General features: G+C 45.6%; 77 protein-coding genes. 45 read left to right on the top strand and 32 right to left on the bottom strand.

Going from position 1 to position 83547, the window contains the following annotated elements; translation table 11 throughout:
- The coding region (gene cysS, locus IQ263_RS06550) for a cysteine--tRNA ligase (protein ID WP_194066708.1) at positions 1–878 on the bottom strand (878 nt) is incomplete at its 3' end.
- A gap of 427 nt (positions 879–1305) precedes the next feature.
- Between cysS and IQ263_RS06545 the strand changes: the two genes are divergently transcribed.
- The 14 genes from IQ263_RS06545 to IQ263_RS06480 all read left to right on the top strand — a co-directional run bounded on the left by IQ263_RS06545 (position 1306) and on the right by IQ263_RS06480 (position 21109).
- On the top strand, positions 1306–1524 hold the full coding sequence (locus tag IQ263_RS06545) for a hypothetical protein (RefSeq protein WP_194066707.1): 219 nt from the start codon (positions 1306–1308) through the stop codon (positions 1522–1524).
- Between the two features lie 150 nt (positions 1525–1674).
- Positions 1675–3072 carry a DUF4912 domain-containing protein gene (locus IQ263_RS06540; protein ID WP_194066706.1) on the top strand — a complete coding sequence of 466 codons (1398 nt, stop codon included), beginning with the start codon at positions 1675–1677 and terminating at the stop codon, positions 3070–3072.
- The gene (locus IQ263_RS06535; protein WP_194066705.1) at positions 3047–3193 is read left to right on the top strand and encodes a hypothetical protein; all 147 of its coding nucleotides are present in this window, start codon (positions 3047–3049) and stop codon (positions 3191–3193) included. Before IQ263_RS06540 ends, IQ263_RS06535 begins: the two co-directional genes overlap by 26 nt.
- A 659-nt stretch (positions 3194–3852) precedes the next feature.
- Complete coding sequence (locus IQ263_RS06530; protein WP_194066704.1) at positions 3853–5169, top strand: ABC transporter substrate-binding protein; 1317 nt, start codon at positions 3853–3855, stop codon at positions 5167–5169.
- Positions 5170–5459: 290 nt separating this feature from the next.
- Positions 5460–6368: a carbohydrate ABC transporter permease gene (locus IQ263_RS06525; protein WP_194066703.1), complete on the top strand. Its 909-nt coding sequence runs from the start codon at positions 5460–5462 to the stop codon at positions 6366–6368.
- Positions 6369–6441: 73 nt separating this feature from the next.
- Positions 6442–7305: a carbohydrate ABC transporter permease gene (locus IQ263_RS06520; protein ID WP_194066715.1), complete on the top strand. Its 864-nt coding sequence runs from the start codon at positions 6442–6444 to the stop codon at positions 7303–7305.
- A gap of 269 nt (positions 7306–7574) precedes the next feature.
- A complete protein-coding gene (locus IQ263_RS06515; RefSeq protein WP_194066702.1) occupies positions 7575–8657 on the top strand; it encodes an ABC transporter ATP-binding protein in 1083 nt (360 codons plus the stop codon).
- Positions 8658–9036: 379 nt separating this feature from the next.
- Positions 9037–9384 (top strand): hypothetical protein, encoded by a 348-nt coding sequence (locus tag IQ263_RS06510; protein ID WP_194066701.1) that lies wholly within the window; start codon positions 9037–9039, stop codon positions 9382–9384.
- A gap of 419 nt (positions 9385–9803) precedes the next feature.
- Positions 9804–10028, top strand: coding sequence for a DUF3574 domain-containing protein (locus IQ263_RS28255; RefSeq protein ID WP_333193796.1), 225 nt, complete (start codon positions 9804–9806; stop codon positions 10026–10028).
- 163 nt (positions 10029–10191) lie between these two features.
- Positions 10192–10407: a hypothetical protein gene (locus IQ263_RS06500; protein WP_194066700.1), complete on the top strand. Its 216-nt coding sequence runs from the start codon at positions 10192–10194 to the stop codon at positions 10405–10407.
- 436 nt (positions 10408–10843) lie between these two features.
- Complete coding sequence (locus IQ263_RS06495) at positions 10844–11353, top strand: hypothetical protein (RefSeq protein WP_194066699.1); 510 nt, start codon at positions 10844–10846, stop codon at positions 11351–11353.
- A 266-nt stretch (positions 11354–11619) separates the two neighbouring features.
- Positions 11620–13599 carry an ABC transporter ATP-binding protein gene (locus tag IQ263_RS06490; RefSeq protein ID WP_194066698.1) on the top strand — a complete coding sequence of 660 codons (1980 nt, stop codon included), beginning with the start codon at positions 11620–11622 and terminating at the stop codon, positions 13597–13599.
- 558 nt (positions 13600–14157) lie between these two features.
- A complete protein-coding gene (locus IQ263_RS06485; protein ID WP_194066697.1) occupies positions 14158–19476 on the top strand; it encodes a PAS domain S-box protein in 5319 nt (1772 codons plus the stop codon).
- A 316-nt stretch (positions 19477–19792) separates the two neighbouring features.
- Complete coding sequence (locus tag IQ263_RS06480) at positions 19793–21109, top strand: cytochrome P450 (protein WP_194066696.1); 1317 nt, start codon at positions 19793–19795, stop codon at positions 21107–21109.
- A 94-nt stretch (positions 21110–21203) separates the two neighbouring features.
- On the opposite strand, the gene IQ263_RS06475 is transcribed toward IQ263_RS06480, so the two are convergent.
- Complete coding sequence (locus IQ263_RS06475; protein ID WP_194066695.1) at positions 21204–21812, bottom strand: chorismate lyase; 609 nt, start codon at positions 21810–21812, stop codon at positions 21204–21206.
- Between the two features lie 371 nt (positions 21813–22183).
- Here IQ263_RS06475 and IQ263_RS06470 point away from each other — a divergent pair, with 371 nt between their 5' ends.
- A complete protein-coding gene (locus IQ263_RS06470; protein WP_194066694.1) occupies positions 22184–23806 on the top strand; it encodes an NAD(P)/FAD-dependent oxidoreductase in 1623 nt (540 codons plus the stop codon).
- Between the two features lie 71 nt (positions 23807–23877).
- Here IQ263_RS06470 and IQ263_RS06465 read toward each other — a convergent pair whose 3' ends face one another.
- A complete protein-coding gene (locus tag IQ263_RS06465) occupies positions 23878–24429 on the bottom strand; it encodes a 1,2-dihydroxy-3-keto-5-methylthiopentene dioxygenase (protein WP_194066693.1) in 552 nt (183 codons plus the stop codon).
- Between the two features lie 412 nt (positions 24430–24841).
- On the opposite strand from IQ263_RS06465, the gene IQ263_RS06460 reads away from it, so the two are divergent.
- The 4 genes from IQ263_RS06460 to IQ263_RS06445 all read left to right on the top strand — a co-directional run bounded on the left by IQ263_RS06460 (position 24842) and on the right by IQ263_RS06445 (position 29722).
- The gene (locus tag IQ263_RS06460) at positions 24842–25807 is read left to right on the top strand and encodes a M48 family metallopeptidase (protein ID WP_194066714.1); all 966 of its coding nucleotides are present in this window, start codon (positions 24842–24844) and stop codon (positions 25805–25807) included.
- Between the two features lie 399 nt (positions 25808–26206).
- Positions 26207–26632: a DUF4359 domain-containing protein gene (locus tag IQ263_RS06455; protein WP_194066692.1), complete on the top strand. Its 426-nt coding sequence runs from the start codon at positions 26207–26209 to the stop codon at positions 26630–26632.
- 327 nt (positions 26633–26959) lie between these two features.
- The gene (locus IQ263_RS06450; RefSeq protein WP_228049839.1) at positions 26960–27517 is read left to right on the top strand and encodes a TerD family protein; all 558 of its coding nucleotides are present in this window, start codon (positions 26960–26962) and stop codon (positions 27515–27517) included.
- Between the two features lie 240 nt (positions 27518–27757).
- Positions 27758–29722 carry a TerD family protein gene (locus IQ263_RS06445; protein ID WP_228049838.1) on the top strand — a complete coding sequence of 655 codons (1965 nt, stop codon included), beginning with the start codon at positions 27758–27760 and terminating at the stop codon, positions 29720–29722.
- Positions 29723–29995: 273 nt separating this feature from the next.
- On the opposite strand, the gene hpsP is transcribed toward IQ263_RS06445, so the two are convergent.
- The 7 genes from hpsP to rsmD form a co-directional block, all read right to left on the bottom strand.
- The gene (hpsP, locus tag IQ263_RS06440; RefSeq protein ID WP_194066690.1) at positions 29996–31231 is read right to left on the bottom strand and encodes a hormogonium polysaccharide biosynthesis glycosyltransferase HpsP; all 1236 of its coding nucleotides are present in this window, start codon (positions 31229–31231) and stop codon (positions 29996–29998) included.
- Between the two features lie 47 nt (positions 31232–31278).
- The gene (locus tag IQ263_RS06435; RefSeq protein ID WP_194066689.1) at positions 31279–31458 is read right to left on the bottom strand and encodes a hypothetical protein; all 180 of its coding nucleotides are present in this window, start codon (positions 31456–31458) and stop codon (positions 31279–31281) included.
- Positions 31455–31802 carry a hypothetical protein gene (locus IQ263_RS06430; protein ID WP_194066688.1) on the bottom strand — a complete coding sequence of 116 codons (348 nt, stop codon included), beginning with the start codon at positions 31800–31802 and terminating at the stop codon, positions 31455–31457. The genes IQ263_RS06435 and IQ263_RS06430 overlap by 4 nt, the downstream gene beginning before the upstream one ends.
- A 357-nt stretch (positions 31803–32159) precedes the next feature.
- The gene (gene hpsO / locus IQ263_RS06425; protein WP_194066687.1) at positions 32160–33329 is read right to left on the bottom strand and encodes a hormogonium polysaccharide biosynthesis glycosyltransferase HpsO; all 1170 of its coding nucleotides are present in this window, start codon (positions 33327–33329) and stop codon (positions 32160–32162) included.
- A gap of 157 nt (positions 33330–33486) precedes the next feature.
- Positions 33487–34461 (bottom strand): hormogonium polysaccharide biosynthesis glycosyltransferase HpsN, encoded by a 975-nt coding sequence (gene hpsN, locus IQ263_RS06420; RefSeq protein WP_194066686.1) that lies wholly within the window; start codon positions 34459–34461, stop codon positions 33487–33489.
- A gap of 410 nt (positions 34462–34871) precedes the next feature.
- Positions 34872–36332, bottom strand: a complete 1461-nt coding sequence (glmM, locus tag IQ263_RS06415; protein WP_194066685.1) for a phosphoglucosamine mutase — start codon at positions 36330–36332, stop codon at positions 34872–34874.
- A gap of 295 nt (positions 36333–36627) precedes the next feature.
- On the bottom strand, positions 36628–37170 hold the full coding sequence (rsmD, locus tag IQ263_RS06410; RefSeq protein ID WP_194066684.1) for a 16S rRNA (guanine(966)-N(2))-methyltransferase RsmD: 543 nt from the start codon (positions 37168–37170) through the stop codon (positions 36628–36630).
- Between the two features lie 838 nt (positions 37171–38008).
- Here rsmD and treZ point away from each other — a divergent pair.
- A complete protein-coding gene (gene treZ, locus IQ263_RS06405; protein WP_194066683.1) occupies positions 38009–39832 on the top strand; it encodes a malto-oligosyltrehalose trehalohydrolase in 1824 nt (607 codons plus the stop codon).
- A gap of 214 nt (positions 39833–40046) precedes the next feature.
- Positions 40047–42245 carry a glycogen debranching protein GlgX gene (gene glgX, locus IQ263_RS06400; RefSeq protein WP_194066682.1) on the top strand — a complete coding sequence of 733 codons (2199 nt, stop codon included), beginning with the start codon at positions 40047–40049 and terminating at the stop codon, positions 42243–42245.
- 81 nt (positions 42246–42326) lie between these two features.
- Here glgX and hisH read toward each other — a convergent pair whose 3' ends face one another.
- Entirely contained in the window at positions 42327–42962 is a 636-nt protein-coding gene (gene hisH / locus IQ263_RS06395) for an imidazole glycerol phosphate synthase subunit HisH (protein WP_194066681.1), read from the bottom strand.
- 461 nt (positions 42963–43423) lie between these two features.
- Between hisH and IQ263_RS06390 the strand changes: the two genes are divergently transcribed.
- A complete protein-coding gene (locus IQ263_RS06390; protein WP_194066680.1) occupies positions 43424–43987 on the top strand; it encodes a pyroglutamyl-peptidase I family protein in 564 nt (187 codons plus the stop codon).
- Positions 43988–44143: 156 nt separating this feature from the next.
- On the opposite strand, the gene IQ263_RS06385 is transcribed toward IQ263_RS06390, so the two are convergent.
- From IQ263_RS06385 to IQ263_RS06375, 3 genes are all read right to left on the bottom strand, one after another.
- Positions 44144–44626 (bottom strand): flavin reductase family protein, encoded by a 483-nt coding sequence (locus IQ263_RS06385; protein WP_194066679.1) that lies wholly within the window; start codon positions 44624–44626, stop codon positions 44144–44146.
- Positions 44627–44630: 4 nt separating this feature from the next.
- On the bottom strand, positions 44631–44777 hold the full coding sequence (locus tag IQ263_RS06380; protein ID WP_194066678.1) for a hypothetical protein: 147 nt from the start codon (positions 44775–44777) through the stop codon (positions 44631–44633).
- A 245-nt stretch (positions 44778–45022) separates the two neighbouring features.
- The gene (locus IQ263_RS06375; RefSeq protein WP_194066677.1) at positions 45023–45859 is read right to left on the bottom strand and encodes a dienelactone hydrolase family protein; all 837 of its coding nucleotides are present in this window, start codon (positions 45857–45859) and stop codon (positions 45023–45025) included.
- On the opposite strand from IQ263_RS06375, the gene IQ263_RS06370 reads away from it, so the two are divergent.
- Complete coding sequence (locus IQ263_RS06370; RefSeq protein ID WP_194066676.1) at positions 45858–46019, top strand: hypothetical protein; 162 nt, start codon at positions 45858–45860, stop codon at positions 46017–46019. The genes IQ263_RS06375 and IQ263_RS06370 overlap by 2 nt on opposite strands.
- A gap of 171 nt (positions 46020–46190) precedes the next feature.
- Here the strand turns inward: IQ263_RS06370 and cobM are convergent, their stop codons facing one another.
- The gene (cobM, locus tag IQ263_RS06365) at positions 46191–46970 is read right to left on the bottom strand and encodes a precorrin-4 C(11)-methyltransferase (RefSeq protein ID WP_194066675.1); all 780 of its coding nucleotides are present in this window, start codon (positions 46968–46970) and stop codon (positions 46191–46193) included.
- Between the two features lie 120 nt (positions 46971–47090).
- Positions 47091–47984, bottom strand: a complete 894-nt coding sequence (lgt, locus tag IQ263_RS06360; RefSeq protein WP_194066674.1) for a prolipoprotein diacylglyceryl transferase — start codon at positions 47982–47984, stop codon at positions 47091–47093.
- Positions 47985–48327: 343 nt separating this feature from the next.
- On the opposite strand from lgt, the gene rlmN reads away from it, so the two are divergent.
- Entirely contained in the window at positions 48328–49437 is a 1110-nt protein-coding gene (gene rlmN / locus IQ263_RS06355) for a dual-specificity RNA methyltransferase RlmN (RefSeq protein WP_228049837.1), read from the top strand.
- A gap of 306 nt (positions 49438–49743) precedes the next feature.
- Complete coding sequence (locus tag IQ263_RS06350; RefSeq protein WP_194066673.1) at positions 49744–50442, top strand: HAD family hydrolase; 699 nt, start codon at positions 49744–49746, stop codon at positions 50440–50442.
- A 191-nt stretch (positions 50443–50633) separates the two neighbouring features.
- On the opposite strand, the gene IQ263_RS06345 is transcribed toward IQ263_RS06350, so the two are convergent.
- The 4 genes from IQ263_RS06345 to IQ263_RS06330 are packed head-to-tail and all read right to left on the bottom strand — an operon-like array spanning position 50634 to position 53972.
- A complete protein-coding gene (locus tag IQ263_RS06345) occupies positions 50634–51743 on the bottom strand; it encodes a class I SAM-dependent methyltransferase (protein WP_339384779.1) in 1110 nt (369 codons plus the stop codon).
- Complete coding sequence (gene purN / locus IQ263_RS06340) at positions 51736–52410, bottom strand: phosphoribosylglycinamide formyltransferase (RefSeq protein WP_194066672.1); 675 nt, start codon at positions 52408–52410, stop codon at positions 51736–51738. Before purN ends, IQ263_RS06345 begins: the two co-directional genes overlap by 8 nt.
- Before the next feature lie 13 nt (positions 52411–52423).
- Complete coding sequence (locus IQ263_RS06335) at positions 52424–53416, bottom strand: type IV pilin-like G/H family protein (RefSeq protein ID WP_194066671.1); 993 nt, start codon at positions 53414–53416, stop codon at positions 52424–52426.
- Positions 53397–53972, bottom strand: coding sequence for a GNAT family N-acetyltransferase (locus IQ263_RS06330; RefSeq protein WP_194066670.1), 576 nt, complete (start codon positions 53970–53972; stop codon positions 53397–53399). The genes IQ263_RS06335 and IQ263_RS06330 overlap by 20 nt, the downstream gene beginning before the upstream one ends.
- Before the next feature lie 59 nt (positions 53973–54031).
- On the opposite strand from IQ263_RS06330, the gene IQ263_RS06325 reads away from it, so the two are divergent.
- Complete coding sequence (locus IQ263_RS06325) at positions 54032–54922, top strand: carbohydrate ABC transporter permease (protein WP_194066669.1); 891 nt, start codon at positions 54032–54034, stop codon at positions 54920–54922.
- 250 nt (positions 54923–55172) lie between these two features.
- Here the strand turns inward: IQ263_RS06325 and IQ263_RS06320 are convergent, their stop codons facing one another.
- Positions 55173–55778 carry a DJ-1/PfpI family protein gene (locus IQ263_RS06320; RefSeq protein ID WP_194066668.1) on the bottom strand — a complete coding sequence of 202 codons (606 nt, stop codon included), beginning with the start codon at positions 55776–55778 and terminating at the stop codon, positions 55173–55175.
- 184 nt (positions 55779–55962) lie between these two features.
- Here IQ263_RS06320 and IQ263_RS06315 point away from each other — a divergent pair, with 184 nt between their 5' ends.
- Entirely contained in the window at positions 55963–56328 is a 366-nt protein-coding gene (locus tag IQ263_RS06315) for a hypothetical protein (protein ID WP_194066667.1), read from the top strand.
- Between the two features lie 283 nt (positions 56329–56611).
- Here the strand turns inward: IQ263_RS06315 and psaX are convergent, their stop codons facing one another.
- Both psaX and lipA read right to left on the bottom strand, forming a co-directional pair.
- Positions 56612–56758, bottom strand: a complete 147-nt coding sequence (gene psaX, locus IQ263_RS06310; protein ID WP_194012677.1) for a photosystem I protein PsaX — start codon at positions 56756–56758, stop codon at positions 56612–56614.
- A gap of 125 nt (positions 56759–56883) precedes the next feature.
- Positions 56884–57846, bottom strand: coding sequence for a lipoyl synthase (gene lipA, locus IQ263_RS06305; protein WP_194066666.1), 963 nt, complete (start codon positions 57844–57846; stop codon positions 56884–56886).
- A 197-nt stretch (positions 57847–58043) separates the two neighbouring features.
- Between lipA and IQ263_RS06300 the strand changes: the two genes are divergently transcribed.
- Together IQ263_RS06300 and IQ263_RS06295 are read left to right on the top strand one after the other, a co-directional pair.
- Positions 58044–58586 carry a response regulator gene (locus IQ263_RS06300; RefSeq protein ID WP_194066665.1) on the top strand — a complete coding sequence of 181 codons (543 nt, stop codon included), beginning with the start codon at positions 58044–58046 and terminating at the stop codon, positions 58584–58586.
- A gap of 269 nt (positions 58587–58855) precedes the next feature.
- A complete protein-coding gene (locus IQ263_RS06295; RefSeq protein WP_194066664.1) occupies positions 58856–59947 on the top strand; it encodes a bifunctional heptose 7-phosphate kinase/heptose 1-phosphate adenyltransferase in 1092 nt (363 codons plus the stop codon).
- A 187-nt stretch (positions 59948–60134) separates the two neighbouring features.
- On the opposite strand, the gene IQ263_RS06290 is transcribed toward IQ263_RS06295, so the two are convergent.
- Positions 60135–61913, bottom strand: a complete 1779-nt coding sequence (locus tag IQ263_RS06290) for a CapA family protein (protein ID WP_194066663.1) — start codon at positions 61911–61913, stop codon at positions 60135–60137.
- A 120-nt stretch (positions 61914–62033) separates the two neighbouring features.
- Between IQ263_RS06290 and IQ263_RS06285 the strand changes: the two genes are divergently transcribed.
- Positions 62034–62183 carry a hypothetical protein gene (locus tag IQ263_RS06285; protein ID WP_194066662.1) on the top strand — a complete coding sequence of 50 codons (150 nt, stop codon included), beginning with the start codon at positions 62034–62036 and terminating at the stop codon, positions 62181–62183.
- Positions 62184–62251: 68 nt separating this feature from the next.
- The gene (locus IQ263_RS06280) at positions 62252–62398 is read left to right on the top strand and encodes a hypothetical protein (RefSeq protein ID WP_194066661.1); all 147 of its coding nucleotides are present in this window, start codon (positions 62252–62254) and stop codon (positions 62396–62398) included.
- A gap of 226 nt (positions 62399–62624) precedes the next feature.
- Here IQ263_RS06280 and IQ263_RS28250 read toward each other — a convergent pair whose 3' ends face one another.
- On the bottom strand, positions 62625–62831 hold the full coding sequence (locus IQ263_RS28250) for a hypothetical protein (protein WP_228042530.1): 207 nt from the start codon (positions 62829–62831) through the stop codon (positions 62625–62627).
- Here IQ263_RS28250 and IQ263_RS06275 point away from each other — a divergent pair.
- The 5 genes from IQ263_RS06275 to IQ263_RS06255 all read left to right on the top strand — a co-directional run bounded on the left by IQ263_RS06275 (position 62830) and on the right by IQ263_RS06255 (position 68351).
- Complete coding sequence (locus IQ263_RS06275) at positions 62830–63633, top strand: HEAT repeat domain-containing protein (protein WP_228049836.1); 804 nt, start codon at positions 62830–62832, stop codon at positions 63631–63633. The two genes, IQ263_RS28250 and IQ263_RS06275, sit on opposite strands and share 2 nt — an antisense overlap.
- Positions 63634–63986: 353 nt before the next feature.
- On the top strand, positions 63987–65075 hold the full coding sequence (locus IQ263_RS06270) for a glycosyltransferase family 4 protein (RefSeq protein ID WP_194066659.1): 1089 nt from the start codon (positions 63987–63989) through the stop codon (positions 65073–65075).
- A 131-nt stretch (positions 65076–65206) separates the two neighbouring features.
- Positions 65207–65968, top strand: coding sequence for a type I methionyl aminopeptidase (gene map, locus IQ263_RS06265; protein ID WP_194066658.1), 762 nt, complete (start codon positions 65207–65209; stop codon positions 65966–65968).
- A 447-nt stretch (positions 65969–66415) separates the two neighbouring features.
- On the top strand, positions 66416–67345 hold the full coding sequence (locus IQ263_RS06260; protein ID WP_194066657.1) for a S66 peptidase family protein: 930 nt from the start codon (positions 66416–66418) through the stop codon (positions 67343–67345).
- A 211-nt stretch (positions 67346–67556) separates the two neighbouring features.
- The gene (locus IQ263_RS06255) at positions 67557–68351 is read left to right on the top strand and encodes a hypothetical protein (protein ID WP_194066656.1); all 795 of its coding nucleotides are present in this window, start codon (positions 67557–67559) and stop codon (positions 68349–68351) included.
- On the opposite strand, the gene IQ263_RS06250 is transcribed toward IQ263_RS06255, so the two are convergent.
- Positions 68344–68607 carry a hypothetical protein gene (locus tag IQ263_RS06250; protein ID WP_194066655.1) on the bottom strand — a complete coding sequence of 88 codons (264 nt, stop codon included), beginning with the start codon at positions 68605–68607 and terminating at the stop codon, positions 68344–68346. The genes IQ263_RS06255 and IQ263_RS06250 overlap by 8 nt on opposite strands.
- Positions 68608–68636: 29 nt before the next feature.
- Between IQ263_RS06250 and hemE the strand changes: the two genes are divergently transcribed.
- Positions 68637–69701, top strand: coding sequence for a uroporphyrinogen decarboxylase (gene hemE, locus IQ263_RS06245; protein ID WP_194066654.1), 1065 nt, complete (start codon positions 68637–68639; stop codon positions 69699–69701).
- Here hemE and IQ263_RS06240 read toward each other — a convergent pair.
- Positions 69698–69937, bottom strand: a complete 240-nt coding sequence (locus IQ263_RS06240; protein WP_194066653.1) for a hypothetical protein — start codon at positions 69935–69937, stop codon at positions 69698–69700. The genes hemE and IQ263_RS06240 overlap by 4 nt on opposite strands.
- Before the next feature lie 170 nt (positions 69938–70107).
- On the opposite strand from IQ263_RS06240, the gene IQ263_RS06235 reads away from it, so the two are divergent.
- From IQ263_RS06235 to IQ263_RS28240, 5 genes are all read left to right on the top strand, one after another.
- The gene (locus IQ263_RS06235; protein ID WP_194066710.1) at positions 70108–71073 is read left to right on the top strand and encodes an NAD-dependent epimerase/dehydratase family protein; all 966 of its coding nucleotides are present in this window, start codon (positions 70108–70110) and stop codon (positions 71071–71073) included.
- Between the two features lie 538 nt (positions 71074–71611).
- Positions 71612–73210: a B12-binding domain-containing radical SAM protein gene (locus IQ263_RS06230; RefSeq protein WP_194066652.1), complete on the top strand. Its 1599-nt coding sequence runs from the start codon at positions 71612–71614 to the stop codon at positions 73208–73210.
- A gap of 98 nt (positions 73211–73308) precedes the next feature.
- Positions 73309–73494 carry a hypothetical protein gene (locus IQ263_RS28245; protein ID WP_228049835.1) on the top strand — a complete coding sequence of 62 codons (186 nt, stop codon included), beginning with the start codon at positions 73309–73311 and terminating at the stop codon, positions 73492–73494.
- Between the two features lie 215 nt (positions 73495–73709).
- Positions 73710–73955, top strand: coding sequence for a type II toxin-antitoxin system Phd/YefM family antitoxin (locus IQ263_RS06220; RefSeq protein ID WP_333193773.1), 246 nt, complete (start codon positions 73710–73712; stop codon positions 73953–73955).
- Positions 73952–74170, top strand: a complete 219-nt coding sequence (locus IQ263_RS28240) for a type II toxin-antitoxin system VapC family toxin (protein ID WP_228049834.1) — start codon at positions 73952–73954, stop codon at positions 74168–74170. Before IQ263_RS06220 ends, IQ263_RS28240 begins: the two co-directional genes overlap by 4 nt.
- Before the next feature lie 223 nt (positions 74171–74393).
- Here IQ263_RS28240 and IQ263_RS06210 read toward each other — a convergent pair whose 3' ends face one another.
- On the bottom strand, positions 74394–74873 hold the full coding sequence (locus tag IQ263_RS06210; protein WP_194066651.1) for a hypothetical protein: 480 nt from the start codon (positions 74871–74873) through the stop codon (positions 74394–74396).
- A gap of 154 nt (positions 74874–75027) precedes the next feature.
- Here IQ263_RS06210 and IQ263_RS06205 point away from each other — a divergent pair, with 154 nt between their 5' ends.
- Positions 75028–75339, top strand: coding sequence for a hypothetical protein (locus IQ263_RS06205; RefSeq protein WP_486579287.1), 312 nt, complete (start codon positions 75028–75030; stop codon positions 75337–75339).
- Between the two features lie 315 nt (positions 75340–75654).
- On the opposite strand, the gene ftsH4 is transcribed toward IQ263_RS06205, so the two are convergent.
- A complete protein-coding gene (gene ftsH4, locus IQ263_RS06200; protein ID WP_194066650.1) occupies positions 75655–77529 on the bottom strand; it encodes an ATP-dependent zinc metalloprotease FtsH4 in 1875 nt (624 codons plus the stop codon).
- 486 nt (positions 77530–78015) lie between these two features.
- Positions 78016–78861, bottom strand: coding sequence for a M48 family metalloprotease (locus IQ263_RS06195; RefSeq protein WP_194066649.1), 846 nt, complete (start codon positions 78859–78861; stop codon positions 78016–78018).
- Positions 78862–79411: 550 nt separating this feature from the next.
- On the opposite strand from IQ263_RS06195, the gene IQ263_RS06190 reads away from it, so the two are divergent.
- Together IQ263_RS06190 and IQ263_RS06185 are read left to right on the top strand one after the other, a co-directional pair.
- The gene (locus IQ263_RS06190; protein ID WP_194066648.1) at positions 79412–80770 is read left to right on the top strand and encodes a sensor histidine kinase; all 1359 of its coding nucleotides are present in this window, start codon (positions 79412–79414) and stop codon (positions 80768–80770) included.
- Positions 80771–80962: 192 nt separating this feature from the next.
- Positions 80963–81520: a hypothetical protein gene (locus IQ263_RS06185; RefSeq protein WP_194066647.1), complete on the top strand. Its 558-nt coding sequence runs from the start codon at positions 80963–80965 to the stop codon at positions 81518–81520.
- A 261-nt stretch (positions 81521–81781) separates the two neighbouring features.
- On the opposite strand, the gene IQ263_RS06180 is transcribed toward IQ263_RS06185, so the two are convergent.
- Positions 81782–82954 (bottom strand): GNAT family N-acetyltransferase, encoded by a 1173-nt coding sequence (locus tag IQ263_RS06180; protein WP_194011491.1) that lies wholly within the window; start codon positions 82952–82954, stop codon positions 81782–81784.
- Between the two features lie 155 nt (positions 82955–83109).
- The coding region (locus IQ263_RS28235) for a dihydrofolate reductase family protein (RefSeq protein ID WP_228049833.1) at positions 83110–83547 on the bottom strand (438 nt) is incomplete at its 5' end.

Genomic DNA, 83547 nt, shown 5'->3' with positions numbered 1-83547 from the left:
CCCGACCAGTTCCCCTCCAACAAATCGCGAATTGTAATAAAATTGTGCAAAGATTTCGACATCTTTTTGCCATTGACAGTCACAAAAGCATTGTGCATCCAATAATTAGCCAGAGACTTACCAGTCGCAGCTTCAGATTGAGCAATTTCGTTTTCGTGGTGCGGAAAAATTAAATCGGAACCGCCGCAGTGAATATCAATAGTTTCGCCAAAACAATCGCGCACCATCGCCGAACATTCGATGTGCCATCCGGGGCGACCTTTTCCCCAAGATGACTCCCAAAAAGGTTCTCCCGGTTTGGCGCTTTTCCACAGGGCAAAATCTGATGAATCTTGCTTTTTTTGACCTTCTATTTCTGCGGTTTCCAATCTACCGCTAGCCCCGGCTTCCATTTCTTCCAACTTGCGACCGGAAAGCTTTCCGTAATCGGAAAACTTTTTAACGCTGTAATAAACATCGCCGCTGGAAGCATAGGCAAAGCCTTTGTTTTCTAACTCGTGAATCAGCCGTTTTATGCCGTCCATTGAGTGTGTGGCGCGGGGATATTCATCAGCCCTGAGAATATTTAGCTTGTCCATGTCGGCAAAATATTCGTCGATGAAGCGTTCGGCTACGGCTTCCATTGTGGAATTTGTTTCTCGCGCACGGTTGAGAATTTTGTCATCAATATCGGTAAAATTCTGAACGTAGCGCACCGAGTATCCGCGCCACATCAGATATCGGCGCACCATATCCCAAACAATGTAGGCGCGGGCGTGACCGACGTGGCAGTAATCGTATACCGTAACGCCACAACAGTACATCCGCACCTTTGAGGGTTCGAGGGGATCGAAAGGTGATTCGCGGCGGGTCAAGCTGTTGTAAAGCGTTAGGGGCATGGGATTTGAGATTTGGGATTTGAGATTTGAGATTTTACAAGATTTACGCAGAACTTCTATTTGTACGGCGCGATGCGCGCACCTTATCTGTATGGGTAGCGCGTCAAACGATTTTTGCGTCCAAAACTGTTGGTTTGTAATTGCGATCGCCCGCAAGCGAAACTTGCAGCACGGTAAGCCCAACAGCTTACCCAGGAAATTTTGTATTCAATCTGCTTTATCCATAGTACCGCCCCTGCAGACTCAATCTCACATCGAATTTATGTCAGGGAATTCTGACAATTCAAGGACAAAGATCCCTGTCAGGCTGTAAATGTCAAGATTTCCTGACATATTGATCCCCGAAATCACGAAAATGCGTATAAGTACCCATGATTGAGGCAAAAGACCCCTTGACCCGATCGCGAATTGTCTGCAACATTGAGTCATGACAAAGCGATCCCAAAGAAATGCTTCAATTAAGCAGCTATGGGAGTCAAATAGCGCGTGTGCTGGCAGCACAGCGTTGCTAGCAGCACCGATCGCCCTCGCAAAATCGATCTTGTCAATCAAGAATCGACAGATAAAGCTTTATTTAGACCGGACGGTGCGCGCGGAAGCCAAAAAGTCACAAATCCCGATCGCAATTTGGGACAAGACAAGCTAAACACAAGCAAGGCTTCAAAGGTTGGAGAGATTAGGAAGCTCGATAAAATTTGTACTTATAAAGAGTTTCTAACTCAAAAAATCAACACATTATTCAAGTGTTGAAACAAAAAATCTAACCCGCAATCGCAAATTAGAGGAGAAAAAACTCATGGCAAAAGAACGCCCACCATTAGAAGAGATGACTTTGCGACAACTCCGCAGAGTCGCTAGCGAATGTGGAGTGTCTCGCTACAGCCGGATGCGGAAATCGCAACTCCTGGCATCAATTCAAGAAATTCAGCGCAACAAATTTTCATACAGTCCATCTCGCAAACTAGAGGCACAAGAAGCAGTGGAAGCAGCAAAGTTTGAACTTGGTCAAGAAGATAGAACAGGCGGTTCCTTGTCGTCTGTCGATGAAGGTTTAGCAGATTTACCCAACGGCTACGGCGAAAGTCGGGTGGTTTTGATGCCACGCGATCCAGAATGGGCTTACACCTACTGGGATATCTCCAACGATCGCAAACAAGAATTGCGCCGCCAAGGCGGACAGCAACTCGCCCTGCGGATCTACGACGTGACAGATGTTAACCTCGAAATCCAAAGCCCGCACAGCATTCAAGAATATCCCTGCGACGAACTGGCGCGGGAATGGTACGTACCGATCCCCGTTAGCGATCGCGATTATGCGATCGACATCGGCTACCGCTGTGCAGACGGTCGTTGGTTGATCTTAGCGCGATCGGCCGAAGTCCGCGTTCCCCCAATCTATCCCAGCGACTGGATAGAAGACCAATTCATCACCCTCGACTGGGAAGAAGACTTGTCCGGTAAAACCTTCGCCGAACTGGTTCCGCCTGCCAAAAAAATCGCACAAGCAAGCAACGGTAACAGTTTCAACAACACCCGTAACGGCATCTACCAAGAAATCTTCGGCATGGCAGAATCGGCAGAATCGATGCGCGTAGCTGGTTCCATGTTCGGTTCCATGCCGCACGTCGCCGGTTCGGTTCAGCAAGCAGGCATCCACGAACAAGCTTTGAGTTCCTACGTGTTCCCCTCCGGTGTCGGAATGTGGGCAGCCCCCGCCATGTCCGGGCTCACCATGTCCGGTGCGGGTATGTCCGGTGCCGGTATGTCCGGGCTCACCATGTCCGGTGTCGGTATGTCCGGTGTCGGTATGTCGGGACGCACCATGTCCGGTGTCGGTATGTCCGGGCTCACCATGTCGGGTATGGGGATGTCCGGTGTCGGTATGTCGGGAGTTGGCTTCGCCGCCCCGATGCGCCCCCGCCAGTTCTGGTTAGTTGCTGACGCAGAACTGATCGTCTACGGTGCCACCGAACCCGACGCTACAGTTTACGTAGGCGGACAGCCGATCAAACTCAATGCTGACGGCACTTTCCGCTTCCAGATGTCTTTCCAAGACGGCTTAATCGACTATCCGATTTTTGCAGTAGCAGCAGACGGCGAACAAAACCGCGCCATCCACATGAAATTCAACCGCGAAACCCCAGAACGGCACACCAATACCAAGCAAGATGCTGTTGTGGAATGGTTGGGCTAACACTAAAGGTCGATCGCGACGCGGACAGGCGCGCAGGTTTGTGCCAATTTTTCAACCATCACAAGGTCTCGCCGCAGCCGATCGCGATTTGTTAGGGTTAATCCCAGACAACAACCCATAACACCCCCTATGCACCGTTCTCCTGTTTTGAGGAGCGGTGTTTTTTGTTATTGGTTATTGGTTATTGGTTATCGGTTATTGGTTATTGGTTATTCGTTATTCGTTATCGGTTATTGGTTATTCGTTATTCGTTATTCGTTATTCGTTATTGGTTATTGGTTATTCGTTATTCGTTATTCGTTATTGGTTATTGGTTATTGGTTATTCGTTATTCGTTATTGGTTATTCGTTATTCGTTATTCGTTACGAATTCCCAATTTCCCATTCTCAATTCCCAATAACAACTAACAAATAACAACTAACAGCTAACAGTTAACAGCTAACAGTCAACAGTCAACAGTCAACAGTCAACAGTCAACAGTCATGAGGAGTGCAACCGGAATTGATATCACGAACCGGCCAAACGACTCAATCATGTCAATGCCAAATGCCAGCGGAAACGATATTTGACAATACTCTCAATATCTGCCTGTAGATAGATGCTTACTTAACTCGCGATCGCACTCGTCCAATCCAAATTAGCACTCTTCACTCAACGATTATTAAGTAAGCTAAAGTTTACTTAAATTTTTATTACACAAACTCGCCCAATCCCGTGAAACATCAGAAAGCGAGTTAAGAGAGAAATAAGGCGATCGCACAGGAACTTCTCCCAAGCAAATGCAAAAAATAAATTTTACACCCCAGCGAAGGCAGAAGCATCCCCGTCTTTTCGCCTTAAGCGCCGTCACATTAGCCGCCATCTTGCTGTTATTTATTCTGCCCGCACTGAGTAAGCAGCCCGTAACCCTCACCATGTTAATGCAAGGCCAAGACATTGCTAACTGGAAACCCTTTGTCAAAGAATTTGAACAGAAAAACCGCGACATTCGCATCAACCTCATAGAAGGGCCCTTTGACACAAACCTCGTAGAAAATCTTTACACATCTGCCTTTTTGTTAGGCGACTCGCCCTACGATATCATCAACATGGATATTGTTTGGGTTCCCAAATTTGCCGCCGCAGGTTGGGTGATGGATTTGACAGACAGAATTCCCCCCAAACAACTATCAAAGTTCATTCAAGGTAACGTCGAAGGCGGCCGATATCGAGGCAAACTTTACCGAATTCCCCACGCTTCCGATGCCGGAATGCTTTACTACCGCAAAGACATTTTAGAACAAGCGGGAATTCCAGCGCCGAAAACCTTTGAAGAGATGGCAAAAATCTCTCAAAACTTGCAAAAACAGGGAAAAGCAACTTGGGGTTATTTGTGGCAAGGTAAACAATACGAAGGAGTATCTGCGATGTTTGTCGAAGTGCTCTCCGGTTTCGGCGGCTTCTGGGCTAACCCTCAAACTTTTGAAGTTGGGTTAGACAAACCGGAGGCAATTAAAGCAGTAGAATTTCTCAAAAATACGATCGCCTCTGGCATTTCTCCACCCGGTGTCACTACCTACGGCGAAGAAGAAACCCGGCTGTTGTTTCAAAACGGCAAAGCGCTGTTTTTGCGAAATTGGCCCTATGTTTGGAAGCTAGCAAATGCCGAGGGATCCAAGGTGAGAGGCAAAATTGCGATCGAGCCAATGCTCAGCAGTACGGGTAAAACAGGCGGTTCCTGCTTGGGCGGCTGGGGCTGGGGAATTGCCAAAACCTCAAAACATCCAGAACAAGCGTGGAAAGCAATTAAATACCTTACAAGCGAAGCAACCCAGCGTAAATTTATTTTAGAAACGGGTTTAATTCCTAGCTACAAATCCCTATTTACTAACAAAGAAATAGTCGCCAAATATCCTCACTACCCGCAACTGCTAAAAGTAGTAGAACAGCCAGTTTTGCGCCCGCCCATAGCACAATACGCTCAAGCTTCTGATATTTTGCAGCGCTATTTGAGTTCAGCTTTTACCGGAAGAATGACTGCAGAAGAAGCAATGAAAGCAGCAGCTAGCGAAACTCGCAATTTATTAAGCAGTTTGAAACAATCGAAAGCTTCGTAAAACAAGGAACCTACCGAAGGGAATTCGCCGAAGAGAATTCGCCGAATACAACCAGAATGGAACCCGCCGAATGGAACCCGCCGAATGGAATTCGGGGCTATACAAACAATGTCCGCCTCTGCAGACTGGAAGAACCATGAACTGGAAAATGAGGAAGAAATTAGAGATTCATATCAATTCCGGTTGCACTCATACATGATGTTAAAAGTCAACAGTCAACAGTCAACAATTAACAGCCAACAATTAACAGTAAATTTACTATTCCGATACTTACGGATTTGATATCAAATATGCAATTAGACAAAATGCGACAGCGCGAACAAAAAACAGGATGGATATTAGTAGCACCAGCATTGATAATTCTGCTGCTAGTATTTGCTTACCCAATATTGCGCGCTTTTTGGCTGAGTTTATTCACCCAAAACCTCGGTACTGAATTAAAACTGGTTTTTTCCGGTTTGGCTAACTACAGTCGAATGTTAGGCGACGGGCGTTTCTGGCAAACTTTAAGCAATACCGCAATATTTACACTCGCCTCTGTTGTGCTGGAATTAATTATCGGCATGGGCATTGCCTTAGTCTTAAATCAATCTTTCAGAGGGCGCGGCATCGTGCGGACAATTTCCTTACTGCCTTGGGCGCTGCCGACTGCATTGATGGGTGTAGCTTGGGCGTGGATTTTTAACGACCAATACGGCGTAATTAATGATATTTTGATCCGCTTGGGATTGATCAAAAATAGTATTAGCTGGTTGGGAGATCCGACTTTGGCAATGATGGCAGTGATTACAGCAGATGTGTGGAAAACTACGCCATTTGTCAGCCTGCTTTTGTTAGCGGGATTGCAATCGATTTCCGGTGATTTGTATGAAGCCCACGCCATTGACGGCGCGAGTAGTTGGCAGAGTTTCCGTCAAATTACCTTGCCGCTGCTGATGCCCCAAATTGTGATTGCTGTGCTGTTTCGATTTGCCCAAGCTTTCGGCATTTTTGACTTGATTCAGGTGATGACGGGAGGGGGGCCGGCGGGGGCAACGGAGACGGTTTCTATCTACATTTACAGCACGGTAATGAGGTATTTAGACTTTGGGTACGGGGCAGCTTTGGTGGTGTGTACTTTTTTGCTCTTGGTTGCAGCAGTGGCGATCGCCGCTTATCTGTTATCGAGAGCCCGCATCAATGCAGCCGGAGGAAACTAAGACGATTTATATTTGGGATTTTGGATTTTAGATAACCAACAGTAGCAATTTCCTTTCATTGGTACAAAAAATTATGTCGATCGCCCGCAAACAATCTAACAAAAAAACCTGTAACATCCGGCAACTAATCTTGCCAATCTCAGCGATATTGATCGCCACATATTTCCTCGCACCCATCATCTGGCAGGTACTGACATCTTTCAAAGTAAATGCAGATATTTCAGCAATTCCCAACGTCTACATACCCAAACAAATCACCTTCGAGCATTACATCTCCTTGTTCCAACGCCGCCCCTTTGCACTTTACATTTTAAATAGCACTTTTGTTTCCATTACTTCCACATTGCTATGTTTAGCCGTAGGCGCGCCCGCAGCTTACGCTTTGGCTCGGTTGCGACTGTGGGGCGAGAGAATCATTTTGGCAATTGTAACAATTGTGACCCTGTTTCCGGCGGTGCTGCTATTCTTGGGTTTGTTAGAAATAGTCAAAACTTTGAGTTTAGGAAATAATTATTTAGCCTTAATTATTCCTTACACAGCTATCAACTTGCCCTTGACAATTTTGGTAATGCGGAGTTTCTTTCAACAACTGCCAAAAGATTTAGAAGATGCGGCAAAAGTTGACGGATACAACACTTTTCAAATGCTGTGGCAAATCGTGCTACCGATGACATTTCCCGCCTTAGTTACAACCGGAATTTTGACATTTATTTCAGCTTGGAACGAGTTTATATTTGCTTTGACATTTATAACTCGCGAATCTATGAAAACAATTCCCGTTGCTACCGCTCAACTCAGCGGGGTGTCAGTCTTTGAAATTCCTTACGGCCCGATCGCAGCAGCCACCGTTTTGGGAACCTTACCCTTGGTGTTGCTAGTTTTGGTGTTCCAGCGGCGCATCGTTCAAGGTTTAACAGCCGGAGCAGTCAAAGGATAGTCAGTAGTCAGTAGTCAGTAGTCAGTAGTCAGTAGTCAGTAGTCAGTAGTCAGTAGGTACGGGCGGTGGATCGTGCGTGCGAGCCCTCTTAGTTAGATTCTTCCCTCTTCCTTCGCGCCCTTCGCGCCTTCGCGGTTAGTAATTCTTTCTTCCCTCTTCCCTCTTCCTTCTTCCGACGGACTTACATCCGTTACATCCGTTACATCCGTTACATCCGTTACATCCCGTACATTGCTCGTTGCCGAACTTCCTTCTTCCTTATAAAAATCATGGCAAAACTACAACTAAAAAACCTCAATAAAACCTACAGCCCCAAAGTTGTACCGGTAAAAGATATTAGCTTAGAAGTCAGCGAAGGCGAATTTCTTACCTTGCTGGGGCCGTCGGGGTGTGGCAAATCTACCACGCTGCGGTTGATTGCAGGATTGGAACAGCCAACTCGCGGCGAGATTAGAATTGGCGATCGCAATGTGACTAATCTCAGACCGGGCGATCGGGATATTGCAATGGTGTTTCAAAGTTACGCGCTTTATCCGCACATGACAGTATACGAAAATATGGCATCCAGCCTCAAACTTCGCAAAATCTCCTCCGGCGAAATCAACCGGTTAGTGACGGAAGTTGCAACATCCCTCGGATTGACGGAATTAATCGATCGCAAACCCGGTAAACTATCAGGCGGACAGCGGCAGCGAGTCGCCCTCGGTCGCGCCTTAGTGCGCCAACCAGAAGTATTTTTGCTCGACGAACCTTTGAGCAATCTCGACGCATTATTGCGGGAAAAAGTGAGGGCAGAACTCAAACAATTATTTGCATCACAAAAAGCTCCTGTAGTGTACGTCACTCACGACCAAACCGAAGCAATGACGCTTTCTACAAAAGTCGCAGTTCTCCACAGTGGCACTGTCCAGCAACTAGATCCCCCACACTTAATTTATAACCGTCCTGCCAATCAATTTGTCGCGGGTTTTGTGGGCAGCCCGCAAATGAATTTGTTTGAGCTTAAATGCCAGGGAAATTTTGCGATGTTAGGTAATTTTGGAATTCCACTCCCCAATATGCCAACTGTGCCACCAGAAATTGTGTTAGGAATTCGCCCGGAACACGTCGGTTTTCCAGATGCAGAGGCCGGCAAGATAGCGGCCCCAGAGGCAATTAAAGGTGAGGTTTATTTAGTGGAAAACTTGGGAATGCAAAATTTGGTTAGCGTCCGAGTTAAAGGTGTGGAGTCAGTAACAGTGCGGCTTTTGGTGCCAAATGACCGCCAGTGGAACTCTGAAATTGTCGAGCTGGTTTTGCCGGCTCAGTTCCTGCACTGGTTTGATGTCAGAACGGGCGATCGGCTGCAATAAAAATCGCTCTTGTATAGCGCGATCGAGCTAAATTTGTCTAACTATGTGCTGAATTTTGGTTTTTCGGCTTCTAACTAACTTATGACTTTAGTAAGAGGTACAAGCATTTTGATGCTGTTAACGTGATATTTGTGTTTGAAAAAGCTAGTTGACTCACACATGGGTTTGGTTTTGAAGAGATTTTATCCCTCACCTATGACTCTATTGATGTGCCTAATTACAAGTAACATCATTTCCGGTCGATTGCGGTAAATCGAACGGACAGGATCTAAAAGCTAAGTTCGGCTTAAGCTGGCGTTAGCTGCGGATTTTGGAGCGAGTCAATTAGATGAAAAAATGTTGAAAATTATCGCCAATTAACTGACGGAGTATTACCCAGATGAATTTGATTTCTACAGCGATCGCTCGCATCAATTCCCTGCTGAAGGGCTTTCAAATCAAGAGTTTTTTGAGTGTTGTCTTAGTCGGTTTCATGCTGATGACAACGAATGTTGATGCGGGAAACAGCAACAAAGCTTATAACGCACAAGTCGGTTCAAATGGGGATCTCAACAATCCTGACAGACCTCAAACAACTCGGGAATGGAGACAAGAAGCTCGCGAAACTAAAAACGATCCGGGCGAGAGAGCTCAGAAGATCGGGCAAGAGGCAGGAGCTGCTGTGAAAGAATTTGGGGAAATGTACCAAGACACCGCTAAGAGAAGTATCCGCGAATTAAAGAATTAGGAATAGTTTTTTTGGTGGCAAGGGCCGAAAATCCCGTTCCTAATATAGTGCAAGATGTGCATTTAACCTCACATCTCGCACTATATTTTTAGCTAAATTTAAGTTTTAAATTATTTTAAACGATGTAAGATACAAATTTTATTGGTATTGACAGTTTTGGTGCCTGTATGTTTGCCAGTAGTTTAAGCAACGAAGCGTTAAAAATAATATATGAACAAACATCTTCACAGTCTTGGTTTGACCTGTCTGCTCTTAGTCCTGCCTGTGTTTCCGGCGACAATGGCCCGCGCTAAACTGCCAGAAACTTCCGATCCTAACAGCAAACAAATTTCCTCAAAGATGAACTGTGTTTTGGTTTAACTAAACCGGGAGGCGAGATTGTTTAGGAATCAGAATGGCAGCAGTTTGTCAAGACAGCTATCACCCCTCGTTTTCGGAAAAAACTAACTGTATTAGACGGCTCCGGGCAGCTTTTTAACAGTTCGGAAATTCTGATTATAGAAAAATCAAACATAGTGATTTTAATTTATGAAAATAGCCCCCAAAAAACTAAATCTATTCATGAAATTATTGGCAGTTACAAGCGCAGTTTTCAGCAGGAGTCAGTGCTGCGGACAATCAGCGAAGTTAAGATTTCTTTCTGATGCGATCGGGCAATTAGCGTATTTATGATATTATTTATGGTGAGCGAGGTCATATCCTCAAAGATCAGTAGGGTGCGGGTGCAAGAAAAATCAAAGTTTGTGGGTATCGATCGCACATTGCCTTCCAATCGCTAGAAAAACCAGCCCCGGAGAAAATAAAAATATGACGGACGACGGCAACCCAAAAGCACCAGCGCCCGAAAGCGATGATTCCAAAAATTTTGACGGCATTGCCAAAGCTTTTATTGTGAGCGTAGCTTGGTCTTACGCAGAGGCTTTGGAGCGAACTAAACGCTCGGAAAATCAACAGAAAGCAGCGCAACAATCTCAGACAGAATCTGAAACAGAACAAGTCGATCGCGCTCCTGAACGCAATTAATGAAATAGCATTAATAGCAGAAGGACAAAATTCTCTGGTGGCGCTCCTGAAAGCAACAGTCAGTTAGCTGTTCTGGGTTGAGAACGATCGACTTAGGACAGCGAGCTGTGCCTTTAAAGCCGGATTTGTATTGGATTTTACCACAAAAAAAAACTGACAGCCCGTGATTCTTCAACAAGCTCAAGACAAGCTTTAATCTAGGGATGAGAACCGCGTTGCAGGTTTGAATATCCACCTATAGCGGTTCGATCGCGTGGTGAGGTATGGCCGGCGCGGGCCGGCGCAGGCCTATGCCCACGGAGGTTTATGCCGCATAGTACCTCATACCAGAGCACAGAAAGGCTATATATCTATGTCTAAAAGCAATTAAAACTAAACAATTTACGCTTTTACCGCTAGAGTGTACAAAAGAATAACCAATTTTTAGATCGGTCTCATGTCTAATTCAAAAATGATTGGCAAAGCGATCGCAAGTGGCATTTGCTTCGGCATCCTCGCCAGCTTCAACGCTTCACCGGGCCCGGCATCCGCAGCAGAACCAACAATTGCCGAAGCAGCCGCCCCGGCCGCTAGCAACATCGACCAGCAACTCCTAGGTCAATGGCAAGGTACAGTCCCATCCGGTCAGTCTTTCACCTTCGTCTTCGCCCCAGAAGGCAAATTGTTTCTCATGGCTAAAGGCCCCGACGGACCAGCCCGCGCCAAAGAAATGAGATACAAAGTGAATCTCGGTGAAAAACCGATGCACCTGGATGTTGGCCTCAGCAGCACAGAAACCGTTGAAACTGTTTTTGAGTTGACTCCCGAAGGTCAAATGCGCCTTCAGTTGCAAGGCACCAATCCCGGACAGGCGAGACCTAATTCCTTAAACGAGCAAGCAACCGTGTTTAAAAAGGTCTCCGAGGCCACTGCATTGCCTGCTGACACTCAAGTCATAGGTTTTTGAGAAAATTCCTCTCTGTAAGAAGGCACTTAAGTAGTTCCGACTTGTCAGTTTTGAGTTCGATCGCAGTTTTCCATTCTATGAAATATAGTAGGGACACAGCAGTGCCCTGTCCCTACTACCCGACCATATTTCACTCATCAGCGCGAAAATCGCCATTAGTTAAAAAATTTCTAATTTAAAAATTAAGACTTTCCCCCTGCCTTCTGCCTTGAGCGAGCCCTGCTACAATCCACCTAATCTGTATTTAACTTTTGCCGTAGATATCCATGAGTGAAACCGTCCTCGAAGTTCGCAACCTGCGGGTTGAATTTCCATCTGCGGACGCCGGTGATGCGTCTGCAACAGTCAAAGCTGTTGACGGCGTTTCGTTTGAGGTCAAGCGAGGGCAAACTCTGGGCATCGTGGGAGAATCGGGGTCAGGAAAATCGGTAACATCCCTGGCGGTGATGAATTTGCTGTCGAGTTCGTCAACGAAGATAGAAGGCGAAATTTGGTTTTCTCCGAGCAAAAACGGCGCTAGCCACGGGCGTGTGAATCTGTTGGCCATGCCGGACAGGGAAAAACAAACCTACCGGGGCAGCCAGATTGCGACGATTTTTCAAGAGCCGATGAGTTCGCTAAATCCTGTTTACACGATCGGATTTCAACTCACAGAAGCCATTTGTTTGCACCAAAAGGTGTCGCAGACAGAAGCGCGGCGCAAAGCTGCTTCTCTACTGCAAGAGGTGAAGCTGCTACCGGGAGACGAGGAACTCCGGCAGCGGTGTTTGGGACAGCAAGAAGCTGGTCGGGAGGCCGATCGCGATTTGATGCAGCTCATCAACGGCCAAAAACAAGCTATGCTCGATCGCTACCCCCACGAACTCTCCGGCGGTCAAATCCAGCGCGTGATGATTGCAATGGCCATTTCCTGCAATCCAACATTATTAATTGCTGACGAACCGACCACGGCTTTAGACGTAACCGTCCAAGCCACAATCTTAGCTTTGCTGCGCGAGTTGCGGGACTCTAGAGGCATGGCAATGATTTTTATTACCCACGATTTAAGCGTCATTGCTGAAATTGCCGATACGGTGGCGGTGATGTACCGAGGCAAGATTGTTGAGTGCGCTGCGATCGAACAAATTTTCAGCAATCCCCAACATCCTTACACAAAAGGTCTGTTAGCTTGCCGCCCAACTCTCGATCGGCAAAGGCGCCGCTTACCGACGGTTTCCGATTTTATGGATGTCAGCACAAATGCCAGCGGCGAATTAGTAATTGTCGAGAAAAATATCGATTTAGACGGCGACAGCAGCGGTGGACTGTCCGCTTTTACCACCGGAAAACCGCCCAGACTGCCGAATATTTCCCAGCCTTTGTTAGCTGTTAATAATTTGCGAGTCGGTTTTCCCGTGCAGGGAATGTTTGGCGAAACTAAACGCTTGTTTATGGCGGTAAACGATATTTCTTTTGAGGTTTATCCTGGGGAAACTTTGGGTTTGGTGGGCGAATCCGGCTGCGGAAAATCAACTTTAGCGAGAGCTTTATTGCAATTAATTCCGATCGCCAGCGGTCAAGTATTTTTTGAAGGTCAAGAAATTACTCCTCCTGCGAAAAGTAGTGCGAGAGGGCAGTGGATCGCTAATTATCAAAGGCAAAAAGAGTACGATCGCAAATTGCGGTGGCTGCGGCGCGATTTGCAAATTATTTTTCAAGACCCTTTTAGTTCTCTCGATCCGCGCCTGAGTGTTGGGGCGGCGGTGATGGAACCGATGGTGATTCACCGCTTTGGCAAGAACCAGAAAGAACAGCGCGATCGCGCGGCTTATTTGTTGGATAGAGTGGGTTTGAATCCCGATATTATGCGGCGCTACCCCCACGAGTTTTCTGGCGGACAGCGGCAGCGAATTTGTATTGCTAGAGCTTTGGCTTTGAATCCAAAGTTTATTATTTGCGATGAGTCGGTTTCTGCCTTAGATGTGTCGGTACAGGCGCAAGTTTTAAATTTGCTCAAGGAGTTGCAAACAGAGTTTGGACTGACTTATATTTTTATTTCTCACGATTTGAGCGTGGTTAAGTTTATGAGCGATCGGGCGATCGTCATGAACAAAGGTAAAATCGAGGAAATGGGCACAGCCGAGCGCATTTACCGCCAACCGCAACAAGCTTACACCAAGCAACTTATAGCTGCTATTCCGGCGGGCAATTTGGAACGCATTCGCCAACAGCAATTAGGCCGCGAAGCAGCAGACAAGAGTGCCTAAATCTTCGATCGCGAGGCTGACTGCAGATTAAGACGCATTTACACTGATGGACGCAGATTATTTCAATATCTGTCCGCGATTGGCAATTTTATCGGGAATTGCTCGCCCGCGTACCTCGATAAGATTTGGTTTGTAGTGCGTCCTAGTGTCCGCTTTCGTTCTGCGGATACCAGGACGCACTACGAACCCTTTTTGTTTTGGCAATCGACCGGACATGATATCATTTAACAATGCGCTTCTAATTTACTGTAGATAATTAATTTTTGTGTCGGGACTAGCTAGATTAGGCCAAATCTCCAATGACTGACAGCAATGTTTAGTGCATGATGAGAAATAAACCCTCTAAGCCTGTTGAAAAAACAATTATAAAATAGGTGCGTTAGCTATCAAAAATAACTGCTAATTGCGTAGATATACTTAATTAGCTTGTGGGAATGCTGATATTTAGGTAGGAATTACAATACTAAAATTCGTAAATTTAAAATATTTTACACTATTTAAACATTTTTATTGTAAGTTCTCAACAGCCAATATTCCTCTTGATTTTGGAGTGAAAAAATGACAGATTCAGTTCATATCAAAAAAAGAAATAATAAATTGTTGCACTTTCTGCAAATACGGTTGAGAGAAATCACGGCGGCAGAAGTCAACAGAAAACAAAAAACTAAATCCAGAATGCTGTATAAAAAAAACATCAGCTTAGGGACGATCGCCCGCAGCAGCCAATTCTCAGTTTTGATAGTCGTACTGCTGGTACTAAACTGGTGGCTGGTAGCAAGCGGTGCCAGTGGTTTGTACGATCGCCCGATCGCCCTGGCATTTTTGGTAATAGCAAATATTGTTCTGCTGGCCGCAGCAGCGCGATCGCACGCCTCTGCTGCTAAGAAAAACGATCGCCAATCGGGTAAAACCGACGAGGGCGATCGCTTTTTTAGTCTCTCGCCAGATATTTTGTGCGTCATTGGTTTTGACGGTTATCTCAAACGGATCAACCCAGCAGCAGAAAAAATCCTCGGCTATTCCCCAGCCGAAATGGTTGGCAAACTCTTCATTGAATTCGTGCATCCAGACGATCGCCAAGGTACCCTAAAACAAACTGAAAGTATTGCTGCGGGGAATAATACCGTTGGTTTTGAAAACCGCTGGCTGTGTCAAAATGGGTCTTACAAGTGGATAGCCTGGACTGCTAGCCCTGTATGCGAGGAAGAATTGATGTATGGTGTCGGTCGCGACGTTACCGATCGCAAACAAGCCCAAGATTCGCTCCAACACAGCAATTCTATCTTGCGTTCCGTGATAGAAAGCACGCCGGATCTGATTTTTGTCAAGGATATTGAAGGCCGGTACGCGATCGCTAATTCTGCCCTAGCTCAATTTTTTGAAAAACCAGTCGAGGCCATTATAGGCAAAGACGATTCAGCATTATTTCCCCCTGAAATAGCCGCTCAAGTTATCGAAGCTGACCGCAAAGTCACCGCAGCCGGAGAATGTTTGACTTATGAAGAATATATACCAAAAAACGGGGCGGTGCGAACGTTGCTCACAGCGAAATATCCTTGGCGCGACTCTCAAGAAAATATTATCGGCATAGTTGCCATATCTCGCGACATCAGCGATCGCAAAGAAATAGAAGCCGCGCTACTAGAAAAAAACATCCTCTTGGAAAGCGTCATCGAAAGTACAGGTGACAGCATTTTTGTCAAAGATATTCAGGGCCGCCACCTATTGGTAAATTCTCAGGCTGCAGCCATTATTGGCTTGCCAAAATCGGAAATTATTGGCAAAAAAGATGCAGAATTATTTTCGCCGGAGATTGCAGATATGCTGGTGGAAAATGACCGCCGGGTGTGGCAATCTGGGATTGAGGAAACGATCGAGGAAGCAGGAAAAGATAGCGAGGGTAACATCCGAACATTTCTCTCTACCAAAAGTCCTTTGCGCGATCGACTCGGAAACATCATCGGTGTAGTCGGAGTTGCTCGCGATATTGGCGATCGCAAACAAGCAGAAAAAGCCCTGGAAGAAAGCGAGGAACGCTACCGCTGCTTAATTGCAGCCACATCCCAAATTGTTTGGGATACTCAAGCAGCAGGCGAATTTGTCACCGAACAAACAGGATGGAGTGCATTCACCGGAGCGACTTACGACGAAATTAAAGGATGGGGGTGGCTCAATCATGTCCATCCAGACGACAGAGAATATACTGCCAGGATGTGGTCTGATGCACTTGCCAACAGCACCTTATACCAAATAGAACACCGCTTGCTGCGGCACGACGGCGAGTACAGGTACATGAGCGTGCGCGGTGTGCCCCTATTGAACGCAGACGGCAGCGTTCGCCAGTGGGTGGGAATACACTCGGATATTACAGAGAGCAAAATCATAGAACAAGAAATACAGCAGCAAAAAGAATTTTTGGGCAGCATTTATGACGGCGTAGACTACAGCATTTTCGTAGTAGATGTCAGCGAAGACGGAGAATTTCGCTACGTTGGCTGGAACCTAGCAGCCGACTTACTCGGCGGCATCAGCAGCGAATTCGGGCGCGGCAAAACTCCCCAAGAGCTTTTCGATCCAATTACCGCAGGAATGTTCCGGCAGAATTTCATCGAGTGTCTGGAAAAAGGCAGCTCGATTGTCCGCGAATATCCCGCTAGTTTTGACGGTATAGAAGTCTGGTTTATGACAAATCTGACTCCCCTGCGGGATGCCTCGGGCAAAATTTATCGCATTGTCGGCAGTTCCACCGACATTACAGAACGAAAAAAAGCCGAAATCCAATTGCGCGAACAAGAAGAATTTTTAAACAGCATCTATAACGGCTCTAATCAACCTATTTTCGTAATAGATGTCGGCGCAGAAAGAGAGTTTAGCTACGCTGGCTGGAATGCTGCTGCAGAAGCGTCTACAGGTATTTTGAGTGCCGATTTCAAAGGCAAAACCCCAGAAGAAATTTTTCCCGCGCCAATAGCAGCAATTTTTCGACAAAGTTACGTAGATTGTTTGACAGCCGGCAGCTCGATTGCTTACGAAACCAGCGCCGAGTTGGAAGGCGCAGAACGCTGGTATATCGTCACTCTGACACCGCTGCGCGATGTCTCTGACAACATCTACCGCATAATTGGTAATTCGATCGACATTACGGATCGCAAACAAGCAGAAGCAGCCCTGCAAGAGAGCCAGCATTTTGTCGAGCGCATTGCTAATGCAACTCCAAATATTCTCTATGTTTACGATGATATCGAGCATCGAAATGTCTACAGCAACCGCGAACTCGCTGAAACTCTAGGCTATAGCCTCGAAGAAATTGCCACCATGGGCCGCAATCTGTTGCCGACCATTGTCCACCCTGAAGATTTAGCTCAATTTCCCGAATATTTGCAGCAATTAAAAAATACTCCCGACGACGAGGTTGTTGAATACGAATATCGGGTGCGCGACAAACAAAATAATTGGCACTGGTTCGTCAGCCGCGAAATTGTATTTAGCAGAACCGAGTCTGGAAAAATCAAGCAGCGTCTCGGTGCTGCTACGGATGTTACAGAGCGCAAACAAGCAGAACAAAGTTTAGCAGAACAATTGAAAATTTCTTTATTCACAGCAGATATTGGAATTGCTCTAACTCAAAACCAGAGTTTACCTGCAACTTTGCAAAAATGTACCGATGCAGTTGTGCGCCATTTGGATGCTGCGTTGGCTCGGATTTGGACGCTGAACGAACAGGGAGATGTCTTGGAATTGCAAGCAAGTGGGGGGATCTATACTCACATTGACGGCGCTCACAGCCGCATTGCTGTCGGTGAATTCAAGATTGGTTTAATCGCCAGAGATCGAAAACCTCACATCACTAATTCTGTGGAAACAGATCCCCTAGTCAGTGACAAAGAATGGGCCTCGCGAGAAGGAATGGTAGCTTTTGCTGGATATCCGCTAATTGTTGACAATCAGTTGCTGGGAGTAATCGTGATGTTTGCTCGCCATGAGTTGCAGGAATCAATACTAATTGCTTTAGCATCAAGTGTTGATTCGATCGCCTTGGGCATCAAGCGCAAACAAACAGAAATGGCTCTCGCCGCCCAAAAGCAAACTATGAGGACAATTATTGACAACGCTCCGATCTGGGTGTGGATGGCAAATCCTAGCGGGCGGATGTTATTAGTCAATAAAACTTTCTGCGAAGATGTGGCTGTATCCGAAGATCAATTTTTGGCAGCCTCTCACTATTCCGAAGTTTTGGGATTAGAAGCATCTGCTAACTGCATGGCATCGGACGCGCAAGCCTGGAGCCAAGATACTCCCTGTTATTCTGAAGAATTGCTCCAGTTGGCTGACGGCGAGTATCACCACTTGGAGACAATTAAAACTCAGGTAAAAGATGATTATGGCAGGGCGATCGGGTTGATAGGTTTAGGTTTGGACGTTACACAACAAAAAGAATCTCAAAGACAGTTGCAAGAGTCGGAAGCAAGATTTCGCAAATTAGCAGAGCAGGAAATATTGCTGAACCAACTAGCTAGCAATATCCGCAAATCGTTGGATTTAGATACTATTTTGGCAACAACAGTGCAGCAGATTCGCGACTTGCTACGACTCGATAGCTGCGTGTTTGTTTGGTATTCGCCCGACGCATCGCCGCCAGTTTGGGACGTGCAGTACGAAGCAAGAAATGCTGATTCTTCTTCTTCGCTTTTAGGTGTATTTCCTGTTACTGCAACAGGTTCTCAGGCGGAGCAAATTGCTAATTTGGAAATAATTCGGATCGATGATTTTGAGACTGTTACCGATCCAGTCGAGCGGGAGTTTTTCAGTTATATAGGATTCCACTCTCTGCTTAACATTCCGGTTCAAACATCTGCGGGTAAAATTGGAATGATTGGCTGCAGTTCATCTAGCGGAGTGCGGTGTTGGAGCGATGAGGAAGTGGAACTTTTGGTGGCGGTGGGCAATCAATTGGCGATCGCCATTAATCAAGCGGAACTCTACACTCAAAGCGTCGATTCAGCCCGGAGCGCGCAAGAACAAACTGCCCAACTCGAAACAACTCTGTGCGAACTTAAGCTTGCTCAAACTCAACTCGTCCAAGCCGAAAAAATGTCCAGTCTCGGTCAGATGGTAGCAGGAATTGCCCACGAAATTAATAACCCAGTCAGCTTTATTTTCGGCAATCTAACCTACACTGAAGAATACACCGGAAACCTAATAAAACTGCTGCAAATGTATCGAGAAGAACACCCAGAACCTTCTCCAAATCTTCAGGAAGAAATAGAGCGGTTAGAACTGGATTTCTTGCTCGACGACTTGCCAAAAATGCTATCTTCGATGCAGGTGGGAGCAACTCGCATCCGGGATATTGTGCGGAGTTTGCGGAATTTCTCTCGTCTCGATGAAGCGGAGATGAAAGATGTTAATATTCACGAAGGCATCGACAGCACATTAATGATTTTAGAACACCGTCTGAAACCTCAGCCAGACCGCGCTGCAATTCAAGTCATTAAAGAATACGGAGAATTGCCGCTGGTGGAATGCTACGCCGGACTGTTGAATCAGGTGTTTATGAATATTATCGCTAACGCGATCGACGCTTTACAATATCCGCCCGAAAATCCGGGAATTATCCGCATTCGTACAGAGGTAGAAGGTAATTTCGCTAGGATCGTAATTGCTGATAACGGTGCAGGTATCACCGATAAAGTCAAGCAGCGGATATTCGACCCTTTCTATACTACAAAACCGATCGGTTCGGGTACGGGAATGGGTTTAGCAATTTCCCATTCAATTATTGTCGAAAAACACAAAGGTAAAATCAACTGTTTTTCGGCGAACGGGAAAGGTACTGAATTTGCGATCGAGATTCCGATTAAAAGAATAGAACAGTGAACTACCAGACGCTGACCACTTAAGTGGTACAGCGCCAGTAGGCAAATTTAGTAGTTAGTAGGGTGCGTCAGTGGTCAAACCACAATTTTTTGTACTAACCTGAAGACTGACGCACCCTACAGGCTACAAACAGTTTAGTAGGGTGCGTCAGTGGTCAAACCACAATTTTTTGTACTAACCTGAAGACTGACGCACCCTACAGGCTACAAACAGATCGGAGTTATTTTACCAGGAATTTATGCGGTGGGTACTCCCCACCCTACAACTAAAATTGATACAATCTTAACAATCTCAAATCTCAAATCTCAAATCTCAAATGGCATTACCTCCAGGCAGTTTAGGTTTACCGCTAATTGGCGATACTCTCAACTTTTTGAAAGATTCTCAGTTTGCCAAAAAACGCCACCAACAGTACGGGCCAATTTTCAAAACCAGCATCTTCGGACAACCTACCGTGTTTGTGTGCGGCCCGGAGGCGAATTTATTTGTTTTAAGCCATGAAAACCAGTATTTTGTGGTAAGTTGGCCTCCCAGCACGAAAGCGCTTTTAGGGCCGCTTTCCTTGGCGCTGCAAACGGGTTCGGAACACCAAAATCGGCGCAAGCTGCTATATCAAGCATTTCAACCGCGAGCTCTGGCCGGCTACATCGGCGGGATGGAAGATATCACGGGGCGCTACTTGCAAAGGTGGACGCAAATGAGCGAGTTTGCGTGGTATCCCGAACTGAGAAATTATACTTTTGATGTTGCTTGCAAGCTGTTAGTTGGGATTGACAATGGTTCGGAAACGGCGCTAGGACATTATTTTGAAACTTGGGGTGAGGGATTATTTTCGATTCCTTTAGATGTGCCTTGGACGAAGTTTGGGAAGGCGAAAAAAGACAGAGATTTGCTGTTAGCAGAACTAGAAAATATTATTCGAGACAGACAGGAAGCAGCCCCCGGCGGGAGTGATGCTTTGGGTTTGCTGATTTGTGCTCGCGATGATGAGGGGAATTCTCTCAGTTTGGAGGAGTTGAAAGATCAAGTGCTGCTGCTGTTGTTTGCGGGACACGAAACTCTGACTTCGGCGATCGCCTCTTTTTGTCTTCTCGTGGCTCAAAACCCCGATGTAATGGCAAAAATTCGCGCCGAACAACAGCAGTTTCCTGCAACTGAACCGCTAACTTTGGAACAACTCAAACAAATGACTTATTTAGAGCAGGTGATGCGAGAAGTGCTGCGGTTGGTGCCGCCGGTGGGAGGCGGTTTTCGCCAGGTAATTAAGGCGTGCTCGTTCGGTGGCTACGAAATTCCCAAGGGTTGGAGCGTTTTGTATGAAATTAATCAGACGCATCAGGATAGCGCAGTTTATCCCGAACCCGATCGCTTCGATCCCGATCGATTTACAGGCGATCGATCGACAAATGCGAAACCTTTCAGCTACGTACCCTTCGGCGGCGGTTTGCGGGAATGTTTGGGCAAAGAATTTGCTCGGTTAGAGATGAAATTGTTTGCGGCGAGGATGGTTCGGGAGTGCGAATGGGAGTTGTTACCGGATCAAGATTTGAATTTAATCCCAGTACCGACTCAGCACCCGCGCGACGGTTTGCGAGTGAAATTTTGGCAAACAACTATGAATCTGAAGGATTAAACCACAGAGGACGCAGAGAACGCAGAGGAAGAGAACAGAGAGATCGATAATTCTGATATTTTATCTAACAGGGTTCTCGAAGAGCGATCGCATTTTATGAATCAACATCCAAGTGCATGGGCCCCAAATACTTAGTTAAATAAGGTGAAAACACCTCATAAATCAGAGTCAGCGGCTTCCCGTGATGCCAAAACAAATAGTGTCGCCCCCAAAAAGGCCCCGATTGTTCAAAAGCAGACTCCAAAACCGCCGAATCACCGAGATAAATGCCTTGCACGTCGCGATACAATTCTGTCCGCAGCCGCGCTAAACTTGCCCAAATGGGCAAAGATTTATTATGTAAATATTCATCTACGTGACTCGCTTCCCACCAGGAAGTCGCGTAGGCGAGGCGCTGTCCCGAAGCTGTTCGCAGCCACACTTGGCGGCGGAGGCGGGGCCCGGGCACCGCGATAATTTGCTGGGGTGCGCCGTCTGCATCGTCACCCACCAAGGACATATCGATTACGTCTACTTCTGTGGGTTCCCCTGTCAGCAGTTGCAGGTGACGGGTGGGGGAACCGTCGCCCAGGAGCAGTATTTGCCATGCCGGCGCTAGCTTAGTGTGGGGTAAACCCTTCTGTACAGCGTCTTCTGCTCCTTCCCACAGGGGGTTTAGAGCGTGCCAGGTGCGGTTGTTTTTGAATGTGAATGTTGCAGTCAAGGGTATTTACAAAACTTAATTTTTTGTTTATTATAGCGCTTCTGCAATTATCCAATCAAAGTCAAAAGTCAAAAATCTACTGGCGATCGCCCGTAGGATGTCCAGTCAAATAGTTATAATAAAATTCGCGATCGCACTCCGACTCTCATAACCGGGTTTGGGACGAAATCTGCGGGTTGCAACCCCTCTTCTCGTAAAAAAACGCTTTTTCGCTACCCGTGTATAATTCCTAAATACTTTTATTCGACTGATTTTATTCGATTTTTCTATTGACAACTGACAACTGACAACTGACAACTAAGAGGGCCCGCACGCACCATCCACCGCCCCTACTGACAACTGACAACTGACAACTGACAACTGACTACTATATGTTACGAATAACCGAAATCAAACTTCCCTTAGATCATCCTGAAAGTGCGATCGCCGACAGCATTCTCAAAAAGCTGCAAATCCCCCCCGAAGAATTGCTCAGCTATACCATCTTCAAGCGCAGCTACGATGCTCGCAAAAAAGCAGAAATCGTCCTTGTTTATATTGTGGATGTGGAAACGACACAGGAAAAACAACATCTGCAACGCCTCAAAAAAGACCCTCATGTCACGGTAACACCAGACATGAATTATCGCTATGTAGCCGAAGCCCCCAGCAATTTGACCGTTCCCCGCCCCATTGTGATCGGTACGGGGCCCTGCGGTATCTTTGCAGGCTTGATGCTGGCACAAATGGGATTTCGCCCGATCCTTTTAGAACGGGGAAAAGCAGTGCGCGATCGCACAGTTGACACCTTTGGATTTTGGCAGAAAAAAACCGAATTCAACCCAGAATCTAACGCTCAGTTTGGCGAAGGTGGCGCAGGTACTTTTTCCGATGGTAAACTCTACAGCCAAGTTAAAGATACCCAGCATTACGGGCGCAAGGTGCTGACGGAACTTGTGAATGCGGGAGCTTCACCGGAAATTTTATATATCAACAAACCGCATATTGGCACTTTTAAACTGGTAGGAATTGTCCAAAGTATGCGGGCAAAAATTGAATCGTTAGGCGGAGAAATTCGTTTTCAAACTCGTGTAGAAGATATCCATATCGAAAATGGCAAAGTGCAGGGAATTACCACCGCCAGCGGAGAATATATTGCGAGTAATTATATAGTATTGGCGGTGGGACACAGCGCCCGCGATACTTTTGAAATGTTGTTTTCGCGGGGTGTTTACATCGAGGCTAAACCTTTTTCTATTGGTTTTCGGGTGGAACATCCGCAGCAGTTAATCGATCGCTGTCGTTTTGGCGATCGCGCGGCCCACAAACTTTTGGGCGCCGCCGATTACAAACTGGTGCACCATTGCCAAAATGGCCGTTCTGTTTACAGTTTCTGTATGTGTCCCGGTGGTTTGGTAGTGGCTGCTGCGTCGGAACCGGGGCGACTTGTCACTAACGGGATGAGTCAATATTCTCGCAACGAACGCAATGCTAACAGCGGGATTGTGGTGGGTATCACGCCGGAAGATTATCCCGGTCATCCTTTGGCGGGAATTGAATTTCAGCGTCGCCTAGAAGAACGGGCATTTGAGTTAGGAGGAGGTACTTACAACGCGCCGGGGCAGCTTGTGGGAGATTTTTTAGCGAATCGCCCTTCGATCGCCCTAGGAAGCGTGCAGCCATCTTATACGCCGGGAGTTGTGATGACTGATTTGAGCGAAAGTTTGCCGGATTTTGCGATCGCAGCCATCCGCGAAGCGCTTCCGGCTTTTGACAAACAGATCAAAGGATTTGCGATGGATGATGCGGTTTTGACTGGGGTGGAAACGCGCACTTCTTCGCCGATTCGGATTAAGCGCAGGGAAGATTATCAGAGTTTGAATACAGAAGGCCTTTATCCTGCTGGGGAAGGTGCGGGATATGCGGGTGGAATCCTTTCGGCGGGGATTGATGGGATTAAGGTGGCGGAGGCGGTTGCTTTGAGTATATTGCGATCTTCAAATCACCAAATTTGAGGCTGGATTTGAGGATTTTTAGATGATTTGAGGATAGCCGTCAACCGTCAACCGTCAACTGTCAACTCTGTTCAAACAGTAGCTAAGCGCGATCGAATTTCCGTATCGGTATACTCGGGCGTCCAGCCTTCTGTGGTGGTAAAATAGCGCACTGCTTTAATTTTCCGGGCCGCAGTCAAATAAAACCAATGTTCTGTATTCGCCGGTACGTTGATAAATTCTTCTGGCTGCACAGTGAGTTCGACTTGGCTACCGTCGGGCCGCACGAAGCCAAAAATGCCCTCGCCTGCTACGATATAACGCACTTCATCGTCAGCGTGGATGTGGCACTTGTTGAATTTCGACAGCATGGTGTCGATGTTGGGAATGTCTGGGTGCAGTACGATTAAGTCTCGCGACTGATAGCCTGCGGTTTCCTTGAGTTGCTGAAAGTAGCCGTCGAGGGCTTGCAGGATTTGTTCTTTTTGATTGTCGTCAAGAGTATCTTTCGCTAGCAATTCCAGAATTTCTGGGTTGTCGCCCGCGGGCCAGCGGTTGAGTTGAATGTTTAAAGGCGCGAGTTCGCGCGCAATATCGCTTAATTGATTGTAGGTTGTACCGTTTTCAAGTTGCAGGATAGCCATTTTTGCAGGTTCCAATTGTTGAGTAAGGCGATAAGTCGAAGGAAGAAGTCATTAGTCCAACGTCATGTTTTGCTGTCGCCTCGGAGCTTTCCGTACAACGTCATCAGTCCGATGTCCGTCGGAAGAAGACATACACAGTAAGCTTGTTAGCGATCCATATTTTACGTTTAATCAGGTGGATTTACTTACACAGGCACTTTGCAAGATGTTTGTCGATCGCCCTTGTAGCAGAAAAACAATTTTAACGCTAATTTTAGGATTTGTGGGTGTTCGCAAGTTTGGTCGATCGACTCAACACAATTTTCCAATTAATTTGTCAGTATTTAATCAGAACCCCAAAACAGTCAGGTGTCCGTCTGTACCGCCAGCGGTTCAGTATACTGATTTTATTCATGTAATTTTTGCAACAACCATGCCTACTTATACTGGAATTTCTAGCGAAGCATTTCAGCATCCCCTCGATCGCCAAGCCGAAGAAGCGTTACGCAGCGTACCTGGATTTGACTTAATTGCCAGCAAATTTGTAGAATTTATCTACGAACGACCGCAATTCGTTTACTTAATGGGAAATAGCATTCAAGTCGGGCCGCGCCAGTATGCCAGCATTTATCACATATTTCGGGAGTGTGTGCAGGATTTAGATGTTTTTCCAGAACCGGGTTTGTTTGTTTCTCAAAATCCCGCCGTTAACAGCTACGCCCTAGGAAAAAACCAGCCTTATATAGTGTTAAATACGGGTCTTTTAGACTTATTGGACGAGGCAGAAATCAAGGCAGTGCTAGCTCACGAGTTGGGACACATCAAATGTGGTCATCCAATTTTAAATCAAATGGCGATGTGGGCGATGAGCGTCGCCTCGACCATTGGCGAGATGACTTTCGGGCTGGGAAATATGGTCGGAAGCGGTTTAATTTACGCTTTTTATGAGTGGCGGCGCAAGGCGGAATTGTCAGCAGACAGGGCGGCTTTGTTAGTAACTGATGATTTGAATAGCGTGATGAAGACGATGATGAAACTTGCGGGAGTGAGCAGTAAATATGCTGACCAATGCAGTTTGCAAGAATTTATCCGCCAGTCTGATAACTATCAAGAGCTCGATCGCGACAATCTCAATCAAGTGTATAAATTTTTACTGTACAACGGCGGTCAAGGCGTGATGCTGAGTCACCCTTTCCCGGTGGAACGCCTGCGGTATTTGCGAGATTGGGCCGCTTCGGAGGAATACCGCCAAATCAAGCTGGGAAACTACAAGCGGGCTGTGGCTGAGGGTGCGGTTGATGTGAAGTCCCAAACATCTAACAGCGAGACGGAGGCTTTGCGCCGTCAGATTGAAGAATTGCAGCGGGAGATCGATCGACAAAAATCAAAGCGAAACTAAATCTAGGGCGTGCGGGCGTACCTTACCGCGATTATTCGCGCCCTCAACCACTGTTTGCGTAGGGTGTGCTTAGCAAGCACCGGTTGACGGGGTGTCCCACGGCCCATTGTGTACCGATTTACCGATTGGTACACAATGGGCACGCTACAAGAGCCTACAAGAGCCTAACTGAAAATTTACCGGATTTGGGCGAGAAAGTAGAGTAGAAGGAAGTTAAACTGCGGATATCCCATCGGGCTAGATCCAAATTATATTTGAGTGGGAGCCTCCCGATCGCGATCGCTGGCACTCGCAACTAATCTCCAATCTACAAACTGTCCTCTTTTTTCTGAAATTTGTTTCTGAGAACGTGTAGTTTAAATTTAGAGAAGCTTATAACTCAATGGAGCTAAGAAAAAAATGATTATTGATAAACCAATGAATACTCACAAACCAACTTCTAATTTTTTCGGTAATGTCGGAAAAGTGGCGATCGCCCTAACCGTGTTAGCCGCCGGCATGGCATTTACAAATCCTCCTAGAGACAAATATTTAACTTATGCTTCCGGCGTACTCCAAACCGAGTTGGAAACCACTGTGTGTAAGGACTCTCGCGTGCCTCAAGCGTTGAGCGGCGTTGCAGAGGCGTTGATCGGCAGTTGCAAAAATTTGCTAACTTCGCAACGGAGCTCGATCGAACACTTGCTCGACAATACAACGGAACGTCAGAACTTAGGCGTTGTCAGCATTTACAAAACTCAAGTGGGCCAAAAAACCTATCCAACCGTTGCAGCTTTCGGTAATTTTGTCACCCTGCCACCTAGTTCTGAAAATGCTCAAAATTAGGATTAAATTAAGTTCAATTCTCAAAACCGGGTTTTCTAGAAAACCCGGTTTTTACTTGCGTAATTATATCTAAGTATAGCCTTTTTCAGAAAGATGAGGTACTATGTGGCATAGGCCAAACCGACCAAACCGGGCATAGGGTATAGCTCACTTTTTTGATAACCGCTCTAATTTTCAATAAATTCCTAGACAGCAAGCAGGTATTTTTCATCGATCCCGCTATCAAACGCCAAATATTAAATTTTAATAAAAATCATAAATCGTGATGTCATTTTAATATAAAATGAACAGTATAAAGTTTTATTATTTACCAATAAGTATATAGCCATGCAATTAAGTAAGGGTGAAAGATTTAATATCTCTCAAGAAGCGCCGGATTTGAAAAAAATGGCGATCGCCCTCGGTTGGCAGGTGACAGAGGCAGGACAAAGCTACGAGATTGATGTCTCAGCATTTATGCTAGGTTCTGACGGTAAAATACCTAACGATAATTATTTTATATTTTACAATAACCTGCAATCCTCTGACGGTTCGGTACTGCAAACAATTCCTGACAACAACCAAGGCAAAGAAAATAAGACTATTTATGGCGTTATCTTAGAAAGAGTTAATCCTGAAATAGTCGAAATAACTTTTGTTGTCACTATTCACGAAGCACAGAAAATTAATGCAAAATTTAGCAATGTCACAAAGAGTTTTATCAAAATTTGCAATTTGGATACGGGAAGCGAACTTGCTCGGTATGAATTAGAAAATAATTTTTCCCTAGAGACTGCTGTAGAATTTGGTCGCTTGTATCGCAAAAATGGAGAGTGGAGATTTCAGGCGGTAGGAGAAGGATATCAAGCTGGATTAAAGAGTTTTGTTGACAAGTATTGTAGCTGAAATAGCAATAACATTGCTCCGATTAAGGGAGACTAGGGGCGAGCGGCTGTAACCCAAGTTAATTGAATTATATGTTAGTAAATCTTCGTAAATCTGGCTACAAAAAGCACATATTTTTAATCTAGCCTGCTATCAGACGCAAGTTAATATTAAGTCTTATTAAAAACAAAAAGTTGTGAGACCAATTTATATTAAAGTGAGCGATATCAATTTTTATCTTTTATAAATAAGCAGATGGCAATGCAATTAAGTAAGGGTGAAAGATTTAATATCTCTCAAGAAGCGCCGGATTTGAAAAAAATGGCGATCGCCCTCGGTTGGCAGTTGACAGAGGCAGGACAAAGCTACGAGATTGATGTCTCAGCATTTATGCTAGGTTCTGACGGTAAAGTGCCTAACGATAAATATTTTATATTTTACAATAATCTGCAATCCTGTGACGGTTCGCTACTGCAATCGATTCCTGCAAAAAACAACCCAAGTCAAAAAAATAAGACTATTTACGGCTTGATATTAGAAAAAGTTAATCCTGAAATTGAGGAAATAACTTTTGCTGTCACCATTCACGAAGCAGATAAAATTAAGGGAGATTTTAGTAATATCACAAATGCTTTTATCAAAATTTGCAATGTGGATACGGGAACCGAACTTGCTCGGTATAAATTAAAAGAGAATTTTTCGCGAGAAACTGCTGTAGAATTCGGGCGCTTGTACAGAAAGAATGGAGATTGGAGATTTCAGGCGGTAGGAGAAGGATATCAAGCTGGATTGCAGAGTTTTGTTGACAAGTATTGTAGCAAAAATAGCAATAACACTGCTCCAATTACTAACGAGTTGGCACCGGAAATGGCAGCCGATGATTTGCAGTTGCCGGCTTGGGAGTTGGAAGTGGAGTCAGAAGCGGCAGCTTCCGGGGAGACGGAAAGCCCGCCGCGATCGCAAATTAACCATCAAGTTAATTCCCGAAACCGCAAAATACCGCTAGCTTTAGCAGCAAGTTTAGGGGTTTTGGTGCTGGGGACTGGTGCAGTCGCGCTCACCTTTATGCGATCGGGAAATGAAACGCTGAAGCAATCAAAAATACTAACCGTTGAAACGCAGAATGCAGCGCAAGCAACCGATATCAACCTACTCAGAAGTTTCGATAAACGACTTAAAGAAACGATCGCGAATTTAGAAAAAATTCCCAACTTCCCCGGCTTGGGATATCAACAGGCGAGAATTGATTTGCTGACGTTAGGCCCGAATTTGGTTGCTGTCGAGCAAAATTTACAGGCTGCAGAAAGTCTAGAAAAAGCTCAAAAGTTGGCGCTGGAAGCTGCTGTGCTCGTGCAAAAACCGCCTCATCCAATCGAAGTTTGGCATCAGTCGCAGGGTAAATGGCAACAGGCGATCGGGCTTTTAGAAGCGATCGAATCGCGTACACCTATCTATAATTTAGCTCAAAATAAGTTATCTAATTACCGAAAAAATCTCGCTGTTATCAGTCAAAGACTGGCGATCGCTCAAAAAGCCACCAACTTCAGCAACCAAGGTTCTTTAAAAATTCAAAAGGGAGATGTTCCTGGGGCGATCGCCAATTTTACTCAAGCTTTAGGGCTGAATGCCAACATACCCCAAGCTTATCTCGGATTGGGAATTGCTAGCTCACAACAGGGAAACAAGCAGCAGGCAATTTACAATTACGATCGAGCGCTGCAATTCAATCCTAACCTGGCAGAAGCTTATTTTGGTCGAGGTCAAGCATACTATGAATTGGGAAATAACCAACAGGCGATCGGGAATTACGAACAAGCTATTCGCGTCAATCCTGATTATGGTTTGGCTTATTTGGAACGAGGCGCTATTCGCTGTATGCTGGGAACAAAATCGCAAGCCGTCGCAGATTTCGATCGAGCGGGCGAACTTTTTTCTAAGCAGGGAGACGGCAAGAATTACCAATTAGCAAAAAGCATGATTAATGAGTGTCAAGAACCGACTGCACCGGCTGTAATCTGCGATTATCGAAGGAATATCGACTCCTTGGGCCGACGCTGCGGTGGATCTGTTAATGTTCCGATTATAATTAGAAGAAAATCTGCGATCGCTCCTTCCAACTCTAACTCGACTCAGATTGACAGCAATAGCAGCAAGCCCAAAATCTCGCCAATAGATTCTGATAGCAGCAGCACCAGAACTCGCAGCAGGAGAAGAAGTAAAAGGTAAACATCTGTTGCATTAGTTAATATAGCAACCGCCAAGACGGTTAGGACGCTGTTAATAGCTAAAACGATTGATTTTATTGCTTCTTCCTTCTTCCCTCTTCCTGATGACGTTGGACGTTCGATGGGGAGGACAGCACTAATGACTAATGACTAATGACTAATGACTTCTTCCCTCTTCCTTCTTCCTTCTTCCTTATTCCGACGGACATCGGACTTACATCCGTTACATCCGTTACATAATCCGCTGCCGAACTTCCTTCTTCCTTCTTCCTTCTTATATAGATGACAAAATGTGCTGGTAAGCATCGATGGTTTGTCGGGCGAGATTTTCCCAGTTATAATACTTTTTAGCATACTCCATGCCATTCAATCCCCTGCGCTGCCGTTCCTGTGGGTTCAGAAGTGCTGATTTAATTGAATTGGCGATCGCCCCTACATCCAAAGGAGCAACCCAGCCCGCCTCTGCTTGCTCGATGTCTTCGGAAATCTGTACGCGATCGGAAATAGCCACAGGTACACCAGCAGCCATCGCTTCTGCAACAGCAATGCCAAAGTTTTCGTAATAAGAAGGTAACACAAATAAGTCAGCCTTTCTCAACAGTGCAACTTTGGCATCACCGCTAACAAAACCCGTGATTGTGGTAAACTTTCCTAAACTTAAATTTTGTATTTGTTGTTTAATTCTTGTTTCATAATCTGCATCTTGGGGATTGGAACCTGCTAAAATAAAATTAAACTTTATGCCATCCGCTAAAATATTTTCTAGAGCAGGAATCAGCAAATCTAATCCTTTTTTGGGTTCGATTCGCGACATAAATAATACGACTGGTACTTGAATACTTCGCAATAAATCAGAATAAAAAGCTGCTTTCACCCCCAAGGGAATCACCAAATCTTGTGGAAAACATTTTTGTGAAATAGCAATATTATTTGCATTATTTTGTAACATAAAATCTTGTGACATAGCTATCTCACTTGGCCCGGTCAAACCAAATCTTTCTGAGATTGTCGCTTCTCGCTTGCTAGTGAAATGAATCGCAGCAGCACCTGCTAAATTAGGACGTTCTAAAAGTGCAGCATAAATCTTTTTTAAGCACTTTTTTTTCTCCAAATCTGCTGGATCGAGCATACCACAGGGACGAATAATATACGGTAACTGGCGATTTCTAGCAATTCTAGCAGCAAAAGTAGTTACTGGCGAGAACAAAGCGTGAATGTGGGCGAGATCAAATTGCCTTAAATTTTGATTGAACCACTGCAATAACGAGAGTGAAAACTTATATCTACGAAACGGATAACAGCGGAAATAAATAATCTGATAACCGTTTTGTTTGATTGGTTGATTTAAGGGCACATCTAAGGGAGATTGACCGATATCTCCATTAGAATCTGTGGTGATAATTGTGACATCAACGCCTTGGGAAGCTAGGGCGGCAGAAAGTTCCAATACCATGTGACTCGGGCCGCCGTAGACGAGGGAAATTGAGGGAATAATTTGGATAATTCGCATGGAGGATAGTTTTTTTAATCAATATACCAACCTCTCCAATGACAAATTTAATTATCTGGAAAAGGCTGGCCATTTAGCTGTTGTGCTTCCTCTCTTTTTGTTGCTTTAATTTGGGTATTGTGAGATATTTGCTTGGAAAATTCATACATTTCACTGGCTTTGGCTTCAGTGGCTTTGACAATTTCAAGAATTTCTAGGAGTAGGCTTTCATCGGGTAATTTTTTCATGGCAATGCCTCTAATTTTTCAATTACTTGTTCGATCATAATTTTAACTTCTGGAGCCATATGTAGCAAGGCTGCTAAATAATCTCCGGCTTTTTGAACATCTTCGTCGGGAACACCAGTCAGCAATATATTGCTCACAATGTTCTCTGCTTGTAAGCGAGTACCTGCTACGCAGAATTGAAAATTACTGATCGAAGAAAAGTATTGCATCAGTATTTCATTTTCAGGAAACAGAGACATTGCTGTTCTAAGTGCAAAAAGTCCCTGGGTTGCTTGGCGCTCGGTATCGTTCAGTACCTGGTAGAGTTCGTTAACCAAAGGTCGTATGTCGGAAGGAATAGACATTTACCACAGTTTTTATTTGACAATCATATTATACTGCTAATTAGAAGTCATTAGTCATTAGTCATTAGTCATTAGTCATTAGTTATTTGTTATTTGTTATTTGTTATTGGTCACAACTGGCAACTGACAACTGACAACTGACAACTGCTTTCCGTACAACGTCCAACGTCCAACGTCCAACGTCCAGCGTCCAACGTCATAAGTGCTGTCGCCTTCGAGCTTTCCGTAGAACGTCATCAGGAAGAAGGCTTGAGTTATCGTTGCTATAGCAGGAATAATACATATACATCTAGCTTCAGCGCGACTGGATCTGTATTTTACGTTTAATTAGGTGGATTTGCTTAAAAGTTACGATCGCTAGAAAAGTTCTTTGTAAAAATCTAATAACTGTTCAGCTAAGGCTTTATTTGTATAATGGCTCATCGCTCTATGATAACCCCGATCGCCCAAATCAGCAGCAAACTTCCGCCGCTCCATCAATTGCTGCAAACAATCTCGCAAAATCCCCGCATTTCCCTCCGGGAAGACTAACCCTGCAGATCCGATGACGTGGGGAATTTCCCCGCAATCGGAACCAATAACGGGAATTTTGCAAGCCATCGCTTCAATTAAAACATGGCCGAATTGTTCTTTCCAACCCACAGTAGTTAAAGTTTTGAATTTATAGCTCGTTTGCGATGGCAATACCAAACAGTTCATTAAGTTAATATAGGGGGGGATTCTTTCGTGAGAAACGCTTTCTACCCAGATTATGCGATCGCTGATTCCCCATTCTCTAGATTTTTTTGCGAGATACGCCTGCAATTTTCCTTGTCCTACTAACAGCCACTTCCAAGAGCTTTTTTTCAACCCTGCCAAGGCTTCAGCCAAAGTTAGCAGTCCTTTTTCTTCGACAAATCGCCCTACAAATCCTACCACAAAATCGGTCGGTTCAATGCCTAATTCTTTGGATAAATCAGCGTTTTTACCAGTCGGTAGAAATAAAGTTTCATCTACTCCGAGTTGCGGCATTACTTTCACCGCACCTTGATAGCCTCGATCGCGCAAAATTTTCGCTCCGTCTAGGTTCCCTGCAATAATTCCGTCGGTGTGATTGAGATTGTAATTTTCTAATAATGAAACGGGCCAGTTTAATTTATACGGCAGATTCCACCAGGTAAATAATATATTTTTTGCTTGCAATTTTAGCAATTTATTTAGTAAAATTAGCTGAGCGCAGGCTAGGGACTTTGAACCTTGTTCGACTTGGATAATCTGCGGTCTAAATTCTTGTAATATTTTAATTAAATCTGGGCCAAATGTTAGTAATCCTTGATTGTTTTGGCTGTAATTGGAGAGGGGAACTACTTTAAATGAACCTTGTTGACAGAATCCGGTTTTAATGATTTTATTTTGTAGGCCTCCAGGTTTCCAGAGTCGCGGCACTATAACTGTTACTTGAATATCGGGTTCTAGGTTGGCTAATATTTTGAATTTTTCGCGATTAATCTCAACTATATATGTGTGACTGGCGACCAGAATTCTCATTTATTGGGAATGGGGAATGGAGAATGGGGAATGGGGAATTGGGAATAATAATTACAGTCACGGACATAGAAACCGGGTTTTTTACGAAAATACTGCATTTGGGCCTTTCATACTGGTGAAAAACCCGGTTTCTGGGTTCCCATGCGTAAGTCATAAATTATTTAGCGTTAATGTTATCTTGATGGGTGTAAATTTGTCCGTCGTTCCAGAGGGACTGAATTAATGTCTTGATGGCGCTAATCAAGCCGAGGAGATAAAAAGTAAGTCTCAGGAATATTTTAAGAGGCGATCGGCTTTTATGGCAAGGCGGATTTCCCAAAACTTGGCAGTCAAAGAGTTTGGCGAAAAATTGCAGGCATTGAAAGGCTGTTAAATTTTTCAATCCCATGAGGAAGTGGTTGTGATAAAATGTGATTTGATATTCGATCGATCGCGTACTGACATCGTGACATCCGCCGCTCTCCTCCCCCAAGTGAACTAAACAGGCATCGGGATCGTACCAAATTTTCATGTTAGTCGATCGCAATCTCAAACAAAAATCCGACTCCTCTCGCACAGCACTCCCCGCAAACCGCTCATCAAAAGTCAAACCCCACTCAGCAAAAATCCGCCTGCGAAACGACATATTGCAGCCTCTAGCCGAGAGCACCTGCTGCGGTTGTACCGTATGCACCAAATCGATAAAATACCAAGCAACGGCTGCATCCATCGCTTCTGGAGGCAAATATTCGATCGCCAAACCGCTGATAGAATTATCCAGTTTCATTCTGTCAAAAACCCTGCCCGCCACACATCCCACATCAGGTTTTTGTAAATAATTGCCAGCGTGAGCCGCCAAAAAACCATCTGGCAATTGTACATCATCATCAATAAATAAAATAATTTCTCCAACTGCGCGCCGCACTCCATAATTTCGAGCACCTGGTAAACTCGCCCAATCTACCCGAAACCACCTAATTTTTCCCGCATTTGCCAATTCGTTTAAATAAACTTGAGTTTCCAATTCGTGGGTGCGAGTTTGATCGATTACCAGCACTTCAAAATTATCGTAATTTTGCCGGATAGCGTCAGCCAGTGTCTCTCGCAAAGGTTGCTCGCGATTGTAGGTAGGTATCACAACAGAAATCATCATGGCACTTGCCGCCAAAATATTCAATTTGAAACTTGAGATTTGAGATTTGAAGAAGAAGGAAGAAGGAAGAAGGAATATCAAAGCAGGATCAGAAATTAGTTTTAAACCAAGAGACTGAATCTCTATAATTTTCCCTCTTCCCTCGGACCTCTTCCCTCTTCCCTCTTCCCTCGGACTGATGATGTTGTACGGAAAGCTCGGAGGCGACAGCACTTATGACGTTGGACGCTGGACGTTGGACGTTGGACGTTGTACGGACAGCAGTTGTCAGTTGTCAGTTGTCAGTTGCCAGTTGTTACCAATAACAAATAACAAATAACAAATAACAAATAACTAATGACTAATGACTAATGACTAATGACTAATGACTAATGACTAATGACTAATGACTAATGACTAATGACTTCAGATCAAAGAGACTGGTATTTCTGAACTGCCAACACCAAATTATCAGTCCAGAAATTAGCCAATTCGGCGCTGGCAGCTTCTACCATAACTCGAATCAGGGGTTCGGTGCCAGAAGCGCGAACCAAAATTCGTCCCTGTTCTCCCATTGCAGTTTTAGCACGGGCGATCGCCCCTTGCAAAATTTCGCACTCGTGCCATTTTAGGCGTTTTTCCCGATCGTCCACCCGCACATTTACCAGCAACTGCGGATAAGTTTGGAAACTGCCGCTGACCAATTGCGCTAAAGATTCCCCGGATTGGCGCACCAGCGAAGCTATGTGCAAAGCTGTCAGCAAACCATCGCCACTAATACCAAAATGCGGACAAAGAATGTGTCCCGACTGTTCGCCGCCCAACATCGCACCGGTGCGCTGCATTTCAGCGTGAACGTGCTGATCTCCCACGTTCGTTCTAGTTAGTTTTCCTCCTAATTTTTCCCAAGCTCGCTCGAAGCCGAGGTTAGCCATTACAGTAGAAATAATTAAATTGGACGGTAACTGTTCGGAGGCGCGCAACTGTCGGCCCCACAGATAAAGAATGTAATCGCCGTCAATCGATCGACCTTTGTTGTCAACACCCAAAACTCGATCGGCATCGCCATCAAAAGCAAATCCCACATCGGCATTGTGTTCCAAAACCGCCGCTTGCAAACTTTCGAGATGAGTAGAACCGCAGTTAACATTAATGCGAGATCCATCAGGAGAGTCGTGCAAACAGATAACATCCGCCCCCATTTTCTCAAATACCGCCGGTGCCAAACCAGCCGCCGCCCCCCAAGCCAAATCCAAAACCACCCGCATTCCCGACAAATTCATCTCTTGCAGCGAATCAGAGAGAGAAGCAGCATAATCTTTCACCAACTCCTGGCGGTGGTAGTGGTGTCCCAAAGCAAAACTAGCAACCGGAACCTTAGCCCCCCGGATTCCCGCTTCGATTTGTTCCTGCAACTGTTGCGACAGCTTAGAGCCGTTTGAGCCAAAAAACTTAATCCCGTTATCTTCAGGGGGATTGTGAGAAGCCGAAATCATCACACCGCCGACAGACTCCGAAATGCTTGCCAGATAAGCAACGCAGGGAGTCGGACACAAGCCCAAATTCCACACTTCCAAACCGGCCGCTGTCAAACCCGCAGACAGCGCCATTGCCAGCATATCGCTAGAATTCCTGCTGTCTTGCCCCAAAATCACAGGGCCCTGGTTGGGGGCATTTTGGCGGAGAACTTGCCCCGCCCAGAAGCCAACTTGCAGCGCTAGGGATGCAGTCAGCAATTCTCCCACTTTCCCTCGAATGCCGTCTGTGCCGAAGAGTTTTGTATTTGGCAGCGGGGCGCTATCTCCCAGCAGAATCGTATCGCGTTTGACTGGGCTTGCTGAATTAACAGCCGGAAACTCGCTGCCGCGATGGCGCGAAGGTGTCTGAACCATATTCACTCCTTTAGGAATATTCACACTCACACTTTGCAGTTCATGTTACAACTGAAAGTCTTTATTTTCAGCGTAAACTCGATTTATTTCGGGGATTTATCAGGTAACGTACCCTGTCAACCTACGCACAAAGTTTAACTTTTCGGGAAAAATTTGTATCGGACTCAAGGGCTAAATTTTACGCTCTGCAGGCGCTTGCAGGATGGTTGAGACCGCTATTCGGGACGATCGCACTGCGCGATCGTTCGGATCTGGGCGGGATTTGATATTATGATGCTGATGCCGTTTGAGCTAGTCAGCCACTGCGGGCATAGAAAGTTAATGCTGTATTGCCGTAGATTTTTTGGCGGCAAATTTCTAGACCGGGAATCGGTTGTGTCGATCGCTCGGGGCTGTGTTCGATCGCAATTTCGCCATCAGGTGCTAGCATTTCTTGGCTGGCGAGCTTGTTTAACAGAGGTTCGTACAAGTCGCTGGCGTAGGGCGGATCGAAGTAAACGCGATCGAACTGCTGTCCTCCCAGCGCCCCCAATTTTGCCATCGCGTTTCCCCGCAGGATTTGGAATGTTTGGGAAGAGCCTGCTACTTTCTCCCAATTTTCATGAATAATCGCACAAGCTTTCGCCGACTGTTCGATGCCAGTAACACTAGCCGCCCCCCGACACAAAGCTTCTGCGCCCATCGAGCCGCTGCCGGTACAAATGTCAAGCCATCTGCAACCTGCGATCGTCCCCTGCCAAATATTAAACAAAGCTTCTCTGACTCGCGAAGGCGTAGGACGAGTGGCCAGTCCCGGCAGAGTTTTGATTTGGCGGTTGCCGCAGATTCTCAAGCTCATTTAACACCCAATTTGTCACAGTATTTTATAATTAATTTGATTCGCCAAACTAAGTTTGAATGCAAGGCTGCATCTCCGACTTAGCAGCATTTCTTTGAGTGCTTTGGCGAGTTCGCCCCGGCCCAAAATATCTGCATAAATTGGGGAATATCTCCCGAAAGCATTAAGAGTGCCAGCGTCTCGATCGCTAGCTGTACAATACTCGCGATCGCCCGAAACCGAGTCTGCGATCGATCGCAGACTCGGGGATGCCCTATAATATCAAATCCCGTAGCATCGGAATTATATAGTGCCGTCGCGCTGGCGATCGACTTCGCCAGCGCGACCTCACTATCAATGATTTAAATATGTGATTTCGATGCTACCTGAAACGATATAAAAGCTGGCTTAATCCTCCCTGACCGTCGGTAATTATAAAGGACGATCGCCATTTTGTCTGTCAAATATCATACATTTGGCAGATGCTCCTGTCGCTCAACCTAATGATGTATCCAACTAAAAAATAAAATAATGGCTGGAAAAAAGCTAATGTCCCATCTCAAATTTGCTGAAACTCGCTCTAATCAAGGGTTTGTTGAAGTGATAAAGATCTCTTGAGAGAGGGGATAATATCGACTATCGCTTGGCAAACAGCCAGCTTACTGTTATACTTCTGTCAAGCCAGCAGGGAATGTCTGAAAAATCGAAGCAAATTGGGATAGACAAGCCCGATGTTGAAACATACTTCGAGGATAAGGCCTGCAGCTGGCATCCAAAAAACGATCGAATAGTTGATAAAAAAAATAGAATCGTTAAGTTGGAGCAAAAATATGATGTTACATGGAATCAATCAGTAAATATGAGAATTGGCGCAACGTATCTGGGCAATAATCGCTGTGAATTTACGCTATGGGCACCCTTGTTACAAGATGTAGCAGTCCAAATCACAGCACCCGAACCACAACTCATTCCCCTGCAAAAAAAACGGAGAGGATATTGGCAAGTCACAGCAGAAGGAATATCTCCCGGTACGCTTTATACCTATCAACTCGATGGAAAGACGACCCTACCAGATCCAGCATCCTATAGTCAACCCCAAGGCGTTCACAACCCATCAGAAGTAGTTGACCAAAGCGCATTTGTTTGGAACGATGCCGACTGGCAAGGGATTGCTCTGGCAGACTATATTATGTACGAGGTACACGTAGGCGCGTTTACCGAAGAAGGAACATTCGAGGCAATGATTGACCGTCTCGATGACTTGAAAGAATTGGGAGTTAACGCGATCGAGATTATGCCCGTGGCGCAGTTTCCGGGCGATCGCAATTGGGGCTACGATGGCGTATATCCCTTCGCCGTTCAATCCTCCTACGGCGGCGTTAACGGCTTGAAAACCCTAGTCGATGCTTGCCACCAAAAAGGCTTAGCCGTTGTCCTAGATGTCGTCTACAATCACCTAGGCCCCGAAGGCAACTATACCTCGAATTTTGCCCCCTACTTTACCGATAAATATCGTACCCCTTGGGGAAACGCCCTCAACTTTGATGATGCTGGTAGCTATGGCGTTCGCAATTTCTTTATCGAAAATGCCCTCTACTGGTTTCGGGATTGTCACATTGATGCGCTGAGGTTAGATGCCATTCACGCGATTTACGACTTCTCCGCCAAGCACTTTTTAGCCGAGTTAGCCGAAAAAACCGGAGAATTGTCCCAACAGCAAGGGCGATCGTTTTACTTAATTGCTGAAAGCGACCTCAACGACGTTCGGATTATCAATCCTCCCAGCAAAGGTGGCTACGATATCAATGCCCAATGGTGCGATGATTTTCACCACTGTTTGCACAGCCTCATTACCAAGGAAGACCGAGGTTATTACCAAGATTTTCGCGAGTTCAGAACCTTAGTGAAAGTCTTGCAAGAAGGATTTGCTTATGCAGGAGAATATTCGGAATTTCGGCAGCGCTACCACGGCAGTCCGGCGGGCAATTTCGACCCAGATCAATTCGTCGTTTGTTGCCAAAATCATGACCAAGTGGGCAACAGAATGTTAGGCGAACGGCTAGCACATTTGGTCTCGTTTGAAGCACTAAAATTGGCAGCAGCTACGGTATTGCTTTCTCCTTACATTCCTTTATTATTTATGGGGGAAGAGTACGGTGAAGAAGCACCATTTCTGTATTTTGTCAGCCACGGCGATCCAGATTTAGTTGAGTCGGTGCGCCAGGGAAGAAAGGCCGAGTTCAAAGAATTTCACCACACAGGAGAACCGCCGGACGTACAAGACAAGACAACATTTTTGCAATCAAAGCTTAACTGGAAAAAACGGCGCGAAGGCAAGCATAAAGTGTTGTTAGAGTTGTATCGAACTCTGATTAAACTTCGCCAAGAAATTCCTGCCTTGAAGTGTCGCGATCGCCAAAGCATTGATATTAACAGTTTTGACGGTGAAAAAATCATTACCCTCATCAGAAGCGTTGACGACAGTGAAGTCTTAGCAATCTTTAATTTCAGCGATACCACACAAAAAACTAAACTTGTACTACCAGAAGGAAACTGGCAAAAAGTCTTAGACTCATCCGACCCTCAGTGGATGGGGGACGGTTCGACTTTGCCCGAAAAACTTACAGGCCAAGCCGAGGTCAGCCTTCGGCATCAAAGCTTTATTCTATATCAAGTTGAATAGTTTTCTCCTAAAAAGTCTGTAAACAGCAGGCATCTTGCCTACCATTGATATCATGTTCGATCGATCGCAATCAGCAAGGATCGCGCGTGCGGACGACCGTCCGCCCAAAAGCGGTTTTTGTGATGGTAATCGATCGTCCAGGATAGGAAAGGCTTTTTGCTACAAGTCTAATGATTGATTGTTCAACTTAAATAAAATTACCACTCTAGGTTCTATGGATTTAAAACTTTGGCCCGGTAAACCCTATCCCTTGGGTTCAACATGGGACGGTAAAGGCACTAATTTTGCCCTATTTTCCGAAAATGCCACAGCAGTCGAATTGTGCTTGTTCGACGAAAAAGGGTGGGAAACCCGAGTCCCGCTGACTGAAGTCTACAACTTCATTTGGCACTGCTACATTCCCGGCATCAAACCCGGTCAATTGTACGGGTTTCGCGTCCGCGGCCCCTACGAACCCTCAGCCGGACATCGGTTCAACCCCGCCAAACTGCTGATCGACCCCTACGCAAAAGCCATCGCCGGAGATGTGGATCACGGACGGGAACTCTTCGGCTATGACTGGGACGACGAAGCCGAAGACTTATCCTACAGCGCATTAGACGATTCTCATTTAATCCCCAAAGCCGTTGTCATCGATGAATCCTTCGACTGGGAAGGCGACACTCACCCACAACTGGCTTGGCACAAAACCATCATCTACGAGATGCACGTCAAAGGCTTTACCCAACTGCATCCCGACATTCCCGAACCCTTGCGGGGAACCTACGCCGGACTCGCCCATCCCGCCGCCATCGACCACCTGAAATCCTTGGGGATTACCGCCGTCGAACTCCTCCCCGTCCACCACTTCATCGGCTGTCCCGGATTTCTGGATGCCAAGGGACTGCGGAACTACTGGGGCTACGACTCGATTAACTATTTCGCACCTTACTCCAGCTACAGCGCCAGCGGCGACACCGGCGAACAGGTGAATGAATTTAAGGAAATGGTCAAAGCCCTGCACGCTGCGGGCATTGAGGTGATTCTCGATGTGGTCTACAACCACACCGGAGAGGGCAACCACATGGGCCCGACCATCTCGTTTCGAGGCATCGATAACGCCGTTTACTACCGCCTCGTGAAAGAGAATCCCCGCTACTACATGGATTACAGCGGCTGCGGCAACTCCCTCAACGTCTTCCATCCCCAAGTATTGAAGCTGATTATGGACAGCTTGCGGTATTGGGTGTTGGAGATGCACGTCGATGGGTTCCGCTTCGATTTGGCGACGGTTTTAGCGCGGGAAACCGATCGCGTCGATACTTTTGCTGCCTTTTTCGATATCATCCACCAAGACCCAGTTTTGTGCGATGTCAAGTTAATCGCCGAACCTTGGGACATCGGCGAAGGCGGCTATCAAGTCGGAAAATTCCCCTTGCTGTGGTCGGAGTGGAACGGTCGCTACCGCGATACCATGCGCGACTTTTGGCGGGGAACCGATGAAACTCTCTCTCAGTTTGCCTACAGCTTTACCGGAAGTTCCGATTTGTACGAAAGTAACGGACGGCGACCCCACGCCAGCATCAACTTTATCACTGCCCACGACGGGTTTACCCTGCACGATTTGGTCAGCTACAACCAAAAACACAACGAAGCTAACGGTGAAGACAGTCGCGACGGGGAAAACCACAATCAGTCTTGGAACTGCACGATGGTGGAATTCCCATATACTGAAGCGCTAGGAGAGGGAGAATATCCACCTCCGCCAGACCCCTGTGCTGGGGACGGGGAAACTGAGGATCCCGAAGTGCAGGCGTTGCGAGAACGCCAAAAGCGGAATTTTTTAACTTCGTTACTGCTGTCCCAAGGGGTGCCGATGCTGGTGGCGGGAGACGAAATGGGGCGAAGTCAAGGAGGCAATAACAACGCTTACTGTCAGGACAATGAAATCTCGTGGGTGGATTGGGGATTGCAGTTCAAAAACGCCGATCAACTCGAATTTACCCGCGAGTTAACCCGCTTGCGGCGCGAACATCCGGTATTCCGCCGGCGTAAGTGGTTCCAAGGGCGCGCCATTCACGGTTCTCAAGTTAGCGATATTGCTTGGTTTAACCCCGATGGCGGGGAAATGACTGACGAACAGTGGCAAGTGGGATATGCTAAGGCGATCGGCATTTTCCTCAACGGCGAACAACTTGCTACGCCAAATGCTCGCGGCGAACGGATTGTTGATGATAGTTTTCTGTTGTTTTTCAATGCTTATTGGGAGACGCTCGATTTTGTGATTCCCCCTCGCTTTCAAAGTTTGCAGTGGATTGCTGTGCTTGACACTGCTGAACCGAAATTTGTGGAATCTCAAGGGCGAATTTATGCAAAGGGAAAAGCTGTTCCGGTGACGGCGCGATCTGTGGTGATTTTAAAGTGTCTCAAATAAAATTGGCGATCGATCGCTAAACAGTAATAGCTGATTTATTAAAAACCCAGTTTCTTGAAGAAATCGGGTTTTTAATTGACTCTAAGTGGCTACTTTTGCTCTCACTTGACTCACAAAATTTGATAGCATTTGTAATCCCGTGCTTGAAGACTTTTCCGGGTGAAATTGTACGGCCATCAGATTGTCTTTAGCTATGGCAGCCGTCACCGTCTGACTTCCGTGCGTCACCACTGCAGCTTTGACTGTTGAGTCCACCGGATCGACATAATAGGAATGCACTAAATAAACCCAAGGTTGAGATGAAAGATTTTGCCACAGCGGCAAATTTGGCTGAGTGAATTCTAATTGATTCCATCCCATGTGCGGAATGGTTAACCCCGGTTCCGATCGAAATCGGCGCACTTTTCCGGCAATAATTCCCAATCCTGGTTCTGTACCTTCTTCGGAACTGTCAAACAGCATTTGCAAGCCCAAACAAATGCCTAAAAAAGGCTTTCCAGAGGCGATCGCATTTGTTATCGGTTCTATCAAATTGCGCGATCGCAAATTCTGCATTGCCGGGTCAAAGGAACCAACTCCCGGCAAAACCACCGCATCAGCCTGCTCGATTTCTACAGGAGAATCCGTAATTTTTGGCACTGCACCCACATTTTCCAAGCCTTTACAGACCGAGTGCAGATTGCCCATGTCATAGTCTACTACTGCGATGACAGACATTGACTTACTTGCCTTATATGATCAATTTTTAGTATTATTGCACAAAACGTCAGTAGTCAGTAGTCAGTAGTCAGTAGTCAGTAGTCATTAGTCAGTAGTCATTAGTCAGTAGTCAGTAGTCAGTAGTCAGTAGTCAGTAGTCAGTAGTCAGTAGTCAGTAGTCATTAGTCATTAGTCAGTAGTCAGTAGTCAGTAGTCAGTAGTCATTAGTCATTAGTCATTAGTTAACAGTTAACAGCCAACAGTCAACAGTTAACAGCCAACAGTTAACAGCCAACAGTTAACAGCCAACAGTCAACAGCCAACAGCCAACAGTCTGATGAATTTTCAATTCCTGATTCCCATATTCGAGAGTCGTAGGGACTGGTTCATCAGTATCTCTGCTGTAAAACCAGAGGATTTTTGACACTCGCCCCTACCCAGCGACAAGGTTTTCTGCACGTCAATTTACGAGAGATTATATGAATACCAAAATCCTGCTAACTTCATTCGACACTTGGCGATCGCATCAGCAATCAAATTCTTCTGACGATTTATTAGCTAACATTTCCCAAATTCAATCTTTGCCTGATTCTCTGACTTTTTTGAGAAAACTACCCGTAGATTCCCAGCTAGCAGCGAATTTGGCGATCGCCCAAATCAACCAACTCCAACCAGACATAATTATCTGCTGTGGCATGGCAGAAAGCAGGGAAAAATTAACCGTGGAATCCTGCGCTTGCTGTGATGCGGATATTTTGAAAACAACAGTTAATCTTGAACAGCTAGTCGCAGATTTAGCCGTCACAGAAATCAGTCACGAAGCCGGGAAATATGTTTGCGAAGACCTCTATTATGCGGTTTTAAAGCATATTTATGATTCTCAAATATCCACTCAATGTATTTTTGTCCACGTCCCGATTTTAACTCCCGACAACACCGACAAGATTGTTGTCGATTTTTTATCTATTGTGAATCGCTTAACAATGAACTATAGTATTTCTCAGAAAGATGAGGCGCTGTCGGGCCTAGGGCCTAGGGCCTAGGGCATACCTCACAACGCGATCGAGCCGCTATATCTAGCAACTAACAACCAACAACTAACAACTAACAACCAACAACTAACAACCAACAACCAACAACTAACAACTAACAACTAACAACTGACAATTGCCAATTGCCAATTGCCAATTGCTAAGTTTTTAGCCGCCGTAATTCCAACCAGTGCTTTCTAACAGCAACGGATCGCCTTCTCGGTGAACGCCGGCGGCCACCACTTCTCCGACATACACCGTGTGATCGCCATGTTTTACAGCGCCGACAACATTGCACTCAATGTAACCCAGAGAGTCGGAGATAATCGGACAACCAGTTTCTGCCCCGGCATAAAATTCTACATCCTCAAATTTATTGCCAACGCGGCGCTGTGGCTTGAAGAATTTCTGGGCTAACTCTTTTTGTCCTGCTTCTAGGAAACTCAACGCAAAGACTCCGCTGGCTTCAATCATGGCGTGGGATTTTGAGTCTTGCTTGACGCAGTTAACGACTAAGGGAGGGGTAAAGGAAGATTGCATCACCCAGCTAGCGGTGAAACCGTTGAGTTCCTCTCCCTCTTTGACGCCGCAAATGTACAATCCGTGGGGGATTTTCCGCAAGATGGTCTTTTTAGCTTGTTCGTCTAGCACGGGCTTACCTGTCGATCGATAATTCTACACAGCCCAGTTTACCAAGTTGCGCCCACAAACCCAACTGTCTTAAGGGCGATCGGGCTACACCGATATTGTTCAGATTGCCTGTCTGGCTGTTTTCGATCGCAAATATGCTGCTTCGGGCCACCTTTATTTTGTTAGAATTAAATTAAGGTATTTGTATTTTTTGACAACCAAGTATATACGAATATTTTTAGCGGCGGGTGGGAATTTTTTGGTTCAATGGAGAACAATTGTTGTTTTTGTGCTGGTATTTGGTATTTTTGCATGTAGCATGAAAGCTAAATCCCGTGAGGGATTGCAGGAAGAAATGGCTTTGAGCGAACTCTAGTTGCGAAGGTAAGAAACTCAAAACTTGCTCGCTCAAAACTCTTATGCTACCCCGTGCTTCTTAAACCAATTTTGCAGCTTTTGCCAAGCATCCTTGGCATCTTTTTCTCGGTAAGTGGGGCGATAGTCGGCATTAAAACCGTGCGGCGCATCTGCATAAACTACGATTTCGGAACCGCTGCTGCCGGTTTTGAGCAGTTGCTGCATTTTTTCGACTGTATCCAGGGGAATTGAGTCATCTTTGCCACCGTAAAGACCCAATACGGGCACTGTCAAAGTTGCTGCAAGGTCGATCGGATGTTTGGGAGTTAAAGCCGTTGAAGATCCAACCAAACGCCCGTACCAAGCAACTCCTGCTTTGACTTTTGGGTTGTGGGCCGCGTACATCCAAACAATTCGGCCTCCCCAGCAAAATCCTGTAATTCCCAACTTATTAATATTGCCTTTTCCTGACTTTTGTGCCCACTCTACGGTAGCATCTAAATCGGACATAACTTGAGCATCGGGAACTTTCGAGACAACTTTACTAATAATTTCTTGAATGTCGGTGATTTTAGAAACATCCCCTTGACGGGAAAACATTTCTGGGGCGATCGCCAAATAGCCTAATTTGGCAAAACGGCGGCAAATATCTTGAATGTATGCGTGAACTCCGAAGATTTCTTGAATTACTAAAATTACTGGAAAATCGCTTCCAGTAGCGGGCATTGCTCTGTAGGCTGGAATGAACTCGTCTTTCACGGGGATTTTCACTTCACCTGCTATTAAACCAGTTTTATCTGTGGTAATAGTTGCCGCAGCAATCGGATGAACTGCTAAGGCAAATCCGGCGGTTAATGCGGTGACAGTCATAAATTCTCTGCGAGTTAAATCTTTCATGGGTAATGGGGAATTGGGAATTGGGAATTGGGAATTGGGAATTGGGAATTGGGAATTGGGAATTGGGAATTGGGAATTGGGAATGGGGAATTGGGAATTGGGAATTGGGAATTGGGAATTGGGAATTGGGAATTGGGAATTGTCAATCACTAATGACTAATGACTAATGACTAATGACTAATGACTAATGACTAATGACTAATGACTAATGACTAATGACTAATGACTGCTGACTAATGACTAATGACTAATGACTAATGACTAATGACTAATGACTAATGACTAATGACTAATGACTGCTGACTAATGACTAATGACTAATGACTAATGACTACTGACGAAACAGCCGATCGTGCTCTGGATGGTACAAGCGCGATCGCCCTTGGGCCTCTTTTCCCAAAGCCGGACTAATTACATACATGGTCGTTCTAAACAAATTATGTTCGCGGGTAGCAAGCGCCATTTTGTCAAGGGGAACTAGGACAATTTTTTCATCCGGCCAGCCCAAGCGATAACAAATCGCCACTGGTAAATCCGATGGGTAATGTTCCATCAATTTAGATTGAGCTTGTTCGACATGGCGGGCGCTCAAATACAGACATAAACTCGCTTGATGGGCCGCTAAACTCGCCAATTCTTCGCGTGTTGGTACTTCAGTGCGGCCGGTAATTCGGGTCAAAATAATTGTCTGTACAATTCCGGGAACTGTCAACTCAATTTTAAGTTTCGCGGCGGCTAATTGGAAAGCGCTAATTCCTGGGATTACCTCAAAAGCAATTCCCGCCTCGGCCAAAGCTTGCATTTGTTCGCCCACAGCGCCGTAGAGACAGGGATCGCCGGAATGGAGGCGGACGAGGCTTTTCCCGGCGCGCACTCGCTCCACCATCAAAGGTACAATCTCTTCGAGAGTCTTATCCGCAGTTTGGATAATTTCAGCATCTGCGCGCACTCCCTGCAAAATTTGCTCTGGAACTAGGGAATCAGCAAATAATATCACATCGGCGACAGCCAGTAATTTTTGAGCCTTAACAGTCAACAAATCCGGGTCTCCCGGGCCTGCACCTACAATGTACACCCCTGAAAGGGGGTCTTCAATCTCTGTCAAACTCATGGCTGCTAAAAAATTTGCTAAATTTACCGACGCTTCCGGATGCACCGATTTTGGTTGGAAGTAAGGGATGGTAGATGCACCCTGGTTTTGAGCCCTAGAGACTAACCTCTCTGGGGTTTTTTATCGATCGCCCGGGGATTTGCGATCGATATTTGCCCGATCGCTATTGGGGGAGACAACATCGGGTAAAGGTCGATCGAGCAAATAAAGCCAAGCCAACCCGCCCAAACCTAACACAATCCCAGTCAAACTTACCATCTGTGCAGCCCTGAGTGGCCCGAACATCAAACTATCAGTTCGCAACCCTTCAATCCAGACTCTACCGGAACTGTAAGCTGCCAGGTAAACCAAAAACAAAGCACCTGTTTTCAACCTAATTTTTCCTTGCAAATCGCGGAAGAACAAAGTCAGCAGCAACCCAAATACTGTCAAATTCCACAGAGATTCGTAGAGAAATGTGGGGTGGAAGTATTCAAAATTAGCGTAGCCGATCGGGCGGCTGTTTGGCGGAATATAAAGTTTCCAAGGTAAATCCGTAGGGCCGCCAAAAGCTTCGGAATTAAAGAAATTTCCCCAGCGTCCGATCGCCTGACCGAGAATTACCGAAGGCGCGATTAAATCTGCCAATTGCCAAAAAGAAACTCGCTGGATTTTCGCAAAAATTAAAGCTGCGATCGTGCCGCCCAAAATCGCCCCGTGAATAGCAATTCCGCCTTTCCAAATCGCTATAATATCTTCAGGTCTTTGGGCATATTGCGGCCACTCAAAAGCCACGTAATAAATTCGAGCGCAGGGAATAGCGCCCAGAACCAGCCAAATTGCTAAATCGCCCAGCAATTCTGGGTTGACGCGGCGCTTTTCGGCCAAATATTGGGACAAACTGACCCCTATTAAGACGGCAGAAGCTATCAACAGCCCGTACCAACGGATAGCTAGGGGGCCTAGTTGAAAGATTATCGGGCCTGGGGATGTAAATTGAAACGCTAAGGGCAGCGCAAGAATATTTAGCACCATAAAAGTTGCATTAATTGTGATGGAAAGCAGTCAGATTGCATACCCTAAAATAAACTCTGGAGTTTATTTTAGGGGGCTGCGGTCATTTACACGCAATTTTTGGGGGATTTGGCCAAAAATTAACTGGATTCTTGATTGTGCAGATTTCTGTCTGGAGTTTTCTTTGTGAGTCCACAATAACAGCCCCCTAACCCCCTTTTTTAAAGGGGGGAACCGGATTATTCTTAAAGTCCCCCTTCTTAAGGGATTTAGAGGGATCGAGACTTCACATTTTTGAGGATTAACGGCAGTTTTGGTCGAGAAGTTTTACTATGGAGGGTGGCTTAAAATTTTCTGATGACCTATGCCTTCTACTTCCGTTTCTCAGGTGTACTCTTCTGGTAATTCCAAGGGTGCGAATCAGTCTCGCAAGACTGCTGCTTTGTCTGTTGAGTCTGGTAAAATTCCGCCGTTGTTGGGCGCGAGTTTGGCTGAGTTAACGGAGTGGGTGCAGCAAAACGGGCAACCCGCTTATCGCGGGAAGCAGTTGTACCAGTGGATTTATGAGAGAGGCGCGCGATCGCTCTCTGAGATTTCTGTATTCTCTAAACAGTGGCGCGAGACTGTTGCGAAAATTCCGATCGGGCGATCGACTATTCACTATCGATCGGTCGCACCAGACTCTACGGTAAAGTATCTTCTAAAATTAGCAGACGGTCAAATCATTGAAACAGTCGGCATTCCCACCGAAAAACGGCTGACAGTGTGCGTCTCAGCCCAAGTTGGCTGCGCGATGGGCTGCGACTTTTGCGCTACCGGAAAAGGCGGTTTCAAGCGCAATTTAGAAGTAAACGAAATCGTCGATCAAGTCTTGACAGTACAGCAAGATTTCGGCCGCCGAGTCAGCCACATCGTATTTATGGGAATGGGCGAACCCCTGCTGAATTTCGATAACGTTGTAGCTGCTGTCAAGTGTTTGAATCAAGACGTAGGAATTGGACAGCGGAACATCACCGTTTCCACAGTCGGAATCCGCAATCGCATCACCCAACTAGCCGAACATCAACTGCAAATTACCCTCGCCGTCAGCCTCCACGCTTCCAATCAAAGATTGCGCGAAGAGTTAATTCCTAGCGCCCGCCCTTATCCTTTGGGTGAGTTAATCGCAGAATGTCGGGAATATGTGCGATCGACTGGACGCAGATTAAGCTTTGAATACGTGCTCTTAGCAAACGTAAATGATTTACCAGAACACGCAGCCGAGTTAGCAAATCAGTTGCGCGGTTTTCAGTGTCACGTCAATTTGATTCCTTACAATCCGATTCAAGAAGCTGAATATCAGCGTCCGACTCCAAATCGAATCAACAATTTTGTTGCGGTTTTGAAGGAAAAGAAGATTGCAGTTAGCGTGCGATATTCTCGCGGCTTGGAAGCAGATGCAGCCTGCGGACAACTGCGGGCATCTGAGGTTTAGGATTGGATTTTTAACCGCTAAAATTTGTTGTAAGTAAGTCGGTGGGGAAAAACACAACTGTGTTAAGAAAGATAAATGAGGCTCAAACCCCAATCCCTCCTGCATTCTGTCTCCTGACTCCTGCCTCATCCCAACTACAAATATTTACGCCTTTCTACTTAGGGTGCGTCAGAATGCGTGATTTTATCAAAAATCGACAAGCTACAATCTGACGCACCTTATTACTAGCTATATCGATTAGGAACAGTTGTTGTTGGAGTTCGTATTATTTGGGAGAAATAATTAGGGTAGGAGAAATAATTAGCTATGATAAAATACGTCATTTTCGATCTAGATGATACACTTTGTGATTATCAGAAAGCTAAAAAAAACGCAATAAGTCTTGTTAATCGAGTTCTTGAACTATCGGGGATAGATGTTAACAAATTCTGGAATAGTTATAGCTTGATAGAACCTACATTGTTCCGACAATTTGTTAATGGAGTTATTTCAAGGGACGAGTATAGGTTGCGTCGGTATGCTGATGTTATACAAGGCGCTCACGAAAATCCTTTAGCGTTTTCTTCAGCACTAAATTCTATTTACATGAAAGAGGCTAATCACGAAATAACATTATTTGATGATGTGATTCCCTTACTAAAAACTTTAGAAGAAAAAGAAATTAATACTGCTATTCTTACAAATGGACCTTCGGACGGGCAAAGAGATAAAATCAAGGCATTAAAGCTAGCTCAATATATTAACAAAATTTATATTAGTGAAGAAATTGGCCTTTGCAAACCTAACTGTAAAGTTTTTGAATTTGTTATACATGATTTAAATATAGAACCATCACAGGTTTTAATGGTTGGTGACTCAATAGAAGATGATATTGAGGGAGCTGAGCAGCTTGGAATTAAAACAGTTTTAGTCGATCGAAAAGGCAAGTATTTTGACTATCAGAGCCGAATAATTTGTGATTTATCAAGTTTGAAAGAGCTGCTTGAGTGTCAAAAAAATGTTTAAATACAACCCACAATAAAACTAGGTATATTAGGAAAAATTGCCCTAGGGTGCGGAGCGAGTGCGTTATTTTATCAATCATCAAGCAGCCACAATTTAACGCACCTTAGCTAAAATTTGTCGTAGGGTGCGGAGCGAATACATTATTTTATCAATCATCGATCAACTACATTATGACGCACAATACTAACTCTCTACAAGCGTTTAACCAGTATCCACCGCAACTCTAACGGCGGTGTTTGTTGCACGGGAAATAAATCGCGCCCGCTGGCCCAACTCACAAACCAAGGTGTCGGCGGCCACGCAGAATCCGGCAAATGTTTTTGTTCGTATTCAATCACCGATTCATCAGAAATAATTGCTAACGGCAAACCCTCGATTGCTGCTTGCAATTCTTGCTTTGTGATGAGATAAGACCAACACAATTCAGACATTTGTTTGGCCATCTCGTCGGGTTCGTAGCCATCTACTGCTAAGAAAGCACTGAATAAGATAAACCCGCCACTTAAAACAGCATCGGACATTTTGCCGAGGAATAAGCGGACTTGTTCGGGGTAGCGGAAGTGGGAGAGAACTTCGGTAGCAATGGCTAATTTGTACCGATAGGTTTTCATCCTCAATAATGGGTCTAAAACGTCGCCTTGGGTGACATTTATTGGCAAGTTTTCGGCGGTGGCTGCGGATGATAGTTTTTCGGCAAATATCGGTGTTAGCTCGATCGCATCCACGGCATGACCTAACCTTGCTAAAGGCAAACTATTGCGCCCTGGGCCGGCACCGACATCTAAAATAGGTGCTTTACTTGGTTCTCCTAATTCGGTAGCAATGGCGATGACTTTGGCATCGGGATGGCTACCAAATAAAGGTTCGGGGCGAATATCCGGCCAGCTATGATATTTCTCGGCCATTGATTCGATTTGAATCTTGGTATTCAGAGTAATGCCGTCGGCTAAACCGGTTTGGGAATTGGCGGGAAAGTATGAAACTATTAGATTAGCGTGGGGAGAATTTTTGAATCCTTCTGCTAAGGCGTTGGCGATTAATATTCGCAAGTTTTCGGATTGGGCAGCATCAAGGTTTTGCCCGAGGATGATTAAGAAGTCTGAGAGTAATTTTAGATAGTCGTCTAGCATCGATGGCAAGCAAGGCAGATAAAATTCTCCCTTGATGCCGATGTTTTTTTTGAGCCTGTCTTTCAGTATTAATTGCAAGCGATTGCAGTCGGTCAGCGGCGGCCTTATTTCGGGCGAGTCGCTGACTGGTAATTCCGGGACAGATGCGGAACTGGTGAGGTTTTTAGTCACAATGTTTTTGATGGGATTCGGCAATAAGGGCGATCGCCCCTACCATAATCTTGTGTTCTTGTACCTGAATCCTGGCGTGCAGCGTTTCTGCCGTATCGTCAGGTAATACAGGCACTGCAGCCTGCATTAAAATCGGCCCGCTATCTACCTCCAAACGGGCGATATGCACCGTACATCCGGTGATTTTAACCTTGGCTGCGAGTGCTTGTTCGACAGCGCGAATTCCTGTGAAACTCGGCAGCAAACTGGGGTGAATGTTAATAACTTTGTCGGGAAAAGCATCGAGCAAAACTTTGGTGACGATACGCATCCAACCCGCCATCACTACCCATTCTACATCATGAGCTTGAAAAGTTTTAACAATTTTTGTATCTAATTCTTCGCGGCTTTTGCAATCGCGGTGATTGAGCAAAATCGAAGGAATGCCGTATTTTTCGGCTCGCGTTGCGGCTTTGGCTTCGGGGTTGTTGTAAATTAATACTGGAATTTGAACATTAAGTTCTTGGTTTTGGATGGCTTGGGCAATTACCTCGAAGTTGCTGCCGCTTCCTGATGCTAGAATTCCTATTTTTAATGGCTTACTAATAGAAGCATTTTTTTCGACTTGGGCGGCAGGAATTGGGGGAACAATCAAACAATCTATAGAGTTGGTATTTGGTGCGATCATAAAATTTTTATGGTTATATTAAAGAAGAATTAAGTGGGCATCTCAAGTTTGCTTTGTCATTATTTATCGGAATTATAGGTCTAGGTGGAGGTATAGTAGAAGGCTGATTTGTTTCGCAAATAAATCCGATGCTAGTTTGAGCATCATTGTAATCTTTGTCTTTAACTAAAAAAACTGCACCTGTATAACTTCTAAATTGAAGCTTTTTAGCTTGAACAGTCATAATTACACCTTCGGTTAAACCACTTTCCGGTAAAATTTGATAGCGATAATTTTCTGTATCTAATCTCATTCCTAGGCCCAGTTCCTCAAGGGTTCTAGCAAATTTGGTATTTTCGGCGTAAAAAGTTTGTTGTGCCATAATCGCATACCTAATAAATTCTTCACCTTCATACACTCGTCGCGGATTTTCTATTTCTAATAGATTAAATCTTTCGATTTTTGTATTTCGCGGTAAAGCTGTAACTGTAGAAACTTTTTCGAGAAAAATTGCCCCAGCCGTAAAAGTATTTGGTCTGGGTTCTCCTGGCTTTAAACCCATGAGTTCTACACGCAGTTGACCGCGATTGTTGAATTCAAAAATTGTCCGCAAAGTTTTATCGCTGCTAACTAAATCGATTTGCATGGGTTGGAAGAGCGAGTTAATTTGGTAGCTAAATTGATAGGCGCTAGGATTAGGGAAAGGATAGCCCTTGAGTATAAATAATTTGCCTTCAGGTGTGATAATTACTGTTAAAGGAGTGGGTGATAAATATTTCAGTTGCCACTGTCCTACCAATTTTTCGGCTACAGTTTGGGCTGGGGGATTTGCTTGAGAGATAATTGCCGATCGCAAAGTTGGTCGTTGGGCGATCGCACTCGTACCTACTCTGCTCCAATGTAACAGGCAACAGGCACAAATCAGCAATCTGGAAATATTTAACTTTTTTATGCTCATAAATACTAAAGCCCAATCGTTAAAATAATTGTACCACCTGTAACGGTTGCTAATCTTGCCGACTGGCAAAAAACTCTTCCCTGAGAATCGAATAAATTTTCAGATCCCAATATCTGCCTTTCACAAATAGCTGTTGCCGCAAAATTCCTTCCAATTGCATCCCCACCTTTTCCATCACCCTCGCCGAAGCAATATTGTTAACTTCACATCGAGCCATAATTCGATTCAGCAACATCTCCCGAAAGCCGAATTCAATAACCGCATTGACAGCCTCGCTCATGTATCCTTCCCCCCAATATCTCCCAGAAAGTGCGTAGCCTATTTCGGCGCGGCTGTGGTTCATGCTCCACTCCACAAATCCGCAAGTTCCGATAAATTTATCATCGACTTTGTGGACAATTCCCCAATCTACAAGCTCTCGTTTTTTGTACATTTTCATCAGTGATTTGATGAAATATTTAGTATCTTCGAGCGAGTTGTGAGTTGACCACATTGTATATTCTGAGACTTCGGAATGGGAAGCATATTCAAACATATCGCTGGCATCGTTTAAAGTAATTTTTCTCAGCAATAGTCTCTCGGTTTCTATAGTAGGTAAGTTAGATAATATATCGAGAAAATTCATTGTTACCTTGACCTAGATTGTGATACCATTTAAAACTAAAAGCTACAATTTACAAGCAAATGGTTCCGATTAAATTTGGGCGTTTTAACTGGTTGGACAATGAGTCGATCGCAGCTTGGACTTTTCTGGCCCCGGCTTTGCTGTTTCTGGGTACTTTTTTGATTTGGCCGATCGCCTATTTATTTTACCTCAGCTTTACCAGCGGCAGCTTTACCCAGTCGGGAGTGCGTTTAATTGGTTTGAACAACTACTTGCGTCTAATCACTAACCCGGATTTTTGGCAAGTTCTCCAAAACACGATCTATTTTACTACCGCCACAGTCATTCCCAGTTTAGTGATTCCATTGGGTTTAGCAGTGCTGCTAAATCGCTCCTTTGCTTGGCGGGGCGCTCTCCGCACCGCTTATTTTATCCCTTCGATTACCTCTTTAGTTGCCGTTGGCTTGGGTTGGCGGTGGTTATTTCAAACCGAAGGCCCGGTGAATGATATGTTAATGGCGATCGGCTTAAATCCTATTCCTTGGTTGAGTAGCACAGTTTGGGCAATGCCAGTAATAATTCTACTCAGTGTTTGGAAACAATTAGGCTTTAATATGGTAGTATTTTTAGCAGGATTGCAAGCAATTCCCATAAATCGTTACGAAGCGGCAGAATTGGACGGAGCTAACGCTTGGCAACAATTTTGGCACATCACTTTACCAGGCTTGCGACCGACTTTAATATTTGCTACGGTGACAACAGCTATTTTTACCCTGCGGAGTTTCGAGCAAGTTTACGTCATCACCGGCGGCGGCCCTTTGAACTCTACTAATTTGCTAGTTTATTATATTTACGAGCAAGCTTTTTCGCAATTCGATTTTGGCTATGCAGCGGCTGCGGCAACTTTCCTGATGGCTGTAGCTTTGATATTAGTTTATGTGCAACTAAAAGTTTGGAGCGAAGATGCTTGATACCAATTTAAAAAAGTCTTGCTACAATCCTCAATCTTATACCAATTATTAAAAGGGAACCGTAGGGACACGGCAATGCCGTGTCCTACTCCCCGCGCCGGACACGGCATTGCCGTGTCCCTACAGATGCTCGCTTTTGAGAATTGGTATTATGCGTAGTTTGACGCGAGGGAATTATAGCGGTAAGGTGCGTACTTCCCACCCTAAATATACAGGTTTTGCATAAGGACGGAATGAACTAGATTCGCAATTACCAATTCCCCATTTTATATTCCATGTGCTCTGCGGTTTTTTCAGCTTGTGCTGTGCCCAAAAGCTTACCGACAACGTGCAAAGACATATCAATTCCCGCAGCAATTCCCCCAGAAGTGATGATTTTGCCGTTATCTACAAAGCGCTGATTTTCAAGAATAGTTGTGTTGGGAGCTAATTCTCTCAATAAATCTAACGCCCGATGGTGTGTAGTTGCTGCCAATCCTTCCAATAAGCCAGCTTTTGCTAACAGCAGCGAACCCGTACAAACAGAAAGCACTAATTCTGCTGTTTGCGAACAATCTTTGATCCAGTTAATAACTGCTGAATTATCGATCAACTTTCTCGTACCTTTTCCCCCAGGGACAATTAAAATATCCGGTGGCGGACAATTGGAAATGGTGCAGTCGGGATTTACGCTCAAACCGTTGCGGGCGTTGACAGCACCGGGATGTTGGGCTACGGTAGAGACTGCAAAAGGTCGCGAATCTTTATTTGATTCTGAATTTAATTCTGCTGTCACCGAAAACACTTCAAAAGGGCCTGCAAAGTCCAGCACCTCGACATCATCAAACATTAAAATAGCTACGTTTTTAGGTGGCATAAAACATACTTCTGATAGAGACGTAAAATCTCGGCGATTTGTTATCCTATAAACGGACTCATATCAAATCCGGTAGCATCGGAATGATTCAGATATATATTCTCGGACTCTGTGTACTCTGCGTTCTCTGTGGTTCAATCATTCCGATGCAAGCGGAAATGGTATAATTTCAATTATTAAAGCTATGCCGAAAAATATTCGACACCGCGCCATAAAAATCTTTCTTTTGTGTCTTATTTGCTTTTTAGCAATTACTGTTAGACCAATTTCTACGCCCGCTCAATCTACGACTCAACTAGAGTTTCGGATTACTCAATTAGAAGGTCAAATTGCTGAACTCAGGGCACAAATCTACAGCTTGCAGTCTCAAGGTTCTGGAGTGAGTCGGCCTCAGTCTCCGAACCGGCCTGGTTCGAGCCGGACAAATTCTAGGATGCTTTCGGGAGATCCGATGTTTGACAATTTAGCAACTTTGGCAATTGAAACTAAGCAGGATGTGCTCAAAATTAAAGAGCGGTTGTCTAAGTTAGAAGCATCGAGAAATCGCTAGTCATTGGTCATTAGTCATTGGTCATTGGTCATTGGTCATTAGTCATTGGTCATTGGTCAGAAGGAAGAGGGAAGAGAGAAGACGCAAGAAGGACGAGGAAGAATGATCGGGAAGAATGACGAGGGAAATAGTCAGAAGGAAAAGCGAAGTAGTAAAAAGGAAAAAGTCTCCCCTTTCCCACTCTCCCCCTCTTCCCCTCTCCCACTCTCCCACTCCCCCACTCTCCCCGTCTCCGACTTTGAGCTACCCAAAAGCAGGGTCTGCTAAAATTCAGGCGGCAGAACTATTCAATGATATGGAAATAATAGGCTGCAACCAAGAAATTGATACCTAACAGCAACAGAAACCACGCTGCGCGAAAGGTGTAAGGGAATTTGCCCGTTTTCATCACGGAGTCGGATTTTAATTGGTTCTTTGCTATCTCTGCCATGATTCAAGCTCCTAATTCATAAGTCACTGTATTCACAAATAGCAGAGAGCGTGGCATATTTGCACAATCTAAGAGTGTTATTTTTTGTAACTAGGAGTTTATACCGAGTTAAATTGAGATTGATTTCAATCGATCGCTCCTGCGTGGTAGGAACTGCGGACGAGAGGCCCCGATCGCACGCGCTCAAACCCCATCTCTCGGGCGATCGACCCAAAACGGTCAAATTCGGCCGGAGTCCAGTATTTACGCACTGGGAGGTGTTCTAGAGATGGTCTCATGTATTGACCGAGGGTGAGCCGATCGCACTGGGCATCCCGCAAATCGGCCATCGCTTCGACAATCTCGGCGGCAGTTTCCCCGTGGCCCAACATCAAACCGGATTTGGTGGGAATAGTTGGGTCAAATTCCTTGACAATACGGAGAACGTCGATCGAGCGCTCGTACTTAGCCCCCCTCCGCACCGGCCCTTGCAAGCGTCGCACCGTCTCAATATTGTGGTTGTAACAAGCCGGTTTTGCCTCCACCACCGTCCGAATCCGCTCTCGCTGCAACTCGTCGAGGTCGGAATTCTCCCCGTCGGGGACACCGCCCCTACCGATTCCTCCCCAGAAATCTGGCGTCAGTACCTCAACTTCAGTATCGGGGTTTAAGAGGCGGATTTGGGCGATCGTCCTTGCAAACCAACCCGCACCCCCATCCGGCAAATCGTCCCTCGCCACCGAAGTCAGCACCGCATAACGCAAACCCAACAATTGCACAGCCTCGGCTACCTTTTGCGGTTCCTCCGGGTCTAGGGGCATCGGAGAATGACCTTTATCTACTTGACAAAAAGCACAAGCGCGGGTGCAAGTTGGCCCCATCAACAAAAAAGTCGCCGTTTGTTGGGCGTAGCACTCGCCCCGGTTGGGACATCTGCCCTCCTCGCAAATCGTGTGAATTTGCCGCTGTTTAATAATTTTCTGGACTTGGGAAAGTTCGCTAGCTTTGCCAAGAGGCCGTCGCAGCCATTCCGGCATCGCTTCGATTTCATCCCGCATTTGGGCGGCAGTTGCTTTGACAGTAGGAGTTTGAGGAGTCTGGGGCGACATAAAATTAGGATGGCGATCGAGTTAATATATTCGATCGTATCCGAAATCAAAGTCCCTCAACTTGTAGCAGCGTCACCCCAAATCAAAATCAGGCGACCATTGCAGCAAAACAATATTCCCCAGAATTCTGGGTAGAATTCGGTTAGGGATATACTAAAGGTTGCGAATCTCATCACTCATTACTGAAGGAGTCAGTCGTGGCTGGTCAAAAAATCTTGGTAATCGATGACAGTAAAGTCATCCGCGTCCGAGTCCGAGAAATGTTACCTCAAGGTAACTTTGAAGTTCTAGAAGCAAAAGACGGCGAAGAGGGACTCAAACTGATCCGCCAAGCCCGCCCGAATCTAATTATGTTAGATTTCCTACTGCCCAAAGTCAGCGGTTGGGAAGTGTATCAAAAAGTGCAAGCCCACGCCGAACTTTCCAAGATACCTTTGGTGATCATGTCGGGTCGCGAAGAAGAGGTGATGGAAAAAATTCCGAAACCCTTCGAGAAGCATTTTTTTGCATTCATCGCCAAACCCTTTGAGAAGAAGCAGCTAACCGAGGCGATCAAATCGGCGATGGTACTGGCCAAAAGGAAACCATTGCCCGAAGCCGCCGCAGCACCAAGCTCAGAAGCAGGCACTGCCGACATTCAGGCGATGACCCTGAAAATGGCAAAAATGCAAGCGGAAATTGATGCACTCAAAAAACAAATGTCTCAGGTGATTGCGATTATCAAGCAAAAATTGAAATAATTCTGCTGTTTGTTTGCAGGCAGTTATGTAGAAAGAAAATTCTACACCGTGAAACTCGATCTTGAGTCTTAATGCAATTATTTGCAACTTTGTCGAGGGAGGGATCTCGCCCGCAGCCTGCAACGGGTTTCTCAAAATCCAAATGAGACAATGAACAAACAGTTAAAAATCAAATCAGGGAGGAAATAATTATTAATCTTTATTAGGACTTTTAAGTGCTGCTCCTCCCATGCTCAACAATCAACTCCTCAGTCTCATTTTTTTGGTTAATGACTAACGACTATTCCGATTTTTTGCCTCAACTGCGTGCCTCAACAGAGCAATTATTGAAAAGATTAGACTGCTTCGATCGAGCGCAGGTATTAGCGATCGGAGATTTGACCTTGGACGAGTTTCTTACCGGACAAGTAGAGCGAATTTCCCGCGAAGCACCTGTGTTGATTTTGCGCTACGAAAATACTCGGCAACTACCCGGAGGTGGCGCAAATGCTGTCTATAATTTAGCCAAACTGGGAGGCAAAGTAAAAGTTGCTGGTTTGGTGGGAAAAGACGACCAGGGAAAGGCTTTGTGCGGTATTTTTGAGGCGGCGGGAATTGATACGGGTGGGATTTTAATCGATTCGCAGCGTCCAACTGTCACCAAAACTAGAATTTCCGGGCACGCGCGGCAGTCGGTGACTCAGCAAATTGTCCGAGTCGATCGCAAATCGGACGAGTTGCCGGATTTAGATTTGCAGTTGCAATTGGCAGACTACATCCGGCAGCAAATACCGACAGTAGATGCAGTGGTTTGTTCCGACTACGGCGACGGAGTTTTGACGAATTTGGCGATCGAATCGGCAGTAGTTCCCAGCAAAACAATAGTAGACGCTCAAACAGATTTGCAGCGATATTCTGGAGCAATGCTGTTTACTCCGAACCTGCCCGAAGCCGAACAAGCAGTCGGATATGCTATCAAAAACCCTCAAACTTTAATGCAGGCAGGACGCGATTTATTGAACTTAACTCAAGCTCAAAAAATCCTGATTACTCGCGGCGAAGAAGGGATGAGTTTGTTTGAAAGGGTGAACGGCGAAACAATCAAAAATTCACCTTCTCCAACATCTATTTGCCAACAGGGAAAATTTAACATTCAAAGTTGGGATATTCCCCCTTTTAACAAAACTGATGTATTCGATGTAACCGGTGCGGGAGATACAGTTGTAGCAGCAATGACTTTAGCTTTATGCGTCGGTGCATCCGGTTGGGAAGCGGCAGTTTTGGGCAATTTAGCGGCTAGCATTGTCGTGCGTCAATTCGGTACGGCGACGACAACAGCAGAGGAAATGAAAGAAGCTTTGAAAGCAATGGTTGACGAGTAGTCAGTTGGTAGTTGGCAGTTGGCAGTTGTTAGTTGTTAGTTGTTAGTTGGTAGTTGGTAGTTGGCAGTTGTTAGTTGTTTGTTAGTTGTTAGTTGGCAACAGTCAACAGTCAACAGTCAACTGACTACTGACTACTGACTACTGACTACTGACTACTGACTACTGACTACTGACTACTGACTACTAACTACTTACTCTTTTTCAAAATTTGTCCCTTGTCATCAATTGTCAAACCAGTGTTGGGAAAATCGCTCTTTGTCAAACGGCGAATCAACCCCACACTCCTAAAATCTCGATCCACAGACGGAATACCTTGCTTGTCAAGTTCCACGGGGATAATCTTACCAGAAACAAAATCCCCTTGCGGATTCATTTTTACATCCAAAATCAGAGATTGACCGAGTGCTCCGGCTGTAGACAAAGTGCGATAACCCATAAAATTGCCCAGGGAATAAGCAATCAATTTCCCTTTGTAAAGTTCCACGGCTCTGGTAACGTGCGGGCCGTGTCCTAAAATCAAATCCGCTCCCGCATCAATCATCGTTCGCGAAAACAAAACCATATTTCCCCGGTTTTCTCCGTAAAAGAACTCGGTTTTATTTCTCACATTCTGAGCTCCGGTTCCTTCAGCTCCCGCATGAACTGATATCACTACAATATCAGCTTTTTGCTTCGCTTTTTTGACAAGTTCTGCCCCTTCTTTAAGTTCCAGTAAGGAATTGTGAACTTCGCCGTAGTTGCTGAAACCGATAAAAGCAACATTTACGCCTTTGACATTTTGATAAACAATTTGGTTTCTTTTGCCAACTGCTTTCATGCCGTTGCTGTCGATGTTTTTAATCGTGTCCTTAAATCCCTGCTCGTTAAAATCGTAGGAGTGATTGTTGGCAATATTCAAAATATCAAAACCAACATCTTTGAAGATTTTGGCATAACTCGGAGGAGTCCGAAAGGCAAAAAGCATTCGTCCGCCGACTCCTTTGGAACTGTAAGGGTAATCGGTCATCGTGCTTTCAAAATTGCCAAACAGAATGTCGGCTCCTTGAAGGTACGGTTTTACCGAATCAAATAAACGCTCCTTATTTGTTGGCAGTTTGTTGTAGGGAAAATTGGTGCCGGGGATGATGTCGCCAACGGCTTTGATGCTGACTGTTGCGGGGAGATTGGCGGGTTTTTGTGCTGCGGGAGAGGGCGATTTTGGAGCTGGTTCTGGTTTGGCTGCGGGCGCTGGTGCTGGTGTCGATGGGCTGCGGGATAGCTGCACTTCACGCACTTGTTGTACCGCAGGTTTTGAGGTTATAGAATTAATGGGGGCGGTGCTGGAGGATTTGTGAAATTGAGCGCGCAAAACAAAGCCGGATATCGGCACGAGAATCAGACTCAGGGCACCGACTGACAGCCAAGATTTTTTAGTTTTAGTGCGGGCTAACTTTGGGCGCGGTGATGGCTTTGGCTGGCGTTGGTTTGTGGGTTTGGGAGTTGGGATTTTCCGGGGTTGGGGCGGAAATTTTTCGGGTGTTGGAGGGGGCGCTGTGGTGACAAAATGGTGAGTTTTTTCTCTGGTTGGCAAAGTCACAGGAATTGGGGCTGTGCGTAGGCCTGCGGCGGCAGGAATTGGGGCTGCGGCTACGCTAACGGGTGAGGCCAGACTAATGGGTGCGAAAGTTAAGGCTTTTTTTAATTCTACTGTTTGAGTCCAAGCGGGCATTTGTTTACCGGCCTGTCGCCCGTAAACTGTTACTGAGTAAACGTTATTTGCTTGGAGTCTTTGCAATCCTTTGATTGCGACTCGCAGACAGGCTTCTTCTGCGGGTAATTGTTCTGCTTCCAGCAGCAGGTGCAGGGTGTCGTTTTCCCGGCTGGCTTTAGCTGTGACTCCGAAGCTGTGGAGTGCTTGGCCGATCAGAAATGCGATCGCCCTTGGGTCGCCTTCTTTTGCTAAATTTAAGATGTCTTGTTGGCTCACAAATGCCTCTACTCTCACACGAAAAATTTAGTTCTATCTTATATCAGATTTGATGAAAGCAAATTAAATGCCGATCGATTTAACTCAGGTTAAGTGCGTAGTAAAAAACATAGTAAAAATATGCGGTTTTGCTACCATAAATATACTCAAAAACCCGGTTTCTGGCTGCCGCAGCAAATCCTCCCCGTCCAAACCCCGATTTCGATGAGACAAAAAGCGATCGACCGACTCGCCAACGCAACAGTTAAACTCTTGCTTGTGGGACGCTAGGGGTCAGAAATCGACGGCAAGCAACAATTAATTGCCGGCCGGCGCATCGCAGCAGGTAACTGAGGCGATTGTTGCCTCTGCTAGGTGTAGCAATCGACTTTGTGGATGCCGCTGCTTTACCTGCTGCAGCGGTTATTGAGACAATTGTGCGATCGCATTCTCGATCGCTACCATCTGGATTAAAGATTTTTTGTGAAAAGCCGTGGTATTTGTAAGTTAGTTGGACTCATAGCAGCTAGGATCGAGCTAACTCAAGGTTACACTAAAGCTCGTCACGCGGCGTTGCCTCTCAAAACCCTGATTGAGTCCTATGGCGCACTACCGCTCCACTTTATGTTTATTGACCTGTCTTGCCTGTCTGGGCGCTGCCTTCAGTCCAAGTGCGGACGGAAGACCACAAACTCTCAATGCTTCGTACCGGGCGGTTTCCCAAGAAATTGCTCAGGCGGACGATCGCCCGGATTCCAACGCTCCAAAACCCTCTCCGGTGGCGGATAAAAACAAATCTAAGCCGTCCCAACCGCCAAAATCCAATTCCAAAATCCCGAAAGCAATCTCCAATCTAATCGTCATTTTGTCTCGCCAGCGGGGATTCTTAATATTGGGTTTGGCTGCAGTTGTCATCACGGCAGCGGCAGTATTTATCATGCTGAAATTAGTTGGCAACGACGAGTCAAATAATTCTAGGCGTCGAGGGGGAAGAGGCAATCGCCGCAACCCAAGAAACTATCGAGCCACCAATCCGCGCGATCGGGCAAAATTGGTCTACCCTGTGGATTTTTCAACAGGCCACAGTCTCGACAACAACAGCGATCGATCTTTACCGTCTCTCCTGGAATCTGGAGCATCCGAATCGGAGAATGCTGGACTAGAGGGCGATCGAATTAATGCCCGCGGCGCGCCCTCAGAAACTAACAGCAACGGCTACAGCGAAACAGGTTTCAACCTTCCCGAAACAACTAATCGAGGTGATTCGCTAGCGACAAATAAGAAAAAAAATATTTCCCTTGCACAAACAGATGATACAAATAACGTTGATATTATTGAAGCACTGATTGAGGATTTGCAGCACCGAAATCCAGCTTATAGGCGCAAAGCAATTTGGGAACTAGGGCAGCAGGGAGATTCGAGAGCTGTTGAACCGTTGCTAGATTTGCTAGCAAATTCCGACTCAAACCAGTACAGTTTAATTTTGGCAAGTGTCTCAGAAATTGGCATTCGCACGCTCAAACCCATGAATAATGCCTGGTCAAATTCGCTGCAAAATGAAAACCCAGAAGTGCGAAAAAATGCGATTCGCGACTTGACTAGAATTTACGAAATGGTGAATCAAATCAGTTATTTATTGCACCGCGCGACTAACGATCCAGATGCAGAAGTTCAGGAGACTGCTCGCTGGGCAATCAATCAGTTAAATCGCATCCATCCTCGTTCTGAAAGGGATGAGTAGTCATTAGTCATTAGTCATTAGTCATTAGTCATTAGTCAACAGTCATTGATCGTTGGTCATTAGTTAACAGTTAAAAGTCAACATTCATTGGTCATTAGTTAACAGTTAACAGTTAACAGTCAACAGTCAACAGTCATATCATGTCCTGTCGATTATTGATAACAAAAACGGTTGGTTCGTAGTGCGGACTAATTTTATTCCGGTCAATCTAACAGATGCTATCTGAATGCAGTGCGATCGCGAACTTGCGCCAGCACTGCAATCGGACAAATATTATTCCGATGCAAACCGAAACGTTACGACGAGCGATCCTATGCTAAAATAAATGACTGATGACTAATGACTAATGACTAATGACTACTAATAACTCTTTAAAATTATTGTTTCTATCAACTTCTGTCGGCCAACTCGGTTCGGGGTTGGGCGGCGGAGTCGAACTTACAGTCCTCAATATTGCGAAAGAATTGCACCGGCGCGGTCATAAAATAACAGTTGTAGCACCCGTCGGTTCAGTCTTAGAATCAATTCCAGTAATCGAGATAGCGGGAGATTTGCAAGGAACTGCCCAAACACAAGATTACAATGATTCTATTGTGATGCCCGCCGATGCTGTGCTGGCGAATATGTGGGAATACGCGCGCCAAGTTCAGGATGAATGGGATGTGATTGTTAATTTTGCCTACGATTGGTTGCCGTTTTATTTGACACCTTTTTTTAGGACTCCGATCGCCCATTTTATCAGTATGGGCTCTCTGGTGCGATCGCTCGATCGCGTCGCTGAACAAACCGCCGCCCAATTTCCCGGTACGATCGGAGTTTACACCGCTTCCCAAGCCGAAACCTTTGCCTTTGCCGCAGAATGTCAGTTGTTGGGAAGTGGCATAGATTTATCGCTGTACGAATTTTGCAGCCAACCACAATCAAAATTAGCTTGGCTAGGCCGCATCGCCCCGGAGAAAGGCTTAGAAGATGCGGTGGCGGCAGCAAAAATTACAGGCCTTCCCCTAAAAATTATGGGCAAAATGCAGGATGAGGATTATTGGCAAAAAATTTGTGCAGATTACCCGGATGCTCCGGTAGAATATTTAGGGTTTCTGACAACAACCCAAATGCAAGAGCAAGTCCGCCAGTGCCGAGCCTTGTTGATGACACCGCGCTGGGTAGAAGCTTTTGGAAATGTCGCGATCGAGGCTTTAGCGTGCGGTGTGCCGGTGATTGCCTACGCGCGCGGGGGCCCCGCCGAAATTGTTCGAGACGGCCACACGGGCTTTTTAGTGGAGCCTGACAGCGTAAATGGCTTGGTAGGTGCGATCGCCCGTTTAGACCAAATTGACCGCAGCGCTTGCCGGCGACAAGCAGAGGTAGAATATTCTTTGGAAGCTTTGGGCGATCGATTTCAACACTGGTTCAACTCGATTGCAGCTAGTAAGGTGCGTCAGTAATAGTAGCAAAATTGTGAGAAATCTCCGCTGACTGAGCTCCTTGATAAATTGATTGAACGCTAGTTCAAATCTAATCTAAAATTGAGTCAAATAAACTCCTAATCGACCACAACAAAAGACCGAAAAAAACTATGCCAACCGAACGTCTAGTGCTGCTATCCAGCAGAGAAATAGAAAAAATGCGTCAAGCCGGCAGCTTAGCAGCTCAACTTTTGTTGCATCTCGAACCAATGATTAAACCAGGAGTTAGCACCCTCCAAATTAACGACGAAGCCGAACGTTGGACTGTAGAACGCGGAGCAAAAAGTGCTCCTTTAGGTTACAAAGGCTTTCCAAAATCTCTGTGCGCCAGCGTCAATGAAGTAGTCTGTCACGGCATCCCCAATGCCAAACAAATTCTCAGAGAAGGCGACATTATTAACATAGACGTAACCCCCTTAGTTGATGGCTATCACGGCGATACTTCTAAAACTTTTTTTGTGGGAACACCTTCACCAGTAGCTAAAAAATTAGTTGAAGTTACCGAAGAATGCTTGAGAAGAGGAATTGCCGAAGTCAAACCCGGTGCTCGTACCGGCGACATCGGTGCAGCAATTCAAGAATATGCTGAAGCACAGGGTTTTTCGGTAGTGCGAAATTTTGCCGGACACGGCGTGCACCGCGTTTTTCACACCGAACCGGAAATTTTGCACTACGGGAAGCGGGGCACGGGAAAAAAACTCAGACAAGGCATGGTTTTTACCATTGAACCGATGATTAATGAGGGAACTTGGGAAGTAGAAATATTGGGCGATGGTTGGACTGCAATCACTAAGGATAAAAAACTTTCGGCTCAATTTGAACACACCCTAGCCGTGACAGATTCCGGGGTAGAAATTCTAACTTTACCGTAGCAATCATTAACAAACAATCTCAAAAACCCACTCCTAAATCAATAATTACAATACTCCGTAGGGGCGGGTTTCACCGAAAATATCTAACAATTATCAACAATCTAGAGCAACCCGCCCCGCCACAACTTCATCGTCCTGTATTCATCTCTCTCTTGTCTTCCTCTGTGTTCTCTGCGCCCTAGCGCCGGTTAAATCATTCCGATGCAACCACAACCGATAACCCACATCAACCTGAAAATTGCCTCGAATTCGACAATGTAGGTTTGTATTTATGGGTAGGTGGGGTGGGTTTGCGAGATTGTCTGTTGCAGTTAGAAATCATCTGTAAAACCCGTCCCGACGAAATTACGATCGATTCACCAAACAACAAATAACAAATAACCAATAACAAATAACCAATAACAAATAACCAATAACAAATAACCAATAACAAATAACAAATAACAAATGACTAACATTAAATGGTTGCAACCTGGAGATTTGCTCAAAGTAATTTCCCCTAGCGGCGCGTTGCGAGAATTAACTAACTTTGAAAAGGGTGTAGAAATTTGGAAATCTCGCGGCTATCGCATTGAATTAACACCCGGTTTTGACGATCGCACTGGCTACTTGGCCGGTTCCGACACAAACCGCGTCCGACAGCTTGCAGAGGCCCTCACTGACCCAGATTGTCGCGGTATTCTATGTGCTAGAGGCGGTTTTGGCAGCACTCGACTTTTGGAAAAAGGGAAAGTCGCAGATTGGGCAAATTCTCAGTTTCCCACTCCCGATTCCCATGCGCCGAAATGGTTGATCGGCTTTTCCGACATTACGGCTTTGCTGTGGAATGACGACAAATTGGGGATTTGGGGCGTTCACGGGCCGATGCTGACAACTTTGGGCGCGGAACCGGATTGGTCTGTCGATCGCCTTTTTGACTGCATCGAAGGCCGTCCGTTACAATCTTTGCAAGGTAAAGGTTGGGGCGGTGGAAAGGCTGCGGGGCGGCTGTTTCCGGCGAATCTGACGGTGGCTTCTCATTTGCTCGGAACCCCGTATCAACCGGATTTGACCGGGGTTATTCTCGCATTTGAGGATGTTTCTGAGGCTCCTTACAGGGTCGATCGAATGCTAACTATGTGGCGGATGGCGGGGGCTTTTGCAGGGGTGCGGGGGATTGCTTTGGGGCGTTTCAGCCGCTGCGAGATTGACCCGCAGATTCCTACTTTTAGCATAGAAGAAGTTTTGCGCGATCGGCTTTTAGACCTAAATATTCCCATTGTCTCGGATTTACCCTTTGGCCACGAGGGAGTTAACGCTGCTTTACCGATGGGAATTGAGGCGAGTATCGACGGTGAATCGGGATTGCTGATTTGTGGAGATACATCGCAACTTTAAAAGCTACATCAACGTCTATAAGTTTGTAAGGTGCGTTGGGGGAAAAATTATTAGTCTGCGGTTAAAAAAATCAGCCCAGACGCACCCCAAAATAACGAAAGTTGAGACTAATGGTTGAGACGGTGGGCAGAAATTAGATTTAAAATGGATTGTGTATGGAAATGTCTGCGCCCAGAAGGCAAAAAAAAATTATAATTTTCCAGAGGTTAACATGAAAAAACACAACTTGTTAAACAGTATTGCTACCGCTGTGCTAGTTACAGGATTGGCACTTACGGGGATTTCTTCTAGTGCGGTTGGCGAACAGATACGAAATAACGATCGCATAGATGGAGTAATTCGCCGCACTTCGCCGATTTACCGTTTCCGAAATATGTGGACACCGGGCTCTCCGACAGAAGAATTGCGCGGTCAAGAATACACGTTCAGCGCGCGGGAAGGCGATAACATTCAAGTATTTTTAAATACAGATAGAAGTCGCGGTTTTACTCCCGTGATGGTACTATTTTACGGAAACAACAAACAAGTAGCTTTTACCCAAGACCGTTCTTTTAATTATCAAATTCCCCGCAGCGGCGATTACAAGTTGTTAGTGTTAGCAAAAGATGCTGCTAGGGGCGGTAGTTACACGCTGGAAGTTGCGGGAATTGATGGCGACAGGGCTAGCAATAGGTGGGATGACAGAAACGACAGGGACAGAAACAACCGTAACTACGACGGAGAACGGATTTTGCGAGATGATTTTGGCTTGCGGCCTCTTGATTGTCGCGTGAGACGTACTATGGTGAGAGTAAGGTTTGAAGATGGTGACAGAAACGCGACTTATTGCGCTGAACCGAGTCGCAAGTATCCGCAGGGAGACTATTATTACAATCCGCGCACTAGAGATTTAGACTCGGCGAGGGTGGATAATAGTAGATTCGACGACGATCGCGCTAATGATAATAACTGGTACGATCGCGATCGATGTCGCGTATCGGTAGGCGGAGTGTGCGTTACTAGGTAAGCTGTTCGTTGTCATTGCGAAGACGGTTTCTTGTCATTGCGATGACAGATACATGGCATCTACCCATCAAACCCAAAGAAACCGGGTTTTTTTGCGAATCTGCCGACTGCGACGAAGAATTATCGCCAAAAACCCGGTTTATGAACCCCGCATCAGTCCGAATCCAGATACGCAGGTCAGAAATAGCTGGTGCGGGCCGATCGCCGAATTTTCGATCGAAAAGGACGATCGCACAGTGGTAAGCTACCAAAGGCATTGAAATATCTAAGGTAGAGAAAAGTTAAAATGTCGGCATTAAATGAAGTTCCCTTGTTGTTGCGGGCGGCCCGCGGCGAAACCCTAGACCGCCCGCCCGTGTGGATGATGCGCCAAGCCGGTCGCTACATGAAAGCCTATCGAGATTTGCGAGAAAAGTATCCCTCGTTTCGCGAACGTTCCGAAATTCCCGAAGTCGCCATCGAAGTTTCCCTTCAGCCGTGGCGCGCGTTTCAACCCGACGGCGTAATTCTGTTTTCCGATATCGTCACCCCAATGCCCGGTTTGGGCATCGACATGGACATCGCCGAAGGCAAAGGCCCGATTATCCACGAACCCATCCGCACTAAAGAGCAAATCGACAACCTCCAACCGCTGAACCCCGAAGAAAGCTTGCCGTTTATCAAAACAATCCTGCAATCCCTGCGCGCGGAAGTCGGCAACAAATCCACCGTGCTCGGTTTTGTGGGCGCGCCCTGGACGCTGGCGGCCTATGCGGTTGAGGGTAAAGGTTCTAAGTATTATGCCATCATCAAAAACATGGCATTTTCCGATCCAACTTTACTGCATCAGTTGCTGTCGAAATTCGCCGATGCGATCGCCGTTTATATGCGCTACCAAATCGACTGCGGCGCGCAAGTAGTGCAAATGTTCGACTCCTGGGCCGGCCAACTGTCCCCCCAAGACTACGAAACCTTCGCCCTACCATACCAAAAACAGGTTTTCGATCAAGTCAAAAAAACCCATCCCGACACCCCGCTAATTCTGTTAGTCAGCGGTAGTGGCGGCCTCCTCGAAAGCATGACAAAATCCGGCGCCGATATCATCAGCGTCGATTGGACAGTTGATATGGCTGACGCCCGCCGGCGTTTGGGCCCCAACATGAACGTTCAGGGAAATCTCGATCCCGGCGTGTTGTTTGGTTCTCAAGCGTTTATTCGCGATCGAATTCTTGATACAATTCGCAAAGCAGGCGATCGCGGACACATCCTCAATTTAGGACACGGCGTGTTACCGGGAACCCCCGAAGACAACGTGCGTTTCTTCTTTGAAACCGCCAAACAAGCCGACAAATTGCTCGCAGTTACTGCTTAATTTGCGATTTGATTGCGATATTTGTAGGGACACGGCATTGCCGTCTCCCTACCGTCGAAACAACACACAATATTTGTAGGGACACGGCATTGCCGTCTCCTTCCGTGCCAACAACACACAATATTTGTGGACAAAACACACAATATTTGTAGGGACACGGCATTGCCGTCTCCTTCCGTGCCAACAACACACAATATTTGTGGACAAAACACACAATATTTGTAGGGACACGGCATTGCCGTCTCCTTCCGTGCCAACAACACACAATATTTGTGGACAAAACACACAATATTTGTAAGAAATAGGACACGGCAGTGCCGTTTCCCTACCGTGGAAAGAGGACACGGCAGTGCCGTTTCCCTACCATCAAAAACCCCTCATTCCTCCCCTCTTCCCCTCCGGCAAAATGAACCCCAAAAAAATTTTTGTGACGGGTGCAAGTGGCTGTATCGGTCACTACATGGCCGAAACCTTGATTCAAGAGACCAACCACGAACTTTACCTATTAGTTCGCAACCCAGACAAGCTAAAATTTGACTGGAAAGCCCGCCCCGGCATCCATATCATACAAGGCGACATGAAAGATATCGATCGCCATGCCGAACTCCTGCAAACAATAGACGTAGCAATTTTAGCCGCCACAGCTTGGGGAGGAACCCAAGAAGTTTTTGATGTCAACGTCACCAAAACCCTGCGCCTAATTCAACTACTTTCGCCCGAAAAGTGCCAGCAAGTAATTTACTTTTCAACAGCCAGCATTCTCGGTAGAGACAACAACTTACTCGCAGAAGCCGGCGAACTGGGAACAGATTATATTCGGTCAAAATACGATTGCATGACGCAATTATCCACATTGACAAATGTGCCTCCAATTACGGCACTTTACCCAACCTTAGTATTGGGAGGAGACGCAGAAAAACCAGTTTCTCACCTGTCATCCGGTTTGCCACTTGTCGCCAAATGGATAGGTTTAATTCGCTGGTTTAAGGCAGACGGAAGCTTTCACTTCATCCACGGTGCAGATATTGCCAAAGTAGTTAGTTATTTAGTTGAACATCCGCCAGCTTCCGAGGAACCGCGACATTTTGTGCTAGGAAATCCGGCGATTACAGCTAACGAAGTGGTAGAACAAGCTTGCCAGTATTTGCATAAAAACATATTTTTTCGGATTACTTTGTCACCTTGGCTGGCCGATTTCTTTATTTGGCTGTTCCGAATTCAGGTGGCAGCTTGGGACAGATTTTGCATCAGCTACCGCCATTTTACCTATAAAAATCTGGTCAATCCCGAAAGCATCGGAATGCCGAGTTACTGCGGCACAGTTGCGGATATGTTAAGAACTAGCGGGATTCCCGATCAAAATGTAAAGTAGGTCAGAAGTCATTAGTTATTAGTTATTTGTTATTAGTTATTTGTTATTTGTTATTTGTTATTTGTTATTTGTTATTGGTAACAACTGACAACTGACAACTGACAACTGACAACTGACAACTGACAACTAACAACTGACAACTGCTTTCCGTACAACGTCATCAGTCCGATGGAAGAGAGAAGAGGGAACGCCAATGTGTACCTTACCAGATATATGTAGGGTGCGCCGAGGCGCATTTTACGAATAATGTAAGTTTTTCAAGTTCTTTTTTGTCTGAATCCGATGCTTTTTAAATGCGATTATCGTCAATTAAGGGTTAAATACGATAAGATATCAGCATTTGCTAACTTTAACAGGGAACTGCAACCTAAAAATTGCGATGTTTTATTGGTTTTAGGGGGTGTCACCCCTCGCCCGATATTCGATCGAGTGCAAGATCGTAATTTTAGCCTTAACATTAAGTCTTGAGAGCCGATCGAACTCTCACGCCCCGCCAGCCCGATCGCAAGTTGTTTACTGATGTGAGGTTTAACATAATATGCGAGTTCTCCTAGTTTATCCCCTGTTCCCGAAAACATTTTGGTCTTACGAGAAAATCCTAGAATTAGTCGATCGTAAAGTGCTGCTGCCACCGCTGGGTTTGGTAACTGTAGCAGCTATTTTACCCCAAGAATGGGAATTTAAGTTAGTCGATCGCAACATCAGACAAATCACCGAAGCAGAATGGGAATGGGCAGAGCTCGTTATTCTGTCCGCCATGATTGTCCAAAAAGAAGATTTGCTAGACATCATTCGCGAAGCAAAACGGCGCGGTAAATCCGTAGCTTGCGGCGGCCCTTACCCGACTTCCGTACCCGAAGAACCCCAAGCAGCGGGCATAGATTACCTGATTCTCGACGAAGGCGAAATCACTCTACCGATGTTCGTCGAAGCAATAGGGCGCGGCGAAAAAAGTGGAATGTATCGATCGGACGGCGTAAAACCCGATGTTACCACAACCCCAGTTCCCCGCTTCGATTTGCTGGAATTAGACGCCTACGATTCGATGTCAATTCAATTTTCGCGAGGCTGTCCCTTCCAGTGCGAATTCTGCGACATCATCGTCCTCTACGGGCGCAAACCCCGCACCAAAAACCCCCAACAATTGATCGCAGAACTAGACTGTCTGTACAACCTAGGCTGGCGGCGCGGCGTGTTCATGGTAGACGACAACTTTATCGGCAACAAACGCAACGTCAAACTGTTGCTAAAAGAATTAGAAGTTTGGCAAATAGAACACAAATTCCCCTTCAACTTCAACACAGAAGCATCCATCGACTTAGCCCAAGACCAAGAATTGATGGACATGATGGTGAAATGTCATTTCAATGCAGTATTCCTAGGAATTGAAACCCCCGACGAAGAAAGCTTGCAAATGACCAAAAAATTTCAAAACACCCGCAATTCCCTAATCGAATCAGTAGAACTAATTGCCAAATCCGGCTTGCGAGTAATGGCCGGATTCATCATCGGATTCGACGGCGAAAAACCAGGCGCAGGTCAACGCATTGTAGACTTCGCCGAAGCAGCCGCAATTCCGAGCACAACCTTTGGAATGCTGCAAGCTTTGCCGCACACTGCATTGTCCCACAGACTAGCAAAAGAAGGCAGATTGCGCGACAAATCTGGCAACCTCAACCAGACAACTTTGATGAACTTCATTCCAACCCGGCCGCTAGAAGACATCGCGCGGGAATATGTCCAAGCATTTTCTGACGTCTACGACGCTGAAAAATATTTAGACCGCACCTACCGCCACTTCTTGATGTTGGGTGCACCTACAGCAGATATACCATCAAGAATCCCCAGTTGGATAGACTTGCGAGCATTGCTAACCGTAGTGTGGCGGCAAGGAGTCAAACGCAAAACTCGGTGGAAATTCTGGCATCATTTATTCAGCATTATCAGAAACAATCCGGCAGTTTGGGATCACTATTTAACAGTGTGCGCCCACAACGAGCATTTTCTAGAATACCGTCAAATTGTGCGCGATGAAATCGAAGAACAATTAGCGGAGTTTTTAGCGGACGAAGCTCAACAAGCGCAGCAAAAAACCTTAATAGCTGCGATGCAGGAAAAAGAAGTGCAAGTAGTTTAAGGTTGGATGATTCAACCTTATACCCAGATACCCGACTTATTTAAGAAATCGGGTATCTGGGTATTCTCTTTTGTTAGGTGGGATTACTGATAAAACTTTTGGCTTCTTCATCATCAAACCCGCTGAATTGGATAAGCATCAAAAGCCTCATCGCAACTAATCAAAACAAGCGGCAGTCACTTTTCCGCACTCACCCCTCTACGGAAGAGCAAATTCAGCGGCTTTTGACACTGGCGCAGCAGCAGCAAAGTGCTCCAGTTATGGCCTACGCGATCGGAATTTGAGCAGTTGAAAATGCAGCAAAAATATTGAGACACCCGGTGTTTTGAAGCAGCCGGGTTTCTGTATGTTTATGATGGTAACTCTGGTGCGATGGAAAGCGGTATAGCGGTTATTAAGCGTTGTGAGTTATGCCCTATGCCCTCTTTGCCCGACAGCACCTCATATGAGAACTCGAAATGCTATAACTATTTATACATAGTAGAAATAGAATCAGATTGTGAGCGGTCAACAAATGGCACAAATTACCACCACTGAATTACCCCAAACCGTCCAAACTCTATTGATAGAAGTCGAACGTACTAAAACCCCTCTCACTGTCATCCACGAAGGAAAAGCATTAGTAATTATTTATCCTGCAACTACCGAAACTCTACGGCGCAGCTTTGGCGCTATGAAAGGAAGCGGTGAAATATTAGGAGATTTAATTGCTCCTGTCGCGGAACCGTGGGAAGTTTTAGAATGAAACTTTTACTCGATACCCACATTTGGCTGTGGTATTTACTCGGCGATCCGCGCCTATCGCGATCGCTTCAAATGGCGATAGGCGATCGTAATACCGAACTTTGGCTGAGTCCAATTAGTCAACGTAGGGTGCGCCGCCAAAAACAACTCTCGCCCCGCAACGGCAGATTAAACGAGCGACGCACCCTAAAACTTATAAATCAGCAACCTTATTGAGATTGGCTTTAGGAATTTTATTAATTTCGCAGTACATATTACATTGCTGCACCAACTCTGATTTAATAGCGAAAAACTCGTTGCACACCATGAAAATTCTGCAAGCATCTCCAAGTGCTCGATGAGGTTTGATCAGATATTTATACTTGGAGGGAAATTTATACTTAAAATTAGTCGATCCAAAGCATTTATTTTTAGCATAAAATCCGATAATAAACGATATTTAATCGAGAGAAAAGAGATGGCATACCTCTTTTTGAAAAATAAGTTGTATGTCAATGACTTGAATATTCGACTTATTGACTTTGGCCCTTTTCAAAAGCTTGAGATCCTCCCTCGCACCAAACAATACAATCTGGTCAACTTGATGCGTATTAAACAGATTGTGAATGTATTCGCGTAATTCATTTAGACATTTAGACCGTAGCTCTCTGGCTATAACTTTATCAGAGTTTTCTAATCGGTAGCTAGGATCGAATATTTTCTGATACTCTCCTCTTTCAATGTTTGCAACTCTTTCCAAGAATCCAACAGTTTTACCAATGTCATTGATAATATTTTTTCTGACAACTATGTCTACATCATAGGAGAACTTTTTGCTTTCCAATAAAACCGCCTTGCGATCTAAATCATATATCACCGCACCAATTTCTGTTGGAAAAAAGTATGCTCTATTAGAACCATAAATTGGTCCAAACTCCATATCTCAAAATAGAGTATTCATCCACCTACCTCTTAACTAGCCCAAGTTTTTAATACGTGACCAAGAATGAATTTCCAAAACTATCCCCCACTAACGCGCTTAATTTGCAGAATTATTCTGATACTTATAAATCAAAAAGTTGTCAAGTAAAAAGATGTTCAACTTTTTCACCCATAGGCTAAACTTCATCTACATTACACATAAAAGGTTAGAAAAAATCGACAACAGTGAAGCACTCATTCACCGCTACGAAGGCAACCCATTATGGTTGAAAAACGTGGCTAATCTGATTCAAGAGTTGGGAATCGGCGTGACAGAATTATTACTAGATGATACCATATTGTTGCCGGAAGATTTAAAAGATGTTTTGCATGAGCAGTTCGATCGCACTTCCGAACTAGAAAAACAAGTTTTGTCATTGTTGGCTAGGGAAAACCAGCCAGTCAACCTAGCAAAATTGCTATAAAAAGGACAAATATCATCATCGGATTTACTCAACGCGCTCCAATCTTTATCGCGGCGCTGCTCGATAGAAAAACAGGAAAGTCTTTACACTCTCCCACCTGTATTGAGGCGGTATATCAAAGGGTTTTAACCTTACGCGATTCGTATAAGTAAGTATCAAAAAACGCAGATGATATGGAAATCACCTGCGTTAACCTGCGGTTTAATTAAACAGGATTTACGGACTCCGACAAAGAAACCGGGTTTTTTCCAAATCTGCCGCCTACAGCAAAGTATTATCGTAAAAACCCGGTTTCTGGGCCCCGTGCAAACCCTTTTAAACTGAAGCCGCAGCCTTCTCTAAAGGCAGCACTTGACTGAGGAATTTGTGCAGTTGCTCACCTTCCACCACTTCAGTTTCCAACAGTTGCTGCGTAATTGTTTCCAACAATTCCCGATTAGCTTTCAGAATATCCAAAGCTTGCTGATGTGCAGTTTCGACAATCTCTTTGACTTCTTGGTCGATCGCCTCCGCAGTTTGAGCACTTACCGCACGGCGGGCATTTCCCATACCATCATTGAGGAACATTGCTTGTTGACCTCGATCGTAAGCAAGAGGCCCCAAAACCTTACTCATCCCGTAAGTTGTCACCATCCGTTCAGCTAAATCCGTCGCCCTTTGCAAGTCGTTGGAAGCGCCAGTAGTAATGCTACCAAACACCACTTCCTCAGCCGATCGCCCGCCCAGCAAAGTTGCAATTTGACCGCGCAATTCCGACTCATCCAACAAGAAACGGTCTTCAGTCGGTACTTGCAACGTGTAACCCAATGCAGCCATACCGCGCGGGACGATCGAGATTTTTGACACTTCGCCGCCGCCCGTCATCGCAGCACCAACCATCGCGTGCCCGACTTCGTGGTAAGCTACAATCTTTTTCTCTTTTTCATTGAGCACCCGGCTCTTCTTTTCCAAGCCCGCCACAACGCGCTCAAATGCCTCTAAAAAGTCTTCCTGTGCCACAGCGAGGCGCTTGTTACGCGCCGCTAGCAAGGCAGCTTCATTGACCAAATTTGCCAAATCTGCGCCCGAAAAACCGGGGGTGCGAGTGGCGATCGCCTTCAAATCAATATCCGGGCCCAACTTCACTGTTTGAGAGTGAATGTTCAAAATTGCTTCGCGGCCAGATAAATCCGGGCGATCCACTAAAACTTGGCGATCGAAACGGCCAGGGCGTAACAAAGCAGCATCCAAACTTTCCGGGCGGTTAGTTGCAGCGAGAACAATTACCGTAGTATTGCCCGCCGCAAAACCGTCCATTTCAGTTAACAATTGATTGAGAGTTTGTTCGCGTTCATCATTCCCCCCGAAGCTAGCGTTACTGCTACGAGATTTGCCGATCGCGTCCAACTCATCAATGAAAATAATACAAGGAGCCTGCTTCTTAGCCTGCTCGAATAAATCTCTAACTCGGGCAGAACCAACACCTACAAACAGTTCCACAAACTCCGAACCCGAGATACTAAAAAACGGCACTCCCGCTTCACCAGCCACTGCTTTTGCTAACAAAGTTTTCCCAGTTCCCGGAGGCCCGACTAACAGCACACCCTTCGGAATTCTCGCGCCAATTGCGGTATATTTGTCGGGAGTTTTCAGGAATTCCACAACTTCGACTAATTCAGTTTTAGCCTCTTCTACGCCAGCTACGTCAGCAAAAGTAATCTTCGCAGATTCACCTTCCACGTAGACCTTAGCTTTACTTTTGCCGATCGACAGCGCACCCTGTGGCCCACCACCGCCCCGGTTCATAAAAAATTGAAAAATCGCCACAAAAATCAGCGGCGGAATCACCCAGCTCAAAACACTGCCAATCCAGCCATTTTTAGAAGGAGGAGTGGCCGCAAATTCAACGCCTTTTTCTTGCAAAAGTTTAGGCAGATCCAAGTCAAAAATGGGCGTAGTTGACAACACTTGACCTGGTTTGTCGTTTTCGCCTTTGAGTTGGTAGCGAATTTCATTTTGTCCTACCGAAGCTCGCACTACATCTTGTTCTTGGACTTGATGCACGAACAAGCTGTAAGGAACTCGCGGAATTTGCTCCCCAAACAAGTTGGGCAAAAAGATATTTGCCAGCAGAAACACACTTGAGAGCAATAACAAAATATTGCTAATTAATCGAAAACGAGGTAGTTTGGGCTGGTCTTTAATTGCCATTGATAACGGTTATCCTTTTTTGATTGAAACCTGTTTTATTCATTTATTTTCTCATCAAATATGTACAAAGTGCGTTGGCGGATTTCCTCACTCGATCGGGTGGGTTAACCGGACATCAGTGATTTAAGATTGAAAACGAACCGCTTTCGAGGCGAAGACACAAAGGAATAGAAGAAGAAAACAGACTTGTTATTGTCAATTATTAATAGTTAGGGTGATTGATTAGTTCACAATCCCTTGAACATTCTCTCTCTTTTCTTACTTCGCGAGCTTTGCGTCTTCGCGGTTCGACCTAGCAGTGATTTAGGATTAAAAACAAACCGTGAAGACGCGAAGACACAAAGGAATAGAAGAAGAAAACAGACTTGTTATTGTCAATCATTAATAGTTATGGTGGTTTATTAGTTCACAAGCCCTTGAACATTCTATCTCTTTTCTTACTTCGCGAGCTTTGCGTCTTCGCCGTTCAATTTAGTAGAATTCTAGCTAACCGCCAGACACATTCTTAGCAAACTCTTCGCGTCCAGAAACCAAATTAGCCGGAACGCCGTTAGGGTAATTTTGGGCGATTAAAGCTTGCAACTTTTGAACTCGGTTTTCAGGGTTGGGGTGAGAACTTAAAAACTCTGGTGCTGCTTCGCCATTCCTAGCAGCACCGAGAATTTGCATCAACTCAACAATACCTCTAGGATCGTAACCCGCCTCCGTCATAAATCGAAAACCGAGCTGATCGCTCTCAAGTTCATCCGATCTACCGTAGCGCAAACTCACAACTTGATTGACAGCTTGAGCAATTAATGCCGCCTGCTGGCCGCCACCGCGTTCGTCGCTAGCAGCCACCCCAACCGCCGTTACCAAAGACCTGCCCAACTGCTGTTTTGCCAAGTGTTCCGCAGCGTGTCGCCCGATAACGTGACCGGCCTCGTGTCCCAGTACACCAGCCAACTGAGCCTCGGAATTCAGCCGCCGCAGGAGTCCGGCGGTAATGAAAACTTGTCCCCCCGGAAGAGCAAAAGCATTGACAGTTTTGGGGTCTCGCAGCAGGTAGAATTGAAACGGATAACCTGCTTTTTTGGCCTCCGAACCGTTGACAACTTTTTTTCCTACTCGATCGACATACTGCTGAATACTCTGGCTGGGATAAAGCCCCCCGTATTGAGCCGCCATTTTGTCTCGCGCCTGCAATCCCAAAACTACCTCTTGGCGCTGTGAAAGCTGCACCCGTTGTTTCTCTCCGGTAACAGGATTTTCTACGTTGCTGCTAAAATAGGTAATTGCGCCAAAAAATGCCATTAACAGCCCGATCGCAGCGCGGAATAAAAATTTGTTCACAGGCGTTTACCTAAAAAGTTTCGCCAGTAAGTTACCATACTGACAGCTACTTTTACATCTATCTGAAGTATTAATCATCGAAAGTTGTTAGATTTTTTTTTGGATAATTTGCGAACAAGGCTTTTTTGAACGAACCGCGAAGACGCAGTACGCAAAGCGGCGCGTAAGCGCTAGGACACTAAGAAAGAGAAGAAGAGAAGAAGAGAAGAAGAGAAGAACGTTATAGTTGTGAATAGTTAGTTAATAGTTACTGAATGGTTATTAGTTCAAGATCGCTTGAAGATAATCTAGCTCTTTTTTTCCCTCTTCCCTCTTCCTGATGACGTTGGACGGAAAGCTTGGGGGAATATAACTAATAACCAATAACCAATAACCAATAACTAATAACTAATAACCAATAACCAATAACCAATAACCAATAACTAATAACTAATAACCAATAACTAATAACTAATAACCAATAACCAATAACTAATAACCAATAACTAATAACTAATAACCAATAACCAATAACCAATAACTAATAACTAATAACTAACAAGTTCGCAATATGTTTCAAGCTACTCGCCGCCGCCTTGCTATTTGGTACACTGCCGTTACTGCGGTGTTATTACTATTATTCGCCACGGGTTTCTATTTCTACGTCCGCAATACTTTGATCGATCGCATTGACGATACTCTAAATCATGTTGTAGAAGTAGTAGAACGCACACTTGTGATCGAACCAATAATTTTTGGTACTGCTCAAACCAAGTCTCAAGTGAATATTCAAGCCAGTTTTCGAGACAGCAGCGATTCTGTAGAAGATGACCACATCGATTTAGAATGGTTCAGTCCTACGGGCGATTTGCTGTGGTCTACTTTGTCGGAACCGCTGAATATTCCGATTAACGCTAACCGCACCGGCGAAACAGTTTGGGTAATTAATAATAAGTTGAACTCAGAGCAAAACTATTCCCTCAGACAAGTCACGCAGCGAGTGGAAATCGGCCGCCAAGTTTTGGGATATTTGCGAGTCAGCCATCCTTGGTTTGAAGTGACAAAACCGATCCGCCAATTAATTTTTGATTTGATTTTGGGGACTGGTTTAACTTTAATTGGCGTGGCGGCTATTGGCTGGTTGCTGTCGGGATTGGCGATCGCACCGGTGCGGGAATCTTACGGCCGTCTCAAACAGTTTACCGCCGATGCTTCCCACGAACTCAGAAATCCGATCGCCACTATTCAAACTAACGTACAAGTAGCTTTGGCGGAACCGGATATCGAACCGCAGCAACACCAACAGCTACAGGTAATCGAACGCCTGACGCGCCGTTTGGGGCGGTTGGTTGACGATTTGCTGTTTTTAGCCAGACAAGACAGCGGTATCCTGCAGCAGCAGTGGGTTGAGGTTCCCCTCGACGCTTTGTTGATAGAAGTAATTGAGGAACAACAGGCCATCGCCCGACACCAAAATCTCTCTCTTTCCCTCGAAATTATCGATTCCCCCAAGCTTGAAGATAACTTTACAGTTGTGGGCGACTGGGATCAGCTAGCGCGAGTATTTACCAATCTCGTCAGTAACGCAGTGCAGTACACAGCCTTTGGTGGCGAAATTGAAGTAGAATTGCAGGTTCCAGTCAAAAACAAAAGAAATTCGTCCGCGCTCAATTCTGTACTGCAAATCAAAGTAACAGACACCGGCATCGGTATTTCCCCGGAAGCGCTACCGCATTTGTTCGATCGATTTTACCGCGCCGATCCCGCCCGCACCCACAGCAGCGCCGCCGGTTCCGGTTTGGGATTAGCCATCACCAAAGCAATTGTCGAAAACCACCGCGGCCAAATCCGCATAGACAGCCAAGTCGATCGAGGAACCGCTGTCACCGTCACCCTCCCCGCCCACCAATCAGCAGAAATCAGCCTCTAACAATCCTCTCTTACCCTCTTCCCATCTTCCCCTTCTGGGCGCCCTCAGCGCCCTCTGCAGTTAAAAAAATCTACCCCTCAAACCTTGATTCTTCCTAACTCACACCCAAACACAACTATTAAAATTCATTTCCGGCATAGATTACCATGCTATTTGTTAGAAAATCTCGATCGAACTTGTGAGGAGTTACTTATGTTTCGCCACAATCTACCGTTCAAAAAAATCAGCCTGGTAGCAGCCACCTGCGGCGGTTTACTCGTCAGTCTCGCGACACTTACCCAAGCAGGCGGCCCCCCGCCCCAACAAGGAAAACCCGTTTCCGAACCAGAACCCGCGACTGGAAAGCCCGTCAGCGAACCGATGCGCGGTATGAATCCCGACCAGAGCCCGATGCCCTCAGCGCCAGCAGACGCGCCTCCCCGCTTCCCGATGCCCGCCGCGCGACTTACGCCAGCCGAAGGCATGGTAGTAATTAAACTCGTGAATACCACCAATGCCCTGATCAATTATCAAGTCCTAGGAGTCACCCAACCGCGCACTCTAGGCGAACAATCGGAAATTTTGCTTCAAAACCTCAAAGTACCGATCACCCTCACATACCAGCGCCCAGACGGTGGATTGTTGTTAGTTCGCCCCAAAGCCACCGCAATGCCGGGAATGTTGCAAGTAAGTTTTGGCGCTACAACAGACTTGAGCTCCGACACAAAATCGTTAGAAATTCAAGAAGACGGGAGAGTATTTTTGAATTAGTCATTGGTCAGTAGTCATTAGTCATTGGTCAGTAGTCATTAGTCATTAGTCAGTAGTCATTGGTCATTGGTCATTAGTTTAGGACTTACGCCAGCGCTGTCAGAAACCGGGGTTTTTACGATCGTCTTTTGTTGCAGCCCGCAAATTAGATAAAAAACCCGGTTTCTTGGGTTTCGATGCGTCCAGGACTGTAGTTATTGGATGGCAATTACCAATTACCAATGACCCCTGCTCAAATGCCCGCTGACTGCTGACTAATGACTACTTATTAAAAGGCAAACCCTCATTAACTAAATCAATTTCCTCCTGTTCCCTTTCATTAATTTGACCAATGTAAGACTTAAGAATTTGTGCCAGACGGTTGTTGTAAAATCTGTGCAAACTATAATTAGGCATCGCTGGAAAACCGCGCCGTTTTTTGTGCCGCCCGCCCGCACCCGGATCGAAGGTTTCGATACCCCGCTCGATCGCCCATTCGATCGGTGTATAGTAACAAGCATCGAAGTGCAAACAGTCAATTTCCTGCAAACTGCCCCAATAACGCCCGTAAAGTCGATCGCCCTTATACAAACAAAAAGACATACCCACCGGCACTCTGTCATCTTCCTTATCGTAAGCGGCGACAAATAAAACTCGATCGCGATAATTGTGGTGCAACTGTTCAAAAAATCGCTTAGTCAGATACTTGCTACCCCACCAACCAAACTTATCGCAAGTGTTCTCATAAAAAGCATACATTTGAGAAAACATCGGCTGGGGAATGTCATCACCAGTCAGAGTTTTCACCAACAAACCAGCTTGGTCAACAGCTTTGCGTTCGCGCTTGATATTGCGGCGCTGGTTGGCATTAAAAGCGCCTAAATAACCGTCAAAATTTTGATAGCCTTGATTTTGCCAAATATAGCTGTGGTGCAGCCAAGTGCTGAAACCGTGGTTTTCCATGCGCTGCCGCCATACTGGATCGACATAAAGGAAATTGCAGCCAGAGATATTGTGGCGATCGCAAAAATGGTCGATCGCGCTTACCATCACTCCCGTTAACTCATCTTCATCTTCCCCTTCAGCAATCAAAAACCGATAGCCTTCAGCGGGAGTAAACGGCGTCATTCCCATCAACTTCGGATAGTATTGTACACCCAAACGCTGAGCTAAATCAGCCCACTGATTGTCAAACACAAATTCGCCGTAGCTGTGGCTTTTGACATAAAGCGGCGCGCAAGCAATCAACTGTTTGTTGCGCCACACAGTCAAGTGATGCGGCAGCCAACCGGTTTTACCTGACGCGCTACCGGAGATTTCGAGATTGTTCAGCCAATCCCATTCTAGAAATGGAGTTTTGAGGGGCATAGCCAAGGCATCCCACGAGGCTTGGGGGATTTCGCCTATTTTGCTAATCCAGGCTACAGAATATTGAGCTTTTGGCTGTTCCAGCATAGGGAGATTTCTGTGTAGAGCGATCGAACTTCATTTAAGTTAATACAATTATTCGATCGCTGGGAATCGCGATTCGTCAGAAACCGGGTTTTTGGCAACATCTTTGATCGCAGCCACCAGATTCAGCAAAAAACCCGGTTTCTTGGGCCTTGATGTTATACGTGCGGCGATCGATCGACCTTATAATGCAAAAACACCTCTTGTCCCACCTGTTTAACCGCCAAAAGTTCCAATTTCAAAGCCAAATCCGCCAAAAAACCCTTTCCCTCAACAGGAGTCGGTGCATCCGCGCCGCCCAAAATTAATGGGCACACCGTCAACCAAAGTTCGTCTACCAAGCCCGCAGCCAACACAGACGCCACCAATTTTCCCCCGCCCAGAATCGCCAACCGTTTGATACCCAAGCTTGCTAGCTGTTGAAACCCATCAATCCAATCAATCTCTCCACCGGCAGTTTTAGCATAGATAGTGCGATCGAAAATCGAAGGAAGAAGGAAGAAGGAAGAAGGAAGAAGGAAGGAGGAAGAAGGAAGAGGCGAATTACTTGGAGTTTCAATTGCAAATCCTCCCTCTCCCCCAATCTCCCCCTCTCC

The organism is Tychonema sp. LEGE 06208 (assembly GCF_015207505.1).
Taxonomy (GTDB): domain Bacteria; phylum Cyanobacteriota; class Cyanobacteriia; order Cyanobacteriales; family Microcoleaceae; genus Microcoleus.
This window is presented reverse-complemented; position numbering and strand designations above follow the sequence as displayed.

Bases quoted from the DNA above. Each gene is read 5' to 3' on its own strand.
- IQ263_RS06320 (WP_194066668.1), bottom strand. From the start codon at position 55,778: ATGCCACCTAAAAACGTAGCTATTTTAATGTTTGATGATGTCGAGGTG.
- IQ263_RS06525 (WP_194066703.1), top strand. From the start codon at position 5,460: ATGCAATTAGACAAAATGCGACAGCGCGAACAAAAAACAGGATGGATA.
- IQ263_RS06185 (WP_194066647.1), top strand. From the start codon at position 80,963: ATGTTTCGCCACAATCTACCGTTCAAAAAAATCAGCCTGGTAGCAGCC.
- IQ263_RS06450 (WP_228049839.1), top strand. From the start codon at position 26,960: ATGCAATTAAGTAAGGGTGAAAGATTTAATATCTCTCAAGAAGCGCCG.
- hpsP (WP_194066690.1), bottom strand. From the start codon at position 31,231: ATGCGAATTATCCAAATTATTCCCTCAATTTCCCTCGTCTACGGCGGC.
- IQ263_RS06210 (WP_194066651.1), bottom strand. From the start codon at position 74,873: ATGGAGTTTGGACCAATTTATGGTTCTAATAGAGCATACTTTTTTCCA.
- IQ263_RS06530 (WP_194066704.1), top strand. From the start codon at position 3,853: ATGCAAAAAATAAATTTTACACCCCAGCGAAGGCAGAAGCATCCCCGT.
- IQ263_RS06455 (WP_194066692.1), top strand. From the start codon at position 26,207: ATGATTATTGATAAACCAATGAATACTCACAAACCAACTTCTAATTTT.
- IQ263_RS06520 (WP_194066715.1), top strand. From the start codon at position 6,442: ATGTCGATCGCCCGCAAACAATCTAACAAAAAAACCTGTAACATCCGG.
- IQ263_RS06470 (WP_194066694.1), top strand. From the start codon at position 22,184: ATGTTACGAATAACCGAAATCAAACTTCCCTTAGATCATCCTGAAAGT.
- IQ263_RS28250 (WP_228042530.1), bottom strand. From the start codon at position 62,831: ATGATAAATACTGCCGCTGCCGTGATGACAACTGCAGCCAAACCCAAT.
- IQ263_RS06435 (WP_194066689.1), bottom strand. From the start codon at position 31,458: ATGAAAAAATTACCCGATGAAAGCCTACTCCTAGAAATTCTTGAAATT.
- rsmD (WP_194066684.1), bottom strand. From the start codon at position 37,170: ATGAGCTTGAGAATCTGCGGCAACCGCCAAATCAAAACTCTGCCGGGA.
- IQ263_RS06485 (WP_194066697.1), top strand. From the start codon at position 14,158: ATGACAGATTCAGTTCATATCAAAAAAAGAAATAATAAATTGTTGCAC.
- treZ (WP_194066683.1), top strand. From the start codon at position 38,009: ATGAGAATTGGCGCAACGTATCTGGGCAATAATCGCTGTGAATTTACG.
- IQ263_RS06460 (WP_194066714.1), top strand. From the start codon at position 24,842: ATGCCTACTTATACTGGAATTTCTAGCGAAGCATTTCAGCATCCCCTC.
- IQ263_RS06235 (WP_194066710.1), top strand. From the start codon at position 70,108: ATGAACCCCAAAAAAATTTTTGTGACGGGTGCAAGTGGCTGTATCGGT.
- IQ263_RS28240 (WP_228049834.1), top strand. From the start codon at position 73,952: ATGAAACTTTTACTCGATACCCACATTTGGCTGTGGTATTTACTCGGC.
- cobM (WP_194066675.1), bottom strand. From the start codon at position 46,970: ATGAGTTTGACAGAGATTGAAGACCCCCTTTCAGGGGTGTACATTGTA.
- IQ263_RS06540 (WP_194066706.1), top strand. From the start codon at position 1,675: ATGGCAAAAGAACGCCCACCATTAGAAGAGATGACTTTGCGACAACTC.
- purN (WP_194066672.1), bottom strand. From the start codon at position 52,410: ATGATCGCACCAAATACCAACTCTATAGATTGTTTGATTGTTCCCCCA.
- IQ263_RS06190 (WP_194066648.1), top strand. From the start codon at position 79,412: ATGTTTCAAGCTACTCGCCGCCGCCTTGCTATTTGGTACACTGCCGTT.
- IQ263_RS06545 (WP_194066707.1), top strand. From the start codon at position 1,306: ATGACAAAGCGATCCCAAAGAAATGCTTCAATTAAGCAGCTATGGGAG.
- hisH (WP_194066681.1), bottom strand. From the start codon at position 42,962: ATGTCTGTCATCGCAGTAGTAGACTATGACATGGGCAATCTGCACTCG.
- IQ263_RS06330 (WP_194066670.1), bottom strand. From the start codon at position 53,972: ATGAATTTTCTCGATATATTATCTAACTTACCTACTATAGAAACCGAG.
- map (WP_194066658.1), top strand. From the start codon at position 65,207: ATGCCAACCGAACGTCTAGTGCTGCTATCCAGCAGAGAAATAGAAAAA.
- lgt (WP_194066674.1), bottom strand. From the start codon at position 47,984: ATGGTGCTAAATATTCTTGCGCTGCCCTTAGCGTTTCAATTTACATCC.
- hpsO (WP_194066687.1), bottom strand. From the start codon at position 33,329: ATGAGAATTCTGGTCGCCAGTCACACATATATAGTTGAGATTAATCGC.
- IQ263_RS06515 (WP_194066702.1), top strand. From the start codon at position 7,575: ATGGCAAAACTACAACTAAAAAACCTCAATAAAACCTACAGCCCCAAA.
- IQ263_RS06445 (WP_228049838.1), top strand. From the start codon at position 27,758: ATGCAATTAAGTAAGGGTGAAAGATTTAATATCTCTCAAGAAGCGCCG.
- IQ263_RS06180 (WP_194011491.1), bottom strand. From the start codon at position 82,954: ATGCTGGAACAGCCAAAAGCTCAATATTCTGTAGCCTGGATTAGCAAA.
- hemE (WP_194066654.1), top strand. From the start codon at position 68,637: ATGTCGGCATTAAATGAAGTTCCCTTGTTGTTGCGGGCGGCCCGCGGC.
- lipA (WP_194066666.1), bottom strand. From the start codon at position 57,846: ATGTCGCCCCAGACTCCTCAAACTCCTACTGTCAAAGCAACTGCCGCC.
- IQ263_RS06270 (WP_194066659.1), top strand. From the start codon at position 63,987: ATGACTACTAATAACTCTTTAAAATTATTGTTTCTATCAACTTCTGTC.
- IQ263_RS06510 (WP_194066701.1), top strand. From the start codon at position 9,037: ATGAATTTGATTTCTACAGCGATCGCTCGCATCAATTCCCTGCTGAAG.
- IQ263_RS06250 (WP_194066655.1), bottom strand. From the start codon at position 68,607: ATGCCTTTGGTAGCTTACCACTGTGCGATCGTCCTTTTCGATCGAAAA.
- rlmN (WP_228049837.1), top strand. From the start codon at position 48,328: ATGCCTTCTACTTCCGTTTCTCAGGTGTACTCTTCTGGTAATTCCAAG.
- IQ263_RS06275 (WP_228049836.1), top strand. From the start codon at position 62,830: ATGCTGAAATTAGTTGGCAACGACGAGTCAAATAATTCTAGGCGTCGA.
- IQ263_RS06390 (WP_194066680.1), top strand. From the start codon at position 43,424: ATGAATACCAAAATCCTGCTAACTTCATTCGACACTTGGCGATCGCAT.
- IQ263_RS06370 (WP_194066676.1), top strand. From the start codon at position 45,858: ATGGGTAATGGGGAATTGGGAATTGGGAATTGGGAATTGGGAATTGGG.
- IQ263_RS06240 (WP_194066653.1), bottom strand. From the start codon at position 69,937: ATGCCGTGTCCCTACAAATATTGTGTGTTTTGTCCACAAATATTGTGT.
- IQ263_RS06430 (WP_194066688.1), bottom strand. From the start codon at position 31,802: ATGTCTATTCCTTCCGACATACGACCTTTGGTTAACGAACTCTACCAG.
- IQ263_RS06295 (WP_194066664.1), top strand. From the start codon at position 58,856: ATGACTAACGACTATTCCGATTTTTTGCCTCAACTGCGTGCCTCAACA.
- IQ263_RS06205 (WP_486579287.1), top strand. From the start codon at position 75,028: ATGTTCAACTTTTTCACCCATAGGCTAAACTTCATCTACATTACACAT.
- IQ263_RS06500 (WP_194066700.1), top strand. From the start codon at position 10,192: ATGACGGACGACGGCAACCCAAAAGCACCAGCGCCCGAAAGCGATGAT.
- IQ263_RS06325 (WP_194066669.1), top strand. From the start codon at position 54,032: ATGGTTCCGATTAAATTTGGGCGTTTTAACTGGTTGGACAATGAGTCG.
- IQ263_RS06465 (WP_194066693.1), bottom strand. From the start codon at position 24,429: ATGGCTATCCTGCAACTTGAAAACGGTACAACCTACAATCAATTAAGC.
- psaX (WP_194012677.1), bottom strand. From the start codon at position 56,758: ATGGCAGAGATAGCAAAGAACCAATTAAAATCCGACTCCGTGATGAAA.
- IQ263_RS06480 (WP_194066696.1), top strand. From the start codon at position 19,793: ATGGCATTACCTCCAGGCAGTTTAGGTTTACCGCTAATTGGCGATACT.
- IQ263_RS06495 (WP_194066699.1), top strand. From the start codon at position 10,844: ATGTCTAATTCAAAAATGATTGGCAAAGCGATCGCAAGTGGCATTTGC.
- IQ263_RS06490 (WP_194066698.1), top strand. From the start codon at position 11,620: ATGAGTGAAACCGTCCTCGAAGTTCGCAACCTGCGGGTTGAATTTCCA.
- glmM (WP_194066685.1), bottom strand. From the start codon at position 36,332: ATGGTTCAGACACCTTCGCGCCATCGCGGCAGCGAGTTTCCGGCTGTT.
- ftsH4 (WP_194066650.1), bottom strand. From the start codon at position 77,529: ATGGCAATTAAAGACCAGCCCAAACTACCTCGTTTTCGATTAATTAGC.
- glgX (WP_194066682.1), top strand. From the start codon at position 40,047: ATGGATTTAAAACTTTGGCCCGGTAAACCCTATCCCTTGGGTTCAACA.
- IQ263_RS06375 (WP_194066677.1), bottom strand. From the start codon at position 45,859: ATGAAAGATTTAACTCGCAGAGAATTTATGACTGTCACCGCATTAACC.
- IQ263_RS06315 (WP_194066667.1), top strand. From the start codon at position 55,963: ATGCCGAAAAATATTCGACACCGCGCCATAAAAATCTTTCTTTTGTGT.
- IQ263_RS06260 (WP_194066657.1), top strand. From the start codon at position 66,416: ATGACTAACATTAAATGGTTGCAACCTGGAGATTTGCTCAAAGTAATT.
- IQ263_RS06255 (WP_194066656.1), top strand. From the start codon at position 67,557: ATGAAAAAACACAACTTGTTAAACAGTATTGCTACCGCTGTGCTAGTT.
- IQ263_RS06285 (WP_194066662.1), top strand. From the start codon at position 62,034: ATGCGGTTTTGCTACCATAAATATACTCAAAAACCCGGTTTCTGGCTG.
- IQ263_RS06230 (WP_194066652.1), top strand. From the start codon at position 71,612: ATGCGAGTTCTCCTAGTTTATCCCCTGTTCCCGAAAACATTTTGGTCT.
- IQ263_RS06535 (WP_194066705.1), top strand. From the start codon at position 3,047: ATGCTGTTGTGGAATGGTTGGGCTAACACTAAAGGTCGATCGCGACGC.
- IQ263_RS06350 (WP_194066673.1), top strand. From the start codon at position 49,744: ATGATAAAATACGTCATTTTCGATCTAGATGATACACTTTGTGATTAT.
- hpsN (WP_194066686.1), bottom strand. From the start codon at position 34,461: ATGATGATTTCTGTTGTGATACCTACCTACAATCGCGAGCAACCTTTG.